Below are 115343 nucleotides of genomic sequence, written 5' to 3' on the forward strand. Positions count from 1 at the left end.
GCTTACCCTCCAGTCATAAATCGGAGGATAACAATGAAAGCTCTGCCTCCGTCGCCTCAGCGGTTAGCAACGACACAACAAATAAGAAAAATGGGGATGCCCCTAAGCGTGTACTAAGCAATGAGCTCTCTGAGCTCGTGGTGTTACCCGGTTCGTCACTATTAGGGCGTAGTGCCGCCAATATTCAAATGCGCAGTCGTTTCCACATTAACTTACTGGCGATCTCCCGACAAAGCATTCGTTCGCGTACACGGTTACGCAGCACCCCCTTACGCACCGGTGACGTGCTATTGCTTCAAGGGCCAAGCGAAGACATCAGTCACTTCGCCGCTGCCAGTGGTTGCGCCCCCTTAGCCAGCCGGCCTTTGCGCGTACCGGATCGCAAAAAAATGTGGCTATCTGTACTGATCATGGGGGGTGCGATTGCCGGGGCGGCCTCTGGCCTATGGTCTGCCGCCCTATGTTTCACGCTGGGCGTATTATTGCTCTTAGCATGCAAGGTGGTCGCCACAAGAAATGCCTATACCGCCATCGATTGGTCCGTCATTGTTCTGTTGGGGGCACTAATACCGGTAGGTCAAGCTATGGAATCAACTGGCGCTGCCGCTGCTGTGGCTAACTTCATGCTAGCGCATATTGCAGGGGGTCATTCGATCATTGCCCTTATCGTGATTCTCGTCGCAACCATGAGCCTATCAGATCTCATGAACAACGCCGCAACCGTTGTCGTGATGAGCCCCATTGCGATCGGCGCCGCCACGCAGCTCGGCGTGAATCCCGATGGCTTTTTAATGGCCGTGGCCATTGGTGCCTCGTGCGCTTTCTTAACCCCTATCGCACATCAAAACAATACCTTAGTTTTAGGCCCTGGCGGTTTCAAGTTTGGGGATTACTGGCCCTTAGGCTTACCCACAGAAATTATTGTGGGCGGCATATCCATACCTCTGATACTGCTTGTTTGGCCACTCTAACAACGACTACTGAGGCACTGGGATTTCCGGCGCAAGTGCCTTATGCTGTCCAGTATTTAGTTTCTGCAGGAGAACCGCCTCGTGTCCCCCACCAGCTTGTCGTTACTTGAACAACTCATCGCCTTCGATACCGTATCCCGGCAATCTAATCTTGATCTTATTCAATTTGTCGACGACTACTTAGCGAAGCTAGGCGTCAAGGCAACGCTGATCTACAACGACGACCGTAGTAAAGCCAATTTACATGCCCTAATCGGGCCGGCCACCGAGGGCGGGGTGGTGCTATCGGGCCACACCGATGTGGTGCCCGTCGACGGCCAACCGTGGGACACAGACCCTTTTGTAATCAGCGAACAAGACAACAAACTGTACGGCCGCGGCACCTGCGACATGAAAGGCTTTCTTGCTGTAGCGCTCGCTAAGGTTCCAGACATGCTGAAAGCCCCCTTAAAGCGTCCTGTGCATTTGGCTTTTAGTTACGATGAAGAAATCGGCTGCCTCGGCGCCCCCCGCTTAATTGCTTATTTGTCACAACACAAAGCTAAACCTCACGCCGTTATCGTTGGCGAGCCCACCAGCATGCAAGCCGTGGTGGCACATAAGGGCATTGTGGCGTTTAAAACCACGGTTACTGGCCATGAGGCACATTCCAGTCAGGTACAACGTGGCGCTAGCGCCGTTACCATCGCCGCCCGATTAGTCGCGTTTATTGACGACCTCATGCAAGAGAATCAAACAGCAGCAAAACCAGACAACGCATTTATTCCGCCCTACACCACCTTGCATACCGGCGTCATCAACGGGGGAACAGCCATTAATATTATGGCGCGTGAGTGCTCATTTATTTGGGACATCCGCAACCTGCCAGGTGACGACACGCAGCCCTATATCCAACGCGTGATCGACTACGGCAATCAGCTACTTGCTCCGCTGCAACACCTGAGCGACACGATTGGCATTCACCATCAGCAACTCGCCAACGTGCCAGCGTTGTCGGATCAGGGTGGGCGTGCACAACAACTTGTAAATGAAAGCTTGAATCAACCCGTGCAAAATGTGGTGCCTTTTGCGGCAGAAGGTGGTCAATTCCAAAACGCCGGTTTTGATGTGGTCTTATGTGGACCGGGATCCATAGACCAAGCGCATCAGCCCAACGAGTACATTGAAATCGAACAATTAACCCAATGCGAACACTTTATGGACCAGCTCATCCAACGCTTAAGCCGTTAAGCGCACGTTAAGTTTTTACAAATATTGACACTTCTCGCCTGTCTCTTAGCGCTACAACACTAGACGATGGGCACGGCCGACTCTAAGATACCTAGTACTGCACAGCCCGATTACTGCAGCCTCAACAACGTAACGGAGAAACAAATGGCTTTTATTTGGATGCTCATTGTCGGTTTTGTCGTTGGTTTAATTGCACGGGCCATCATGCCAGGGTCGCAAAACATGGGCCTTATCTTAACGACCGTTCTTGGTATTATCGGGGCGCTAGTGGGCGGCTTTTTAGGCCAAGCGCTAGGACTGTACTCAGAGGGCTCTCAAGTCGAAATTATCGGCTCGATCGTCGGGGCCATTATTGTGTTGTTTGCCTACGGTCTTATTGCTAAGCGAGGTTAGCCTTTCGCTGCATCTTGATGAGGCGCGGCCTGATGCAACTGAGCGGCTAGCTCAATCACCACCTGCTCTCGTCGCGCTGAAGCCGCATTCTGGCTTAGCATTGAACACCAATCTACATGACTACGCGCTTCCAGCAATACCGCAGGAAGCGCTTCTTTACGCCAATCGATACCATGCGCCGTCTGATCATGATGCTGATCATCATCCGGCGCCAAAGCCAATGCCGAGCGCGCAATCGCAATGGGCACTTGTGCGGCGTGACCACGGGCCTCAAGCGCATGGATCAATGCTGTTTGTCGCAACGCCAGCACGCGTATCACGCTTTCATCCACGCTAAGCTCCATCTTTCCGCGCCATTTACCCATTAGACGCTGGCCCCACTTATCGAACCCCTGCCACAAACCGCCGGCGGCCGCACCAATGACAGTGCCGCTACCCAGACTAAAGCCCAATGTCAGCATATCAACCGTTGCGCCCGCTAAGGCTCCGGCTGCCACACCCTTGCCCACATGCACACCGAGATCTTTTAAGACATCAGGGTTAAATAAATCGGTTTCCCATCGCGTTCCATCAAGAGAGAGTTCATCAGCCAAGTAATCACGTGACGAGAAGTTAAAGCGTTTAAGTAAGGCTTTGACGCATCGCTCTTCACGTTGCCGTATTTGAGTACGCATTTGTTCAGTGCTGTCGTGAATCGCGCGCTCGTCGGGCTCGCTAACTAAACGCCACGCGGTCACGTCCACCAACATATCCGCCAAAATACGCCACGCTTCGCTTAACCGTTGTTGGCGTTGCAGCGTTACGTTCGCGATCAGTGCTTTTAAGGCCGCCGAATGAGCCGCCCCCAGTAATAGTGCGAGTCGCTCGTAAAGTTGCGCCTCACCACCCAGTGCTGGCGCCACCGTGTCAAATTCGGCAATAGCGTGCAGGCCCACCTTGGCCAGCGCTTCTCGCCACTCGTCGATGCGCTGCTCGTTACTGCGGATGAAATTCAGCACCGGAAGCAATGGCTTACCGCTGCGGGCTAATACCCGTAATTCATCCTCGTGTTTCGCCAACACCGGATCACGGACATCGATCACATACAAACCCGCATCCGAAGCCAGCAGTTGCCGTAGCACTCGCGCCTCTTGTTCGAACCGCCCTACCGCCTCTGGCGTATCAAAAAAACGTTGGAGACTACTGGGACCATCAAGACGCTCACCCGGTTGCGCCAGTCGTTCCAAATACTCCAGCAACGCCATACTGTCTTCAATACCCGGCGTATCAAAAAACTCGACAACCAGAGCCTCATCAACACTTAGCCTTACCCCTTCCACATGACGTGTGGTGCCGGGGCTATTACGCACTTCGCCAAAGTTGGCATCGCGCGTTAGGGTACGTAATAACGAGGTCTTACCCGTGTTCGTATGACCCACCACCGCTAAGCGCAGCGCCACCGTATCTGATTTCATGCCTGCACCTTAACGTAATAACAACGCATCAAAATGGCTAAAGATTTGCTCGGACTCAAAACCGGCCGCTTCTAAACGATACAACCACGACTGCAAACGTTCTGGGTTATCCGGCTGTTGCGCCGTGGCATACAGCACCACACTGCACTGTTCACCATAGGCCCTTAATTCACTCAACCACGCTATGACCCCGCGATCAGGCGTTTGGTGGGCGTCACACACCAGCACCAAATGAGCCGCTTGCTGTTGCTGTAGTCGCTGCAATAACTGTTGACGTTGTGCTCGGCTATCAACGACGCCCGCGTCTTCCCATGCGGGCGGTAGCGCTGAAGGTGGCCAAGCTTTGGTGTCCGCTAGCTCGACCCCCACCACCAACGTTGGCGCATTAATATCGGGACGCACCATTACGGGTTGCACTGTCTCTACGCGATCTGCTGGCGCTTGAGCATCAATACCCACCCGCTCAGCCATGGGCATTAAACGATCACGGTGCTCGGCAAAACCGGGCATGCTGGTGTCAATATGCAAGGCTCGCAGCGTAAGTAACCATCGTGCACCACAAAATAACAAGGCCAGTAACCGAGGTAACAGGCCATAAGCCACTAGGCACCCCAACACCCAACCCGACCAAAGACGTTGCTCGCTCGCGGAAAGCCGCTGCAAGCCGTCACTGCGATGAATCAACTCGGCGTCAGGTACACTAAAGCCCAGCAAACTTGGCAGTGCCCCCAGCGATTGCACCACACTGACAAAATACTCAGGCGATAACAATGTGGTTTCCCAATTAAAACCATAACGACGCGCTGAAAAAGCCCATAACAAGGCCAAGATGGCGGCAAATGTTGCGCAAAACCACAACAAATGGGTAGCGGTGCCAAATACCCAACGCGCTAGGCCATGTCGTCCCAGCACATTCATACCCGCGCCAAGCATCAGCCCAGCCTCTGGGCCTCGTACAAAGCGTTTAGTCAGCCACAACCAAAGACGCCCTAAAGGGTTCAAGCTCGTGTCGGCTTTTTTCGGCCACCCCAAGCTAATACCCCACCCTATAAAGCTCAATACGTTCAACGCCAATAACGCCGACACTGCTGTTAATACATTAATGTTCCCAGTATTTCCCAGCACACCATATGCCGCCAATACGCCGGTAACAACCGCAACAAGCATCAGTAACGGCAACGCCAATACGGCAAGCTGACGTATCTGATCGTATTGTTGAACTAAGCCTTCTCGCTGGGCAATAAGCTGGGCACGGCACACTATTCGTTGCACAAAACTGCCGCCTTTCGCCATGCTACGACGCGTCTCTGCAGCGTCTTCCACAGGCCCCCACGTCGCTTCTTTAACTCGCAACGATTCAACAAGACAGTACTCTTTAAACGAAAGGCGATCGGTAGATGAGACGTGGCTATAAGAGGACATAAGGCTCGTTTAAATTAATACGGGCTCGTTAGGCAAATGATTGGTGTCAGATTGCCCTTCTTTAGAAAACGGCGCATGCATTGTTAGAATGCCTTCAATATTTTCTACTGCTTGAAGCAAACCTTCCACGTACTCTTTACGCACAAACGCTTGCTGTAAGGTAGTGCATACCGTATGCCACTGTTCGGACGACGCGGTGATCCCCCGATCCGCAATAATTTCTATGCGGCGCTGATCCAACGCCAAATAAAGCAAAACCCCACTGTTTAGCGGAGTATCCCAAACACGCAGGCGCCCATATACCTCAAGGGCGCGCTGATAACTGTCACTTTCGTGACTAGGCATCACCGCTTCGATGGCTAAGACTAGCTCGCCACTGTGGCCCTCTTCGCTACGACGTATACGTTCGGCCACATGCGCCATAACTTCAGCATTAAAGTGTCGTCGCCGTAACCACTGGCCCTCGATTTGCGCTAAGCCCGTCACCTTCTTGATTGTGCTTTGCATCGCTTTTCCTTTTTTTACCAGCTACCTGAGGCACCGCCGCCGCCACTACCTCCGCCACCACCACTTGCGCCGCCGCCCATGCCTCCGCCGCCAAATCCGCCACCACCACCAAAACCACCACTGCTACTGAAGCCACCTAAACCCCCAATGGCGGCTCCGCGTCGCGAAGCACGGCCCGAGTTAGAACGGCCCCCAGCACCAAAGGCTTTACCAACTTTAGCGATGACGAATGCGACAAGTGCTCCGATCAACGCAATAGGAATACTCCAAAACATCAAGAACACAAAAAAGCCGATGGCAAAAGCGGCAAACCACGCTGGCATCAAAAAAGCCATAAATGCCAGCGGCAATAACATAACCAGCGGCCCTTCATCGGCGTAGGCCTCTTGGGCATCCGCCGGCGGGGGAAGTGCTTCGCCATTGACCAGACCCACTAAGGCATTCACCCCCGCCTCGATGCCTCCGACATAGTCGTCCAGTGCAAATCTTGGCGTGATGTATTCACGAATAATTCGTCCACTTTGTAAATCCGTTACGGCCCCTTCTAAGCCATAACCGACTTCAATGCGCAAACGCCTATCTTCTTTGGCCACGACGAGCAAAATGCCATCATCAATGCCTTGACGCCCTGGGCGCCATTCGTCGAACACCCGTCGTGCGTAAGACTCGATCGTGTCCTCACCCGTAGTGGGTACGAGCAAGACAAAAATTTGGGCACCTTTTTCGCGCTCAAGCGTTTGCAATTGCGTGCTAAGTGCTTGCTTTTGTTGTGTATTAAAGGTGTCGGTGGTGTCTGTCACCCAGTCGTTTAACGGTGGAATGGGTGTGGGCTGGGCCCACACCGGCGCAACCAACACCAGTGACATCAAGGCGCAAAGCCCAACCAATACACATTGACGCCAGCGCATCAACAGAGTTAACGGCATGATGGTCATACGCTATACCCCTTTACGTCATCACTTAAGCGGTTGCAGGCTAGGGAATATCAAATTCAACGACTGGACTGCGACGTATCTCGTCTTCCCGAGACACCCCATAGTTCTCTTTAACGTCATAACCGAAAATTTTGGCGGTAATCAGCGTCGGAAACTGACGGATGTAGAGGTTGTACTCTTGAATGGCCTGAACGTATCGGCCACGCTCGGTCGCGATACGGTTCTCTGTTCCCTCAAGCTGCGTCATTAAATCGCGAAATAAACCATCGCTTTTTAGCTGTGGATAATTTTCAGACACGGCAATTAAACGAGACAATGCCGAGCTTAACTGGCCTTGGGCTTCTTGGAAGCGCGCCATTAACGCAGGGTCTTCTAAATCATCCACGTTAATATTGATGCTGCCCACCCGTGCACGCGCCTCGGTCACGTCCGTCAAGACCGTGCGTTCGTTAACCATATAGGCATTCACAGAACTTACCAATTGCGGCACTAATTCAGCCCGGCGCTCGTATTGGTTTAAGGTTTGAGACCAAGCCGCTTTAACCTGCTCGTCTAAACGCTGGATGGTGTTGTAACCACAACCGCTTAACATCAACGCTATGACCGATACCCACAGCAAGCGAAAATAGGTTTTCATACTGTACTCACGAAAAAAACGAATAAAAAGAGTATCCGCTAGCCGCTTTCACCACAAGTGCAGTTCACATTGATTGTCATCATCATCGGGTTGGCAGCGCATGGCCTATCGGAAACATCCAACGTAATTTTTATACCACTATCCAATTCTATCCGGTTTCGTGATCGCTCTGGTATGAGAAAAGCTGCAGTGATCTTGCGAAACGCGTTATACTTAATCCTTTACGCGACACACCAATCGTTGCGTTATCTCTGCGGGTTACTCATACCTGCCTTGGCATATCCGCCATCAACCACTCTAATCGTCAGCCTCGATTGGTATTGCCTTAATGCGCAATAGGCTAGTCGCTGGAAAAACTTTTGAACTCTGAAATTACTTTTGCCTCCCTAGGTTTGGCAGACACTCTTCTGCACGCCGTTACGGATGCTGGCTACACACACCCCACGCCCATTCAGGCTCAAGCCATCCCACAGGTCATGAAAGGCGGTGATTTACTCGCTGCAGCACAAACGGGTACGGGGAAAACAGCAGGCTTTACCCTGCCCATACTGCACCGTCTGGTCTCCCAACCCGCGACACAACGTAAACCGGGTTGCCCACGTGCACTTATCCTTGCACCAACACGTGAATTGGCCGCGCAGGTTGAAGAGTCCGTTCGCTTATACAGCCGCAACACCAATATACGTTCTTTGGTTTTGTTTGGTGGCGTGAATATCAATCCACAGATTCGCGCCCTTCAGCGTCCCATCGATATTGTGGTCGCCACCCCCGGTCGCTTGCTTGACCATTGCCGTCAAAAAAACATCGACTTAAGTCAGGTAGAAATTGTGGTGTTGGACGAAGCCGATCGCATGCTCGACATGGGCTTTATCCGCGATATTCGACGCATCCTCAGCTTGATGCCATCCGAGCGACAAAACTTGCTGTTTTCCGCCACGTTTTCACCTGAAATTCGCGAACTCGCACGTAATACCTTACGTAACCCCATCGAAATTTCAGTCACCCCTCGCAACACGGCCTCTGAACTCATCACGCAACAAGTGATATTCACCGAGCAAGCCCATAAGCGCGAGCTCATCAGCCATATCATTCGTCAAAGCGGATGGCACCAAGTATTGGTGTTTTGTAGAACCAAGCATGGCGCTAACCGTTTGGCAGAAAAGCTCACCAAAGACGGCTTAAATGCTGCAGCGTTGCACGGTAACAAAAGCCAGTCGGCTCGCACTCGCGCTCTCGACGGCTTTAAAACCGGTAAAGTCGTGGTGCTCGTTGCTACCGACATTGCGGCCCGAGGCATCGATATCGATCAACTGCCTTACGTGATTAACTTCGAACTACCCCAAGTACCCGAAGACTACGTGCATCGCATTGGCCGCACAGGACGCGCTGGTAGCGAAGGCCTTGCCTTATCGTTAGTCGATCGCAGCGAAAACAAATTGCTACAAGCCATCGAACGCTTGATCACACGCGATATCGAACGCATTGAAATCAACGATTTCGAGCCCCCTGCCCGTAGCGCCCAAACGGAACAAGCCGATTCACCACGTCGACATAGTGCACCACGCCGTCACGATAACCCTCGCGCTGGACAAGGTGCCCGACGCCCCAACCGCAACAGCGGTTCTCGCTCTGCGTCGGCCTCTGATCGCTCGCGCGGAGCCGACTCGCAAGGCCGACGTCAATCGTCACAACGTAGTCGCACAAACCGCCCATCGGCACCTACCGCTGCATCCACCTAATTGGAAATTGTCATAGCACGGTAACCGTTACACTAGAGCCAGCCGCTTTTGCCGCACCCATGTTTGTCAACGCGGCTGCGCTCTTATTAATCTATCACTAGCTCAGAACACCCGCTGCTCCGTAGAGGAAAACCCATGTCTGCCGGCGATTTAAGCAAAGAAGTCAAAAAACGTAGAACATTTGCCATTATTTCTCACCCCGATGCGGGTAAAACCACGCTAACTGAAAAGCTACTGCTGTTTGCGGGCGCTATTCAAATTGCGGGCAGTGTTAAATCACGTAAAGCAGAGCGCCACGCTTCCTCCGACTGGATGGAAATCGAAAAACAACGTGGTATTTCTGTGGCCTCGTCGGTCATGCAAATGGAATACCGTGACTGTGTCATTAACCTACTCGACACACCCGGGCACCAAGACTTCTCGGAAGACACGTACCGTGTTCTAACCGCTGTTGATGCGGCGCTAATGGTCATCGACGCCGCAAACGGTGTAGAGCCCCAGACCATTCGTCTTTTACAAGTGTGTCGTGCGCGCAATACGCCCATCATCACCTTCGTCAATAAGTTAGACCGTGAAGTTCAAGAGCCTCTGGATTTAATCTCTGAAATCGAAGAACACTTGGGAATGGAAGCCATTCCTTTCTCGTGGCCAGTCGGTATGGGTCGCGCCTTTGGTGGGGTGTTCAACATACAAAAAGAGCATCTGCACGTCTTTACCTCAGGCAAAGAGCACCGCAGCGCCGACGACGAATTACTTCCCGGTTTGCACAACCCCGAGACCGAAGCGCGCTTTGGGGCCAACTTCCTAAAAGCCCAAGACGAAATCGAGCTCATCAACGAAGCCGTACCTGATTTTGATCACGACGCTTTTTTAGCAGGGAAACAAACCCCTGTGTTTTTCGGCTCTGCTATTAACAACTTCGGCGTACAAGAAGTGCTTGATGCCTTGGTTGACCTTGCTCCCTCGCCCGGCCCGCGTGAAGCCTTACAACGTACCGTGCTTCCACAAGAAAATAAATTTAGCGGTATGGTGTTTAAGGTTCAAGCCAATATGGACCCCGCACACCGTGACCGCGTGGCTTTCTTACGCGTTAGCTCAGGCCATTTTCAACGGGGCATGCGCCTAAAAGTCTCGCGTACGAATCGCGAGATACGTCCTAACAACGTGGTGTCGTTTTTATCGCAGCGCCGCGAATTACTAGACGAAGCTTACGCAGGCGACATCATCGGTATACCGAACCACGGCATCCTTCAACTTGGTGATGTGCTCACTGAAGGCGAAACCCTACAATTTACGGGCTTACCTTTCTTCGCGCCTGAACTGTTTCAAGCCGTTGAGGTCAAAGACCCTTTGCGCACGAAGCAGTTGCGTGTGGGTTTAACCCAGCTGGGTGAAGAAGGTGCGATTCAAGTGTTTCGCCCCTATATTGCCAGCGGTACGTTATTACTGGGCGCTGTAGGCCAACTGCAATTTGAAGTGGTCGCTCATCGTTTGAAAACAGAATATAACGTCGACGCACGACTATCACCGTCGCGCTACAATTTGGCGCGCTGGGTGACTGCCACCGACGATAAAGTTATGAAAAAGTTTATCGACAGCAACGCTGCGAATATTGCTTACGATGTGGTTGATGCCGTGGCATTTTTGACCAGCTCACCGGCCCAATTACGCGTGGCGCAAGATTTGAATCCGGGCATTGAATTTCATGCCATGCGAGAACACAGCGGTCATCACTTTGGTGATGGCGTCTAATACCATAGGCCTGCCCTATTCGACGGGTAAGCAGCATTACGCTTACACCCGTCGGATTCTGTCACAAGCCCATCGGTGGTTTTCGCTACAATGTTAGGCAATCGTTATGTAACTCATGTGTCGCCGAGTCAACTAACGAGCTTTTTTATCACGGACCCTTAATTATTATGTCCTGGCGTTTACTTATTGTGGTGTTTTTAATGGCGATCGGCGCCTCGGTATGGGGTGGCATTGCCTTAGGCAACTGGCTCATCGAACACGGCCCTTTACGTGCGCCAAATATGGCCGAGCTTATCGAGCCAACAGTAATGCCCACACTGGATGCGGATGGCAAGCCGTTCACAGCCATACCGCCACAACCGTTAATTAACGGTCGTTTGGGTGTACCAGACCCTATTGATCCAATAGACTGGGCCATTAACAATCCGTCTGCCGACAAAGACAACCCTCCTATTGCCTTAGCAACCACCCGAATCACAATGGCCGAGGCGCAAGCAGCATTGACTCGTTCAGACAGCGGGCTACAAGGTATCGCGAATGTGGGCAACCTTGGTCGTCCTAATGCGGCCAACACTGAAATTCAGCCTGTGGATATCTCTACCCCTCCGCCGCCCCCACCACAAGTCGTGACGGGTACCACTGATCCCCAGTGGCAAGGCGCACTGCAACGTGAACTTCACGCCTGCTCTCAGCGTAGCTTCTTTGACAGGCCAAGCTGCTCTTGGGATGTACGCAATAAATATTGCGGCCCAAACAATGCTTGGGGTCGGGTGGCCGGTTGTCCAAGTAAGTCCTTCTAATCTGACCGACAACCCCTACCACACAGCATTGCACAGCGCCTATAACGGTGGCGCTGAGCACAAAAAAGCTTCTTGGTGTTCTGCCTACGTCTGGGGCAGCTCCAAGAAGCTTTTTTGCTATCAATATAACGGTTACTCGTCGGACATCTGCGACTGTAGGTAGTTATTAATGCCTACTTTTTCGACCAGTTCGATCTGTGTTTCTAGCCAATCGATGTGCTCTTCGGTATCGATCAAAATCTTTAGCAATAGATCACGAGAAACGTAGTCGCCCACCGACTCACAGTAAGCGATACCTTCTTTCACGGTAAGCTTTGCGCCTTTCTCTAGGCTAAGATCACAGCCCAAGATTTCGGGCACATCTTCACCAATGCGCAGTTTATGTAAATCTTGTAAATTGGGTAGACCATCCAGCATAAAAATACGCTCGATAAGCATATCGGCATGTTTCATTTCGCCGATGGACTCATCGTATTCGTGCTTACCTAGCTTATCGAAACCCCAGTGATTTAACATGCGCGCATGTAAGAAATACTGGTTAATTGCGGTAAGTTCGTTTTTTAGCTGCTGGTTTAAATGATGTATAACTTGTGTATCGCCTTTCATACGCGCCTCCTGATGGTTAACACCTGTGTGCAACCACCACTATAGCAGCCAAACGGCGAACACAGCGCACTATGCCCATCAAAGATAGGCTAATTACGCTGGCACAGTTCATCACTATTTCTACGTATTACAACTCAATCTGGGCAGAAAATAATAAACGTCGCTCAAACGACCAAAGCAGCGTAAGCAGGCATGTGCACAGGATGCACTTCCGTGTCCAACGACGTGTGCTCTACATCGCGAGTCACTTGGGTCACAAACATCGAGCTTTCACCCGCGTATTGCCCCCCTGGAAGGTACTCAATCGCTGTATCGGCGCACGACCCGCAACACGACGCTACGCCCAGCTGGCCCTGTAGGTCAGCCATGGAGGTCGCCCCTTGAGAGACGGCTTGCTTAACTTGACGCTCGGTAATGGCGTTACATATACAAATATACATGAGAACCATTATCATCCGTAATTACATTCTTTGCAATACACATTCGGCAAGTCCCAGCCGTTCCCTCCTAGGAATAACCCTAAAAAAATGCAAAAAATGTGGTGTTTATGCAATTACTTCATATAAACAGCAACTTATAGCGATGGTGAGGGGCGCCTTTCTGATGGCCAACGACCAAAAATACGCAACGTGAGCAACGTCGTCTTAACGAGTTGGGGTGACCATTGAACGAACTTTACGCTGTGGGGCCGCTTCTATGCCCAGTACATCGCGATACTTGGCGACAGTGCGTCTGGCTACGGTAATACCCTCTTTAGCCAACAATTTTGCTAGCGCATTGTCTGACAAAGGCTTCGATTTTGATTCATCAGCAATAAACTCACTAATACGTGCTTGCACCGCACTAGGTGCAATCGAACTACCGTCCTCATTGCGTAACCCTTCGCCAAAGAGCGAGCTTAGCTCAATCATGCCACTGGGCGTTTGCATGTACTTCTGACGCGTCGCACGCGACACAGTGGACTCGTGCAGATCAAGCGCCACGGCAATGTCCCTAAGTATTAACGGGCGCATCGCGGCTGGACCATAATCGAAGTAACTTCGTTGATGATTCACAATGGCCTGCGCCACCCGCGCGATGGTGTGATGACGATTATGTAGGTTACGTATTAACGCTTGTGCAGCCTGATGCTGCTGAGCTAGCTCTGGGTGCTGCTGCGGGTTCCAACCATCCAGTTGGGCCAGTTTCAGTTTGGGCACAATCGCCGGATTAAGCTGTGCGATCCACTGGTTTCTCACCCGCGTTAGCATGACATCCGGCACCACATACTCGGCAACATTGTCTGTCCACGGCTCGCCAGGACGCGGATTAAAGCTAAGTAATAAACGATAGACCGCTTGTGCTTGCGATAAGGTTGTGCCCAAGGCATCCGCTAAGCGCTGCACACTTCCTGTGGATAAATACGTTAAATACTGATCAATCGTCGTTATGGCCGCACGTCGTAACGCTGGGCTTACCGCCTTTTGCTGGCGATCAAGCTGCACGCGTAAACACTCGCTAAAAGAGCGCGCACCCACACCGACGGGGTCTAACTGCAGTAACTGTTGATGCGCCGCTTCGACATCGGCCAAACTCAACTCAAGTTCCGCCGGTAAATAGCTTAAAAACTCGTCCAAACCGCAAGGCAAATAGCCATTGTCATCTAACTCATCGATTAAAAGCTCAAGCAAGGCTCGCTCGCGTGGCGAGTTGTGGCTCATGATGAGTTGCTCTTTGAGATAACGCGCTAAACTAGGACGCTCAGCAGGCTCGGGAAACCAATCGTTATCGTCATCGGATGAGCGGTTGGCAAAACCCAACATCGCACTTTCAGCAACCCTGCTAGCCGATGCGTGACCAGCAAATTCAGTGCCATACTGTTCACTATCTATACGTTCCAGCATGGGGTTATCGAGCAGGGCTTGTGCCACCTCCTGCTCTAGCTCCAGCGTCGACAATTGCAACAGTCGTATCGACTGCTGTAATTGTGGTGTCAGCGCTAGTTGTTGCTGCTGACGTAACTCCAACGACTGATTAGTTTGCATAAATACAATGAATCATCCCATTACCGAACCAAGGTCATTACCCAGTGCTCAAGATAGCACCGTATTGCGCCGTACTATCATCAAACTGACCGCCACACAGAAGATACTTAGTGCCAGCGTTATTGTGGTGTTAGCCCTCGTTTGGTGGGATCTACTCAACCGACTCATCGCCTTTGGACGCGGGATCGATTACAGCGGGCTGGGGGCTTTAGGCTTAGACACCATCGCATTAATACAGCATTACAATCCGTTTTTTTGGTGGACAGTCGTCGCTATTTGTACCTTCATTATTGCCTATTTTCTCTATCGTTTTACACTACACACCCACCGGATATGGCAAGCTCGCTTGGTCAGTGAAACTGTCTTCGCTGAACTGGTTACCCAACTCTCGGCTCCGGCCTGTGAAGTCATTAACTGGGCATGGGAAGACAGACGGCATCCTATTACCATTGGCGACTTACAACGCGCCGCTACCGAGTTACGCGCCAACCGCTTTTCAAAAATCAGTTTAGCGGCACACCATGCCTCATTGATCGACGCTCGGTGTAAACGTGCGACAAACGATGAAAATCACTTGCAATCTGTTGAGTTTCGTGTTTGACTATCGTCATGGAACATTCGCGCAAGAACTCTCTTAACAATTCGATCAGCAACCACTCGGTGTGCTTCGGCTTGTCGCGCGCGTTAACAAACCCGTCCTTAGGTTTGTCTTCTTTAGTCCCTACCGCACTACTACCACTACTCCTAGCGCCCGGTTGCCGGGCCTAGAGTCTCGTGGCAGCTCGGCAGCCATTACCAGCCACCTCATTTGAACACCGTCACTGGTTATTCAAGTCGTTTGTGGCTCTAGTGGCGGTGAAAAGTTACTTAGCCTTTTCGCCCGACAGGTGCAATCATGATTTCCAACCCTTCAGAAAAATACATACCCTTCTCTCCATTTGAACGAGACTTCGCCGAACGCACTTGGCCCTCCAAGCGTATCGAAAAAGCGCCCATCTGGATGTCTACTGATTTGCGCGACGGGAACCAAGCGCTAATCGAGCCGATGAGTGTGCCTCGCAAACTCCGTTTTTTCGAGTTGCTTGTAAAAATTGGTTTTAAAGAAATTGAAGTTGGCTTTCCTTCTGCCTCGCAAACCGATTTCGACTTTGTGCGTAAATTAATTGACGAGAACCGCATTCCAGACGACGTCACGATCATTGGCTTAACGCAATCACGCCAAGACCTTATCGAACGCACCGTCGAAGCCATGGCAGGCGCGAAGACCTCAATGGTTCACTTGTATAACGCATGTGCTCCGGCCTTCCGTAAAATTGTGTTTAATATGCAGCCCGATGAAATTAAAAACATCGCGGTCACTGGCACGCGCTTAGTCAAAGAAGCCATTAAGGCGCACCCTGAAACCACATGGCGTTACCAATATTCGCCCGAGGTCTTCAGTACCACCGAGCCCGAGTTCGCCCTTGATGTCTGTAATGCCGTGGTAGAAGCCTGGAGCCCAACGCCAAACGATCCTATCGTCTTGAACTTACCCGCTACCGTCGAAGCCACTACGCCCAACCTATATGCGGATCAAATCGAATGGATGCATCGCAATCTAAACCATCGTGACAGCATTGTTTTAAGCCTTCACCCCCATAACGACCGTGGCACCGCTGTAGCAGCTGCCGAGTTTGGTGTCATGGCCGGCGCCGACCGTATTGAGGGCTGCTTATTCGGTAGTGGCGAGCGCACCGGTAACGTTTGCTTAGTCACCTTGGCTTTGAACTTATACACACAAGGCGTGCATCCAGGGTTAGACTTTTCTGATATTGATGAGGTACGTCGCTGCGCCGAAGAGTGCAACCAATTGCCTGTACATCCTCGTCACCCCTATGCTGGCGATCTGGTCTTTACCGCTTTCTCGGGTTCACACCAAGACGCCATCAAAAAAGGCTTTGCCAAACAGCAGCCTAACGCGCCATGGGAAGTCCCTTACTTACCGATTGATCCCGCCGATTTGGGTCGTAACTACGACGCCGTGATTCGCGTTAATAGCCAATCTGGTAAAGGTGGTGTCTCGTACTTGCTTGAGCAAGAGCACGGCTTAGTCTTACCACGTCGCTTACAAATCGAATTTAGCCGAGCCATTCAGCGCGTCACCGAAGAAACGGGCAAAGAAGTAACGCCGGATTCCGTGCACACCATATTCACTCAAGAATACTTAGACACCCAAGGCCCATGGCAGCTGGTTACCCATACCGTCAGCAGCCAACCTAAGCCTGCAGACGGTGGCCAACGTTTTGATATCGAATTGTTGGTAACGGTAGACGGTGAAGAGCGTCGCTTACACGGTCACGGTGAAGGTGCTTTGGCTGCCTTTATTCAGGCATTAGACTTACCCATCAAAGTGATGGATTACAGCGAGCATGCCATTGGTAGCGGCACCGACACAAAAGCAGCCACCTATGTTGAAGCCCGCATTGATGACAGCAACAACGGCTTTGGGGTCGGTATACACCAAGATATTTTGACCTCGTCATTCAAAGCCATTTTGAGTGCGGTAAACCGCTATGAATTAGCCAAACGCGCCAATACCATCAGCGCTTAATAACAGCAGTCACCACACAATTACCCCGTGTGGTGTGCTTACCCTATCCATACAACAGTGATCCTGTTGTTGATAAAAAACGCCTGCTTCATCAAGCAGGCGTTTTGTCTTTTGAGCGTAGTAAGTCGGCCACTACGGGAGGACTACCACGACGTATCGGCTGGCTCCCACACCACATCGGCTTCGGCAGCCGCCGATTTACGCATGAGATCCAGTAATGGAAAAGCTCGCTGTCTAAAACCAACCGGTTGTTTCATGGCAGGTACCGGAGGCTCATCAATATCAGTCGTGTCTTCGCTATGTTCAGGCTCGGTAGCCATCGACATGGCTCTTTCGACGCCGCGAATAGCGTTAGCCAGTTGATCGTGGGGAATCACGCCTCGAGGCGGCACGTCGTCGGTGTAGGGCTTGCCTGCGGCTTGCAATACAGGCAAGGAGTCTGCAGCGAACATCATGACCTTGGCGGCGGCTTTGGAGTTAAAGACAAGTAGCATAATGTTTCCCTTTATCGTAGTTTCACGGCTATATACGATCATAAAGCAAAACGGAACCGTGCAATGCCTAGGCTTGATCCGCATTACCCTAGTTCATTAAGTGTATCAAACCCGCACTGACACTGGCACTCGTGCTCGATGCTTTACGCTTGTTAACGATATTTTATCGTGTTGCGCAACGCTTTATCGCCCTTATGTCCATCTAAGTGGGGTGCCTCAGGCTTGAGGGAAGAAATGAAGTGCAAATCACGCTATTATGTAAGCTTAATTGTACGGACATTTGTCACGCCGCTTTTCTTGCGCGCCTTAATGGCCCGCAGCACCTAACTCACAGAATTCCATATGCTTTTAGAGCAACAACAACAGCTCATCGCGCTACTTCAAAACGCCGTTAGCGCACTGGTTCCAGATGCGACTCCCACTATCACCCTCGAGCGCCCTAAGGTCGCGGCTCATGGTGATATCGCCTCGAATGTGGCGATGCAATTGGCCCGACCCGCTAAACGCAATCCACGTGAACTTGCGCAGCAGGTCGTTGACCACGTCTTGGCAAATGCCGAGGCCAGCCACTTAATCGCGTCAGCCGAAATAGCCGGCCCAGGTTTTATTAACTTTCGCTTAACGCACGATGCGCATCAGGCCGTCTTAACCGTCATTCAAAAGCAAGGGACTGAATACGGAGTGCAAGCCGCTCGTGACGATAAAGTCATGGTCGAATTTGTCTCAGCTAACCCCACCGGTCCGTTGCACGTGGGTCATGCCCGCCAAGCCGCCTTGGGGGATGCCATTTGTCGCTTATTTAGCACGCAAGGCCATCGTGTCACGCGTGAGTTCTACTACAACGACGCTGGAAACCAAATCGATAACCTCGCCATCAGTGTGCAAGCCCGTGCCAAAGGCATAGAGCCCGACTCTGATGCCTTTCCTGCTGATGGCTATAAAGGCGACTACATCGTTGAAATCGCCCGCGAATACCTTGCAAAAAACGCCGTGGAAGCCGCCGACATCGAGCGTGTAGAGGCCAGTGGTAACCTAGACGATCTGGATGATATTCGCCGTTTTGCGGTCGCCTACTTGCGCCGCGAACAAGATCTAGACCTTCAAGCTTTTGGGCTGAAATTCGATAACTATTACTTAGAAAGCTCGCTATATAGCTCAGGCCGCGTGGAAGCCACGGTCGACGCCTTAACTAAGGCTGGTCACACCTACGAAGACGGTGGCGCCTTATGGTTGCGCACGACCGAGCTCGGCACAGGGGATGATAAAGACCGCGTCATGCGTAAGCGTGAAGGGGGTTACACCTATTTTGTACCGGATGTAGCCTATCACGTCGCGAAATGGGAGCGTGGTTTTCACCATGCGATCAATATTCAAGGCACGGATCACCACGGCACCATTGCTCGCGTACGTGCTGGGCTACAAGGTTTAAATGTAGGTATACCCAAAGACTTCCCCGCCTATGTGCTTCATAGCATGGTGAAAGTCATCCGTAATGGCGAAGAAGTTAAAATTTCGAAGCGCGCTGGTAGCTACGTCACTTTGCGTGAACTGGTCGAATGGGTAGGCCAAGACGCGGTTCGCTTCTTTTTAGTGCAGCGCCGTGCTGATTCGGACTTTGTTTTCGACATTGATCTCGCGTTATCACGCAGTGAAGAAAACCCCGTCTTCTACATCCAGTACGCGCATGCCCGTATTCACTCGATGGTAGCTCAGGCTAACGTGTCCGACGAAGACGTACAACATGCCAACCTAAGCCTGCTGAACGCAGCCACCGAGCTATCGTTGCTACAGCGCCTAGCCGAGTACCCAGCGATGCTTAGCCAAGCAACTGCTGATCTCGCACCGCATCAAGTGGCGTTCTGGCTACGCGACTGTGCGGCCGATTTCCATTCTTGGTATAACGCCGAGCGCGTCAACACTGACAATCAGGACTTGAAACTGGCCCGTCTTGCCTTAGCGACAGCCTGCGCACAAGTCATTGCGAATGGTTTAAACACACTTGGGGTTTCCGCACCCCAAAAAATGTAAATTATCACTATGGCAACCCGACGCAAAACCTCACGTTCTAAACCCGCTCGCAGTGGCAGCACGTTTTTTGGCGTGATTATCGGTCTGGTTTTAGGTCTCGCTGCAGCGGTAGCGGTGGCATTTTATATCACTAAAGCACCCATGCCCTTTGCAGACCGTGCCAGCCGAGACCCTGCCTCCATTCTGTTGCCCGATGTACGCGACGCACCGGACCCCAATTTAGGCTTGTACTCAAGTCGTAACGATGCCCCCGTTTACTCTGGGCAGACGCCACTTACTGGAATCACACCACCCAAACCGTCCAGCGGCTCTGGTACGGCACCCGCACCCGATGCCTTGGGTGATTTAATTGCCTCGCTTCCCACTGGTCGTAATGCGACGACCACCGCAGCACCTAGCCCAACGCCAAAGGCCACAACCCCGCCCACGGTAGCGGCACTTACGCCACCGCCTGCTCCGCCTAGCACGACCACTGCCAAACGTAATACCTACTTTTTACAAGCGGGGGCATTTCGTTCAGCCAAAGATGCCGAAGCCATCAAAGCCCGTATTTTAATGATGGGCATGGAAGTCGATGTTCAGGTAGCTCAACTTAACGGTAGCGCGATCAACCGTGTACGCGTTGGGCCTTTTAACGGTTTGGATGAAATGAATCGGGCACGTGCTAACTTGGGCGACCAGAAAATCGAAACCTCAGTGGTCGCGCAACCTTAATACTTTCTGAACTTCACTCTCGAATACCAGTCATAGCAGTTGTTGCTATTTAGGAAACCTGTAGATGATCACTAAAAATCGTATTTTTAAATTGGCGTTGAGCACCACCATTGCGGTTAGCGCACTTGTCAGTCCACTTAGCGTTGCTGCTAACTCAGCGGCTAATCAAGGCTACGTTACGCTAAGCCAAGTCATGCCATCTGACACCGCCAATAAAATTGAGGCGCTAGAGTTTTTCGCGTATAGCTGCCCTCACTGTGCAGCCGCCGATCCCATTGTCGAACAATGGTCTGCTACCTTGCCTGAAAACGTGGCCTTTAAGCGTGTACCAGTAGCCTTTAACTCGGGCATGGCAGATCTACAGCGCATGTACTACACCCTTGAGGCCTTAGATCGTCTCGATTTGCATGAAGAAGTCTTCAATGCCTTACACAAAGAGCGTAAAAAACTATTTGACGCCAAGGCCTTAACGAAGTGGGCTGTAGATCAAGGGTTGAACGAAGACGAATTTAAAGCCACATTCAACTCGTTCGGTGTGAATACACAAGTGGCCAAGGCCAATGATTTGGCCAAGGCTTACCGCATCGATGCTACACCCATGATGGCGATTGGTGGCAAGTACGTCACCTCACCGTCAATGACCAACGGTTTGGTCGAAATGGTGCAACAAGCCGATGCGTTAGTAAAAATGGCCGAGTAATTGTTACGCTATAGCGGCAATCAGCGATATTTCTAAAGGCGAGCCACCGGGAAGACTAAACACCCCTACGGCCGCCCGTGCGCTGATGCCGCTTTGGCCTAATTCGGCAAATAAGTAGTCTGACGCAAAGTCAGCAATTTTTGAGTGTTTATCAAAGCTTTGATCGGCACTCGCCACATATACCGTCATGCTTAAAATTTGAGCGATTTCTTCATTCGCTTCTAAGGTGGCACGGGCCGCTTTTAGCGCATTACCCACCGCCAGCTCGGCCGCCTCTTTGTAATCATTAAGGTCATCCGTGCTACGCACTCCACCGGTGCGAATCAATACTCCATTCTGTCGTGGCGTCATGCCAGCGGTAAAAACTTGGGTACCACGGCGTGTTGCGGCAGCATAATTTCCTTGGGGTTTAGGCTGGGTCTGCGAGCTCATTTTGTCACCTTGTAAGGGTCGTCGTGCCACACCCAACACGAAGGCATAGGCACCCGACGTAATAAGAAAAATCGTTAAAGCACGAGTATATCGTGCGATGACAAGCTCGCCTACGTAGTTTGCTCCATACGTTTAAACACCATGGCTTGCTCTACCGCTAAGCGTTGCGCCTCGTCTAAGGTGATCCACTGAAAACCTAAGGTATCACCCGGCACACGTTGTGCTAGGCGGGGTAAGTCGATGGCTGCCACATTAGCAATGCGCGGATAGCCACCTGTGGTTTGGGAGTCAGCCATTAATATAATCGGGGAGCCATCGGGCGGCACTTGAACCGTTCCGGCGCTAACGGCCTCTGACCATAACTCTAAGGGCTGTTCTAACTGAAGCAGCGGCCCTGTCAATCGATAACCCATGCGATCTGACTGCGCCGATAATTGGTAGCGTTGATCAACCAGATCCTGAATACTTTGCTGGGTAAAAAGTCGGTATTCTCGACCCGGTATTAGGCGTACCGGCGCCGCACTACCTTGCACCACACCCAAGGGAAATAAAGACATTTCCGGCAATACTCGTGTAGGCCGGGTTGGCGATGCTGATGCTAACGGTATGAGATCGGCTTTTTTTAAGGCGCGACCCTGCAGTCCCCCATAGCCACCACGCACATAGGTACTGGTACTGCCCATCACTGGTTCTAGCGCAAACCCACCCTGTACGGACAAATAAGCACGCAGGCCGGCCAAGCGCTGTCCAAAACTCAGCACACTGCCGGCGTTAATACTGACTACCTGATGCATCGCAATGGGCACCCCATCAATCGCGGGCGATAAGCTTGCCCCGCAAATCGCGATGACGGCGTTTCGATTAAAACGCAGCGTAGGCCCTAGCAACGTGATCTCTAAGGTGGCCTCGTTCGCCGAGTTACCCACTAACCAATTAGCAATACGGTGTGCTCTTTCATCAACGGCACCATTGCAGGGCACACCCAAATGCTGGAAATGCCGACGACCTATGTCTTGAAAACTTGAAAGCATACCCGGCTTCAGTACCTCAATGCTCATCAACGTCTCCTTGCGCTCGCGTGATTTCATCGAACTCGTCCGCTGTAATTGCCACAAAGCGAACGCGATCACCTGCTGCCAATAATGAAGGTTCAGCGCGCCCAGTATCAAATAAACGCAAAGGGGTACGGCCAATTAAATGCCACCCCCCCGGCAAGTCTACGGGGTAAATCACGCTTTGTTGATTGGCTAAGCCCACCATGCCCGCTGGCACGACGGTGCGAGGTGTCGCTCGACGGCCTACGCTTAACTGTTCGCTAAAACGGCCGATATACGGCAGCCCTGGGGCAAAACCCAGCATCAACACCGCCACGTCATGAGCAGTATGTAGCCCAATGACCTCGCCAATACTACGCTGACAGCGCTGGGCCACCTCGGCTAAGTCAGGGCCATGCTCACCACCGTAACAAACGGGAATTTCCACCTCACGCTGCACCACAGCGTACTCTGCACTAGGCTGTTGCAAACGCTGCTCAAGCTGCTGACGCAACCACGTATAGGGTGATATCCATTGCGTTGTCGCCTGTTCTGCCTGCGCCGCCAGCAGTACCTTTTCAGGTGCATAATGCAAGGCCACACTAACCATACCCGGCACCACGGCATCAACTCCAACGGGCTTATGCAACTGAAAATCGCGGGCTATCGCACTGGCCTGCTGGTTGGCCTGAATGGGGTCTATGCTTTCAAATACGATAACCAATGAGCGGTCACCGGCAGGTTGGATCGTCCAGTTTGGTTTTGTCTTATTGTTCACGACTCAACATATCCATTAATTCTAAGCCCAGCGCTTTAATCATCGAGTCCGCTGAAGGCCGATGACACACCGCTAGCTCAAACATTTCTATTTTGGGCAGACCTTGAGCTTCGCTCAAAACAATGTGCTCGTCTGTAACGGCTCGTAACGGCAACAGGCTTATGCCCATGCCATCCGCCACGGCGGCTTGAATGCCACTTAAGCTGGAACTAATAAACACCATACGCCATTTACGTCCCATGGCCTCTACCGCGTTAATAATTTCGTTTCGGTACACACCCTGACGCGGAAAGGCGACTAAAGGTATAGGGTCCAAGTGAAAGGATGGATGTTTAGCACTATCAACCCAGGCCGTTTTTTCAGGGATACGAGCAATCGCCTCGCGCGCATGTTGGCGCTGCTTAATCAGAATGAGATCAAGCTCGCCTTGGTCATAGCTGCTGCTTAAGTCAGAGCTTAATCCGCTTGTTACTTCTAGCTTGACCTGTGGGTAACGTCGATTAAATGCGGCCAACCTACGCATTGTTTTACCACTGGAAAAATCCTCTGGTACACCTAGGCGAATAACCACCGTTACAGCAACACCAGAAAGTGCTTCATGTAGCTGATCATTCATCACTAACATCTGCCGTGCATAGCTCAATAAAATTAAGCCTGCATCAGTGGGATACACCCCACGCATACTTCGATCAAGCAGTTTGTGGCCTACCATCTCTTCTAAGCGGCGAATTTTCTGGCTAATGGTGGACTGTGTCGAGTGCAGTTGAGTCGCGGCCTGCGTAAAGCTGGCACAATCTGCTACCACCGTCAACGCGCGCAGCAGGTCTAAGTCAAAAAGAGAGCGATTCGAATTGGAAATAATACTCATGGGCTTATTTGTAAAACGGATAGCTTGCATTATAGATGCCTGCTTACTTAATTCCTCGTTATAAGAATAAAGAACCCGAGGCTTTCATCCGCTACTACGTTGTTAATACATATAAAAACCTCTACGTTTAATTTAACCCTAAAGCGCTTTGCTCTCTACACCTGCTATTCATAAATCAAATGATCTGCATTAATACATTTAACTTGTAGATATGAAGCGTTATCGATATGGTGTAAGTATTGCTGCCACAATGCTGCCTAACGGCCATAACGCATTGCTTCGGCACAGCATTTCCACCGATAACGACTAACAAAGAGACTCGTCTATGTCAGATACGACCTATTACGCGCCCCCCGGCGGCCATCCCCCGCAAACGCAGTTGCTCACCGACCGCGCCATGTTTACCGAGGCCTATGCCATTCTGCCTAAAGGTGTATTGCAGGATATTGTCACTAGCTGGCTTCCTTTCTGGGAAAAAACCCGCTTATGGGTGTTAGCACGTCCGTTGTCCGGCTTTGCTGAAACATTCTCTCAATACATCATGGAAGTCAGCCCAGGTGGCGGTAGCGATAAGCCCGAACCTGACGCCGGCGCTGAAGGTGTTATTTTTGTGGTGGGCGGTGAAATCGAACTCACACTTGAAGGCACTAAACACACCATGAAAGAAGGCGGTTACGCCTTTATTCCACCTGGTAGTAACTGGACACTTCACAACCGTAGCGACGAAATCGCGAACTTCCACTGGATTCGCAAACGTTACCAAGCGGTAGAAGGCGTGCCACTGCCAGAAGCTTTCGTGACTAACGAAAAAGACATTGAGCCATTCCCCATGCCCGGAACAAACGGCGCTTGGGTAACAACGCGTTTTGTGGACATGTCTAACATGAGCCACGATATGCACGTCAATATCGTGACATTCGAACCCGGTGGCGTGATTCCTTTTGCTGAAACACACATCATGGAACACGGTCTGTATGTGTTAGAAGGTAAGGCAGTCTACCGCTTAAACCAAGACTGGGTTGAGGTTGAAGCGGGTGACTTTATGTGGTTACGCGCCTTCTGCCCACAAGCGTGTTACGCAGGTGGACCAGGCCGCTTCCGCTACTTGCTATACAAAGACGTTAACCGTCACCCTAGCTTGACCCTGTCTGGCCTATAAGCGTCAACGCGCTAATCGTCCATACGAAAATGCTGCTTCATTACGAAGCAGCATTTTTTATTGGGTCACGATAAATAAGACCTAGAAAAAGCCCAACGCCTGATCACTGTAACTAACCAGTAGGCACTTGGTTTGTTGATAATTGCTTAAGGCCATTTTGTGCGTCTCTCGGCCTATACCCGACTCTTTATAGCCGCCAAACGCCGCATGCGCTGGGTATAAGTGATAGCAATTTGTCCAAACTCGACCAGCCTGTAAACCGCGTCCCATGCGGTAGGCGCAAGAACCATCGCGACTCCATACCCCCGCGCCCAGACCAAAATGCGTGTCGTTCGCAATGGCCAATGCTTCTTCCTCGTCTTTAAAAGTGGTAACGGCAGCCACTGGGCCAAAGATCTCTTCCTGAAAAACCTTCATCGAGTTTTTCCCTAACAACATCGTAGGGCTGACATAAAACCCCTCGTTCAGGCCTTCTCCTGGCTGGTTACGCCCACCCCCCGTTAAACACGTCGCCCCTTCCTCACGACCAATATCGATATAGCCCAGTATTTTATCCATTTGGGCCTGCGACACCTGTGCGCCCACCATGGTTTTGGCATCCAGAGGGTTACCTTTTTGAATGCTCTCTACCCGTTTCACCACGCGCTCAATAAATTGCTCGTAAATGGACTCTTGCACCAGCATGCGTGACGGGGCAGTACACACTTCCCCCTGATTCAACGCAAACATGGCGGCGCCTTCTAATGCCTTGTTTAAAAAAGCGTCATCGGCCGACATCACGTCTTCGAAAAAGATGTTGGGGCTTTTACCGCCCAGCTCTACCGTTGCCGGAATGAGGGTTTCAGCGGCGTTACGCAAAATCGTCTTCCCAACGGGCGTAGAGCCTGTGAATGCAATTTTGGCAATACGCGTGCTTGTCGCCAAAGCATCACCCGCTTCTTTACCGAAACCATTCACAATGTTAATCACGCCAGCAGGCAACAAATCACCGATCAGCTCCATCAACACCAAGATGGATGCCGGTGTTTGCTCAGCGGGCTTCATCACGACTGGGCAGCCCGCTGCTAAGGCAGGCGCTAATTTCCATGCAGCCATCAAGATAGGGAAGTTCCACGGAATGATTTGCCCAACCACACCAATGGGTTCGTGAAAATGATAGGCCACCGTGGTGCTATCAATATCTGAAATACCACCTTCTTGTGCCCGGATACAACCCGCAAAATAACGGAAGTGGTCGATGGCTAAAGGAATGTCGGCACCACTGGTTTCACGCAATGGTTTACCGTTGTCGATAGATTCGGCGACCGCAAGCTTATGCTGCTGTTGTTCCATACGATCGGCGATGCGTAATAACACGGCTGAACGCTCGGCGACGGACGTATTGGCCCACGTGGCTCGCACAGCGTGAGCGGCATCAAGGGCTAGATTGACGTCATCCGCATCGGATTGGGGGACTTGGCAAAACACCTTGCCCGTGATGGGTGAAAGATTATCAAAATAATTACCGGCAACAGGGGGTACCCATTTACCGCCAATGTAATTTTCGTATTTAGACTTAAATGGGAACTCGATATCAATACCAAACTGCTTCAAATCTGACAAATTCATGACGGAACTCCTAAACGGGGCACACAGAATCGCTGATCAAAGACAAGCCAGCTCACACTTACTATCTGCTCAATCTAGCAGGCGATGAGCAGGTAGGATATATGAATTAACCCTTTGTTTCTAAACAGGGGTTTAGGAAAATATTAGTTGAACTAAACACGTAAAAAACCAATACCACAAAAAAAAGGGCGACCCTAAGGCCGCCCTTTTTGACGATGCGCTACGACTTAGTCGTTACGCTCGGTCACCAACACAAGGTGGTAACCGAATTGTGTTTTGACTGGGCCCTGTACTTCGCCCACGGGCGCACTGAACACCACTTGGTCGAACTCAGGAACCATTTGGCCGCGACCAAAACTACCCAGTTCGCCACCTTGACGTGAAGATGGGCAGCTGGAGTTTTCTTTAGCCAGTTGCGCAAAATCGGCTCCACCTTCAATGGCGGTTTTCAATTCTTGCGCTTTTTCTTCTGTGCTAACGAGGATGTGACTTGCTGAGGCTTGTGCCATGGTGTGCTCCTTAATGAATATCGTAAAAGGGTAACGTAAATCAGAAGAAAATGCAGGGGTTTGGCCCGATTAATTTACGAAACCAGACGTGACAGCTTCAGCAATAAACGATCCAAGGCATTGGCGAATTCACGGCGGTCCGTCTGACTAAAGGCCGCTGGCCCCCCGATTTCTACTCCTGCTCCGCGTAACTCTTCTAACATGTCGCGCACCGAAAGACGCTCGCGAATATTATTGACGTCGAACTGCTCCCCTCGGGGGCTCAAAACATAAACGTCTTTTTCCACAAGCTCAGCCGCCAATGGGATATCCCCAGTAATGACCAAATCCCCCGCCGACGCGTGCAGCACAATGTAATCGTCGGCCACATCGAAACCTCTGGGCACCTGTACCGCCGTAATCAGAGGAAAAGGCGGTGTGCGTAACATTTGGTTGGCCACCAAGGTTAAGGGGCGCTGCCAACGTTGCGCCGCCCTGTACAAAATTTCTTTCACCACCACCGGGCAAGCATCCGCATCAACCCAAATTCGCATTGTTATTATTCCTGTAAACCACGCTCAACCATCGTTAATAAACGCTGCGACAACCGCTTAAGCTGCTCTTCTGGCACATTCTGCAGCGGGCCATCTAAGATCAGCATCGCCATCCCATGCACCGCAGACCAGGCAAGAAACTCGGCCTGACTTCTGGCCTCGACGGACAACAAGTCCGCGTCATGCATTCTATCTAAAGCCACTCCCAATAACTGAAAAGGGTTTAAACCGCTATCGCCTGCCGTTGAGTAAGCGCTGGTCTCTTCCTGCGTAAACGGCAAAACAAAGGCCGTGCGGAATAAACCCGCCTCTTCATAAGCAAAGCGCAAGTACCCGCGCCCGATGGCTCGTAGGCTTGCTCTAGCATAGGCAACCGAAGGCTCCGGTGTGCCAAGCGTAGTTAACTCGGCCTCCATCCGCAGCGCAACTTCTCGAAGCGAGGCCGCACGTACCGCATCAAGTAGGTCTGCCTGCCCCTCGTAATGCCGATAGGCAGCACTGGTTGCCACGCCGGCTTGGCGGGTGACTTCTCGCAAGACCACACCCGCAGGCCCCTGCTCTCGGGCTAAATGCAAACCCGCATCCAGTAACGCCTGCTTGAGATTGCCATGCCTGTAGGTAGTACGTATTTTGTTTATCGATCTCTCGCTCATTAATTTTTACACTCTCGATCCGATTTTTCTTGCCTTCATTTTTATGACTATGCTACCTTATGTGAACGCTGTACACATATTTATTACTGCAACATCAATTCCTTCCTTCAGGAGATCAGCATGCAGATATATCCGTACTTATTGTTTAATGGCGAGACAGCGCAAGCCATGGGCTTCTACCAAGAAGTGCTAGGCGGTACGCTAGACATAAACCGCTTCTCTGAGATGCCAGATTTCGAGCAACACTTTACCGAAGATATGGCCGACCGTGTGATGAATGCGCAATTACGCTGCGACGGTGCAGTATTAATGGCCTCAGATGGGTGCCCTGATCAACCCGTCGGGAAACGAGACGGCTGCTCAATCGCGATTGAAATTAGCGATCCGGTTCGCGCGGCCAATGTTTTTGAAGCGCTAGCTAAAGACGGCGAAGTCCTTATGGCATGGGCCCCCACTTTTTGGGCGGCTGGTTTTGGAATGGTGAAAGACAAATACGACGTCTCGTGGATGATTAATAACGAAATCAAAAAATAACGCATCGTTATCAAAAAAGGAGGTTTATGTCATGGCGGTTTTAATTTTAGGCCTCATCGTGTTTCTTGGCGTTCATTCCGTGCAAATTGTTAAACCAAATCTGCGAGCACGCGTCATCGAACGGGCAGGAAACCGCGGGGCATGGATGTGGCCTTATACCGCCATGGCAGGCATCGGTTTAGTCTTCATTATTGTGGGTTATGGTCTTGCCAGACAGGGACCTCCGATTATTTATACGCCAACACCAGCGCTTCGGCATCTCGCCTTGCTGCTGATGATTCCGGTCTTCCCCCTATTATTCGCCACCTACATTCATGGACGCATACGGCAGAAACTGGGCCACCCCATGTTAATCGCGACCTTACTCTGGGCCATCGCCCATTTAATGGCGAACGGTAATCTGGCCGATCTATTATTATTCGGTAGTTTTTTAGTCTGGGCCGTTATCGATTGGCATTCGTTGCGTAAACGGGGGGCTAACACGCCCTCCGAACAAACTATACCTTGGAGCCGCAACGATGCGATTTCCATCGTGGCGGGTGGCATGGTCTATGTGGCGACTGTAGTCGGACTGCACCAATGGCTCTTCAGGGTTTCGCCCATGGCTGGATGATGAGCATAGAGATAAAGCCGTATTTCTATACCTGTTTACAGTATATTAACGAAGAGAACTCAACACCCTTATCTAAGCGCCATATGACGCCCTACCTTCCCCTTGCAATTGCCATTGTTGCTGAAGTCATTGCCACCACCGCATTAAAGTCCGCCGAGGGATTCACTCGTCTGGTCCCCAGCCTTATTGTGGTCATTGGCTATGCCATCGCTTTTTATTGCTTATCGCTAACCCTCAAAACCATACCCACCGGTATCGCCTACGCGATTTGGTCGGGCGTAGGGATTGTTCTAATCTCGATCATCGGCTGGGTTGTGCACAAGCAAATGCTGGATCTGCCTGCGTTGATTGGTCTTGGACTGATTATTGCTGGCGTGGTCGTGATCAATGTGTTTTCTAAAAGTGTGGTGCATTAAATTAGCTTATACAGCCCCACGTCACACTTAGACAGCAACCGTAGGTTTTGGTATCAAAGGTAGTGCGATGAAGCTCCTACAATAAGCGCATCAATTGCCCGCATCAATCGGGCGATGCACAGGGAGCGAACATGCCACGCTATATCAAATTCATCTTGTGGGGATGTTTCAGCTTTTTCTTGTTGTTGGTCTTCAGCGTGCTATTCGTTTCAGTATTTAACTGGAATCACGCCAAACCTTGGATCAACCGGCAAGCCACCGAGCTCGCAAATCGACCCGTTGCCATTGAAGGTGACTTATCAGTGCGATGGTTGCGTCCTACTGAACAAAAGGGCTGGCGTGGCTGGGTACCTTTACCCGAAATCACAGCCCAACGCATTACGGTCGCCAACCCACCCGACAGCCAACTGGATGGCAACATGGCAGAGATTAACAACCTTCAGGCCGTGATCAACCCACTTGCTCTACTCCATCGCACTGTTGAGCTCCCACGCCTTCAAATTGAACAAGCCAATGTTCTGCTAAGCCGCGATGCCCAAGAAGTGAACAATTGGACATTCACCGAGAATGACCGCTCTGATCAGACAAGCTCGGCGTGGCAATTCAATCTGCAACAGCTACAGTTATCGCAGGCTAAAATTCATGTGATCGATATTCCCAGCAAGCTTGATCTCAATGCCGAGTTAGACACCTTGCAGGAAGAAAATGAAGCCGGATACCGCCTGGGCTTTACCACCAACGGCACTTACAACGACGCCACCATTAAGGGCGAAGGCCAAACCGGTGATGTGTTGTCATTAACCGCCGACAGCGCCCCCTTTCCCTTACAAGGCAAGGTAAGTGTCGGCGAAACCCTCATCGGCATTGAAGGCTCATTAACTCGGCCCCAGCAACTGGCAGCGCTTGATGTGCAGCTTAGCCTTGCCGGCAATAGCATGGCTGATCTGCACGCTCTTCTTGGGGTAGCCTTACCCAATACGCCTCCTTACAACACCAAGGGCCGACTCATCGCCACCTTAGACGGTGATCATGACCGTTGGCGATATGAAAACTTCAAAGGCGTTGTGGGCGAGAGCGATTTAAACGGCACCCTTGAGTATCAAATCCGTGATCCGCGACCCCTATTAACCGGTACAGTCGAATCACAGCAGTTGCGATTTCGAGACTTAGGCCCCTTAATCGGCGCTGACACAAGCGATGTCAAAGGATCAAAAGATAAAAACGCCGTGGCCCCGCCTGCTGGCCAAGTCCTCCCTGTCGACCCCATTAGCGCTGAGACATGGGGAACCATGGATGCGGACGTCAACTTCAAAGGCCGTAAGATCCTACGTAATGAAAACTTGCCCCTTAACGACATCGAAGCATACATCACATTGCAAGATCGCGTCCTGTCCTTTACGCCGCTCAACTTTGGCGTGGCCGGAGGAACCTTACATAACACCATCACGTTGAATGGTCAGGGAGAAAAACTACAGGCCGAGATGGATACCGCTGCCCGTCACCTGAAACTTAAAGAGCTTTTCCCCGGTGCGGAATCCATGGACGCCAGCTTTGGGGAGCTACACGGTGACGCGACGCTAAGCGGACAAGGCAACTCCATTGCTGAGCTGTTAGGCCATGCTAATGGCGAAATCAATGCGCTGGTTAGCCGTGGCACGGTAAGTCATTTTTTAATGGAAGCGGCCGGTCTTAACGTGGCCAACATGATTTTTCTGAAATTGTTTGGCGACGAACAAGTGATTCTGAACTGTGTGGCGGCCAACGCGAACATTCGAAATGGGCTACTGCAAATTGGCCTATTTACATTAGAAACCGAGGACACCACGGTTGATGTCACTGGCGATATCAATTTACGCAGCGAAACCTTAAATCTGGATATACGGCCCGCCAATAAGACCCTGCGTATTTTCACACTACGATCTCCCCTGTATGCCACAGGGACCTTCCAGAACCCAGATATCGGCGTCCAAACCGGTCCCTTGGCCGCGCGCACGGGAGCCGCTGTGGCATTGGGTGTGGTAGCCACCCCCTTAGCCGCATTATTACCTTTGCTAAATACGGGTACAAACGACGCGACTGATTGTGAACCTGTAGCGGGCGAGCAAGACGAGAAACCAAACGCCGCGCAAGCTGAAGAAACCCCCAAGCCTGAAGACCCTACAGAACATTGGCCGTCCACACAGGCCAAACCGTAATCAAGGGGAATATTAATCCGTCACTTCAATAATACGTTCCCGCAGCCACTTATGTACCGCATTCGTATGCGTGCGGTCGTGCCACATCAGCACGACGTTAATGGGCTCTAGCTCAAGGGGAATTTCGAATAAGCGGATGGGAGCGAAATTTGTAAATCGCTCAGCGATTCGTTCAGGCAAGGTGGCAATCAGGCCTGTTTGTGATACCAAAAATGGCACGCCCATAAACGTAGGTTTAGATAGCGCGACACGGCGTCGCTTGCCTTCCCGCTCGATCGCCCCATCAATGATCTCGTTGTACATGGTTGCCCCCTCTCCGGGTTCCAGCGCCACGTGATCGAACTCACAGAAGCGATCTAAATTAAGAGGGCCATCAAAAATAGGATGATTCGCGCTAGCAATACCCACCAAGCGATCATTAAACAAACGTCGGGTTCGAACGTTCTCAGGAGGTGCTGGAAAATAGGTTAACGCCATATCGGCCTCACCAGTGCTCATGATTTCGCTTAAGCGTCGAGGATTAGGGTTCAACACCCGCAGAGACAGCCCAGGCGCCCGCTCTTGAACGACTTGTATCAGTTTAGGCATGACCACAAAATCAATGTAATCAATCACAATCATCGAGATCGTAATGTTGAGCCTACGGGGGTCAAACTCTCTGTGCTCATTTATCAAGCTATCGATTTCCCCTAGTAAGCCCTCTACACGTAATGCCAGCTCTTTGGCTCGTGGTGTAGCGACCAGCCCTTTTTGCGATCTCACAAGCAGCGGATCACCAAAAATCGTACGCAGTTTGGCTAAGGCCGCACTCATTGAAGATTGGCTGATACCCATGCGCAGTGCGGCTCTCGTGACATGGCATTCTTTAATTAACGTATCAAATAGCACCAAGAGATTGAGGTCCACGTCGTGCAGTCGCATGAGGTACTCCTAAACAGTAAGGCCTACGGGTTAGACAGTGAAATGGGGCTATCGATCAGGGGGATAGTGACTATCGCTGTAGAAAATTGCGATGACTAATGACTTCAAGGTTAAATAAATTCGTAACTATTCCGCAAGTCACCCGTCTTGCTAATCGCTTTGAAGAATAGGTGTAGCGCTTTCTAAACACCTAATAGTAACAAGACAGTCATTCTGGAGAGAAGTCTATGAGTATCCCAACCATACGAGTCACACGTGAAGAAATGCTGAAACGTGTAGCACTATTTAGCGAACTTAAAGGTTTTGATGGGGGGATGCCCGACAGCGACCACCCTGATCACAAGCGTACATTGTATAACGCGATTGGTTTCCAACCGCCAAAAGATAGCGCCGGTGCGGTGACTTCCCCTGTGGGCGACGATGCAGCAAAGAACGCAGCCATTAAGATCAGCGAAGGCTTTAACTTGGGTTTTGTGGAAACACGTCCAGGCAAAGGCCCAATGATGCATAATCACGATACCAATGAAACCTTTATGCCTATCACTGGCCGCTGGCGCTGTTCTTGGGAAGTGGACGACACCGTAGAATCCTTTGAGTTAGGCCCCTGCGATGTTATTTCATTCCCTGCAGGCGTAAACCGTCGCTTTGAAAACATCACGCACGACGAACCTGATACTTCACACTTGCTACTGGTTGTCGTCAGCGGAAACAGCCCTAAAGCCGAGTTCTCTGAAGGCGCTATGTCCCAATTAAAAGAAGAAGGCTATCTCGATGCAAACTAATGTGCAAAACCCTTTGCATGTAGAGCTTGCGCAATTAGAAGAGCGCTACTCATGGTCCACCGCCACCTGTGGTGGCCACGACTGGCGTTATTTGGACACGGGTGGAGAGGGCGTGCCTGTCCTGTTACTGCCCGGTTCCGTCGGCGACAGCGCCGTTTTTGTTAAAACGTTAGCTAACGTGGGCACACAGGGCCGTCTCATCGCCATTACGTACCCCGCCCTCGCTGATGCCAATGAACTGGCGCACGGACTTGAACAACTGATGGTTCAGCTTGGGCTGGATCAGGCGGTTGTTGTGGGTTCTTCTTTTGCGGCCTATTGGATTCAATTTTTTGCTCTACATTACCCACAGCGGGTTGCTAAGCTAGTTATTGGTAATGGCTTTGAGGAAGGCAGCGATCTCGCGGCTAATCCCTTGTTCGACCGTGAAACCATTGAGAGCACGGATCCGAACACCTTACACGCTGAGTGGGTTGAGCGCTTGAAACCGCTGGCTCACCAAACGTTGCAAGGCTTTTTATTGAAACTGCTTAGCGAACGCCAAAGCCCAGAAAACTTGCACGCTCGCTTAGCAGGCGTCGTTATTGCTGAACCTTGTCCAGCATTAAGCATCGATGACAGCCGTGTGGTCATTATCGATTGCCCTGACGATCCGCTGATTCCTGCCGCCGCGCAAGAGAAACTACGTCAACGCTACCCTCAGGCCCAACACCTCAGTTTGGCCAATGGCGGGCATTATCCTCACTTATTAAGTCCTGAGCTTTACGAGCAATTCATACTTGCCTGCGTTCAGGAATAACTGGCTCCACCACGGAGAGAGACAACAATGAGAAAACTTAAACTTGCAGCCGCTACCCTTTTAGTCGGCCTATCGTTCACCGCTCAAGCTAAAAATTTCAACCTACGCATGGGTGGTGGTCATACCACCGGTGTCACCTATGTACAGGTGTATGACACGTTTTTTGCTGACGAAGTTAGTAAGCGCGTAGCCGAACGTACGGATCATAAAGTGCGCTTTATCAAAGCGTGGGGCGGCAGTGTCGCTAAAGTAGACGGTACGATCGAAGCCGTACAAAGTGGAACACTGGACATCGGTCTGGTGCCCATTGGTTTTGAGCAATCACGTGCAGGTCTACTGAATTACAGCGCCTACCTGCCCTTTACGTCCAGCGATCCTGTTGTTCAGCAAACCGTTTCTAACCGCATGCTAAAAGAAGTACCGGCTTTGCAAGAAAGCATGGCTTCCTACAAAAACCACGTACTCAGTGCAACGGTATCTGAAGCCTACGGTATTGCCTCTACCTTCGACTGGAATGACATCGAGTCCTTAAAAGGTAAACGCATTGCCATGGCGGCTACCAATGCACCCTTACTAATTCCAGTAGGGGGTGTACCGGTAACGCTAGGTATTGGCGACCATTATCAGGCCCTACAAACCGGCTTAGCCGATGGCAGCCTGTTTTACATCTCGGCCATGGAAACCTTCAAACTGTCCGAGCCAGCCAAATACTTCAACACCACGGGTTTGGGTTCACTTAGCACTCTCGTCGCGTTCATGAACACCGATACGCGCGCTAAGCTTCCTGAAGATGTCGTGGAAATTATCGATGAAGTGGCCCTTGAGGCGTCGATGATTATTGCCGAGCGCAATAAACAACGTGATGTAGAGTTCCGCGAGCAGCTTACCGAACGCGGCATCAAGGTCAATGACCTACCGCTGGAAGAACAGCAAAAATGGGCCGAGCAATTAAAGCACGTGCCAATTAATGCCGCTAAAGAACTGGATGGAAAAGGCTTTCCTGCAACTGAGGTACTTAAAACGTACATCCAGTTTCTGGAAGAAGAGGGCTACACTTTCCCCATCGACTACACCTCGTTGCTATAACCCCTCTACAACCACCCTACTATCTCAATCAGAGAGCAAAAGATGAAAACCTGGGTAGACAAACTCCTACTCGGTCTACACGTCATTGGTGCAATCGTTAGCGCGGCTTTGGCCGTGCTGATTGTCTACGACGTACTAGGTAGGCTTGTATTTAATCGTCCTTTTTCCGGGACAGCCGAAATTGCAGCAGTAGCGTTAGTATTTTTAACCTACTTGCAAACCCCGCATGCCATTCATAGGCAAAAGCTATTGCGCGTCACGATTTTAGTAGACCGACTACCCGATATGGGGCGCCGACTCTGCACCGCTTTTGCTTATCTGCTGGGCGCACTGTTTTTTATTTCGGTGGCAATTTACTCGTGGGAACCACTACAAGCCGCGCTGGCTACATCTGAGTTCTTTGGTAGTGATGCCTTTAGGGTTCCGGCATGGCCACTACGTATTTTTACACTGGTTATCTGGATTCTTACTGCACTACTCTGTCTGGGTCTTGCTATCGAGGCTTTACGTAAACCAAGCAATAACCCTGCCATCACCGAGCAAGATAACCACTAGGAGCCCATTATGGATTTTGAAATTTGGGCGGGACTAATCGCCTTATTTGCGCTTGTTTTACTTGGGGTTCCGGTTGTCTTCGCTTTTGCATGCGCAGCCTTCGCTGGTTTATATATTGTGTTTGGCTCAATCGAGCCCGTAATGAGCCTAATACAGCAAACCGCCATCTCAGGAATTCGCGATTACAACTTCGTTGTTATTCCACTCTTTACCGTGATGGGCATGCTTATCGCTCACAGTGGTGCAGCGGCCGATTTATTTAATGTGGTAAACCGTGTACTGAAAGGCGTTCCCGGTCGTTTAGCAGTAGCAACCGTAGGCGGGAATGCTGTCTTTGCTGCGGTAACAGGTGTAGGTGTTGCCGCCGCTGCTGCCTTTAGCCATGTCGCTTATCCTGTGATGCGTAAGCATAACTACAGCCGTAGTTATGCCATGGGCTGTATTGCCGGTAGCTCCGTACTCGGACTGCTACTGCCACCCTCGGTGTTCATGATTGTTTGGGCAATTCTTACCGAGCAATCTGTGGGTCAATTGTTTGCCGCCGGTGTCATACCCGGTCTGATCCTCGCTTCACTGTATGCAGCCTATTGCATTATTTATGCTAAGTTTTCGCCTACCTCCGCCCCAGAAACTGCAGATATGGAAGTCAGTGCTATTTCTAAAGGCGAGATTCACAGTGCAGTAGGTGTCGGGCTGCTTATTTTCGTCACCTTAGGCGGCATATGGCTAGGCTATTTCACGCCCACTGAAGGGAGTGCAGTAGGTCTGGTGGGCGCCGTTGTACTCGCCTTTGCTAAAGGGATGAGATCACAAGGCATGTACCATGCCTTTATTGAAGCGGGACGCACGGTAACTCCCATTATGTTGTTACTGATGAGTGCGGTTATTTACAGTAAGCTCATTGCCCTAAATGGAGTTCCCCAACAGGTACAAGAATACCTAGAAAGCTTGGGTTTAGGCCCAGGTGGAACCCTCTTGTTTATGGCAATTACGTGGTTTGTTCTCGGTGCCGTCATCGATAGCATTTCCATCATGCTACTCACCGTCCCTATCTTCTGGCCGATCGCCTTAGCATTGGGTCTTGATCCAATGATGTTTGCCCTGATTGGTATTCTCGTCATTGAAGCTGGTGTACTCACCCCTCCGTTTGGCATCGGCGTGTTGGTAGTTAAAGCTTCTGTTCCTGATAAGAATATCAAACTAAGCGAAATTTTTATTGGAACGATTCCGTACTGGGTATTAATCTTATTTGTCGCCTGGTTGGTCTACATCGTCCCTTCCATAGCAACATGGCTACCTAAAGTACTGTTGGGTTAAACGACACTATCGACCTCTACCCGTACCGTCAGTGACGCGAGGCCTGTGGATAAGTAAAAATAGAAATCCACAGGCTGACCCGGGTATCTTCGCACCACTTTTTCATATCACTACAACCTTTAGCCCTCTGGACCAAAATCCATTGGCATAGGGGACCGGTGCGCATAAACGTCACGTATAACGCTTTTCTAAAACCCGCACGGCCATCAGTTCGTTGTCGTCGTGCACACTTTTTTCATCACAATAACACCCGAGGAGATCATGAAAAAATCACTCACTACCCTACTCGTTTCAAGCGCCCTGCTTAGCGCTCCTGGAATGGCATCCGCAGCTAACGTCAAACTATACGGCCTCGTCGATTTAAACATCGGCAGCTACAAAGAAAGTGGCGGCCAACGTGAAAACGACGTCGCCTCTGGCCGTATGCGCACCAGCTATTGGGGCTTAAGCGGCGAAGACAAAATCAACGATAACTTGACGAGCTTTTTTACGCTGGAAGCTTTTTTCCGTGCTGATGATGGTACCTCTGGTCGTTTCGATGGCGATGTGATGTACGCCCGCAATTCCGTCGTTGGTTTGAAAGGTGACAAGTGGGGTATGCTACGTGTGGGCCGCATGGGCTCATCCATGTACATTAATACTGTCACCTTTAACCCCTTTGCGGACTCCTTCGGCTTCTCGCCAGCGGTGCGCAACTTGTACCAAGGCGGTGTAGGGCGCATTTCTGGCGATACCGGCTGGAGCAACTCTATCAACTACACCACGCCCAACGTAGGGGGCTTTAGTCTGACCTTACACCACCAGTTCAAAACTGGTGATGACCGTGCGAACCAAAGCGCACTATTAAGCTACAAGGGCGAGCGCTTTGCGATCGGTGTCGTGGGACAAAAAGTGCGATCCGTGTTTAATCAGGGCAGCGAAACGTCCTGGCAAATCGGCTCAAGCTACGATCTGGAATGGATGAAGCTCTTCGCTCAGTACACAGAATCACGCGAGAAGCACAACAACACCATCAATAACGGCACCAAAGATCGCATCTATCAGGCGGGCGTTTCCATTCCGGTTAATAAAGACCTCGTCATGCTCTCGTACGGTCAGGCACGCACCACCGGTGCTTACACCCAACGTCGCGAGTTCTTAAGCGTGGGCTACAGCCATCGCTTATCGGCACGCACCGACTTGTACTCCACACTGATGGCCGATAAAAAGACCAGTCACAGCATTGCTCCCACCTTTGCAGTAGGTATGCGTCACGCTTTCTAACCCACGCGTACACCTCAAGGCCTAACGGTATCCGAAAGGGCGTAAGCCCTTTATAGTAAGCACTACGATTGACGTTTTACTGTAGACCTTATGGAAAAACTTAGGCTTGATAAATGGTTATGGGCTGCACGTTTTTATAAAACGCGCAGCCTAGCCGTGGATGAAATTACTAAAGGCAGAGTGCTACTGAACGGGCAACGCTGCAAGCCAGCACGTGAGCTCAGCGTAGGCGATGTCTTAACGCTACAAAAGAATACGCCCCCCATGGTGGTTCAAGTGCAGGCCATTAGCAGTGTGCGTGGGCCAGCTCCTGTCGCCCAAACGCTTTACGCTGAAACCGCTGAAAGCATCGCGGCCCGAGAAAAAGCAGCCGAATTACGGCGTCTCGCACCCGAGCCTGCCCACAGCATTAACGAAGGCCGTCCTACCAAACGCAATCGACGACAATTACAACGTATTTGGGAAGAGTAGACGCTGTAGCCTGTAAAGCCGTACCTGCATTTTCAATTGGCGAAACAAAAGCAAGTAGCTGTATCCATTGTGAATAAGCGCAAGCTTGCTATACAGTAGCAACCTATCCCTCGTATCATCAAACTAGCCTCGTGCAACGTTAATCGAGGTTTACACCATTACCGAGCATGATGACTTACACTAGCCAATTTTTCGATCAACGGAGTGCCTGAATGACCTCATCTAATCCCATTAACGTATTAGGCATCTGCGGCAGTTTACGCAAAGCCTCGTTAAATGGTGCCCTACTTCGTTGCGCTCAACGTTGCGCACCCGATACGATGCAGTTCACCCTCGCTGATATCTCAGATATCCCTTTATACAATCGCGATGAGAATGATGAGAAAGGCTTTCCCCCTTCTGTAGAACGCTTTCGACAACAAATAGCTAAGGCCGACGCCCTCTTGTTTGTCACACCGGAATATAACTACTCGATTCCCGGTTTATTAAAAAACGCCATTGATTGGGCCTCTCGTGGTGCCGATCAACCGTTTGCACATAAAGCCGCTGCCATTATGGGGGCAAGCGCTGGGCGCTTTGCTACCGCCAGAGCCCAATCACATTTACGCCAAGTGTTGGTGTTTTTAAATGTGCACCCACTTAATCACCCAGAAATCATGGTTCCTACCGCACAGAGCCTCATCGGCCCTGACGGTGAGATGCGAGATGACACCACTGAAGAGTTGTTGCGAGCCCAGTTACAAGAACTCTATACGTGGGCCCTACATTTAAAACAAACACCCGCCAAGCAACACCCTATGCCGAACTGGTAAGAGCGGCGTTTAAGGCCGATTTCAAGTCGGCGATAAGCTCATCCACGTTTTCTAAGCCCGCATGCATGCGTATCAATGGCTTGGTGTCTTGGCCCCAATACGAATGGGGCGCCACCAATGCGGGCTCAACGTACTGCACCAAACTCTCGAAACCTCCCCACGAGAATCCAATACCAAATAGCTGTAGCTGATCGACAAAGCGTCGCGCTACATCTACTGGCACATCTAAGCTGAAGGCAAACATGCCATTCGAGCCCAAGGCATCCCGCTTCCAAAGTGCATGTCCAGCGTCAGTGGGCAACGCCGGATGGAAAATACGCTTTACCTGTGGCACCGTTTGTAAAAACTCACACAAACGTAACGCATTTGCAGCACTTTCTCGCATCCGAATAGGCAGGGTGCGCACACCGCGTAACGCTAACCACACATCATCTGCACTGACGGAATAGCCCATTGCATAATGCACTTCGCTTAACGCAGGTATTAACGACGTATCGTTAGTGGCTACTGCCCCCAGTAGTAAATCAGAATGCCCAGCTACATATTTGGTCCCCGCCACGACCGACACTTGCACGCCTAAATCAAGCGGACGGTAGGCATAGCCCGACCCCCAGGTGTTGTCGATCACGCTGATCAGATCGTGCTCGCGTGCTAACGCAGCTAACGCTGGCGTATCAATCATTTCCATTAACAACGAACCGGGCGACTCCATATAAAGCACTTTCGTGTTCGCCTTAATCGCCGCTTTAACACTCGCAAGATCTGGTTTTACGTACGTAATTTCCACGCCCATACGTCGTGCCAAGCCCTTATCGTAGGCTCGCACCGGCGCATAGGCCGAGTCAGTGACCAGCACATGATCTCCGTGCTTCACAAAGGCACTGATACCCAAGACAATCGCCGCCATCCCCGAAGGTACCAAAAAGCTACGTTCGGCGTTCTCTAACTCGCAAAAAACTTGCTCTAATGCCGCATGGGTTTCCAACCCACCTCGCCCGTACACCGGCGAACGCTGCCCCTGCATCAAGGCTTTTTGGGCGCGATCTAAATCGGCCAGTGATTTAAAACGTACGGTACTGGTACGTACAGAAGGCATAGCAACCGGGGCCGCCCCCGTTTCAGGATCAAACTCAGCAAGCCCGGTATGCTGCAATCGCGTATCAAGGTGGGGCGATGATGAAGAACTCATAAATACCAACGTGTATAAAGCCTAAGGGGTAGCAAACGAATAAAACAAGGGCCTACGCTATCATAAAACGCCACCCATTAGATGGCGTAAAAGCGATACACCCCATCCGTATTTTGCTCGCGGCGCAGGCGCCCGTCGTACCAAAGCGCATGCAAATGCGCCACCGCCTCGCCCATGGCAAAGCTAAGTTGGTGCATATCCAACTTACGCTTAAACAAGACCGGTACCAATTCAGCGGCAGTGAGCCCTTCCTTACAGGCAATGTAGGTGTCATCTAAACGGTCACGATGGTGTGACTGTAATTGCGCGATGCGTTCATGCAAACCCTTGAAGGGCCGACCGTGCGAGGGCAACACTAAGGTATCGTCCGGCAAATCGTCATACGCCGTTAATGAATTCAAAAACAAAGGTAGCGGGTTGGCCTCGGGTTCGGCGTCAAACACACTGACATTGGTCGAGATACGTGGTAACACCATGTCCCCTGAAATCAGCACAGCCAATTCGTCACAATACAAAGAGGCGTGCTCAGGCGCGTGTCCATAACCCACGATAATTTGCCATTCACGGCCCCCTATACGAACTGGAACGCCATGCAGTAAACGGTGAAAACGCGCCGGCAAGGGCGACACCATACTGGGGTAATAACTGGCCCGAGCCGCAATTTGCGCTTGCGCGTCAGGGTCCGTCAAACCGTGCTTAAAAAAGTGTGCCGCTGCCGCCTGTCCTGTGGGGCCGCTGGACAAATCACCCTTCGCATCCGGTTGCGTCCAGTGGCGAGCCACCATGTAGTCCGTCATGGTCATCGACAGAGGTACCTGCCACTTATCACAAATCCATCCGGCTAAACCCACATGGTCCGGATGCATATGAGTCACCAAAACACGCAAAACGGGTAACCCTTGCAGCGCATTGGCAAAGAGTTGCTCCCAGTGCGCTTTCACTTCGTCACGCGCCACGCCGGTATCAATAATTGTCCAACCTTCGCGGCCCTCAATCTCATCACGTAATAACCACAAGTTGATATGGTCTAACGCAAAGGGAAGCGGCATGCGTATCCAATACACGCCCTCAGCGACTTCTTTTACCTGTCCGGCCTCGGGAAGCAAATCTTCCCAGGGATACACCAACGATTGCGTAGTTTGCGTTGTCACCTTCAAGCCCTCCAATTAATAACGCGATTTCTACGTTGTACACCGAATACGGCCTTATTGCAGAGCCGTTACGCCTAAACTGGCAAACCCCAATTACCCTGCACGGGATAAAGGCCGTATAACTAGTCACAGCACCTTCTCTATTGTTTTAGTACACGTCATCGCCACGATTGGAGACAACCATGTACCTGCCCAGCCTTAATTTCGAGCTCGGCGAAGAGCTAGATATGCTACGCGACACTGTCCGTCAATTTGCGAACCACGAAATCGCCCCTCTTGCTCAAGAGCTGGACAAAGACGATCAGTTTCCCATGGCGCTTTGGCCTAAGCTGGGCGAGCTCGGGGCGCTGGGCTTAACAGTAAGCGAAGACTACGGCGGCAGCAATATGGGTTATCTCGCGCACCTGATTGTGATGGAAGAAATTTCACGCGCCAGTGCTTCGGTAGGACTCTCCTACGGTGCCCACTCTAATTTATGTGTGAACCAACTATTTAGGCATGGAACGACCGAGCAAAAAGCCACGTACTTACCCAAGCTCATTAATGGCACTGCCGTGGGTGCCTTGGCTATGAGTGAAACTGGAGCGGGTTCGGACGTGGTCAGCATGCAATTACGTGCTGAAAAGCAAGGCGACAGCTACGTCTTAAACGGTCACAAAATGTGGATTACAAATGGACCAGATGCCGACACGCTCATTGTGTACGCTAAGACCGAACCCGAAGCCAAACAACATGGCATAACCGCCTTCATTGTGGAAAAAGATTTTGCTGGCTTTAGTGTGGCGCAAAAGCTCGATAAGCTCGGCATGCGAGGCAGCCACACCGGCGAATTGGTATTCAACGACTGTAGGGTTCCGGCTGAGAATATTCTGGGCGAATTGAACGGCGGAGTCCGTGTATTAATGAGCGGTCTGGACTACGAGCGCGCCGTCTTAGCAGGCGGCCCCTTAGGCATCATGCAAGCGGTGATGGATATTGTCCTACCCTACATTCATGATCGAAAGCAATTTGGACAAGCTATTGGCGAATTTCAATTAATACAGGCCAAAATCGCCGATCTTTACACCACTCAACAAGCATGTCGAGCACTGTGTTATAGCGTCGCAAAAGCACTGGACAGACACCCGAATACGCATCAACGTCACCTGCGTAAAGACTGCGCCGCCGCGATTCTCTACAGCGCTGAAAAAGCCACATGGATGGCGGGCGAGGCCATACAAATCTTAGGGGGAAACGGCTACATAAATGACTACAGCACCGGACGTTTATGGCGTGATGCGAAGCTTTACGAAATTGGTGCAGGCACAAGCGAAATTCGACGTATGCTAATTGGTCGCGAATTGTTTAATGAAACTCTGTAACCACTGTCATGGCCTTGTATTTATCTGACACGCCAGCGATCTCGCCACTACCCCCACAAGGGCCAACAACACAATACATCGCGCAAACCATACTGGATGGCTTCAATCGCCACTATGCCTTGTTTCGTTACAGTGCTCAGCGCGCCAAAGTGTTGTTCGAATCGGGCGATTGGCATGGTATTCAACAACTGTCTCGTGAACGCATCGAGTATTACGATATCCGTGTGCGTGAATGCGCTGCCATTCTTGCTTCGGCCCTAAAAGGCAGTCGCATAGCAGCCACAAGCCAAACGGATTCGTCTGAACTGGATGAGCATCAACGGCAATTCTGGCATCAGGTCAAAAAAGAAGTTGTAGAGCTGTTGCACAGCCACCTTCAACCTGAATGCGCCGAAACCTTTTTCAACTCGGTGTCCTGCCGCGTATTGCATCGCAACTACTTCAATAACGACTTTTTATTCGTACGCCCGGCCATTGCGACCGAGTACCTTGATGACAACCGTGCCTCGTATCAAGCCTATTACCCAACAGCCCACGGTTTAATCCCCGCGCTAAAAACCCTCATCGTCCAATTTGGTCTCGCCGCCCCGTTTGCCAATCTGCCAGCGGACGTACGCCGCTTAGCGCGCCGTATGATTCGTACAGTACGTCAACAATTGCCCGCTGATCCCGGCCATCGCATTGGCCCAGATTGCCAGCTACACGTATTGAACTCGTTATTCTTCAGAAACAAAGGGGCTTACATTGTCGGCCGTTTTATTAACCATGGCAGTGTGCATCCCTTTGCCATCGCACTGGCTCATAACACAGCCGGAAAAATCGAAATCGATGCGCTGCTTGATAACAGCGATGACATCAGTACCTTATTTAGTTTTACACGGGCCTATTTCTTGGTGGATATGGATATCCCATCAGCCTATGTCAACTTTCTTAACACCCTACTGCCGCGCAAATCCAAAGCCGAGTTCTACAACGCTATCGGCCTACAAAAGCAGGGTAAAACGCTATTCTATCGAGACTTCCTGCACCATCTAAGCCACTCTACCGACCAGTTTGAACGCGCGCCTGGCATCGAAGGTATGGTGATGTGTGTGTTTAGCCTACCTTCATACCCCTATGTGTTTAAGGTCATTCGTGACCGCATACGTAAAGACGGCATGACTCATGCTACGGTTAAAAATCGCTACCTACTGGTGAAAAAACACGATCGCGCGGGGCGCATGGCTGACACGTGGGAATACTCGCATGTGGCGCTACCCAAACACCGCTTTGCACCGGCGTTACTCGACGAGCTACGTAGGGAAATACCCAGTCTGCTCGACGAGAACGAGCATGCGATAGTAGTACGTCATGTTTACATCGAACGCCGCATGTTGCCGTTAAATATTTACCTCAATCGGGCCTCGGATGCCGCTATTGCCAGCGCCATAAGGCAATATGGTGATGCCATTCGAGAACTTGCGGCCAATAATATTTTCCCCGGTGATATGTTATACAAAAACTTTGGGATCACCCGTTTGGGGCGCTTGGTTTTTTACGATTATGATGAAATACAGCGCATGACCGAGATGACATTTAGAACCATCCCTCCCGCGCCCAATGACGAGGCAGAAATGGCCAGCGAGCCGTGGTATCCCATTGCCAAAAATGACGTCTTTCCGGAAGAGTTCCAATGGTTTTTATTAGGTGACCCGCGCATACGTGAAGCATTCTTGAAACACCACTCTGATTTACTGGATGCTAGGTGGTGGAATCAATGCCGAGACCAAGTCGCCCAAGGTCGCCTTGAAAATATTTACCCTTATCCTGCCACAAAACGCCTACCCGTACGCCAGACCACAACGTAGGCCTAAGTCAGTTCAATTTTTTAGGAGTTTTATCCATGTCAGATCCCGTCGTGATTGTTTCTGTTGCGCGCACACCCATGGGGGCCATGCTGGGCAGTTTGACCTCGCAAGCCGCTCACCAACTGGGCGCCGTTGCCATCAAAGCGGCGGTAGAGCGTGCTGGACTATCGCCTGAACAAATTGACGAAGTCATTATGGGCAACGTACTTCAAGCCGGCCAAGGACAAGCTCCTGCACGTCAAGCGACGCTAGGCGCTGGCTTACCGAAAAGCGTGGCCGCTACGACCATTCACAAGGTGTGTGGCTCTGGCATGAAGGCCGCCATGTTTGCCCACGACATTATCAAAGCAGGCAGCGTGGACGTAGTGGTAGCGGGTGGGCAAGAAAGCATGAGTAACGCCCCCTACCTACTGTTACGTGGCCGTGAAGGCTACCGCTATGGTCACTCTACCGTCTACGACCACATGGCACTGGATGGGCTTGAAGATGCTTACCAAAGCGGTACTGCCATGGGCGTGTTCGCCGAAAGCTGCGTGGACAAATACAGCTTCAGCCGCGAAGAGCAAGATGCTTTTGCCCTCGAGTCATTACGCCGCGCACGTGCCGCCAGTGAAGACGGTAGTTTCAAATTTGAAATTGCCCCCGTTACCATCAGTGGTCGCAAAGGCGACACCATTGTGGACACTGACGAATCACCTCAACGCGCTATGCCTGAAAAAATTCCAGGGTTGCGTCCTGCCTTCAAGAAAGATGGCACGATTACTGCCGCTAACGCATCGTCCATTTCCGACGGCGCTGCAGCGCTGGTTCTTATGCGCGAATCCAAAGCTAAAGAGCTAGGTTGTCAGCCCTTAGCAAAAATTGTGGCGCACACCAGTCACTCGCACGAGCCAGAATGGTTTACCACGGCCCCAGTCGGCGCTGTGCAAAAACTTCTTCAAAAAACCGGCTGGAACATCGAAGACGTTGACCTATTCGAAATCAACGAAGCCTTTGCCGTCGTCACCATGGCCGCCATGAAAGAGCTCAACATCCCCCACGATAAGGTTAACGTCTACGGGGGCGCCACCGCATTGGGCCACCCCATTGGGGCATCGGGTGCACGCCTTATCGCTACGCTAATCGCTGCACTCAAACAGAAAAACCTGAAGAAAGGAATCGCTACCTTATGTATTGGAGGTGGTGAAGCCGTCGCGATGGCAGTCGAAATGCAGTAATTCGTCAAGGCAATACGTGCCGCTTTCCCAGCAGCTTATGGCTGCTGGGTTTTATCACTACAAGGTGTCAGCACGCTTATGTCGCAAATACTCTCTACGATACAAACCCGCTCAAGCGAATTCGCCGAACAAACCCGTGCAATGCAGGAACAAATTACGGCACTACGCGAGCGCATTCAACACAACGCTAAAGGCGGTAGCGACGCGGCTAAGCAACGCCATACTGAGCGCGGCAAACTGCTTCCCCGAGAGCGTGTGCGCCGTTTACTTGACCCCGGCAGCCCTTTTTTAGAACTCTCCCCACTGGCCGCTTACAACCTATATAACAACGAGGCTCCCGGCGCGGGTGTCATTACGGGCATCGGGCGCATCGCTGGCACAGAGTGCATGATTGTTTGCAATGACGCTACCGTCAAAGGGGGTACCTATTACCCCTTAAGCGTTAAAAAACATTTACGTGCTCAAGAGATTGCGCAGCAAAACCAGCTACCCTGCATTTATCTGGTCGACTCAGGCGGCGCCAACCTACCGAACCAGCACGAGGTTTTTCCCGACCGAGATCACTTCGGACGCATTTTTTACAATCAAGCGCAAATGTCCGCGATGGGCATCGCACAAATCGCCGTGGTCATGGGCTCGTGTACGGCAGGCGGCGCATACGTGCCGGCCATGAGCGACGAATCCATCATTGTTCGAAATCAAGGCACCATTTTTCTGGCTGGCCCCCCTTTGGTAAAAGCCGCAACGGGTGAGGAGGTCAGCGCCGAGGACTTAGGCGGTGGTGATGTGCACACCCGCTTATCAGGCGTGGCAGACCACCTTGCAGAAAACGATGACCATGCCTTACAGCTGGCCAGAGAGGCCGTGGGCAGACTACACCGCACCAAGACCTTCCCATGGCCTTTACGCGAAGCCGTTGACCCCCTCTATGCATCGGAAGAACTCAACGGCATTGTGCCGATCGACAGCCGACAATCTTACGATGTGCGTGAAGTCATTGCACGCCTCGTCGATGGCTCGATTTTTGAAGAATTCAAAGCCCGCTTTGGTAGCACCTTAGTCTGCGGATTTGCTCATTTACATGGCATGCCCATCGGCATCATTGCCAACAATGGCATCTTATTCTCTGAATCTGCCCTAAAAGGCACGCACTTTATTCAACTGTGTTGCCAGCGCAAAATACCCCTGATTTTTTTACAGAACATTAGCGGGTTTATGGTGGGGCGCAAATACGAGAACGAAGGCATCGCGCGCCATGGTGCCAAAATGGTGAATGCCGTCGCCACCGCCTCAGTACCTAAACTGACCCTCATCATCGGCGGCTCGTTTGGCGCCGGTAATTACGGCATGTGCGGACGCGCTTTCGATCCGCGCTTTTTATTTATGTGGCCAAATGCCCGCATTTCAGTGATGGGAGGAGAACAAGCCGCCAGCGTACTGGCCACCCTAAAACGCGACCAGCTAGAGGCCGCTGGACAAGACTGGTCAGAGGCCGACGAAGATGCCTTTAAAGCCCCCATACGACAACAATACGAAGAACAAGGCCATCCGTTTTATGCCAGTGCCCGACTTTGGGATGACGGCATTATTGAGCCCGCCGAGTCTCGCCAGGTATTGGCCCTTGCCCTATCCGCTGCACTCAATGCTCCGATTGAGCCCACGCGCTTTGGAATCTTTCGCATGTAAAAAGGGGGTCGCATGTTCCACACCGTGTTAATTGCAAACCGTGGTGAAATCGCCTGCCGTATTATCACAAGCTGTCAGCGTTTGGGGATACGCACGGTGGCAGTATTTTCGGATGCCGACGCACACTCCTTAGCTGTGCACTTAGCGGACGAAGCCGTGTATATCGGTGAGGCCGAACCGGAAAAAAGTTACCTAAACGGCACCGCCATCATTCAGGCCGCCAAAGCCACCCAAGCCCAAGCCATACATCCAGGGTATGGGTTTTTAGCCGAAAGCGCTGCCTTCGCTGCCGCATGTGAACAAGCTCAGCTATGTTTTATCGGTCCATCTGCGGACGCCATCGCCGCGATGGGCGATAAAGCCGCGGCAAAAACCATCATGGAGAAAGCGGGCGTACCCTTGCTTGCGGGCTACCACGGCCCCCAACAAGACAGCCGTTTTCTGGCGGAACAAGCCGACACCATCGGCTACCCCGTTTTAATTAAAGCGCTTGCAGGCGGGGGCGGAAAGGGCATGCGCATTGTAGAAAGTGCCGAGGCTTTCGCCACCGCACTTCAGGCTTGCCAACGCGAAGCGCAAACAAGCTTTGGTGACCAGCGCGTATTAATTGAACGCTACCTTGATAAGCCACGCCATATCGAAATACAGATCTTTGGTGATCAACACGGAAACATCGTCCACCTTCACGAACGCGACTGTTCAATACAACGACGTCATCAAAAAGTCATTGAAGAAGCTCCTGCTCCCGGTCTGACCGAGCAGCAGCGACACGCCATGGGCCGCGCCGCCATCGCTGCCGCAAAAGCCGTTAATTACGTCGGAGCGGGAACGATCGAGTTCATTTGCGAAGCAACGGGTAATTTTTACTTTATGGAAATGAATACCCGCTTACAGGTTGAGCATCCCATCACCGAGCTGATTACCGGTATCGATTTGGTCGAGTGGCAACTGCGTGTAGCGGCCGGACAGCCTTTGCCTTTGAGTCAAGCGCAAATACCAGTCATGGGCCACGCCTTTGAAGCCCGACTCTATGCTGAAAACCCCGAGAACGAATTCCTACCTTCCACCGGGAAACTTCAGCAATTGCTTTTTCCGAAACACAAAGGCTTTGACCAGTCGGAAGTGCGTATAGACAGCGGTGTACGCGAAGGCGACACCATTAGCCCCTATTACGACCCCATGATCGCCAAACTCATCGCGCATGGGCCCGATAGACAGACAGCACTGACTACGCTCATCAACGCGCTCAATCACACACACATACGTGGTCCGCACACCAACGTACGGTTTTTGCAGCGCTTAGCCGCTGATACGGCTTTTGCCCAAGCCGATTTGGACACCGGTTTTATACAACGCCGCACCGAAGCCCTGTTCCCAGATCCTCCTAAAATGACCCCCGAAGCCTTAGCCGTAGCAGGTGTTGCCCGCATGGCCGTACAGGGCTTCGGCAGTAATCACCGATCACCCAGCCTTGTCGCTGACCCGTGGGACAGCACGGACGGATGGCGTCTCAACGCCCGGTGGACGCAAGCTCTGCAATTTAGCGTAGGGGCACAATCCTACCCTGTGCTGCTACGCCAACAAGATGGACGCTGGCGTTACGAAGGACGCCCATTGCAATGGCAAAGTCGCCCCGCGCCCCACGGCCATTACGTTCACCTGCAGTTAGCGCATCACCTGATTAATGTGCGGGTCTACATTGACGGTCACCACTATAATTTTGAACTGTTCGGCAAACACTACGAATTACAGTTCGATGACCCCATACAGCAGCAATACGGTCACAGCACGGCTTCCGATGGCGATCTCAAAGCCCCCATGCCCGGGAAGGTGATTTCTGTGGCCGTGGCCGCTGGCGATGTGGTGAAAACCGGACAAATAGTGTTAGTGTTAGAAGCCATGAAAATGGAGCACGCCATCCAATCCCCCCACGATGGCGTCGTTAGCAAGGTGTTTTACGACGTAGGCGATCAGGTAAATGAGGGAGCCGATCTCTTAGTCATGGAGCAAACGACAAAATAGCCATTTGCCCCTGCGCTTAATTCAGCGTAAAGTTGGCTTAGCGGTTACCGCTCATCCGAGCTTTTTCGTCATTTTTTGGACGGCGACCCACGCTTATGTTTGATATATTGGTTTATTTGTTCGAAACCTATTACACCCCACAGGCTTGTCCTAAAGCCGACATTCTGGCTCATAAGTTAGCCGCAATAGGTTTTGAAGACGACGAGATTAACGACGCCCTTAGTTGGTTACATGGGCTGCGCGAATCAACCGAGCAGCAACAACCCATCTTGGCCCAGCACGCTCCAACCAGTCAGCGTATTTATACCGATCAAGAATACCGTCTTATCGGGCAAGAGGCTCTTGGCTTCATCCGTTTTCTAGAGAACTCCGGTGCACTTTCCCCCGCCTTACGAGAAATCCTTATCGAACGAGCTCAAGCCGTGGATGAATCCCCTGTGCCCTTAGAGAAAATCAAAATTGTTACCTTGATGGTGCTGTGGAGTCACGAAGCTGAAATCGAACACCTTATTTTCGAAGAGCTTATTACTGATGACAGCGACCGACTCTGTCACTAACGCGCACACGCACTAAGCAAAGCCCTAAAAAAGTCAGACCTTACCGTCTGGCTTTTTAACGTTAATCTATGACGTGGCCCTCGCTATTCATTAACGCACGTAATAGGGCTTTACCATCATCAGCAACCACAAATTCGCCATACCTCGCTGCCTCAAAGCGTTCAGCCTGCCCTTCCGCAAAAAACCACGCATTCGTACCCGGTGTCCAACCCAGTTGATCGCGTCGTACTCGTAGCTTAATCAGACTGGATAGCGCGACATCATCCGGTTTCTGTAACGTTAGGGCACTCGCTTGACGCTCTGTCGACGTATGTCCCTCTTGAATCCAAAAAACCGGCTCTGAAGCGTGAGGGGTCTGGATACCCCGTAAGCGCCATGCCACGCCATTTTGATCCGGTGCTAACCATAACCACAAGCGGCTATGCTGACGCAACGCCTCGGCTTCGTCGCCATAAAGCTGTTGGGCTAACTCGTTGCCGACGCTAAAGCGCAACGTCATGTAATCACCCTGCATTAACGATCTGGGATCAACCGGTGCCAGCTCTAGCACTACCGCTTGACCTGTACGCAATAGACGCTCTTTAGACCACACATCGTAGTTGGCCACACCTAGGCACATGAACAAACCCAGCAACACGAATGTAGGACGATAAGGCAGCCCCTTCTCACCTGAAGAAGAGCGCTGTGTTAAGGAGGATCTACTTTTTGCCGCTCGTGGCAGTAAGGCTGACACACCCACTAACCAAAGCCCCGTCACGATTAGCATTAATGCTTTCACATTCAAACTAAGGGCTAAGGAATAATAGAACTGGTTCAATGCCACCAACACCGCTAAACCCGCGATAACCTGAAGGGTGGTATTACGCCAAAAATAGGCTAAGACCCCCCATGTAATCGCCAGCGATAGGGTAGGAAAGCCCGTCCAAGCCAGCGTGGCGCCCCCCATCATGATCAACGTCAACACACTATTGCGGTTCAAGGCATTCGATCGGCGTAACGCGACGTACAAACTTAGCGTGGGCAACATCATCACCACAAACGATGAGAACTGCCAGTGCCACACCCAGCCTATTTCCGCGTCAAGCGCCCATAAGCTCTGTAGCGGAAACACCGCCACAAAAGAGGCCAACACACTGGCCCACATGGCCGGCGATAAATAGCCATAGTGACGTTCATTGCGGTGCGCCATTGCCGCCATGAACAGCGCGATAAGCACGAACAGCATGGCGTAAAACTCCACCACCAGCGCCGTGCGATCTTGCTCAATCGCTAACCAGAAATGATAAGGGTTAAGGTAAATCACCCATGTGAAAAAATGCCCTATTACCCAGATACTACTCAAAAAGCGCATGGGCCAGGCGCGACAGTAATAGTACAGCCCTATCCCCAGAGCCATGTACAGTAACAGCACACCATGATGAGGCCCGCCAGAGCTCATGAAATGGCTAAACACACCGAACACCATGCCCAGCACAAGCACCACTGCCGCCATGTCTTGACGCCAAAGGCTGTTTGCAGAGCGTGACAATACGATGGCCGTCACAAAGCCAAGAACCATGATGAGCTCACTGACGTAAGGTGCGTCCGACCAAAACGAGGAGCCAACAAAAACACTCAGCATCGCCCCTAAAAACAAGGCAATAATGCTACGGAACACACGTAAAAACCACGGTTGCTTAGCCTCTACCGCTACATCAGACTCGTTTGCACTCTCGTCTTGTGGAGCCACCTTAACATTAGAGCGACGCTGCTTTGTGCGCTGCCACCGTCGGCTTAAGTCCCGAATCATGAAGAACGCAAGCACCCCATGTAACACTACCACTACAAGCAGGTACTCAATACGATACAGCTCTAATTGGCCCAATAGCGCAATGCTTAATACGAAAACTAACGCGTAAGTCAGGCTGCCCATTAGCACATCAACCGAACGAGCTCGGTTTAAGTACCAGTACCACAGCGCACCAGACAGTATGGTGGCAACGCCAAAAGCCAATAAAAAGTGCTCCGTATTCGAAACGGCAGCGAGCACTTCTGCAGACATCGCACTGATCAAAAACAGTAACGCCGCACGTGGAAGCAAGCGATACCCATCTGCAATATAAGAGGATGCCTTCTCGGCCAATAGCAGAAAAGCCGCATTCAATAGCACCAAGCTCCAGCTAGACGTTCTGTCGAATATCCAAAACAGAAAGTCGGGGCCAACGTTAGTTCCTAACCACAAGACTAGGCTTACATTAACCAAGCCCATCCAAAACAATGCCATAACAACGGATCGGCTGGCCCAAAGCCACGGTAGTAAGATCAGCGCCCATAACGCAAACAGTTGCCACGGGTCAGCTCCGGTTTGGTAGGTTTGCCCTAGCAAAGCGAACAAGCCACCTACCACCACACTGGCCACCGTCAGTAATAATGTCGCGGGCGAATAGACCCGCTTCCACGCTAACGCGTTACAGCGTCCTAGATAAAGGCTTAAGCCCACCAGCACCGCCAGCAAAGCTTGCACACCCGCAATACGCCACACCTTTGCAATGTGAGACCAATTCGCTGCAATAAAAATGATGACCGCACTGGCACACAACAACATGCCTAACACTAAGCCGCTGCGCCATAAAAACTGCAGCCACTGGGCTGATCGAGGAGTGTCGATCCCTTCTTTGGGTTTAAGCATCATAAAAACGTAGATAGGTGTATAAACATTTTGAGCGACACAAAATAGCCGCGCACGCCACAATCTCGAGCCTATACTTTACGCTTAAGTCTGCTATCGTAAAGTACAAAAACCGAGATTGACCTAAGGACTGTCAAGCATGCGACAACAAAACTTGCTACAGTGCTAAGCTATTCAGGGCCAAAACACGCCTACTCTTACTATCAAGAATAGAATTTTTAACCCTCTGAACTTGCGTAATACGTGCTCCTGCTCGTATTATCCGCGCTACTGCTGCGGAATTGCTGTCATTGGAAACACATGAATAAAACACTCATTATTGCCGAGAAACCCTCTGTTGCTTTGGACATTTCCCGAGCCTTGGGGGGCTTTACCCGTGAGGGTGATTACTTCGAAAGCGAAAACTATGTCTTGGCATCTAGCATTGGGCATTTGCTAAGCCTTATTGCGCCTAATGACCCCAAACGCGGCAAATGGAGTTTTACTCATCTACCGGTTATTCCTCCTCAGTTCGAACTCAACCCTACCGATAAGCGTTCGACCGAACGGCTAAAACTGCTGGTTAAACTGCTTAAGCGCAAAGACGTAGACGCCATCATCAATGCATGTGATGCGGGGCGCGAGGGTGAGCTAATCTTCCGCTACATTGTGCAGTATGCAGCCGTGAACAAACCGGTTAAGCGTCTCTGGTTACGTTCCATGACGCAAGCCGCCATACGCGAAGCCTTTGCGAACTTACGCGATGACGATGCGCTTAAGCCCTTAGAAGCCGCGGCCCGCTCACGCGCCGAAGCCGACTGGCTAGTGGGTATCAATGGCACACGGGCCATGACGGCCTTTAACAGCAAAGACGGTGGTTTCTTTAAAACACCCGTAGGCCGTGTGCAAACCCCAACCTTAGCCATCGTGTCGGCTCGCGAAGAAGCCATACGTAAGTTCCAATCCCGCGATTATTGGGAAGTGCACGCCACCTTCGTCGCGGCAGCAGGCCTGTATACCGGACGTTGGTTCGACCCTCAATTTAAGAAAGACGAAACCGACAACGAAAAGCGTGATTCACGCCTTTGGTCTGAAAATGCCGCGAAAACAGTAGTTTCAGCCTGCGTGGGCAAACCCGGCGTTGTCAGTGAAGAATCAAAACCTTCAACCCAACAATCACCCGCGCTCTTTGACCTCACCTCATTGCAGCGTGAAGCGAACTCACGTTTTGGCTTTTCTGCCAAAACCACCTTGGGGCTGGCCCAAACATTGTACGAGCGCCATAAGGCCTTAACCTACCCACGTACTGACTCACGCTACCTGCCCGAAGACTACGTGCCCACGGTCAAAGACACCATGCGGGCTTTAGCCGAAGCAGGCACCCCAGCATCCAGTTCCGTACAACCCTTTGCGCAGCAAATCGTCGACCAGCAATGGGTGAAAGCCAGCCGTCGAGTCTTTGATAACAAAAAGGTCTCAGATCACTTTGCCATCATTCCTACGCTACAAGTTCCACGTGAACTTAGCGATGCCGAATTTAAAATTTACGAACTGGTCACACGACGATTCCTGGCCATATTCTTTCCGGCAGCCGAGTTTAGGGTCACCACTCGCATCACTAAAGTAACGGGTAACCACTTCAAAACTGAAGGTAAGGTGCTGGTCAACCCCGGTTGGCTCGCCATTTATGGCCGTGAGGCGCAAGGTTCTGACGATAACCTCGTGCCCGTTAACGACAACGAAGAGGTCTTGACCGAAGACGTTGAGGCACGCGCACTCGCGACCAAGCCCCCAGCACGCTTTACGGAAGCCACCTTGCTCTCAGCCATGGAAGGCGCAGGTAAACTCGTTGACGACGAGTCCTTGCGCGAAGCCATGTCCGAGCGTGGTTTAGGTACACCTGCCACACGTGCGGCCATTATCGAGGGCTTACTAAACGAGGCCTATTTACGCCGTGAAGGCCGCGAGCTGGTACCTAGCGCCAAAGCACGCCAGCTGATGACTTTGCTTTCGGGCTTAGGGGTCAATGAGCTAACCTCACCCGAATTGACGGGTGAATGGGAGCATCGCTTAAAACAAATCGAACAAGGTCAATTAGATCGCGAAGCGTTCATGACCAAAATCGAACAAATGACCCAAGTCATTGTTAAGCGCGCTAAAGAGTACGAGCGTGACACCGTGCCCGGTGATTACGCCACACTCGAAACACCATGCCCTTCGTGTGGAAGCGTCGTCAAAGAAAACTATCGTCGTTATGCCTGCACCAATTGCGAATTCTCGTTTGGAAAACACCCAGGCGGGCGCACCTTTGAGCTTCCAGAAGTCGAAGAGTTACTGCAGAAAAAAGAAATCGGCCCCTTAACCGGTTTCATCAGCAAAATGGGCAGGCCCTTTGCCGCGATTTTACGTATCACCGACGAAAACAAGCTGGAATTCGATTTCGGTCAAAACGATGATGATAGCGATGAAGAGGTTGATTTCAGCGAGAAAACAGCCTTAGGCCCTTGCCCTAAGTGTCAAGCAAACGTTTACGAGCATGGCATTCGTTATATCTGCGAGAAATCCGTTGGGAAAGAGCGAAACTGCGACTTCCGTAGTGGAAAAGTTATTTTGCAGCAGGAAATTAGCGAAGAGCAAATGCGCAAGTTACTCGTCGAGGGCAAAACCGATTTACTCGACAGCTTCGTATCAAACCGCACCAACCGTAAGTTCAAGGCATTTTTAACGCGCGACAGCAAAGGTAAGGTCAGCTTCGAGTTCGAACCTCGCCCAGCCAAAGCCGGGAAAAAAGCAGCAAAGAAAAGCACAGCCAAGAAAGCAGCCGCTAAAACGACAGCAGCAGCAAAAAAAGCCGCAAGCAAAAAAGTCGCTGCAAAGAAGGCAACCGCAAAAAAAGCGGCGAAGAAAGCGGTAAAGAAGGTGGCCAAGAAAGCAGCTAAAACGGCAGCAAGCGAGCAAGACGATAGCTAAAACGCTCGTTCTCGCCACAACAATAAGGCCCCAAATACCAGTTGGTATTTGGGGCCTTAGTCCTGATCTGGATCGCTTAACGCCTCGGATTAAGGCTGCGTATCATCAACGTACCAATCGTTCGCTTTCAACATGATTTCATGATGCCCTTTACCCGCCGGAATCATCGGAAAGCAGTTTTCTTGCGTGGTCACAACCACATCCAAAAAGTACGGCCCATCTGAATTCAAACACGCCGCTAACGCTGCATCCAACTCTGCCGGATCACTGACACGCGCCGCTTGCCACCCAAAGGCCTGAGCCAATGCAACAAAATCAGGTAACGACTCGTTATAGCTGTGGCTATAGCGCCCACCATGAATAAGCTCTTGCCACTGACGCACCATGCCCATGTAGCCGTTATTACAAAGCACCACTTTAATCGGGGTACGATGCTGCACGGCGGTAGCCAGCTCTTGGATGTTCATCAGCACCGAGGCGTCGCCACTGACACAAACAACCGGTTTATCCGCGTGGGCAATTTGCGCGCCGATAGCAGCAGGAACGCCGTAACCCATCGTACCCGCTCCGCCAGACGTTAACCAACGTAAAGGACGCTCAAAGCCTAAATACTGAGCCGCCCACATCTGATGCTGCCCCACATCCGTCGACACAATGGCATCTTTACCCTTCAACGCCTCATTCAAGCGATCGAAGAGTTGCTGTGGCACGATTTCGTCAGGTAGCGGCGTATACCCTAACGAGTCTTGAGCCCGCCATGTACGAATACGTTCCCACCAAGGTGCTAAGTTTTCTGCTTGTACTGAGTGCGACAATAATGCCGTGCTCAACGCTTCCAGAACGGCCCCACAATCACCGACTAAACCTATTTGCGTATCCACCACTTTGCCGATGGATTTGGGGTCAATATCAATGTGCATTTTCTTAGCATTGGGTGCAAAATCAGCAATGCGACCGGTAATGCGGTCATCAAAACGGGCCCCCACGCAAACAATCACATCCGCATTGTGCATTGCTAAGTTGGCCTCTAGCGTCCCGTGCATGCCTAGCATGCCAATAAACTGCGGCTCAGAAGCAGGGAAAGCACCCAACCCCATCAGGGTGAGGGTACATGGGGCGGCACTGCGTTTTACTAGCTCGGTGAAACGCTGGCAAGCCTGCTCTCCCGAGTTAATCAATCCACCGCCCCCATAAAAAATAGGTTGCTTAGCCGTAGCGATCAGCTCGGCGGCTTGCTCAATGGCCGCCATCGATAGCGGGGCCTCAGGCTGAGCCTCAAGCTGTGTTGCGCTTTGTTCTGGCGCACGCGCTAGACTCAATTGCACATCCTTAGGGATATCAAGCAAAACAGGCCCCGGACGGCCCTGACTGGCTTTCTGATAGGCTTGGTACACCGCACTGCGCACATTATCCACATGCTGCACCTGTGCATTCCACTTGGTGACCGGACGAGAGATTCCCACGGCATCACACTCTTGAAACGCGTCACTACCAATAGCCGTTGTCGCAACCTGCCCGCTGATACAAAGAATAGGAATTGAATCACATAACGCATCGAGTAGCCCGCTGGTGGTGTTAGCCATTCCTGGGCCCGATGTCACAATCACCACGCCCACCTTGCCCGTTGTGCGTGCATACCCTTCTGCCGCATGTAGTGCGCCTTGCTCGTGACGTACCAGAATATGCCGAATTCTCGGCTCGGCGTATAGGGCATCGTATAGAGGAAGAACCGCCCCACCGGGATAACCAAAGATGGTATCCACCCCTAACTCCACTAAAGCATCAAGTAAATTTTGTGCGCCATTACGATGCGCGGTATTCTCAGACATAGACAACGGACTCATTTTGCGTAAGATGGTTAACGTGCGTTAAAAGTTTTTATTCCTCTTACAAGGCTATTTCATTTCATGGCACCTACTGCGCAACCCTGGCATAAACTGAAGCGTTCTGACCTACATGGTACCGGCGTGTTCGCCGCCAAACCCATACCTTCGGGTACGTACATCATGGAGTACGAGGGCAAACGCATTAGCGCTAAAGCCGCCGACAAGATGGAGTCATACGACCCCAACGATCCCTACCATACTTTTTTCTTTTCCTTATCGAATGGAAAAATAATTGATGGAGGCAATCAGGGCAACGACTCACGGTTTATCAATCATTCGTGTGAACCTAACTGCGAAGGACATGAAAACTCGCAAGGTACGCGTGTCTACATTGTAGCCCTACGCGATATCGCTGAAGGCGAAGAATTACTCTACGACTACGCGCTCACCATTGATGACACCATCACACCTGAACTTAAAAAGCAGTATGCCTGCTTGTGTGGTGCCAAAACATGCAGAGGCACCATGCTAGCCCTTCCCCAAAGCGATGACGAAGACACCAGTCCCACCCCGCCGGCTGGGAAACAGAACAAACAAGACAAGTCCCTGCGTAAACTGAAAAAACGCGTGAAGAAGCTAGAAAAGAAGATTGATAAACTGATCGAACTGGTAGAAAAGACCCCGTCATAGACAAAGGGTCATCATCCTTAACGTAAGGCTGCAACAAGTTTTACTGAAACGCCGTTTCAATAAAGCTGCGCAACTTACGAGAGTGCAACCGTTCAGCCGGCATCTCGCGCACCATCTCCAGCGCCCGTATACCAATATGTAAATGCTGCCCTACCTGCTTACTGTAAAAAGCATTGGCCATACCGGGCAGCTTCAGCTCGCCATGTAAAGGCTTGTCAGACACACACAGTAAGGTTCCGTAGGGCACACGAAACCGGAAGCCATTGGCCGCAATTGTGGCTGACTCCATATCCAGCGCAATAGCGCGAGACTGCGATAACCGTTGCACGGGCTCGTGATGATCACGTAGTTCCCAGTTACGGTTATCAATGGACGCCACTGTGCCGGTGCGCATGATCTTCTTCAACTCCCAACCTGATAAGCCCGCTACTTCCGCCACGGCCTCTTCCAACGGAACTTGAATTTCAGCCAGCGGAGGAATGGGAACCCAAAGCGGTAAGTCATCATCCAACACATGATCTTGCCGCACATACCCGTGTGCCAACACATAATCACCCAACCGCTGTGTGGTCCGCAAGCCGGCGCAATGACCCAACATAATCCACGCCGAAGGACGCAACACGGCCACGTGATCAGTAATCGTCTTCGCGTTAGACGGCCCTACACCAATATTGATTAAGGTAATGCCGCTGTGGTTACTCCGTACTAAGTGATAAGACGGCATTTGGGGGGTACGTGAAGCCGCCACGCCCTGCGTTTCTCCCCCTTTAAACGTGATCTTATTACCCGGCTCAACCAACGCAGTGTATTCACTGCCCTCTTCTTCCAACTCGCGTAACGCCCATTTGCAAAACTCATCCACATAAAACTGATAATTTGTGAACAGCACAAAGTTCTGAAAATGCTCAGGACGCGTGGCGGTGTAATGTTGTAAGCGGTGTAATGAGTAATCAATACGGGGAGCTGTAAAGGGGGCGAGAGGACGCGCTTCATCTTGCTTCGCGACCCACGTACCGTTCACAATGGCATCGTCCATGTGTTCCAGATCAGGCACATCAAAATGATCCCGTAGCGTATCGCCTGGAGACTCTGGGTACACGCTGGGCACGGAGTAATCATCCCCCAAACAAAAATGTAAAGGTATGGGTTGGCTAGACTCTCCGATTTCTACCGGCACACCATGATTCTTTAGCAGCAAACGAATCTGCTCACGCAAATAATCAAAATACAGTTCAGGTTGCGTAACGGTGGTTGCATACACACCAGGCTCTACGACGTGCCCATACGACAGACGGCTATCCACTTCTTGATGAGTCACCACTTGTATACGTATGGCGGGATAACAAACACGAAAACGCACGTTTGCCGGAAAACCGTCACGCAGACATTTTTTAAATTGCTCGCGAATATAAGTCGTATTGCGCTGATAGATCTCCACAAGGCGCTGCGTTGCGGCGACCTCATCGGTGAACCCCTCGTAAGCAATCGCAGACGGAAGCTGGAGTTGTTGAGTCGAATTTTTAGTTCCAAACATAATTAACGTAGCCACCTGCTTAAGAGCAAAAAACCAGTGTATACGGTGTGTGTGACAAATTGCACAAACAACCACTTGTCCAATAGTAGGACGCTTTGCGTAAAGACCCTATAAAAACTTCTAAATCACGGGTATAGTCTTATACAAGACAGGAAGGTCTTATATAAGACAGATCACCGGTTTCTCGCGGAAACTCAGGCTTTCTAGCGGTACAACCACAACATTATTGGCAAACGATTAGGCGAAGGCTTCCATGAATGTATGGCCTCAACCCTGCAAAAAAACGTTTATTACCCAAAAATGGGGCATTTCTCCAACGCTCAAGCCAATACTTCAAGTACGGAGTGACCTTATTAAAAGTTCACTTCATACTATATCGTACGAACGAACCCCATCCGTTCACCTCTTATCGTGTGATTCATCGCACGTTAACAACGTCAAAAGCGCTACAAACTTTAAGTCTGAATCGTATTCATTCAGTGCTTTCCGTGTACGGCATATCGCTGCCTTCAGGCAGCCTATTCCAACCCAAGACTCTGCTTTGATATTCGAACCTTCTGAACACCATCGCGCAAACTCTCAGCGCGCCGTATTAACATTCACTACTATGGGCAATGGTAATTTATGACTAAACGTATTTCATGCGAGCGACTTCAAGTTGCTGAAGCACTTCATCAATTTGTTGAAAACGAAGCAATTCCAGGTACTGGCGTTGACTCCAAAACCTTTTGGGCTGGCGTTGACAAACTGATTCACGACTTAGCACCGCGTAACCGCGAGTTGTTAGCTGAACGTGATCGTTTGCAAGCCGAGCTGGATACCTGGCACACCGCTAATCCCGGTCCCATTAAAGACATGGAAGCCTACAAAAGCTTCTTAAAAAGCATCAACTACCTGCGTGACGAACCCGCTGCCGTTAGCGTAAACACCGCGAACGTCGACACTGAAATCACCCAACAAGCTGGTCCACAGCTGGTTGTACCGATCATGAACGCTCGTTACGCTCTGAACGCCGCTAACGCACGCTGGGGTAGCTTGTACAACGCCCTGTACGGAACTGATGCCATTTCCGACGAAGGCGGTGCAGCAGCAGGTAAAGAGTACAACCCTGCACGCGGTGCCAAAGTAATCGCGTTCGCACGCAAATTCCTCGACGACAGCATCCCACTGAACAACGGTTCACACGCTGACTCCACCCAGTACGCCATTGTTAACGGTGCATTGGAAGTTAGCTTGAAAGACGGCAGCAAAGCCACACTGGCCGATGCCTCAACCTTGTTGGGCTACCGTGGCGATGCCGCTTCCCCCGAAGCAATCGTATTCGTTCACAACGGTCTGCACTTCGAAATCCAAATCGATCGCGAAGACACGGTTGGTAAAACCGACGCTGCAGGTGTTAAAGACATTCTGCTCGAGTCCGCACTGACCACAATCATGGATTGTGAAGACTCCGTCGCCGCCGTCGATGCTGACGACAAAGTACTGGCCTACCGCACATGGTTGGGTCTGACCAAAGGTGATCTTACCGAAGAAATCACCAAAAACGGTCGCTCCTTCACACGTAAACTGAACGAAGACCGTCAATACACCGACCTGCAAGGCAACGCCAAAACCTTGGCTGCTCGCTCATTGATGTTCGTGCGTAACGTTGGTCACTTGATGACTAACCCAGCTATTCTTGACGAAGCTGGCAACGAAATCCCTGAAGGCATCATGGACGCCGTATTTACCGTACTGGTTTCCATGCGCGACCTTGAGTTGAAGAAAAACTCACGCACTGGCTCCATCTACATCGTGAAGCCAAAAATGCACGGTCCTGACGAAGTAGCCTTCGCTAACGAGTTGTTCACACGCGTTGAAGACATCCTCGGTTTGCCACGCAACACCGTAAAACTGGGTGTAATGGACGAAGAGCGCCGCACCAGTGCTAACCTGAAAGCGTGTATCGCTGAAGCAAAAGACCGCGTTGTGTTCATCAACACCGGTTTCTTAGACCGCACTGGCGACGAAATGCACACCAGCATGCGCGCAGGCCCCATGGTTCGCAAAGGCGATATGAAAAACACCAAGTGGCTGCCTGCTTACGAGCACAACAACGTCCAGTCCGGCCTAGAGTGCGGTCTGCGTGGTCGCGCACAAATCGGTAAAGGTATGTGGGCCATGCCCGACCTGATGGCTGCAATGCTTGAGCAGAAAATTGGTCACCTGAAAGCGGGTGGTAACACTGCTTGGGTACCTTCCCCAACTGCCGCAACACTGCACGCGTTGCACTACCACCAAGTAGATGTACAAGCCATTCAGCAAAGCATGGAAGGCCAAAAAGTAGAAACACTGGACGACCTGCTTACTATACCTGTGGCCGAAAATCCAAACTGGTCCGAGCAAGAAATCCGCGAAGAACTGGACAACAACGTTCAGGGTATTCTGGGTTACGTTGTGCGCTGGGTAGACCAAGGTATTGGTGTGTCCAAAGTTCTGGACATCCACAACATTGGTTTAATGGAAGACCGCGCTACGCTGCGTATCTCCAGCCAACACATTGCTAACTGGCTGCTGCACGATGTGATCACTTTAGAACAAGTGGACGAAACCTTGAAGCGCATGGCAGCAATTGTTGACGAACAAAACGCGGGTGATGCTAACTACCGCAAGATGACCGGCAACTTCGAAAACTCTAAGGCTTTCCAAGCTGCTCGCGATCTGATCGTGAAAGGCGTAGAACAGCCTAGCGGTTACACAGAGCCCCTGTTGCACCACTGGCGCCAAGTGCTTAAAGCAGAAGCCTAAGGCTAAAGCTTGCCGTTGCTGATTTTGATGTATCGATAACATCAGCAACGACTAAACGCTCGTTATATATAGCTGCTACGGTTACGTAGCAGCTATTTTTTTGTCTATCATTGGGCTTCAACACACGATTCGAGACACAACAATGACTACATTTCGTATCGCAGCAACCGGGCACAGTATTAACTACCTCCCCGAATACATCGCCAAAGAACTCGGTTTTTTTGCGCAAGAGTCGCTACACCTTGATGTGGTGGTACACAGTCCGTGGGAACAGGTTTTAGCCGAGATTAATACCCATCGTGCACAGGCTGTACTGGGGGGCATCTGGGTTCCCGCCATGTATCACAACCGCGGTAGAAAGCTGGTTTCCTTTGCACAAATTTCGGCCCGTTGTCCCTTGGTCATCGTTGGCCGCAACGCCGAAACGTTCGCCTTCGACGCATTGCGCGGCAAAACCGTTCTGATAGCTGGTAGTAGCGGTGCCAGTGCAGGCCTCTTTCTCTCGCTGTTACTCAGCGAACACCACATTTCTACGAGCGACATCAAGCTGGTACAAAATTTACCGGAAGCCATGCTAGCAGAGCTATTCAACAAGGGGATGGGCGATTACATGCTCACCGACCCCATTACTGCGGCGACGATGGCTAAACGCAGCGAAACGTATGTGGTCTCATCATTAGCGAAAACAGGCGGTTCCATACCCTGGAGCGTGTATTACACCGAGACGGGTACTGCGGGAGACAACACCGATGCCCAAGTCCGCTTCGTACGCTCACTAAACCGTGGAGTCGACTGGCTGATGAACGCCTCGGCCCATTCATTGCGCCCACTGTTAGCGCGTTTATTTCCGACGCTGGATATCGCCGTCGCGCTTGACGTCGTCGACCACTTTAAAAAGTGGGGCATGTGGCACAGCACCCACATTGAAAAAGCGGCCTACGATCGCTGGCAAAAGGGGTTGGTCCAAGGGCATTTGATTGATGCCCCTGTTAGCTACCATGAACTGGTTAACGAACGCATTGCTGACAACGCAACACTAGACCCTATCTAGTTAAGTCAACGCTTAGCTGCGAACCTGTGTGATCACCGCATCCACTTCGCTCAGTGCTAAATCAATCTCGTCAGCCGTCACGTTTAACGCAGGCATAAAGCGCAATAGTTCAGGCCGAGGAGCATTGAGCAATAAACCCTGTGGGTCACGATTCCGAGCTGCCTCTACGATAGCAGGGCCGTCATGTTGATCTAACTTCAGCGCGCGTAACAAACCCAAACCGCGCTCGCCTTTCATGCCCCATTTTTTACTTAACGCCAACAAGCCTGTGGACAACTGTTCAGCGCGCTCATTCACGGACTCAAAAAAGCCCGGTGCTTGCAACGTCTCAAAAATAGCCACACCAGCCGCGGTGGTGACTGGGTTTCCACTGTACGTTCCACCCTGCTCGCCGTGTGCGAACACCGATGCCGCTTCAGTCGCGCACAAGGCTGCCAGTGGCATACCGCCCCCTATCCCTTTGCCTAGCGTCATAATATCGGGCTTAATATCAAAGTGCTCATAGGCGAACATTTTGCCTGTGCGGCCAATACCGGTTTGCACCTCGTCCACAATCAATAACAAATTGTGCTCATGCGTTAAGGCGCGCAGTTGACTCATAAACTCCTGAGTTGCGGGCATCACGCCAGCCTCACCCTGCACAGGCTCAAGCATCACCGCTACGGTTTGATCATCAATCAGCGCACGCACCGATTCAATGTTGTTTAATTCGGCTTTAGGAAAACCATCCACTTGGGGGGCAAACATGGTATCCCAACCTTTTTTACCTGACGCCGACATGGTCGCTATGGTACGACCATGAAACCCCTCTTGGAAACAAATGATTTTATAAGCACCGTCACGGTGTACGCGCCCCCATTTGCGCGCTAACTTAATCGCCCCTTCGTTGGCTTCCGCCCCGCTATTGGCGAAGAACACACGATCAAAACAGGAAGCACCCGTGATTAACTGAGCCAACTTCATCGCAGGCGCGTTATAAAAACCGGGGGATGGGTTCAAAACCTGTTGGGCTTGGGCACAAATCGCATCCACAACCACCTGAGGGCTATGCCCCAACGCATTAACCGCCCAGCCTTGAATCATGTCCAAATAGCGTTTGCCGTTGTGATCTTCAAGCCAAGAACCTTGGCCTCGAGTAAAAACCAGCTCCGGGCGAGTGGTGATATCCATAAGCGCATTAGCACCGGACCGATTAAATTCCATAACGGCAACCTATAGGTAAAAAATGAATTCGAGAAGTGATTATATAAGCCGCACTACGTTCGCGGCATACAACATGTCATTACCCTTGTATTTACGGTAGTAAAACAAAGGAAGAACAATAAAGGGGATGATCAAGCCTTTAGCCTGTCAGACTATTAATTTAACGCTAAATCATATAAATGCAAGCGCAAACGCAGAAGTCCCCGTCTTAGGCTCCCCGCAAGCCGAATAAACGCAACACTTAACGAAAATCGTCATACAACGTTAACTGTTTTGGGGCACTGTCCAATGGCGCGCAATCCGTTTCGCTCAGTAAATTACTTGCCTTGACACCAAAAAGACGAATCGACGGGTTATCAAAGGGAACTCGGCGTAGACTCAATCCAGCGGCACGGTGTATATCGGCAGCCAGCACGACGGGCACGTCTACCCTACCGTCTCGCGTGACCGTAGAAAAGTCGTTAAACCGTATTTTCACGCCAATGGTCTGTGCTCGCACAGCCTTACGACGTAAGTCAGCTTCCAATTGCGCACACAAACGTAAAAACAAGACCGACAGCGCTTCGCGATCTTGTCGTACGTGCATATTGCGCTCGAAGGTGGTTTCTCTGCTGATGGACTTAGGCTGAGGGCTAAGCTCTAAGGGACGGTCATCAATACCCTGTGCGACTTGCGTTAACCAATGAGCATAACTACGCCCAAAATGCTCTTGCAACAACGCTGGGGAGGCTTTTGCTAAATCACCCACCTGAGCAATGCCCAGATTACGTAGTTTTTCGTAAGCCTTCGGCCCCACCCCATTGATCTTATTCACCGCTAAGGGCCAAATCACCTTAGGCACATCTTCCATCGACAAAAGGGTAATGCCATTGGGTTTGTTTAAATCTGATGCGATTTTTGACAGTAGCTTATTAGGCGTAATGCCAATAGAGCAATATAGACCCGTCGCTTCAAAAACAAGCGATTTTAAGCGTTGCGCTAAGGTTTCAGTATCGTCATTCAAGTGAGACAGATCGATGTAAATCTCATCGATGCCCCGATTCTCAATGCGGTCTGATACTTGGGATACGGCCGCTTTAAAAAGACGAGAATAATGCCGATAAGCATCAAAATCGGCGGGTAGTAAATAGGCATTGGGGGCTAACTCAGCGGCTTTCATTAACCCCATTGCCGAGAAAACACCCAGCGCACGCGCTTCGTATGTCGAGGTAGTGACCACCCCGCGCCCTGCATAAGCCCCTAACCTTGCATAACGACGTGTTCCGTCAGCCAACGTAACTGGGGCCGTTGTGCTGCGCCCACCGATGACAACGGCCTCACCTTTTAGCTCTGGATAACGCAATAACTCGACAGAGGCATAAAAAGCGTCCATATCCAAATGAGCAATACGGCGCGTTGACATTGAACAACTCATGGTAGAACCCTGTAAGGCTAGTTTTCGCTACGCTAGCCTAACAGGTATAGCAATGACAACTACCAAGCAGAAACGATAGAACCTTTAAACTCTTCATCGATAAACTGCTTAATCACATCGGAATGGTAGGCGTTAACCAAGCGCTTAACCCATTCTTCATCTTTATCTTCGGTGCGTACAACAATAATATTGGCATACGGGCTATTAGGATCTTCAAGTACCAACGCATCATCACGCGGTATCAATCCGGCTTCCATTGCAAAGTTGGTGTTAACGGCAGCAAAGTCCACGTCATCAAGCGAACGGGGCAACTGTGCGGCGTCTAACTCAGCAATGTTGAGCTTCTTAGGGTTCTCAACCACATCTAACGGTGTCGCCGTCAAGCCAACGCCATCACGAAGCGTTAATAGGCCTGCTGTTTCCAATAACATCAACGCACGTCCACCATTCGTGGGGTCATTCGGAATCGCTACACGAGCGCCCTCTTTGACCTCGTCCAGATCAGTTATCTTTTTAGAATACAAGCCCATCGGATAAATAACTGTCGGTGCAATGTTGCTCAATTTGTAGCCACGATCATTCATTTGCACTTCCAAATAAGGAAAGTGCTGATAGCTATTGGCATCCAAATCGCCACTGGCTAAGGCCACATTGGGTTGGACGTAATCGCTGAACTCGATAACCTTAATTTCTAAACCATCTTCGGCGGCTACTTTCTTCACTTGCTCCATGATTTGGGCATGTGGTCCACCTGTAACACCGATAGTGATGCTGTTCTTCTCTGCTTGAGCAGCTCCGCTTAATAGCATCAGGGAAGCCCCAATGCACAGAAACCAACGCTGAGTAAAAGCCAATTTCATAATCTATGCCTCAAAAAGAATGTAACGCAGCAAACCTTGTTGTTAACGGCGACTAACGCGACGAACCAACCAGTCCCCGAAGAACTGGATGAACTGTACAAAAAATATCAGAATGAGCACGACTGCCAGCATGACTTCTGGCAAGAAACGCTGGTATCCATAACGAATACCTAAATCACCCAATCCACCACCACCTACCGCTCCGGCCATGGCCGAATAACTGACCAGACTTACAAAGGTCACCGTAAGCCCCGCAATAATTCCGGGAAGGGCTTCAGGCAGTAAAAACTTAAAAACAATTTGTCGGGTTGTGGCTCCCATCGCTTGTGCCGCTTCAATTAAGCCGCGATCGACTTCACGCAAGGCATTTTCCATAAGCCTCGCCACAAACGGAGCTGCAGCAATCGCTAAAGGCACAATCGCAGCGGCCGTACCGATGGAGGTTCCCACCACAAAACGGGTGAAAGGAATGACGGCAACCAGCAAAATAATAAAGGGGACAGAACGCACCGCATTCACCACCACCCCGATAGACTGATTCATCGCCAGATTCTGCAAAATACCGCCTTTACTGGTTAAGTAAAGCAGCACCCCCAAGGGCAAGCCTATGGCACTTCCTATTCCCCACGACACCGTCACCATATAAAGCGTCTGGTTAAACGAGGTCAAAAACAAATCAAGCATTTGAGGTGTAAAAACAGAGGTCATCGCTTTAGCCTTCGTAAGAGAGTTCTTCGACGACCACACCGCGGTCACTTAAATACTTAACGGCGTCCACCACTTTCGTAGGTTCCCCACCAACCAGCACCGCCAACGAACCAAAGGCATGGCCTTGCAGCTCATCGATTTGACCGTGCAAAATATTAAAATCTAAATCATAGCGTCGAATGGCTTCCGAGATTAAGGGCTGATCCACGCTAGTATCACTGAAGGCAAAGCGATACAAACGATGCTTGCCCACCTCCATTTTGGCGCGTATACGATCACGCACACCGGAAGGCAGCTCTTGCGCAATAATGTCGCCAATCATGGCGCGGGTCACGCTATGTTGGGGGCGTAAAAACACATCCAACACTCGGCCCTGCTCAACCACCTTCCCAGCTTCTAATACGGTGACGCGATCGCAAATTTGCTTAATCACTTCCATTTGATGCGTAATCAGCACCACGGTTAAGCCCAACTCTTTATTGATGCGCTTCAGTAAATCTAAAATAGAACGTGTGGTTTCTGGATCAAGAGCCGAAGTGGCCTCATCAGATAACAACACCTTAGGTTCGCTCGCTAAAGCGCGGGCAATCCCTACGCGCTGCTTCTGTCCGCCACTTATCTGCGCAGGATAACGATCTTTTTGATGACTTAAACCCACCAAATCCAGCAATGCCAATACGCGTTTACTGATCTCGGCCTTCGATACACCAGCCAGCTCTAGGGGTAAGGCAACATTGTCGTAAACCGTGCGTGACGAGAGCAAGTTGAAATGCTGAAAAATCATACCGATTTCTCGGCGTGCCGCGCGTAGCTCATCGGCGGATAATGACGTCAGTTCACGACCTGCAACATGCACAGACCCAGCGGTGGGCCTATTAAGCAAATTGATCACGCGCACTAAGGTACTTTTCCCTGCGCCGCTGCGACCGATGATGCCGAAAATTTCTCCGGCGTTCACGGATATACTGACATCGTCCAGTGCATTGACCGGCCCGTCCGCTCCTTCAAAACGCTGGGAGATGTTGCGTAACTCTATCATTCAATGAAAAAAGCAGCGAATTCACTCCGCTGCCTCCAATATTATTCCCTTCAGTGGAAAACACTGTGGCTATTGCTAGGCTTCACAGCGCATTAAATAGCCGTAAGTTATATTATGGCGCAGCTTTATTCGTTTCATACGAAGCAATAACGATTTGAATATAACAACAAGCTATATGGTAGTGGAAAATGCTAGGTATCAGCATTTAACCTGAGGCGTTAAACCCTACCGTTTTACTCAGTAAACTCGCTTAGATGACAAGACAGCACATCAGCAATGGCGCGATCATCTAAACCACGGTCTCGTAAGTCTTTACTTAAGGCATCCACGTTTACGCGGCCTAACACCCGATCAGTACCGGCCATTTGCGCTTCACGCACGATCTTAAAGTCAAATTCACGCTCAGGGGTTTTGTTCACCTCGTAGCGCATAACTTCATCAATGTGATTACCCGGCTTAAACGTCAACACCACAGGGCGTAGCTGATAAATATCGGGGGTGTCGATGTATTCCGTTGCACAAATAATAATTTGGTCGCCACGCTGACACGTACGAGCCGCAGCGCCATTTAACACACAGCACCTTGAGCCCGGCTCTCCGTAAATGACATACGTAGAAATACGCGCACCACTATCTTTATTCCAGATCTCCACGAACTCCATTGGCAAAATGCCAGCTTTTTCGCAAATTTCAGGATCTAAGGTAATAGAACCGTGATAGTTTAAATCGGCACCGGTAATCGTAATGCCATGCAGCTTCGCACGGACAACTTTTTTCATTGCTGAAATCTCTCAATAATAAGACTCAGGAGTCTATAGATACAGTGGCATGACAAAAATTCAGGACGCCAAAGGCTAAGTATAAGTAGATGAAAAGCGCGTTATTGCAGCGCAGCAGAAACTTAGGCCTCGTTATTTTATCCCTAAAAGCGCCCTGTTGTGTGCTAATGCATTAATAAATATCAATAATGTCCGTCCAGCAGTCGATGTTTTACGTCGTATCCTGCTACCAAATGGACAAATACTGCTCATAACTTTATCGCCCGAGTACAAAATGCTAACCTGATATCTTTTATATCGACAGAAGATGAAATGCTGCAAAACCAGCACGCACATCTTCAAGCTTTCGGAGCTAACATGAGTTTTAACGTGTACCTTTCTGGCGAGATTCACACCGACTGGCGCGAACAAATCGAACGCGGTGCTAAAGAGGCTGGCTTGGACGTTACGTTTACTGCCCCTGTTACCGATCACGACGCAAGCGATGCTGCCGGTGATCATTTAGGGCCAGAAAGCAATCATCAATTCTGGCGTGATCATAAATCATCCAAAGTTAACGCCATCCGTACCAAAACTCTTATCGAAAAAAGCGACCTCGTGGTGGTACGCTTTGGTGATAAGTACAAACAATGGAATGCCGCTTTCGACGCTGGCTTCTGTGCGGCCTTAGGAAAACCCTACATTACCTTGCACGCTGAAGATATCGTGCATCCGCTTAAAGAAGTAGATGCCAACGCCCTAGCGTGGGCCACCACACCGGAACAAGTGGTAGAAACGTTGGAATACGTGCTTCAAGCTTAATTATAGGCACGTTCGCCCGCAAGAACAGAAAACGCCGCTTATATAAAAAAGCGGCGTTTCTTATTAGGCTTCTAGTTCAGCTAACCCACCTGTGCTAAATAGTTCCATATGAATTTGCGACTTTTCTATGCCCAAGTTATTCAGTGACTCGTATTGTGCTTTCATAAAGCCCAGCGGCCCACACAAGTAGTAATCTGCATCTTTAGGCAATAAGCTTTCATCCAGCTCTGACAAGTCCAGTCGTCCAACACGATCAACGTGCAAGGCACTGTCTTCGCTTTGTTCACATGCTAAATAGGTTTTTAATTGTGGCAGTTTAGGCTGCAAATCTTCTAACAAGCTGCGCATCGCCAACACTTGGTCATTCTGACATGCGTGAATAAAGGATATGGCTTGCGTACTTCCTTGCTCGGCCAACTCGCCCAACATCGAAACCATTGGCGTTAAACCCACGCCCGCATTAATAAACACGTTGGTTTTTTCTTTATTCTTCAACACAAAATTACCGTTCGGGTTCGACAACTCTACCGTATCACCCACCTTCACGGTTTCATGCAACACATTCGACACTGAAAACTCAGTCTTCGCTTCGCGCTTCACCGAAATACGGTATTCGTTAGCAGTGTAGTGGCTCGACAAGGTATATTGACGTGGCTGCTTATGACCCAGCTCTGGCATCAAAACACGAATCGACACAAACTGGCCCGACTCGTACTTGGGAATTTGCCCACCATCTTTAGGCTTCAAGTAAAAAGAGCTAATAACGCTGCTCTCATCTACTTTTCTTACCACTTCAAACTCGCGCCAGCCATTCCAACCCCCAGTTTGCTCAAGCTGCGCCGCATAGTTGGCTTTCTCTGCCCCAATCAAAATATCCGCCAGTTGTTGGTACGCAATGCCCCACGCCTGAATCAACTCGCTGTCCATCGGCACATCTAGCACTTCACTGATTGAATGCAACAGGTTCGATCCCACAATGTCATACTGGTCAGGCTGAATATTTAAGCTGACGTGCTTCGACACAATCAAACCAACACTATCACCCAGCTTCTCTAGCTGATTAATGTTCTCAGCATAGGCCAACACTGCATTCGCTAAGGCCTTAGCTTGCCCCCCGCTAGCCTGATGCCCCAGATTAAACACTTCTTTCAACTCTGGATTGCGGTCCAGCATACGCTTGTAAAAATACGTGGTTAACGCAACGCCATGTTCACGCAAAGCTGGCACTGTCCCTTGAATTAACGCTAATTGAGCCTCTGACAACATGTGACGACACCTTAAACATACATTTAAAATACATGTTATATAGCGTGCTAAAAAAGCGGTCAACATTACACTGACTCGGCGTGTGACTATAGGACTAACCCTTAGAGGTTGTTGTATTGGCCACCGGGGCCTCGAACGAAAGCAACGAGCCTTTTGATGCGATGCTGATGTCCGCAGCGGGCGAATGCTTAGTCTGGCTGACTGCCGCCGTTCATAGACACGGCTACCACAGCTTCTGAGCCTTCCAAGATCGACAGCAGCTGGTTTTTTTCGAAATTTAGGGTGTAAGTCTTGGGCGTGGCTGCTTTATCTTCCTGGATAATGAGCTCCAGATGACCGCCGCAGAGCTTGGCGCTTTTCAAATCCACGGCTTCGCCTGCCAGCCAAGCCTTGCCCGAGACCCGCTGGTATTTTTGCTTAAGCTCGACCTGCACCCTTAGGCCGTCTAAGCCGTCCCATTGCCAAGTGCCCGCCACCTGCGCCGGCACAATCCATTTGTAGAGACTGATGCCACCAAGCCTCAGCCGTTCATCGGCTTTCCAATCGCCCATATCAAAGGCATGCGAAATAATCCGAGTGCCGGACTTTAGCTCTTCGAGCAGTCGAGGCTTAAGCTGCGCGTTAACCGAATCCAGCAAGTAGAGGGTAATGACGGTGGCGGCGCTGAAATCGGCGGTAAAAATGTCTTCTTCGACGAAATTAACCAGATGTTCCACGCGGGCATGCCCAGCATCTTCCATAGCGTCGGCGATACGCATCGGATCCAGCTCAATGCCGATACCACGTGTTCCCCGATTTTGCGCGGCGGTGATGAGAATTCTGCCATCGCCCGAGCCCAAATCGTACAGCAAATCCTTGGAGCCCACATTGCCTAAATTCAGCATCGCCTCGATAACATTCTCGTCACTGGGTACGAATGGCACATCCAAGAACAGATGGGACTCTATAGAATAACCGTCAAGATCGTTAATCAAGTCTCTGAACAATGATTGTCCCTACAAGAATAAGTTTAAGAGGCTGCTCCCGACTGGCAACAAAGGCTTCGAGTATCCCCCATCGTAGCCTAAAATGTTTGAGAGCCATAAGTTTCTCGACGTATGGCTCTCAACTCAAGCCGTTGCCCCTGAATGGGGTGCCAGCAATATAAAAAGGCCCTACCTAAACTGCAATCAGATTTTGCCCAAATCAATACGCACTACGCTTTCCCGAGCGCTGACCTTATGGTCAGGTGTGAACGGAGCCTTCACCGTGACATACAGCTGATCATCAGGTCCCAGCAACAGGCTGTTGGGATGAGTAGGCAAACTATATTCCGCCTTTATCGCATAACTGCCTGCATCCAGCACAGACACCTTACCCTGTTGGCGGTGCGACACATACAACTCGTCGCGCTTTGGGTTATGGACAATATCCAAAGTATCTCCTACGTTCAGTTTCTCCAGCACTCTGCCTGTGCTGGCATCCAGCACATAAACCGCTTTTTGATGCTGATTTTCTGTGACGTACAAACGATTGCGCTTCTGGTCCAGAGCAAAGTTCAGCAGGATCGCAGGTTTGTCTCCGACAGGTTTCCAGCGCTGTTCGATCTGATTCTTGTCCATGTCAATAACCAGCACTTCTCCATCGCCATTGCCTGCATACATACGACGATGATCGGCATCCAGCAACAGGCCGGTCACCCACTTGCCTGCATTTTCAATTGTGTCGAGCACTTCCATGCTGTTAGCATCCAGCACCCAAATCACCGCCGGATTACCCACGCCACCCACATACAGACGCTTATGAACTTCATCCAGCTTGACGGTACGTGGCCCCACTTTAAAACCATCCGTTCCCATATTGCTGAAAGCCGTTCGTTTCAGGCTGCCCTTTTCACCCAGTTCCACGCGCGCGACCGCCGGATTCAGGCTATTAGTCATAAATAGCACATTCCCCTCGGTATTGCTGCTCAAGCCAAAATTGCCTTCATCGGTGTGAATCACCCCCAGTACATCCAGAGTCTGCGGGTCCAGCTTGTAGAGCGCTCCACCTCGCACACCATCGAGCATCTCTGCCGAAGCTACATACAGAGCCTTTTCAGAGGCGCTGTAAGCCATCTGGTAAATCCCGTAAGCCAGATCCTTGCGCAGGGCACCATCAACGGTAATCGAACTGCGCTGTGCCAATTCTGGGCTCAAGGGCTGCACAGACGGCTGAATGGATTGAGCATGCACGGTCATACTCAATAAGGCTGCCGACAAAACGGACATAAAAAAACATCGTTTCAACATTTTGTTCTTCCCAACCATGTTTAGACAGAGCTTCGCGGCACCAAAAGCCGCCGCAAAACTCTGCTCAACGTTAAAAATCAGCAAATCAGAAGTTCATGGAGGACGACAACATAAACGTGCGCCCCGCCCCGTTGGTGGCAAAGTTGCTGGAAGCCAACCAGTAGTGCTTGTCGGTCAAGTTTTCGATATTGGCTCGGAACACCACCTCCTTGCCAGCAATATCGGTGTAGTAACGCGCGCCCACGTCAAAGCGGGTCATGGCGGGCAGCTTCAAGGTATTGGTATTGTTCAGGTATTGGGACGAAGTGTGAATCACACGACCATTCAGGCTCAGTCCTTGTACCCAAGGGGTATCCCAATCGAGACCCAGGTTATAGGTGCTTACAGGTACGCCCGGTGCCCGATTACCTTCGTTCACACCGTTCTGGGTTTTGGTGAGCTTGCCTTGCGTAAAGCCAGCACTGGCCATCATGCGCAAACCTGGCATCAACTCACCGTAAGCACTCAGCTCCAGTCCACGGTTACGCTGTTCGCCAAAGTAGCCATAGACATTATTTCCGTCCTCTTGCCCTGCAGGCTGGGCAATTTGCCACAAGGAAACTGAGGTCATGATGTCGCCCCAATCCACTTTCACACCCGCCTCATACTGACGGGACTTGAAAGGCTTGAGAATCTCGCCACGGTTGGCGTAGGTAGCCCCAACAATCGTGCCGCGCGTCAAACCTTCGGTAAAGTTGGCAAAGACCGAGACATTCTCCATGGGCTTGATCACAATCCCCGCCAAGGGCGAGATGGAGCTGGCCTTGTAATTGGAGGTTTTCACACCTGTGGTCGTATTGAAGCTGGTGACATCCACGGTCTGACGACGTGCACCTACAGTTAGCAAGACGCGGTCATCCGCAAAGGACAAGGTATCTGCCACGGCAAAGCTGAGCAGGCCAGTGCTGGATGCTTTTTGCGGCGTCAGTCGCTCTGACGGTCCTGCCGGAATAGGCGCAGGATTGTAAATATTGGAGTCTGCCACTTCCGTACCAGGGCTGTAGGCATTGCCCAGCTCCTGATCCATGTAGCTCACCCCAAAAGCCAGCTTGTGCGCTACGCTGCCCGTATCGAAATCCACGCTCAAACCCGCATCGCTGCTTAGCGTTTTGGAGTAGGAGTCATAGAACGTGGAGATCACACTGAAATTGCCATCAGCATCCACAGACTGACGCACATTGGGATTACCCGGTTCCACGTTCACCGGGAAAATCTGGCGATTCTTACCATGGCGGTAGCCTACCCCGATATGCCCGGTTACCGAGTCACTGAGGTCATATTCCAGACGGGACATAATAGTGCTGTCGCGTTGGGTCAGACGGGTATCAGGGTAGAAATTGGTACGTCCGTCAGGAGGTGCAGGCAGCTCGGTCAGATGTCGTTGAAAGCCAATTTGCGAACGGATGTTTTCCAGCGTATCTTCCTGGTAGATGACATCCGCAGACCAGCGCAAACGGCTGCTTCTATAGTCCACGCCCAAGGCGCCCATACCCAGATCCTGCTTACCATCGCGTAACGTGGCTTCCCCACCGCGCTTGACGCCGTTAAAGCGCACGCCCCATTCCTTGTCTTCACCAAATCGTCGGCCCACATCCAATTGTGCCGTCAAGTTCGCCTGACTGATATAGCTGGCCGTCATGCGAGTCAGCGGCTCGTCCTCAGCCCGCTTGGTAACCAGGTTAATCGCCCCGCCTATGCTTCCTCCGGGCGGGATACCACGCATCAGGGTACCAGGCCCTTTCAGGACTTCCACACGCTCCAGAATCTGCACGGGTACACGACTGGAAGACACCAGACTGTACAGACCGTTCACGCTGACATCGCCACTACCCACCGCAAAACCGCGAATAACAAAATCCTCGCCAAAACCGCCGGTAGAGGTCGTCGTACGTACAGCCGCATCATTCACTACCACATCGGCCAGAGTTCTGGCCTGCTGGTCATAGAGCAATTGGGAGGTGTAGTTGGAGGTGCTAAAGGGGTTGTCCATAACATCCACGGAACCCAGCAAACCCAGACTGCCACCTGTTGCCACTTGCCCTCCCGCATAGGCAGGCGACAAGTCACCCAAAATCCCGCCCTTGACGGTAATGGCAGACAGCTCGGCCACCGAGGAAGCCGGGTCCGGCGTCAGGCTGATGGTATTGCCCTTGCGCTTGTAAGTGATACCCGTGCCCACCAGCAATTGCTGCAAAGCCTGTTCGGGAGAATAGCTGCCCGACAAGGCCGATGCCTGATGGCCATCCACCAATTCCTGAGAGAAGAGAATCTGTACCGATGCTTGTTGCCCCAACTGCAACAAGGACTTGCTGAGAGACTGTACAGGAAGATTGATAGAGGTGGCTGGAGCCTGCGCACGCACGTCCAACGGCAATGCGCTGATGGCGCAGGTCAGGCTAATTGCCAGAATCGTCAAGCGTGTATTGAACGCGGGCTTTTTGCGCCACACAGAAAAGGTCGGTGTATTCACAGTCTGACTAGGTCCAAAGAGTAGCGAGGCACACCAAAGGCAGCCTCATGACAAGATGATGGGCGCTGCCGTCTACGACATAAAACAACTCCCCTTACTCTATCAACGAACGAGAATCAAAACACCGGAATAAAAATGAGAATCATTTTTAATAATTAATTCACTGAATCCGAATTGCCAAGCGAGCTCATTCTTTACTCACTGATTCTCAGTTGTCCATTGGGCAAGGTTTAGACTTTTACCGGCACCAGTTCCGGCAAGGTGTGGATCAAAGCCAAAGGCTCATTCACACTGAAAACCCCAGCCACCTTGTAGGAAGCAAAACGGGGCGCATCAAAGACGGCCGCTTGTGGCAAGTAACGATTGATCTGTGCCACCGCCTGCTCCAACGGTGTATTCTCGAACACAATCATGCCGCTACGCCAGGCCAGACTGGTATTCAAGTCGGCCTTTTGCGCCTGCCCCAAAGGAGCACCCTCGACCGTATAGACGGATTGTCCACGCTCCAGCAAGCGCGTATCGCGGTCCCACCAGGAACCCTGCTGCACCTTGACCGAGCCAAACTCTACCGTCACCTGCAATTGCTGCTGCTCATGCAGAACATTGAATCGCGTGCCGGTAACCACCACCCTGCTCTGCCCGGCATCCACTACAAACGGGCGAGACCGATCAGGCTGCACATCAAAGAACACCTCGCCCGCATACAGGTAAACGACACGCTCATTCTCGTAAAACCGAATCTGTGCTCGTGTGCCGGTATTGGCCATCAAGGTAGAGCCGTCGGGCAGACGCAATGTTTCGTGCAGCCCGCGTGGGGTTGTCAATGTGACTTGATAGGAAAGCTCTGTTCTCAGGCCCGACCGTAGGCCCACAGCAGCAATCAAGCCCGCAGCACACAGCCCTGCGCTCATACCCCAGGCAAAACGGCGACGAGACTTGTTAACAGCGGTAGATGGGCGCGATGCTTGCAAAGCGGCCCGCAGATCGGGCTCAGGGATCTGCAAGGTCGCGTGCCAGATCGCCTCCAGATGACGGTAACAGCGATCATGCTCCTGATCGGACTGACGCCATAGCTCGAAGGCACGCCAATCTCCGGACGAGGCATCACCCGAGCGCAAATGAGAAAACCAGGCAGCCGCTTGATCCTCTGCGGTCGCCGCTTTCACGACATCAGGGGGCATACTTCTGTAACCTTGTGCTCAAATGTCGCAACGCTTTGTTCATGTGCTTTTCAACCATGGCACGAGAGATACCCAGTTCACTGGCAATCTCGGCATGGGAGCTTCCCTCTAGTCGCTGGTAAATATACACCTGCCTGCAAATGTCGGGCAACTCATCCAGAACCACTCTTAAGTCGTGGATCATCTGGCTAGAATAAGCCTCGGACTCTGGGCCTGTTGCCAGTGGATGCTCGGACTCATGCAGCTCGTGCAAAGGCACCATAGGCAGCTTTTTCTCCCGCCTGTGCCGATCGATCAGACCATTGGAGGTACTGCGTTGCAAATAGGCGGCTGGGTTATTGGCCGATACTGAACCGTTTTCTAGTATGCGCAGCACAGCATCGTGCATGGCGTCTTCCACATCGTGGTCGAGCTGAGATCGACCACGCCACGCCCCCAGCAGCTCGCTGTAGTGAGCAAGCCAGATTTTACGAAAGGCACGGCGGTCAGACATGAAAGCAAGAGCCTGTGAAAAAATGAGATAACTGATAATAACAATAATTCTCATTTACAGACAGCTAGGCAAAAATTGTCTGTGAAAGCTAGAAAACACCCAGCTGGTAGCCGAGGTTACAGCTTTGAGGCACTGAGAGCCATAAGCTTCTCAACTTATGGCTCTCAGTTTCTTAGCTTACGGTCTACCTACACAATCGTTACACGTCAATATTTCCAGCCTGCAAAGCATGGCTTTCAATAAAGGCTCGTCGTGGCTCGACCTCGTCACCCATTAAGGTCGTGAAGATCTCGTCGGCTGCCATCGCGTCTTCGATGTGTACCTGCATCAAACGTCTTGCAGTAGGGTCCATCGTCGTTTCCCAAAGCTGATCTGGGTTCATCTCGCCCAGACCTTTATAGCGTTGCTTTGATACCCCTCTCTCAGCCTCAGAGCGTAACCATTGCACCGCATCACGGAAGTCATCAATCGGCTGCTCTTTACGACGATCGCCCTCACCACGGGCCATCACCGCACCTTCGCCAATGAGCCCCAATAAGGTCTTACCCGAGCGCTTAAGCGCCTGATAATCGGCACTGAGGACAAAGGGAACATCGAAAATACTAATACGATAGTTACCGTGGTGCAGACGATTTACCACCACACGCCACGATTCGTTATTAACATCTTGCTCGTGCTTTACGCTCACAAAATGAGGATTCGCAGGGTCTTGAATCACACGCTGAAGGCGCTCGGCAGAGGCCTTAGCCTCGTCTTCGCTCTCTAAGTTGATATCAACGCCTTCTGCCACCGCAGATAACGCATCGTTATCAAACACCGCAGCCAGACGCGTAATAACGTGATCGGCGAGCACGTACTGACGAATGAGATCTTCGAGCGCACTACCGGAAATAGGCTCTGCACCTGCGCTAGGAATAAGTTGGGCATCTTTTAACGCAATGGTTAACATGAACTCGGCTTCTTCCACGTCATCTTTCAGATAGCGCTCTTCGCGACCTACCTTCACCTTGTATAGTGGCGGCTGAGCAATATATACGTAGCCATGCTCTAGAAGTTGCGGCATTTGACGATAGAACAGCGTCAACAACAACGTTCGAATGTGAGCACCATCAACGTCCGCATCCGTCATGATAATAATGCGGTGATAGCGTAACTTCGAAATGTCAAAATCGGCGCCAATGCTGCAACCTAAGGCCGTTAGCAAGATGGCAATTTGCTCACTCGCGATCAAGCGATCAAAGCGCGCTTTTTCGACGTTCAAGATTTTTCCGCGCAATGGCAAAATCGCCTGAAACTTACGATCACGTCCTTGCTTAGCAGAGCCCCCCGCCGAGTCACCCTCAACAATATAGATTTCAGATTTCGCTGGGTCTTTCTCTTGGCAGTCTGCAAGTTTCCCTGGCAATCCAGCGCCTTCCAACACGCTTTTACGACGAGTTACCTCGCGCGCCTTGCGAGCAGCTTCGCGAGCACGGGCGGCTTCTACAATCTTATTGCAAACGGCTCGCGCATCGGCTGGGTTTTCAAGTAACCACGTTTCTAAAGTACGGCTAACCGCTTCTTCAACGGCGGGACGCACTTCACTCGACACCAATTTATCTTTAGTTTGGCTACTGAATTTAGGCTCTGGCACTTTAACGGATAAAACGCACGAGAGGCCCTCTCGCATGTCGTCCCCTGCCGTTTCCACCTTGGCACGGCGTGCGAAGTCGTTGTCGTTGATGTATTTATTTAGCACACGGGTCATGGCTGCACGCAAGCCAGTTAGGTGGCTTCCCCCGTCGCGCTGCGGAATGTTATTCGTGAAACACAATACCGTCTCAGCGTAGCTGTCATTCCATTGCATTGCCACTTCAACGCCCACGAGCGAACCGCCTGCTTCAGACTCTGTACTCACGGAGAACACGTTGGGATGTAAAACGCTTTTGCTACGGTTGATGTATTCAACAAAACCTTTCACGCCGCCTAGGAATGCAAAATCTTCTTCTTTGCCTTGACGCTCATCGACCAGCTTAACTTTAACGCCGTTGTTCAAAAAGGACAGCTCGCGTAAGCGTTTCGCTAGGATATCGTACGAGTACTCGATGTTATTAAAAATCACATCGTCGGCAAGGTAGCGAACTAAGGTACCGCTTTTATCGGCATCGCCCACTACGGCTAAGGGTGCATCACGCTCTCCGCGTTGAAAACGCAGAAAATGCTCGCTGCCATTACGCCATACCGTCAGCTCTAACCATTCAGAAAGGGCATTTACGCACGAAACCCCAACCCCATGTAGACCGCCTGATACCTTGTACGAGTTCTGATCGAACTTACCGCCGGCATGCAGTTCGGTCATGACAATTTCTGCAGCGCTACGCTGCTCTTCGTCATCACGGTGGATATCTGTCGGAATACCGCGACCATTATCACGAACCGAGATACTGTTATCTGAGTGAATCGTGATCACGATTTCGTCACAATGACCAGCTAGCGCCTCGTCAATGGCGTTATCAACGACTTCAAACACCATATGGTGCAAGCCTGTACCGTCTGAGGTGTCGCCAATGTACATCCCCGGGCGCTTACGTACAGCCTCAAGGCCCTTAAGCATCCGGATAGAGTCTGCACCGTAACCGGCGTCGTTAGTCGTCATGATTTGTTCTGACATGAATAGTAGTACCTTTAGTGAGCCATCGCCGCCGCTCGATGGGGCCTAAAGCCCCCTCTTACCGCAAAATTCAATCTAAGAGAACTTAGATTCGCATTGGCATTACCACATATTTAAATGCGTCTTCATCGGGCAACGTGATTAACACCGATGCATTCGAGTCGGGTTGAACCGACCAACGGACTTGTTCTGTTTTGACGTTAGATAAAACATCAAGTAAATAACTGACGTTGAAACCCACGTCCAACGCTTCAAATTCGTAATCGATTTCAATTTCTTCCGTCGCCTCTTCTTGTTCGGCATTAGAAGCAGAAATGCGTAGTTGATGATCGTTAAGTTGCGCACGCACACCACGTAGCTTATCGGTGGTAAGAATCGCTGCGCGTTGCAAACTACCTTGTAACGCTTCGCGGTTGATCATGAAGTGGCGCGTATAGGTGGTGGGAATCACGCGAGTGAAATCGGGAAATTTCCCTTCTACCAGCTTGGAAATCAGCTCTACATTATCAAACTGGAAGCGTACTTGGCCAGTCGCGACGTCGATCTGAACCCCATCATCAACCTCACCCAGAAGCCGCTGCATCTCAAGCACTGTCTTGCGCGGCACAATCACATCGTGACGAGCCTCTATCCCTTCGATCTCAGTACCATTATGCGCTAAACGGTGACCATCAGTAGAAACAGTTCGTACCCAGCCCGGTTCGAATACAAAAAGCATACCGTTCAAATAATAACGTATGTCTTGTTGTGCCATCGCAAAATGCACGGTGTTAAACAAGTGCTTAAGCGTTTTTTGCGCTAAGGAAAGCGACACATTCCACGTCTCCGGCTGTGCCAACGTTGGGAACTCAGCCGCATCCAAGGTCTGTAACGCGAAACGGCTACGACCCGATTGTACAATCAGCTTTCCATCGACCAGGCTTAACGTGACATCGCCGACATCAGGAAGTGCACGCAAAATATCAAGCAACTTACGCGCTGCAACAGTCGTCGAGACGCTTTCATCACCTACCCCAAAATCGGCGTGTGTTGTGATCTGCACCTCAAGGTCTGTTGCAATAAACGATACCTTAGAGCCTTCTTTACGAAGCAAAATATTCGCAAGTATCGGCAGGGTGTGTCTACGCTCGACGATGCCCACAACAGTCGATAGCGGTTTCAGCAACGCGTCACGAGCGGCTTGTACAATTTGCATGGTCATCCTTTCAGGGTTTGTTCAAGTACATGTAAAGAATGGTTGAGCTCGGTTTGCTTACTGCGAGCTTCCGTTATTTTTCGTACAGCATGTAAAACAGTGGTGTGGTCGCGACCACCAAATAAATCGCCAATCTCAGGCAAACTTTTCTGCGTTAATTCTTTCGCTAGATACATTGCAATTTGACGAGGCAGCGCAATGTTAGCGGGGCGGCGCTTAGAGTACATATCAGCGACTTTGATTTTGTAGAAATCAGCCACTGTTTTTTGTATGTTTTCAACCGTAATTTGCCCGTTGGATACCGATAATAAATCTTTTAAGGCGTCTTTACAGACTTCAACCGTCAATACATCTCGGCCATGAAAACGCGCATACGCTGACACTTTACGCAACGCGCCTTCAAGTTCACGCACATTGCTACGTAAGTGTTTCGCAATAAAAAAAGCAACCTCCTCTGGCATAACAATGCCTTCGGTTTGGGCTTTACGCAACAAAATGGCCACACGCATTTCAAGCTCGGGCGGTTCAATCGCCACCGTCAAACCCGAGTCAAAACGAGAAATTAATCGACTATCAATGTTCGCGAGCTCTTTAGGATAGGTATCCGACGTAATGATGATTTGTTTACGCTGAGCAACCATCGCTTCAAACGCGTAAAAGAACTCTTCTTGGGTACGGTTTTTTCCGGCAAAGAACTGAATATCATCAATCAGCAAGAGGTCTAACGAATGGTAATAGCGCTTGAACTCGTCAAAAGCCTTACGTTGGTAAGCTTTTACCACGTCAGAAACGTATTGATCAGCGTGTACATAACGCACACGTACGCCAGTACCATTGGCCAATAGCGCATTTCCTATCGCATGAATGAGGTGTGTTTTACCTAAACCTACGCCCCCGTAAAGAAACAACGGGTTATAAGAAATACCGGGGTTCTCTGCCACTTGTAACGCCGCCGCTCTGGCCAATTGGTTCGCTTTACCCGTTACGAAATTATCGAAGGTTAGCTCGGCATTTAAGCGTGAACGGTCGTGCAAGGCCTCGTTAGTGGCACTGACCACCGCAGCAGCCGAAGTCGGCGCGTTCGCATTGACTGTCGAGTTATCGTAGGCCGATGTGGTCGACACACTGGCCGGCTGACGAGCTGGCGCACGCACCGTGATACCCGGTTGCGGAGCCGGCCCTGTGGCGGCAAGCTCGAACGCAATCTCGACGGGATGACTGAACCAATCACTCGCTAAATCTTGTATGCGGTGACCAAAGTTTTTCCGAGCCCAGTCCAGCTTAAAACGATTCGGAGCGGATAGGCGCAACAGAGCCTTCGCCTCGTCGTACTCTAACGGTACGAGGGGGCGAATCCAGGCACTAATCTGTTGTGGGGGGAGTTCCTGCTCAAGCGTCTGCACGCAGGATTGCCAAAATTCTTTCATTTTCTTCACTTCAGTAAACCTCGATTCTACCCCGTGACGGCATAAGTTATCCACAGGCAATGAAGATAAAAACGAGCATAGGGTACCTAATCAATTGACTAAACTCCAAATATTTGATGAAATGGTGGGCTTTTCAAGAATTTTTGTTGCCAGAACCTGGCCCTACTTGTTGTCAGGGGTGGACTTAAGAGCGTCTTCTGGCGGCACTTTTTATATTTGTGGATAACCATGAAGCGCACTTATCAACCTTCCGTAACTCGCCGTAAACGTACACACGGCTTTCGCCTACGCATGAAAACTCGTAGTGGCCGTGCCATTCTTAACGCTCGTCGTTTGAAAGGACGCAAGCGTTTAGCTGTTTAATAATCAAGCGCTGGCTGGCAAAAGGCGCTATCTGTTATGCGTAACACATTCCCAGCCTCGTCACGATTAAAACGCCCCTCCGAATATGTACAGGCCTTAAAAGGTCGTCGTATTTCCAGAGGGGTTTTGTTCGTTGTAAATACTCCACGTTTAGCACCGGATACTCCGCGTCAAACCGAAGCCCGTTTAGGGTTAATTATTCCTAAACGATTGGCGCAACGCGCCGTCACTCGCAACCAAATAAAACGGATTTTGCGAGAAAGCTTCCGTTTACACCGTCATGAGCTTCCAGTGCGCGATTACGTCTTTCGATTACACAGCAAAGTTCCAGCGCTTTCGTTAACTCAGTTAAAAAAACGAGTACACACCGAAGTTCAGGAACATTTGCAGCGTATCAAGCAATGATAAAAAGAATTTTCATTGCCCCCATACGCTTTTATCAATACGTAATCAGTCCGTGGTTAGGACGCAGTTGCCGCTACACGCCCAGTTGCTCAGCCTACGCCATTGAAGCCATCACCGTTCACGGTGTACTAAAAGGCTTATGGCTCAGCACCAAACGGCTAAGTCGCTGTCATCCTTGGGGAAGTAGTGGTTATGATCCCGTTCCAACACCAACAGCACATGAACGCGATCAGAACAGTACAAAATAAAAAACTCCGAACACCATTCAAGCATTATTTATACTGACATGCTCGGTGTTTACACGCAAATCGCCAGTAAAGTGGCTAGCTGCGTTAAACTCCTAAGCTTTTGCTCAGCTTCATATTTGTGAAACAGGCGCTATGGACATTCGACGCACCATCCTCTGGATGATTTTTTCTTTCTCGCTCCTGCTGCTATGGAATAATTGGCAAGAGTACAACGGTAAACCTTCGATGTTTGCCTCGACTCCCGCCAGCGAAACCGCTCAGGCCTCGACCAACGGTGACCCCGCCGTCAGTGATGCTCCTACCGACGGTAGTATTCCTAATGCTGTGGCTTCAACTAGCACACCATCAGAACTACCTGCCAGTACCCCTGCATCCTCTGAGTCAGAAATCATCCACATTGACACTGACGTCTATCGCTTAAGTTTCGATACTATCGGCGCACAGTTGGTAAAAGCGGAGTTACTCAATTACGCTTCGCCCATCGACAAGACCGAAGCCATGGTGTTGTTAGATCAGTCTGCAAACTCGATGTATGTCGCCCAAAGCGGGGTAGTGGGTGCACCAGCAGGACAAAACTTTCCTACACACCTAACACCGTTTGCTTTAGTGTCGACCGAGCGCAGCTTAACGTCAGACACGCTAGATGTGGTGTTTGAAGCGACCTCTGACGACGTGCGTGTGATTAAAACCTACACCCTCGCTCGCGGAAGCTACGACATACATGTTCGTCACGACATCCATAACCTAAGCAATGAAGCCATTAGCCCTTCGGTTTATTTTCAGCTCACTCGTGACGGCAATAACCCACCCGACTCATCACGTCTGTACCGCACCTTTACAGGCCCCATTGTTTACTCAGAGCAAGATAAGTTCCAAAAAATCTCATTCTCTGACATAGAAAAAAACAAGGCCACTTACACGCGTCAAGCCGACAACGGCTGGATCGGGATGTCCCAGCATTATTTTGCTACAGCGTGGGTTCCACAGCAGGGCATTAGTCGTACAAACGAAATTTTACGCGTCAACGAGAACCTTTATTCGATACGCAGTATCGAGCCTGTAGGTACCGTCAGTGCTGGGGAACATAAAACGGTTGATGCCAGTTTATGGGTAGGCCCACAAGATCAAAAAGCCATGAGCGAAGTTGCCAAAGGTCTTGACCTTGTTGTGGATTACGGTTGGTTCACTATTTTGTCTAAACCACTATACAAAATCCTGTCCTGGTTACACGGTATTTTGGGTAACTGGGGTTGGGCAATTGTGGTGGTAACACTACTGATCAAATTGGTGTTCTACCCCTTATCCGCCGCCAGCTATCGGTCGATGGCGAAGATGAAACAAGTCACCCCTCGCATGCAGGCGCTGCGCGAGAAGTTTGGCGACGATAAAGCCAAGCTAAACGCAGCCATGATGGAAATGTATCGCAACGAGAAGATCAACCCACTCGGTGGTTGCTTACCGATGTTGATACAAATCCCCGTCTTTATCGCCTTGTATTGGGTGCTATTGGGTAGCGTAGAAATGCGCGGAGCCCCGTGGATTCTTTGGGTACAAGACTTGTCCGCACGTGACCCCTGGTTCATTTTGCCAGCCATCATGATGTTGACCATGTTCTTGCAAATTAGGCTCAACCCTACGCCTCCCGATCCTATGCAGGCACGTATCATGATGCTAATGCCTATCGTATTTGGTGGCATGATGTTCTTCTTCCCCGCAGGTCTCGTGCTGTACTGGTGCGTGAATAACGCGCTATCCATTGCCCAACAGCAATACATCACGACTAAAATTAATCGCGAAGCGGCCGCTAAAGCCGTCGGTTAATATTCCTGCTATACGCTAGACACTAAAAGCCCACTTACAATAAGTGGGCTTTTTTAACTTATGCGGATCGTCCATGAGCAACCTACATACAGACCCCATCATCGCTATTGCCACGGCTCCCGGCCGTGGTGGTATTGGTGTCATCCGTATCTCGGGCACCAAACTAGAACCTTTTATTGCTCAACTTTTTGACGCGCCGCTGACACCGCGCCATGCTCACTTTTTACCGTTTAACGATGGGCAAGGGCAGGCCATTGACGAAGGTCTGGCCATCTACTTCAAAGGGCCACATTCCTACACAGGCGAAGATGTGCTTGAGCTACAAGGGCACGGCGGTCCTGCGGTATTACGACGCGTGCTAGACCATTGCTTGACACTGGGACAAACCATGGGCTTAAGGCTCGCAGAGCCTGGCGAATTTACGCAACGAGCCTACCTCAATGATCGTATTGATTTAGCACAGGCCGAAGCCGTCGCCGACCTTATCGACGCCTCCTCAACCGCGGCTGCTAAAAGCGCAATGGCCTCACTTAGCGGGGCCTTCTCAACGCGCATCAATCAACTTGCAGACGATATCATCCACCTCCGTATGCTAGTAGAAGCAACGTTGGACTTTCCTGAAGAAGAAATTGATTTTCTAGAGAAATACCAAGCGGCTGAAACCTTAAGCACGATCCAAAGTCAGCTTCACGACATCGTCAAACAGAGCGAGCAGGGCTTAGTATTACGAGAAGGTTTACATGTGGTGCTAGCGGGGCAGCCGAATGTGGGCAAATCGAGCCTTTTAAACGCTCTAGCGGGCGATGATATTGCCATTGTTACCGACATCGCCGGTACAACACGAGATCGCGTCACGCAGCTGATACACCTTGATGGGGTACCCATTCATATTGTGGACACAGCAGGGCTACGTGAAACCGATGACACAGTAGAAAGTATCGGCATTGCCCGAAGTTGGAACGAGATCGAGAAAGCGAACGTCATCCTTCATTTACAGGACGCACGCTACCCTCATGATCACGTAGACAGCGAAATCACCGCACGCCTACCTGAAAACACGCCTACGCTGGTTGTTTATAACAAGGCCGACCTACTCGACTCATCTCCACCAACAACCACCCACACGAACGACAGCCTTAATCAAACACTGTATATTTCAGCTAAAGAAGGCAGGGGATTAGAGTCATTAAAAAACGTGTTATTAAAAATAGCGGGCTGGAGTTCAAGTGGTGAATCACCATGGCTAGCGCGAGAACGACACGTACGAGCGTTAAACTCTGCGGATCAGCATTTGCACTTGGCAGCAGCTCATGCCGCCCAAAGTGATCAAGTCCTAGATCTTTTTGCTGAAGAACTGCGCCTTGCTCATGACCAACTCAGCTCGATCACAGGTGTGTTTACCAGTGATGATTTACTAGGCGAAATTTTTTCCAGTTTCTGTATCGGTAAATGAGGCTACCCTTAGCCCATTTAACAACTCACATGAATAGGGTAAGCGTATTATGACAACTCCTACTGTATCCCTTACTAGCCATGATGTCGTAGCGTTCTGGCTAGCATCCACTGATCATTGGTTTGTAAAAAGCGATGCTTTCGATACCCGTTTTAAGGAACAGTTCGAAGCCTTACACTGGCAAGCCGCTCGCCGTGAGTTAGACCACTGGGCCGAGCACGACGAAGGCGCTTTTGCTCTACTTATACTGTTGGACCAATTCCCTCGTAATAGCTATCGCCATACCGGCCACATGTACGCTACCGACTCATTAGCGCGTTACTACGCTCGGCTATTGGCAGAACGAAAAGGGGATCTCAATATCGATATCAACGCGAGGTTTTTCTGCTACCTACCTTTTACGCACAGTGAAAACCTTGACGATCAAGATCTGGCCGTGCGTCTGCACGAGCGGGGCAAAACACAAGGCGAAAAAGAATTCGCCTTGCATCACCGAGAAATTATTAAAAAGTTCGGTCGCTTCCCTCATCGCAACGCCATCTTGGCTCGCGCTTCTACCCCCGAAGAATTACAGTTTCTCGAAGACGGCGGCTTTCAAGGCTAATAACCGTCCTTCGTTAACACGAGAGCGATGATGGGTAGCGAGGCTATTTATTTGCGTACTAAGCAGCTACCCGAGTCGCTCTGGCCTTACGGTAAATAAACCACGACGCCAAGAAGGGCCCCGTAGACATCACGATAAATAACACCACCGAAGCGGATTGGGCCCCCACTACGCCGCCAGGCTTCACCAACCCAGACAGGTTCATTAACATGCCTGCCAACGCCCCCCCTAAGGCTAAGGCATAAAGCTGGACCGTAATAATCGCCGCTGACGCTATATTTTCTTGCCCCTCTGGAGCCCCGTGGAACACGCGTGTTAGCAAATGCGGCCAACACACGCCTATCCCCCCACCTACACAAACTAAGGGCAAGAGCAGCCAATAAGAGCCTCCTGCATACACGCTTAAATCGCGAGGCATTAAAAAAGCGAGCAGCAACAGCGATACCGCCGTAACCAACGGACCAAACTGCACAAAACGCTGCGTGATTTGTGGCGATCGTCCCGCACTTAAAAAAGAACCCGACGTCCAACCAAACGATAAAGACGCCATAAAATAGCCAGCAAGAAGCGGGCGCTGCCCATGAATGGTTTGTAAGAAGTAGGGGATAAAGACCTCAATCGTTACCGCTAAGCTTAATAGGGCCACACACGCGTAATAAACTGCTAGCAAACTTCCAAAACGGTAGGTGCCGTGAGGCAGCAAGTTCGCGGTGGAGCCATTATCCGAACGGCCCACCATAAACGTCAGTACCAACGCAATAAAAAGCCCCAGTGCATTCACGATCCAATTGTCAGATAGACTGGCATAAGACACCAAGAAGACCGATGCACTTAAAACAATAAGCTTACCTATCGGCACCTTGACCGCTTCATCCTCATTCGCTGGGGCTGGCTTAATTTGTGTAACCACGAGCACTAATAAACACAGCACAACGGGTATGACAGACCAAAAGGCGAGACGCCAATTTCCAGACTGCGCAAAAATGCCCCCTATGGTGGGGCCAATCAGTGTCGCCACCCCCCACATGCTTGATACCAACACCATCGCTCTGGGCCACAACGACTCTTCGAACACAATACGTACGGCAGAATAGCTAAGCCCCAGTAGAAAACCGCCCCCTAACCCTTGGATGGTTCGCCCAACCAACATCGCAGGCATCGTGGGTGCAATAGCACAACAGGCCGTACCGGCAATGAAAATGGCCATGGCGATCAAAAAAGCATTACGCAAGCCAAAAGACTGTATGAATTTAGGCGATAGAGCGGAACCCAAAATAGACGTCATGACGAATAGGGTCATGTTCCACGCGTAGTATTCCAGCCCTCCGATATCCTGCACAACAGAAGGCAAGATTGTCGTTACTAAATAAACATTAATAGCGTGAACCGAAACGCCACCAGCCAACGCTAAGGAACGTAAACCATTACGTCCGCTTAATAGCGTTGCCCACGAATCATGCGATGTAGAGGTCATTCAATTAGGCAATAAAAGAAAAATTAAATACGTTTGACCAACAAAACGTAACGATCGTAAAAATCGGCTTGCTACCGCACCCGTCTAAAGGTCAAGTTGATACGTGTACGTACCGAAGCCTCTAACGCTGGGCTTGCTACAGAAGCCACACCGTGAAAACGAAGCCGATCAGGCCCACCAAACACCAAAACATCACCATGCTGTAACGTCAAGGTATGCGTAGGATCAGATCGCTTTAACCCACCCATTAAAAAGGTGGCCGACAGCCCTAACGAAAACGAAACAATAGGCTGGCTAAAATCCTGCTCATTCTTATCTTGATGCAACCCCATTTTTGCATCCGGATGGTAACAATTCACCAAACAACTATCCGCCATAAAATCGGAATAGCCTGCCAACAACGCCACCCTTGACGCTAGCTGAGCTAAACGAACGGGTAGTGCCGGCCATGGTTTTTTACTTAACGGGTCAATCGTTGTGTATCGATAACCTGACTTATCACTCGTCCAACCATATGGCCCCCAACTGGTGGTCAACACCGACATCTGCCCCTGTGGCGTAACCATTCGCCTAAATGGAGACTGATGCAACAACTCCGCTAACTCCCTATTTATCCACACCTCCTCTGCTAACAAATAGCCCGAAAAAAGGGCAGAAGAGGGCGTTAAAAACTCAACGTTATCAGCGCCTTTATCCGAGCCTGTGAACAAGTCGAGAGTCATAGTCATAATCTGCTGTAAATAGCCTACTTACCTTGACGAATGTATTGAGAAAACTCAGCATCGTCAGGCATTCTCTTTGCTTGCTCTGTAATGGCTGCCTGCTGTCGCACTTGAGCTAGGGGAAGCGTAGTATCAATGGCATTCATCTCATATAAATACTCGGGTAAGTATCCTGATAACAAAAGACGGTAGTCTTTGGGTAATCTGGGAATAATGCGTTTGACCAAGTCATAAACAATGGTCGTACAGTTAGCAATTACCGTATGGTAAAAACGCGGTTGATCGGCGACTTGGTTCGCCTTGTCGGCATACGCTAAGAACAACGATCGTGCAGCCGGTAAGGGAATTGCCACTGGATATCGATAAACATCCTCACCCCGTGCATTCGTACGCAAACGAATAATGTCATTTTCATCGGCAGCAACCACACTGGTTTCAAATTTTTTGAAAAAGCCCCCTACGGATGAAAAGGATTCGTGTGCTTCTCTACGTATTTCTACCGACCACACCACATAATCGCCGTTTCCAAAACCAAACGATACTAAGGTATGCGCAATGGCAGGCCCCATCCAATAAGATAAAAACATATCCACGCTCTGGATATCGTCAATATCGTAAGTACGAGTTTCCCAACGAGCAATCGCCTTGTCACGCGTGTCCCATTCAAAGTTACGCACATTATGCAACGTTACATGGGTGCCACTGACGTCGGCGGTGGTTAGCTGAGCAACGTCTTCAGCCCAAACTCGGTGATGCGAGGGTTTAATGGTGCTCCACCACATGGCGGCTAGCACGAATAAGGTCGTCATTGCCAGCAATTGCCATCCGCTTCCTGTTCGCCACCACCCCCATAGCAATAGGCCTTGGATAAGCGTCCAACTAAGTATCACGATCCAACGTAACCAACCAACAAGCTGTAGCTGATAAAACAATGCCAGCGCACCCCATAACAACAACAATAAAAGGGGGGCGAGAAACAAACTGCGCCATATCATCGCTAATGCTCTCCTACTTTAGGCGAGCAGGCCATTCAGAGGCGACTGCCCATCGGTTCTCCCATTCTAATCAAACCCGTGGACGACCAAGCCGGATTAAACTGATAACGGTCTTTCGTAAACAGTAATACCACTGTAGAACCTAACAAGAAGCGGCCCATTTCATCGCCTTTCTTTAAGCGAATATCTTGGTCCGCATAGTTCCACTCTACAACGTCTTTGCTGCGGGGGGGATTCACTTGGCCATGCCAAACAGTCTCCATACTGCCCACAATCGTCGCCCCAACCAACGTCAGCACAAAAGGGCCTTGATCGGACTCAAACACACAAACCACTCGTTCATTTCGCGCAAACAACCCAGGAACCCCTCGTGCGGTCGTAGGGTTCACAGAAAACAGGTCACCGGGAACGTAAATCATGCGTACCAGACGTCCATCACACGGCATATGAACGCGATGATAATCACGCGGACTGAGATACAAGGTAGCAAATAAACCATCGCTAAACTTTGCTGCCAGCGCTGCGTCCCCCCCCACTAAGGTCTGCGTACTGTAATGATGGCCTTTCGCCTGAAAAATTTGATGGGTCGCAATAGTACCTAGCTGGCTAATCGCACCGTCCACTGGACTAAGAAGATCCGCGTCAGCTAGCGGCCGTGCCCCCTCTTTTAACGCACGAGTAAAAAACTCGTTAAAGCTGCGATAAGACTGTGGATCTGGGTTAAGCGCCTCAGCCATGTCTACGTTATAGCGACGAATAAAACGCTTAATAATTCGTGTTGTCCAAGCGCCTCCGTGGCACGACGCTACCTTTCCGGCAAAGGCCGTTAAACCTTTCTTAGGAAGTAAATACTGGGGTAAAACAGCTAAACGATTCAACATAACAATAAAAAAATCCGCAATCCCTAAGTGAAAACTGGCGCAAAGCCAACCGATTTGTAGCATAAGAATGCCTTGGGCTAACAGCATTCACTGCACCGAACATCCTATTTACCCCTGACTTTTCTCACGAAGACGAACAAAACCGTCTGTGGATAACACCTAGAGAGTGGGCTGTGCATAAGTTGTTAAGGTTTTATGAACAACAGCGCTTTATAAGTTATCCACAAAACTTATGCAGAAAGTGTCCTCATGCTTTAGCTCAATTTTCAACATGCAAAATTTGCCATAAAACGAGGCTATGCTTAGTGTTGCGTCATCTGTTCTACTTATCCACAGACACCCATTACTACCATTAAGTATATATAGTAGTTAATAACAAAAGCTTATCTTTTCAACCAAACACCATCATGCCTCACTCATTCATACAAACTCTTCCTCAAAAAGCGCTCGATATTATTGGTGACGTGCATGGAGAACTCGATGCTTTAGAAACACTACTTAACCATTTAGGTTATGACGCTTACGGTAATCACCCAGAACATCGACATTTGGTTTTTGTAGGCGACGTATGTGATCGTGGCAATAACAGCCCAGGCGTGCTACGAAAATTACAGTTTCTGGTAGAGGAAGAAAAAGCCTCGGCCATCATTGGTAATCACGAACTCAATTTGCTACTTAATGACCCTAAAGACGGATCAGGTTGGTTTTTTAAAGAGCGTCAGGAAAGAGACAATGCTTTTTATGCTCCATATCAACAAGCCACTCACATTGAAAAACCCATTTTTTTTGATTTTCTTAAAACGCTACCCTTAGCACTTGAACGCGACGATATTCGAATTGTCCACGCCTGCTGGGATGAGCCATCCATACAAAAAATCAGAGAGTCTACGCATTCTGATCTTCTGACTGCCTACAGTTATTGGGAAGAGCTAACAACACTTGTTGCAACACAAACAAACTTAGAAGAAAACTACCAAAAAACGCTATTGCAATGGCAAGAAGCATTAGAAAACCCTGATACTCAGCCTCCTTTTCTCCAAACGATTGCAGACTATGAATTACTGGAACGGCTACACAACCCCATCAAAGTTTTAACGTCAGGCTTAGAACAACAGGCAGAAAAACCGTTTTTTATTGGAAATAAATGGCGTTTCACCGATAGAACCCGATGGTGGGATGACTACCAAGACGCCACTCCTGTGGTCATTGGTCATTACTGGCGTTCATTAATTCGACACTCGGGGCTTTCTCGTTACAGCCAGCTTTTTGAGAACACCAAACACAACGAATGGCATGGGCTTAAGAAAAATGTATTTTGTGTTGATTATTCGATAGGAGCTAGCTGGCGCTCGCGTCACCGTGAAATTCGTGCTCCATCACATTTTTTCTATCTTGCGGCACTGCGTTGGCCAGAAAATGAACTCATGTTGAACACAGGCGTCAAGATTTCACTTTCTTAATCATTGTGGTCATCTAAACCCTGCAGTGTCGCTTGTTCACGACATTCCTAAAAAGAAGGTGACTTCATACCTTGTGGATAAGCTCTAGGCATCATGGCTGTGTAAAGCATGTGGATAGAACAGGCATAACAGACCTCTTTTATAACAACACTAAAGTTATGCTCATTTCATCCCGAAGTAACAGCGAAGTTATCAGCAAAAAATTTATTGCTGTAATGACCAGCTGATATGGGTTACAGGCACTTGTACTAGTTATCCACAGACACTCATAAGTTCTATTAATAATATATAAATGTTATTGAATAACTAATAAAAAAGACCGATTTCCACAAACAGTACGGTTTTGTTTTCTAACTTGCCTTCATCCTGCTTGTTACCTACACTTGAAACTCATCCACTCAGAAACCTTTTTCATCAATAAAAAAGCTCTTCAATCTCAAAAAATGAAGAGCCATGTACTGATAGAAACCGTAAGTTGTTGTTTTATATGTGTATTTTAACCAACCTTTCCAAGGCGTCGGACAATGTTTTTTGCTCTTTAGCGAAGCAGAAACGTACGAGCTGATGATTTGCTGATGCTAACTTTGGATCCTGATAAAAAGCTGACACTGGAATCACACCCACGCCTTGTTCCTCAGTCAACCAACGACTGAACTCATATTCAGGCAAGGATGATATGTGTTGATAAGAGGCCAACAAAAAGAACGTCCCTTCGCTTTTAATCGGTTCGAATTTTGTCTTGAGTAAGCCATTAAACAAACAATCTCGTTTTTCTTGATAAAAGCTGGCTAAGTCACGGTAAGTCCTGTCATTTTCCATGTATGCAGCTAAACCTACTTGCAAAGGTGTTGCTACGCAGAAAACCATATACTGGTGTACTTTCTGGATCTCTACGTTCAGTTTTTTAGGGGCAAGTAAATAACCGACCTTCCAACCCGTGGCACTAAAGGTTTTACCGAAAGATGAAACAATAACGGTATTGGCTTTAAGATTTTCTCTTGTGGATAAGCTTAGATGTTGTTCACCATCAAAAATCAGATGTTCATAAACCTCATCAGATAAAATGGTCAGATTAAAGTTATGCACAAGACGTTCTAGAGCATCTAAGTCGTGAGGCTTAATACGTATGCCAGTCGGATTATGTGGAAAATTAACAATAAGCAGTCTGGTTTTCTGGGTAACCACCTTTTCCACAGCCTCCCAGTCCACGCAATAACTGTCCACAGGGCTTGCAGGAGCCGCCATAGGGACAATTACAGGTATGCCCCCTGCTAACTCAATGCAGGGCACATACAGGTCGTAGCAGGGCTCTATAACGACAACCTCCTCACCCGAATGGACTAAGGCCAAGATGGTCGCCATCAGTGCTTGACTTGCTCCATTGGTAACGGTCAATTCATGATCAGGGTCATAATGACTGCCATAAAGTTCAAAGTTCTTTTTGACAATGGCTTGTTTTAATAAAGGGTGTCCACTCATCGGAGCATACTGATTGTGTCCGTCACGCATTGCCTGATGTACGGCATCGATTAAGGCGTTATCGGTTTTGAAATCAGGAAAGCCCTGTCCTAAATTAATCGCCTTATGAGTCAGGGCTAAGTGGCTCATTTCCGTGAAAATGGTTTCACCTACGTTGGGTAACTTCGATTTCATATTCATAGGGTTTTCGCATTAAACGTCGTGGGTTGTTGAACTACTGAACACGTCAGCCAATGATTTGATGAGTAAATACGACATTGGGGTATATCGGTATTGGGCAACATTAAGGGGTGTGGTTATGCTTTTGTACACCTTGATTCAGAAGCCGCTATTATTCGTTCGCTTTAATAATGGCATCGCTACTGTCTCGTTACTTTTTGTTTTTCAGGAAACGCTAGATCATGGTTCAAACCGGTAAAGTTAAATGGTTCAATGCTGAGAAGGGTTTTGGTTTTATTAGCCCAGATTCGGGCGAAGCGGATGTGTTTGCACATTTCACAGCAATAGATGGGGGTGGATTTCGCTCGTTAAACGAAGGGCAAGCCGTCGAGTTCGAAATACAAGAAGGGCCTAAAGGCCTACAAGCTGCTTCCATACGACCTGCACAACAATAAAAATGGGTTAGTGCTGGAAGATAAGCGCCCAACACGTGGCGCTTATTTTTTTGGCATGATCTTTTTAAAAGCAAAACAACAATAGATGGCTTGCAATAGAGCAGCGTGTTTTTTTAGGCGCTGCACCACTGACTTATGCACATTCTAGTACGAGCTAAAGCAAACGTATATATAGCGTAATTAGCTATGCTTATGCACATAGTTACCCACAGTCTACATTCGTACGAAGTAGCGTAAAGCCTAGGTTTAGCGATTTTTTAGCCTAATTATCCTCAAAGTTATCCACTGATTTCATCTTGAGTCATAAGCTCTATTTTCATTGACTGTTTAATGGATGAATAGAGTCTCCCTCTCTACGCTAACGAGGTTCCCGTTTCGGAACCTAAAATAAGAGTGTGCAGCATAATAGTTCTTATTTTTCCACTCTTGTAGAGGACATCGCTACCTGTAGTTGGTGGTTTACTTGTTTCCAGAGTGAAGGCAGAAAGTGCTAACTATTTTTACGGTCCTGTGTTTCACGTGGAACACAGCTGGTTGTGTTGCTACTAAATAGAAGAAAATAGGAAACTATGTTGTTGAGATTAATGATATTTCCCCCGCGATTAATAGGGCGGTAAATGATCTTAATTATTGAAAGCCCCTGAACATAGGGAGTAGTCTCAAGAATAGTACTGAAATACGTCGCATACTAGTAATGCAGCAACTCACTACGCTAAATAAGAATCACAAGCTTTTCATATTTAGGAAAGTATATAAACGGCTTCACAGTTAATCTAGCAGAAAACCATTTTTAAAATGATTGTTTCACGTGGAACAGAATCATTGTTTTACGGACACACAGTCCATACGGGTATTGATGCTCAGTTCGATGAGATAACTAAATGGAGTGATACGTTCCACGTGAAACATAAACTCTCTAGGTTCTTGGCTTCCGGTGTTCATAGCTATAGAAGGTTCAATAAGGGGTCTAGGTCTTAAGGTTCCACGTGGAACAACAGCATCGTGTTGTTGAGTATCGTCCGGACATGGAATGACTGCTAAGTTAAGTCAGGAAACGTTGCGGACACACTTTGACATGATTTATAGCGCTGAAGGCCCGCGTTGTGAGTTAATCGCCTTGTGAAAAGTATTCCTCGCTGGCGTTGGGTGGATAAAACTGTTGTTTTAATTAATTAAAAACTGGAAGCTTGCATTCTGAGTCGTATAATAGACTTTTATCAAAATTATGCTCTGTGACAATGATTTATCCTGAAGAATTTGACGTTATTGTGGTTGGCGGGGGACACGCTGGAACCGAAGCTGCTTTGGTTGCAGCGCGTTCTGGCGCGTCAACACTGCTCTTAACGCATAATGTGGATACTCTGGGCCAGTTGTCGTGCAATCCTTCCATTGGTGGGATCGGCAAAGGGCACTTGGTTAAAGAGGTCGACGCGTTAGGCGGTGCCATGGCGCTTGCTACAGACTACGCTGGTATCCAATTCAGGATGTTAAATCGTTCCAAAGGTCCAGCGGTTCGTGCAACACGTGCCCAGGCAGACAGGTCTTTATATCGAGCGGCGATACGGCAGGTCGTACAGAATCAGCCAAATCTTATGGTGTTTCAACAGGCTGTTGATGATCTGTTGTTAGAGGGAGATAAGGTCGTTGGTGCCGTGACTCAAATCGGTTTACGCTTTAAAGCGAAGGCTGTCATTCTAACGGCGGGTACCTTTTTGAATGGCCGTATTCATGTGGGCTTAGATAACTATTCCGGTGGTAGGGCGGGTGATCCGCCCGCTATTACCTTGGCTCAACGGTTAAAAGAACTTAAGTTGCCACAAGGCAGGCTTAAGACGGGGACACCGCCTCGAATAGACGCCACAACCATCGATTTTTCTAAGTTAGAGCTTCAGCATGGTGACATTGACCCTGTTCCCGTTTTTTCGTACATGGGGTCCGAGTCTATGCATCCACGCCAATTACCATGTTGGATCACCCATACTAATGAGATCACGCACGATATCATTCGTTCGGGTTTAGATCGCTCACCTATGTACAGTGATGATGGCACCATCGAAGGGGTAGGGCCCCGCTATTGTCCTTCTATTGAAGATAAAATTCATCGTTTTGCAGATAAGGCCAGTCACCAAGTGTTTCTCGAGCCTGAGGGCTTGACTAGTACAGAAATTTATCCAAATGGAATCTCGACGAGTCTTCCTTTTGATATACAGATCGGTATCGTTAGAAGCCTTCCCGGCTTAGAGAATGCCCGCATTATGAGGCCTGGATATGCGATCGAGTACGATTACTTTGATCCCCGTGCGTTAAAACCTTCGTTAGAAACTAAGGCTATCAAGTCGTTGTTTTTCGCTGGTCAAATTAATGGTACGACGGGCTACGAAGAAGCGGCCGCTCAAGGTTTGTTAGCGGGTATTAATGCTGTTCTACAAATTAGGGGTGAAGAGGCATGGACCCCGAAACGTAATGAGGCCTATCTTGGCGTTTTAGTCGATGACCTTATTACTAGCGGTGTCACAGAGCCGTACCGCATGTTTACCTCAAGGGCCGAGTATCGTTTAAGTTTACGTGAAGATAATGCAGATCAACGTTTAACCGAAATAGGGCGTAAGCTCGGTGTGGTAGATGACGAGCGTTGGGATGCCTTTAATCGTAAGCGTGATGCTGTTGCTCAAGAAATCGAACGTTTACGGACAACATGGATTAATCCTCGCTTGGTTTCACGTGAAACATTGGATTCTGTATTAGGGCAAGGGATAGAGCGCGAATATTCGTTACATGACCTATTAAAACGACCACAAGTTAACTATCGTACCTTTGAAAAGTTGGTTGATAAAAATGGTGTTAGAGTTCTCAGTGATCAAGGCCTAGGCCCAGTGGTAGAGACCCAAGTCGAAATAGAAGTAAAGTATGCCGGCTATGTTAATCGTCAACAAATGGAGGTGGCCAGACAGGCATCCTTTGACGAGCAGCGTATCCCAGACGACATTGTTTATTCCGCTATCAAAGGCTTGTCTAACGAAGTGGTTTTGAAGTTAGAGGCGGCAAGGCCGCAAACCATTGGTCAAGCCGGAAGGGTTTCCGGAGTCACCCCCGCGGCGGTCTCCTTGTTGTTGGTTTACTTAAAGCGCCTGGGTCAGGCAAGAAATGCAGCATGAACAAACAACATCTAGATTTTTCAGAACGCCTGACTAAGGCTAGCGAAGCCTTAGGCATAGAGCTTGACGGGCAACAATCTGAAAAAATACTTAAATATATTTCGCAGTTACAGCGTTGGAATAAAACCTATAATTTAACGGCACTCCGTGATCCCGAACAGATGCTGATACAGCATGTTTTTGATAGCTTATCTGTCGTACCCTTCGTTCATGATGAACTAGGACGGCAAGCCAAAGCTCAAGCAAAAATAATGGATGTGGGGTCAGGGGCTGGCCTACCTGGGGTGATACTAGCCATTGCCAATCCTAACTGGGAAATTACCTGTGTTGATGCCGTAGAGAAGAAAATGGCATTCGTTCGGCAAATATCTGCGGTGCTAGAGCTTCCTAACTTGAAGGCGACTCACCACCGAGTAGAAAGCCTACCGCCTTATGATGCCGATATTGTCATTTCTCGTGCTTTTGCATCGTTGTATGATTTTGTCTCGTTAGCTAGCTTGCATGTATCATCTGGTGGACGTATTTTAGCGATGAAAGGTCGCCCGCCTGAATCTGAAATTACGGAACTTACTGAACAAACAGTATGGTCAGTCGATCATATTGAGCCGCTAGCAGTACCCGAATTAGACGCCCAGCGATGTCTGGTTTATTTGAGTCAGCAAGGATAACTATGTCTGTGAATGCCAGCAAAACAGGGACATACGTGTTTTGTGTCGCCAATCAAAAGGGCGGAGTGGGTAAAACCACTACAACGATTAATTTAGCGGCTGCCCTAGCAGCTTTAAAGAAAAAAGTGTTGCTTATCGACCTTGATCCTCAAGGTAATGCCACGATGGGGAGTGGTATTGATAAGAACGCTTTGGAAAAGAATGTTTATCAAGTGCTGATTGGTGAATGTTCAATTAACGACGCTAAGGTGCGCTCCGAAACAGGGGGTTACGATGTGTTACCTTCTAACCGCGAGCTTTCAGGTGCGGAAATCGATCTGGTCCAGATGAACGAACGCGAGCAGCAGTTAAAAAGGGCATTAAGCGAGGTCTCTCACGACTATGACTTTGTTCTAATTGACTGCCCTCCAACACTTTCGCTTCTGACCTTGAATGGTTTAGCCAGTGCACATGGGGTTATTATCCCGATGCAGTGCGAGTATTTTGCGCTGGAAGGGCTGTCTGACTTGGTAAATACGATCAAGCGGGTCTATCGCAACATTAATACTGACTTACAGCTTATCGGACTGCTGCGGGTAATGTTTGATACGAGGGTGACATTACAGCAGCAAGTATCCAGCCAAATCGAATCCCATTTTGGCGATAAGGTGTTTAAGACTATCGTTCCACGTAATGTGCGTTTAGCAGAAGCCCCCAGTCACGGAATGCCAGGGGTTATCTATGATAAGAACTCCCGTGGCGCTAAGGCTTATATGAGCTTTGGCCGAGAACTCGTACAGAAACTAAAGCAGAATCGCAAAAGTAACGCCACTGCGCAGTCAGAATAAGTAAAGCGTTAAAAGGAATACTCATGGCAACAAGAAAGCCTAAAGGCCTAGGACGAGGGCTCGACGCATTGTTGGGCGTCGATGTCGATGTGATCGATAGCATTGGAAGCGCCGAAGAGCAGAACACGACGCCACAAGAGCTCTCCGTGGATGTGCTCGTGGCAGGGAAATACCAACCGCGCACTCGAATGGATGAAGGCGGGTTAAATGAGTTGGCCGATTCAATTCGCACTCAAGGGATTATGCAGCCGATACTGGTCCGCCCGTTGGCCAAAGAAAAAAACAAACAAAAATATGAAATCATTGCGGGCGAACGACGTTTTCGTGCAGCGCAAATAGCAGGCCTTACACAGGTTCCGGTCTTGGTGCGTGAGGTTGCCGATGAGAACGCTGCTGTCATGGCCTTGATTGAGAATATTCAACGAGAAGATCTCAATCCATTAGAAGAGGCACACGGCGTTAAACGGCTTATTGATGAATTTGGCTTAACGCATGAACAAGCCGCTCAGGCGATTGGTCGGTCACGCTCAGCAACGACTAACTTGCTGCGCCTTATCAATTTAGCCGAACCTGTACAGATTATGTTGCTAGCGGGCGATATTGATATGGGACACGCGCGCGCGCTACTTGGCACCGATGCGGCAACTCAAATCATGTTAGCGAACGAGGTGATAGCCCGACGCTTGTCCGTCAGAGAAACCGAAAAACTCGTTGCGAAAACATTGCGTGAGGCAGATAGTACAGCTGACAATGAATTAGCTGAAACGCCTAAGAAAAACGGCGATGTGCAACGTGTAGAAAAAATACTGTCAGAACACTTGGGCACGCAAGTGGTACTTAAAGTGGGGGCCAAAGATAAAGGCCATTTGCAAATCAGCTTCCATGGTTGGGAGCATTTAAATAGCTTGCTAGAGCGCCAAGGGTGGGATGCCCTCATCAATAAATAGCAACGAATAGTAGCGTTGAATAAGATTGACCTCAAAATGAGTATTTGACTTGACATACAACACGTAGCGGGTCAAAATAAGCGTCTTTGCAAAATATGCATGGCTTTGTACGAGTTTTCGGCATTTAACGATAGATAAAACAATTATTTATCTTTTTAAAGAATTGCTTGACTTGTATCCATTACGCTTGCATAATACGCAATTCGCTTTATGGTGGGATACCCAAGTGGCTAACGGGGGCAGACTGTAAATCTGTTGGCTTACGCCTACGTAGGTTCGAATCCTACTCCCACCACCATATTTTGGTAGATGCAGTAACAACGTCTACTTCGGGTGTAGTACGAATCACCTGCGGGTGTAGCTCAACGGTAGAGCAGAAGCCTTCCAAGCTTAAGACGAGGGTTCGATTCCCTTCACCCGCTCCAGTTTATTGTCGTTAGCCTAACTAACGATAAGAATAAGCCGCCCATGTGGCTCAGGGGTAGAGCACTCCCTTGGTAAGGGAGAGGTCACGCGTTCGATTCGCGTCATGGGCACCACAACTCTTTAATAAATTTCAGCATCCTTCCATTCAGGAGTCTGCCATGGCTAAAGGCAAGTTTGAACGGACTAAACCACACGTCAACGTCGGCACAATCGGTCACGTTGACCACGGTAAAACCACTTTGACTGCAGCAATCTGCACGGTTTTGGCAAAAGAGTACGGCGGTGAAGCACGCGATTACGCGCAAATTGACGCCGCTCCTGAAGAGAAAGCGCGTGGTATTACCATCAGCACCTCACACGTTGAGTACGAGACACCTAACCGTCACTACGCTCACGTTGACTGCCCAGGTCACGCTGACTACGTTAAAAACATGATTACAGGTGCTGCGCAGATGGATGGCGCGATTCTTGTGGTTTCTGCTGCTGATGGCCCCATGCCACAGACACGCGAGCACATTTTGTTAAGCCGTCAGGTTGGCGTGCCTTACATCGTTGTGTTCCTGAATAAAGCGGACATGGTTGATGACGAAGAGTTGCTCGAGTTGGTTGAAATGGAAGTTCGCGAGTTGTTGTCGAACTACGATTTCCCAGGCGACGACACACCGATCATTAAGGGTTCAGCCAAGTTGGCACTTGAGGGCGACACCAGCCCCTTGGGTCACCCTGCAGTGGTTGAGTTAGCCGCCGCGCTAGACAGCTACATTCCTACCCCTGAGCGTGCAGTTGACGGTGCATTCTTGATGCCTGTTGAAGACGTATTCTCCATCTCCGGTCGCGGTACAGTAGTAACTGGCCGTATTGAGCGTGGTGTGGTGAAAGTGGGTGAAGAGATCGAGATCGTTGGTATCCGTGAGACGGTGAAATCGATTTGTACAGGCGTTGAGATGTTCCGCAAGTTGCTCGATCAGGGTGAAGCGGGCGATAACGTGGGTGTATTGCTACGTGGTACGAAGCGTGAAGACGTTGAGCGTGGTCAAGTATTGGCCAAGCCTGGTTCCATTAAGCCACACACAGATTTCACCGCTGAGGTCTACATTCTGTCCAAAGAAGAGGGTGGTCGTCACACACCTTTCTTTAAAGGCTACCGTCCTCAGTTCTACTTCCGTACAACGGACGTAACCGGTACGATTGAGTTGCCAGAAGACAAAGAAATGGTCTTGCCTGGTGATAACATCTCGATGACCGTATCGTTGATCGCTCCGATTGCGATGGAAGAAGGTCTGCGTTTCGCGATTCGCGAAGGTGGCCGTACTGTTGGTGCTGGCGTTGTTGCCAAAATCATCAAATAAGTAGTAGTAAAAAGGTGCAAAAGAGAGTATCATCTCTTTTTTGCACTTGTTGCAACAGTGTGTCTTATACGGCATACTGTCTTCAAGGTATAGGGGTATAGCTCAATTGGCAGAGCGTCGGTCTCCAAAACCGAAGGTTGAGGGTTCAATTCCTTCTGCCCCTGCCACTCAGTCATTCGTCACACTTAACAGTGGCGTCCTATCGTCGGAATATGTCGAATACCAACGTAGAAACCGTTAACCGTGGCTCAGAGCGTCTTAAACTGGGTCTGGCAATTCTCGTGCTTGCCGCTGGCATTGTTGGTTACTCCATCCTAGAGACACAACCCGGTTTAGTCCGGGTAGGCGTGTTTGTGGGCGCTTTGGTCGTGGCTGCTTTAATTGTCTTTTTCAGCGAAACTGGAAAACGCACAATAGCTTTTGCCCGCGATTCCTATGGCGAAGTCAGGCGAGTGCATTGGCCGTCCCGCAAAGAAGCCACACAAATGACAGGAATCGTGTTCCTGTTCGTTACTGTGATGGCGATCCTTTTGTGGATTATAGACAAAGGGCTCGAGTGGGCCATTTATGGCCTATTGCTGGGCTGGAGATAAAGGGCACACATGAGCAAACGCTGGTATGTCGTCCACGTTTATTCCGGTATGGAAAAAAGCGTGCATAAGGCTTTAATCGAGCGAATCGAGCGTGCCGAACTACAACATGCTTTCGGTCAAATCTTAATACCTTCTGAGGAAGTTGTTGAGGTTAAGAACGGCAAAAAAACCATTACTGAACGTCGTATTTTCCCAGGCTATGTCTTGGTTGAAATGGATCTTACCGACGAAACATGGCATTTGGTACGTAGTACAAATCGTGTAACTGGCTTCTTGGGTGGTGCAGGTAATCGTCCCGCACCCATATCCGAGCGAGAAGTTAAAGAAATATTGTCTCAAATGGAAGAGGGTGTTGAGAAACCTCGTCCTAAAGTATTGTTTGAGGTTGGTGAGCTGGTACGGGTGAAAGAAGGCCCATTCGCTGACTTTAACGGTAATGTAGAAGAAGTGAATTACGAGAAAAGCAAGGTTCGTGTTTCCGTTACTATTTTCGGACGCTCAACCCCTGTAGAGCTCGATTTTGACCAGGTCGATAAGACCTAAACTTAACCCCGGGAAGCTTATCGGCTTTATGCCGTAAGCGCTATTACCCGCAAGGAGTCTATCATGGCGAAGAAAATCGTCGGGTTTATCAAGCTGCAAGTTCCAGCTGGTAAAGCAAACCCATCGCCACCCATTGGCCCAGCATTGGGTCAACGTGGCTTGAATATCATGGAATTTTGTAAGGCATTTAATGCTCGCACCCAGCAAATGGAACCGGGCCTGCCAATTCCAGTAGTTATCACTGCTTTTGCAGACAAGAGCTTTACTTTCATTATGAAGACGCCTCCGGCGACCATTTTGATCAAGAAAGCTGTTGGTATTAAAAGCGGTTCAGCACGTCCTAACCTCGATAAAGTAGGTACATTGACGCGTGCACAAGCTGAAGAAATTGCTAAAACTAAAGAACCTGATCTAACAGCTGCTGACCTAGACGCCGCTGTACGAACAGTAGCCGGTACTGCACGCAGTATGGGTATTAATGTCGAAGGGGTTCAATAGTCATGGCTAAGTTAAGCAAACGTGCAGCAGCGATTGCTGCCAAAATCGATCGCAATAAACTGTATCCCGTTAACGAGGCTCTTGATCTTGTTAAAGAGACGGCGACAGCAAAATTCGACGAGTCTATCGATATCGCTGTTCAGCTAGGTATTGACCCACGCAAATCCGACCAATTGGTTCGTGGTTCTGTGGTGCTGCCAGCGGGTACAGGTAAAAGCGTACGAGTGGCTGTTTTTGCACAAGGCGACAAGGCTGAAGAAGCTCGCGAAGCCGGCGCAGAAATCGTTGGTTTGGATGATCTAGCTGAGCAAATCAAAGCCGGTCAAATGGATTTTGACGTTGTTATTGCTTCCCCTGACACCATGCGTGTTGTGGGTACGCTAGGTCAAATTCTAGGCCCACGTGGTTTGATGCCTAACCCTCGTGTTGGCACGGTAACGCCTGACGTTGCACAAGCTGTTAAAAACGCGAAGGCTGGTCAAATTCAGTACCGTACTGATAAAGCAGGTATTATCCACGCAACAATTGGTCGTGCATCGTTCGGTACAGAGCAGTTGCAAACCAACTTGTTGGCGCTAGTAGACGCCCTTAATAAAGCTCGCCCAGCGGCAGCTAAGGGTGTGTATATGCGCAAGGTCGCCGTTTCATCCACTATGGGTGGCGGTGCTCGTGTTGAAATTTCATCTTTACAAGCTTAATAGGCAAGTAAAGTAAACAGAACTTTGGGCTGTGGTTAGCCTGTTGCTAGCCACTGCTGTCAAAGACCGTTGGAGAAGTCGAAATCGGTGCGTTGTTGCCTCGTTTTAGATTTCTTAATCTTATATCCAACGTAGACGGCGCCCGCGGAAGATTTTCTATTTCAGAATCTCGACCAGGTGCGCCGCATTCGGTTGATGCTTAGGACTTTCCCAAGCATCTTTAGAAGGAGTGTTCAAACCGTGAGTCTCAATCGTGAAGAGAAAGCGGTAGTCATCGAAGAAGTCTCTGCTCAAGTAGCACAGGCACAATCGGTCATTATCGCTGAGTATCGTGGTCTGGACGTCGCCTCCGTTACCGTATTGCGCAAACAAGCGCGTGAGTCGGGCGTGTATCTACGTGTTCTTAAAAACACGTTGGTTCGTCGTGCATTAGCTGATTCTCCTTTTGAAGAGTTATCTAGTCAGCTTGTGGGTCCTCTGATGTATGCCATCAGTTCAGACCCCGTAGCAGCGGCAAAAGTCATGTCAGATTTCGCAAAAAGCAACGACAGCTTAGTGATTAAAGGCGGGGCAATGCCCAACAGCCTGCTAGATCTAAGCGGCGTTAAAGCATTGGCAACAATGCCGACACGCGACGAGTTGCTGGCGAAACTGTTTGGCACCATGCAAGCACCTATCACGCAATTTGTGCGTACGCTTAACGAAGTTCCAACCAAGTTCGTCCGTGGCGTTGCTGCGGTACGTGATCAAAAACAAGCTGCTTAATTTAGGCTTGTTGGTGGAATTTCGTCGTATCGGACGATACCCAAACCTGGCATTTATACCTATTCTGGAGTTCTGAAAAATGGCTACTAAAGCTGAAATCCTCGAAGCAGTCGCAAACATGACTGTGCTTGAGTTGTCTGAGTTAATTACTGACTTAGAAGAGAAATTTGGTGTTTCCGCTGCTGCTGCTGCAGTTGCGGTTGCTCCTGCTGCTGGCGGTGACGCTGGTGCAGCAGCTGCTGAACAAACTGAGTTCAACGTGCACCTAGCTGAAATCGGCGCCAACAAAGTTAGCGTAATTAAAGCTGTACGTGAAATCACTGGTTTAGGTTTGAAAGAAGCTAAAGACCTAGTTGATAGCGCACCTAAAGATATTAAAGAAGGTGTTGCTAAAGCAGAAGCTGAAGAAGCAAAGAAAAAGCTTGAAGAAGCTGGTGCAAAAGTCGAACTTAAGTAAGACTTTTATACTTGCCCGGGGAGTGCATTTGCCTTCCCCGGGCTTTTGCGTCTCCAGAAAACCTTGATTTAAGCTGAAATTGTTGGTTTGAGTCAGGTTTTCTAGAGTCGTAAACCGGGGTCGTGGTTGACGGCCCGTGTAACCCTTGAGTCGGAGTGCTCATGCCTTATTCGTATACCGAAAAAAAGCGCATACGCAAGAGCTTCGCCAAACGTGAAGACGTCCAGCAGGTTCCTTACTTATTGGCAACTCAGCTGAATTCTTACAGAACCTTTCTACAGAAGGATACGCTACCTTCTGAACGTAGATCGGAAGGCCTGCAAGAAGCTTTTAATTCAATATTTCCAATAGTAAGCCATAACGGGATGGCAAGGCTAGAGTTCGTTAGCTATGTCCTTGGAGAACCCGTTTTTGACGTCAAGGAGTGTCAGCTCCGTGGTTTGACGTATGCATCGCCCTTGCGTGCGAAAGTTCGCTTAGTGATCATGGATCGCGAGGTTAGCAAACCCACAGTCAAGGAAGTAAAAGAGCAAGAAGTCTACATGGGAGAAATGCCTCTCATGACAGATAATGGCTCGTTTGTCATCAATGGCACTGAACGTGTCATTGTGTCGCAGCTTCACCGTTCACCTGGTGTGTTCTTTGAACACGACCGTGGTAAGACGCATAGCTCAGGCAAGCTGTTGTTTTCTGCTCGTGTTATTCCTTACCGTGGTTCGTGGCTCGATTTTGAGTTCGATCCTAAAGATATCCTATTTTTCCGTATCGACCGTCGTCGTAAGATGCCGGTGTCGATATTGCTGAAAGCGATCGGCATGACGCCGGAAGCTATTTTGGCTCACTTCTTCGAGTTCGATCACATTGAACTCGAAAGTGAAGGCGCTCGCCTGCAGTTTGTATCTAAGCATTGGCGTGGTGAAGTGGCTCGTTTCGATATTAAAGATCGTGACGGCAATGTCATCGTCGAGAAGGACAAGCGCATCAATGCTCGTCACTTGCGTTTGCTAGACGATGCAAAAATCGATTTCATTTCGATCCCAGAAGATTATTTGGTCGGTCGTACCTTAGCGAAGAACGTGGTGAGCCCTGATACTGGGGAAATCATCGCTAAAGCTAATGATGAAATCACCGAAACCATGTTGGCAGAATTACGTTTGGCCAATATTCACGCGATTGAAACCCTCTATATCAACGATTTAGATCAGGGTGGCTTTATTTCGCTGACATTGCGCACAGACGATACCGCTGATCAAATGGCAGCTCGCATTGCTATTTATCGCATGATGCGTCCAGGTGAGCCGCCAACCGAAGATGCGGTTGAGGCGTTATTCCAGCGTCTGTTCTACAGCGAAGAATCTTACGATTTATCGCGTGTAGGCCGTATGAAAGTGAACAGTCGTTTAGGCCGCGGTGAAACCATCGAAGGTCCGATGACACTTACCGACGAAGACATTGTCGATACAATTAACGTATTGGTAGATCTGCGTAACGGTATCGGTCAGATTGACGATATTGATCACTTAGGTAACCGTCGCGTACGTTGTGTTGGCGAGCTAGCTGAGAACCAGTTCCGCGCAGGTTTGGTTCGTGTTGAGCGCGCTGTTAAAGAGCGTCTAGGTCAAGCAGAAAGTGAAAACTTGATGCCTCACGATCTGATCAACTCACGTCCTATTTCTGCCGCAGTAAAAGAGTTTTTTGGTTCTAGCCAACTGTCACAGTTTATGGACCAAACAAACCCGCTATCTGAAGTCACGCATAAGCGTCGCGTTTCAGCACTAGGACCGGGTGGTTTAACCCGTGAACGCGCCGGATTTGAGGTTCGAGATGTGCACCCAACTCACTACGGTCGAGTGTGCCCGATTGAAACTCCAGAAGGTCCGAACATTGGTCTGATTAACTCGATGGCGTTGTATGCCCGCTTGAACGAGTATGGTTTTTTAGAAACTCCCTACCGTAAAGTGGTCGACAATCAAGTCACAGACGAAATTGTCTATCTGTCAGCTATCGAAGAAAGTAACTACATTATTGCTCAGGCTAACGCCGAGCTTGATGATGATCATCGCTTTGTTGATGATCTAGTTGCGTGTCGTGAAGCAGGCGAAACGTTGATGACATCGCCTAGTAACGTTCAGTACATGGACGTTGCTCCGTCGCAGATTGTGTCGGTAGCGGCATCGTTGATTCCGTTCTTAGAGCATGATGATGCTAACCGAGCCCTAATGGGTGCGAACATGCAACGTCAGGCTGTGCCGTGCTTGCGTCCAGAGAAAGCCATTGTTGGTACTGGCGTAGAGCGCACAGTAGCGGTTGACTCCGGTACAACGGTAATGGCGCGTCGTGGCGGTGTTGTGGATCACGTGGATGCAGAGCGTATCGTTATTCGTGTGCACGATGACGAGAACGTTGCGGGTGAAGTGGGTGTAGATATCTACAACCTCACCAAGTACACACGTTCGAACCAGAACACCAATATCAACCAACGTCCTATCGTAAAACGCGGTGATATATTGGCGCGTGGCGATGTATTGGCGGATGGTGCTTCGACAGATCTGGGTGAGTTAGCACTGGGTCAAAACATGAAAATCGCTTTCATGACTTGGCATGGTTATAACTTTGAGGATTCGGTCCTTATTTCAGAGAAAGTTGTTTCTGACGATCGCTACACGTCAATTCATATTGAAGAGTTGACCGTTGTTGCGCGCGATACGAAGCTAGGTGCTGAAGATATCACTCGTGACATTAGTAATCTGTCCGAGGTACAACTCAACCGTTTGGATGATTCCGGTATTGTTTATATCGGGGCTGAAGTTCGTGCCGATGATGTGTTGGTGGGTAAGGTAACACCTAAAGGTGAAACCCAGCTCACCCCCGAAGAAAAATTGCTACGCGCAATTTTCGGTGAAAAAGCATCCGATGTTAAGGATACGTCCTTACGTGTGCCATCAGGCATGGTAGGTACAGTTATTGATGTTCAGGTTTTCACACGTGAAGGCATCGAACGCGATAAACGTGCTCAATCCATTATTGATGACGAGTTACGTCGCTATCGCCAAGACCTGAACGATCAACTGCGTATTGTAGAAGATGATGCTTTTGATCGTGCTGCTAAGTTCTTAACGGGCAAAGTGGTTAATGGTGGTCCACGTCGTTTAGCTAAAGGCAGTGAAATTACTGCTGAATACCTGAATGATCTCGATCGCTGGCAGTGGTTTGACATTCGTCTAGCCGATGAAGAGCATGCTGTCGTTCTTGAGCACACTAAAGATGCGCTTGAGCAAAAACGTCATCAGTTCGATTTGGCCTTTGAAGAGAAGCGTAAGAAGCTAACTCAAGGTGATGAGTTACCTCCGGGCGTGCTGAAAATGGTTAAGGTTTACCTTGCTGTTAAGCGCCGCTTGCAGCCGGGTGACAAGATGGCCGGTCGTCATGGTAACAAAGGTGTGGTATCACGCATTGTTCCTGTTGAAGACATGCCGCACATGGCCGATGGTTCTCCTGTAGACATCGTATTGAACCCATTGGGTGTTCCGTCACGAATGAACGTAGGTCAGGTACTTGAGGTTCACTTGGGATGGGCCGCTAAGGGCTTGGGCGAGCGTATCAACACGATGCTAAGCAACGAACAAGGCTATCAGGTCGCTGAAGTTCGTGAGTTCTTAGATAGTGTTTATAACAGCACAGGTAAGGCAGCCGATATTTCCAGCCTAACCGACAATGAAGTTGTCGAGATGGCACAAAACTTGCGTAACGGTGTACCGCTCGCTACGCCAGTATTTGACGGTGCTACCGAAGACGAAATTCGTACGATGTTAGCGTTAGCGTATCCGGATGACATTGCAGAGAAGCTGCAATTGGCTTCTGGCCGCACGCAAGTCATGTTATATGACGGTCGTACAGGTGAACAGTTTGAACGTCCTGTAACGGTGGGTTATATGCACTTCTTGAAACTCCATCACTTGGTGGATGATAAGATGCACGCCCGTTCTACTGGCCCGTACTCGCTTGTCACTCAACAGCCCTTGGGCGGTAAAGCTCAGTTTGGTGGTCAGCGTTTTGGTGAGATGGAGGTTTGGGCACTTGAAGCTTATGGTGCTGCCTACACCTTGCAAGAAATGCTTACGGTTAAATCCGATGATATCGCCGGACGTACCAAGGTTTATGAGAACATTGTTAAGGGTGATCACGTTATTGAAGCTGGTATGCCAGAATCATTCAACGTACTTGTCAAGGAAATTCGATCCTTGTCCCTCGACATGGATTTGGAGCGTAAATAATGAAAGCGCTACTCGATCTCTTTAAACAAGTCTCGAAAGACGAGCAGTTTGATGCCATTAAAGTAGGTATCGCGTCCCCCGAGAAAATTCGTTCCTGGTCTTTCGGTGAAGTCCGTAAGCCAGAAACGATTAACTACCGTACTTTCCGCCCCGAGCGTGATGGTCTGTTTTGTGCCAAAATTTTTGGCCCAACAAAAGACTATGAGTGCTTATGCGGTAAGTACAAGCGTCTAAAGCATCGTGGTGTTATTTGTGAGAAATGTGGCGTAGAGGTCACTGTTTCTAAAGTACGCCGCGAGCGCATGGCTCATATTGAGCTGGCGTGTCCCGTTGCGCACATTTGGTTCTTGAAAAGCTTGCCATCCCGTTTAGGGATGGTGCTGGACATGACCTTGCGCGACATCGAGCGTGTGCTTTACTTTGAAGCATGGTGCGTAATTGAGCCCGGTATGACGCCGTTGAAACGTGGTCAGATCATGTCTGATGATGACTACGCGGCTAAAACTGAAGAGTACGGCGATGACTTCCAAGCCTTGATGGGCGCGGAAGCCGTACGTGAGTTACTGCGTTCTATCGACATCGATCGCGAAGTCGAGACCTTACGTGCTGAACTGAAAGCCACAGGCTCCGAAGCGAAAATCAAGAAAATCTCGAAGCGCTTGAAAGTGCTAGAGGGTTTCCAGAAATCGGGTATTAAACCCGATTGGATGATTCTCGAGGTGTTGCCAGTATTGCCACCCGAGTTGCGTCCATTGGTACCGTTGGATGGCGGTCGTTTTGCGACGTCCGATCTTAACGACCTATACCGTCGTGTGATTAACCGTAATAACCGTTTGAAGCGTCTGCTTGAGCTCAAAGCGCCAGATATTATTCTGCGTAACGAGAAGCGTATGCTGCAAGAGTCTGTTGACTCGTTGCTGGATAACGGTCGTCGCGGTAAGGCTATGACGGGCGCGAATAAGCGTCAGTTGAAGTCGCTTGCTGACATGATTAAAGGTAAAGGCGGTCGTTTCCGTCAGAACCTGTTGGGTAAGCGCGTTGACTATTCCGGTCGTTCAGTGATTGTGGTGGGGCCTCAGCTTAAGTTGCACCAGTGTGGTTTGCCCAAACTGATGGCGCTTGAGTTGTTTAAGCCATTTATTTTCAATCGTTTGGAAATGATGGGCTTGGCCACAACCATTAAGGCGGCAAAACGCTTAGTTGAAAATCAAGAGCCTGTGGTGTGGGATATCCTCGAAGAGGTCATTCGCGAGCACCCAGTAATGCTGAACCGTGCGCCGACATTGCACCGTTTAGGTATTCAAGCTTTTGAGCCTGTGCTGATTGAAGGTAAAGCGATTCAGTTGCACCCACTCGTGTGTGCGGCGTTTAACGCTGACTTTGACGGTGACCAAATGGCGGTACACGTACCGTTGTCGCTGGAAGCGCAGCTTGAAGCTCGCACCTTGATGTTAGCGTCTAACAACGTATTGTTCCCTGCTAACGGTGAGCCTTCAATCGTTCCTTCACAGGATATCGTTTTAGGTCTTTACTACGCGACTCGTGCTCGTGTTAACGGCCGAGGCGAAGGCATGTTCTTTGCAAACGTGTCCGAAGTTCAGCGTGCGTATGACAATCACGAAGTCGAGTTACAGTCCCGCATTACTGTTCGTGTTGACGAGTTCAGTAAAGACGAAAGCGGTGAGTGGGTCGCTACGCCTCAGCGCTTTGAGACCACAGTTGGTCGTGCGTTGCTGTCCGAGATTCTGCCTCACGGCTTATCTTTCGCGCTGCTAAATCAGACGCTGAAGAAAAAAGAAATCTCCAAGCTGATTAACCAATCGTTCCGTCGTTGCGGTTTACGGGCTACGGTGATTTTTGCTGACAAGCTCATGCAGTCCGGGTTCCGTTTGGCCACTCGTGGTGGGATCTCGATCTCCATGAACGATATGGTGGTGCCAACGGTTAAAGAAGAAATTCTTACCGAGGCTGGAAATGAAGTTAAAGAGATTGATAAACAGTACTCATCTGGTCTGGTGACAGCCCAAGAACGCTATAACAACGTGGTGGATATCTGGGGTAAAGCCAGTGACCGCGTAGGTAAAGCGATGATGGAGCAGTTGGCTTCCGAGCCTGTAACTGACCGTCATGGTGAAGAGGTACGTCAAGAGTCCTTTAACTCCATCTATATGATGGCAGACTCAGGTGCTCGTGGTTCTGCTGCGCAGATTCGTCAGTTGGCGGGTATGCGTGGACTAATGGCTAAGCCGGACGGCTCCATTATTGAAACCCCGATTACCGCTAACTTCCGCGAAGGGTTGAACGTACTTCAGTACTTTATTTCCACTCACGGTGCTCGTAAAGGTCTTGCTGATACGGCGTTGAAAACGGCCAACTCGGGTTACCTAACTCGTCGTCTGGTTGACGTAACGCAAGATTTGGTGATTACCGAATCCGATTGTGGTACGACAAGCGGCTATACCATGAAAGCGGTGTTAGACGGTGGTGAGGTTATTGAGCCTTTACGTGACCGTATTCTTGGACGTGTTGCGGCGATTGATGTTATCAATCCAGACACTCAAGAAACTGCCATCGTAGCCGGTACGTTGTTGGACGAAGACATTGTCGATTTAATCGACAACTTGGGTATCGACGAGGTTAAGATTCGCACGCCATTAACGTGTGAAACTCGTCATGGCTTATGTGCGCACTGTTATGGTCGTGACTTGGGTCGTGGTAGTTTGGTTAACCGTGGCGAAGCAGTGGGTGTAATTGCCGCTCAATCGATCGGTGAGCCTGGTACTCAGTTGACGATGCGTACGTTCCACATTGGTGGTGCCGCGTCGCGTGCAGCAACAACAAGTACGGTCGAAACCAAAATTGCGGGTCAAGTTGGCTTTGCGATTGGCTTGCGCTATGTGACAAACGCCAAAGGCGAAAAAGTCGCTATTTCACGCTCCGGTGAGATCATTATTTATGAT

The 115343-nt window shown here is 50.0% G+C and carries 99 protein-coding genes and 4 tRNA genes (2 of these 103 running past the window's edge); 60 read left to right on the top strand and 43 right to left on the bottom strand.

Going from position 1 to position 115343, the window contains the following annotated elements:
• The 3 genes from AC2UZI_RS00835 to AC2UZI_RS00845 form a co-directional block, all read left to right on the top strand.
• Positions 1 to 971 carry the 3' portion of an SLC13 family permease gene (locus AC2UZI_RS00835; protein WP_486941937.1) on the top strand. Its footprint begins 883 nt before the window's first position, so 971 of the gene's 1854 nt are visible here — the last part of the coding sequence; the start codon falls outside the window, past its left edge; it ends in the stop codon at positions 969 to 971.
• Positions 972 to 1052: 81 nt separating this feature from the next.
• The gene (gene argE / locus AC2UZI_RS00840) at positions 1053 to 2201 is read left to right on the top strand and encodes an acetylornithine deacetylase (protein WP_486941938.1); all 1149 of its coding nucleotides are present in this window, start codon (positions 1053 to 1055) and stop codon (positions 2199 to 2201) included.
• Positions 2202 to 2345: 144 nt separating this feature from the next.
• Positions 2346 to 2594, top strand: coding sequence for a GlsB/YeaQ/YmgE family stress response membrane protein (locus tag AC2UZI_RS00845; RefSeq protein ID WP_486941939.1), 249 nt, complete (start codon positions 2346 to 2348; stop codon positions 2592 to 2594).
• On the opposite strand, the gene AC2UZI_RS00850 is transcribed toward AC2UZI_RS00845, so the two are convergent.
• From AC2UZI_RS00850 to AC2UZI_RS00870, 5 genes are read right to left on the bottom strand one after another with little or no spacing between them, the layout of a single operon-like run.
• Positions 2591 to 4048, bottom strand: a complete 1458-nt coding sequence (locus AC2UZI_RS00850) for a GTPase/DUF3482 domain-containing protein (RefSeq protein WP_486941940.1) — start codon at positions 4046 to 4048, stop codon at positions 2591 to 2593. The two genes, AC2UZI_RS00845 and AC2UZI_RS00850, sit on opposite strands and share 4 nt — an antisense overlap.
• 9 nt (positions 4049 to 4057) lie before the next feature.
• Positions 4058 to 5470, bottom strand: a complete 1413-nt coding sequence (locus tag AC2UZI_RS00855) for a DUF2868 domain-containing protein (protein WP_486941941.1) — start codon at positions 5468 to 5470, stop codon at positions 4058 to 4060.
• A gap of 9 nt (positions 5471 to 5479) precedes the next feature.
• Positions 5480 to 5977: a TPM domain-containing protein gene (locus AC2UZI_RS00860; protein WP_486941942.1), complete on the bottom strand. Its 498-nt coding sequence runs from the start codon at positions 5975 to 5977 to the stop codon at positions 5480 to 5482.
• Between the two features lie 14 nt (positions 5978 to 5991).
• Positions 5992 to 6912 (bottom strand): TPM domain-containing protein, encoded by a 921-nt coding sequence (locus AC2UZI_RS00865; protein ID WP_486941943.1) that lies wholly within the window; start codon positions 6910 to 6912, stop codon positions 5992 to 5994.
• A 40-nt stretch (positions 6913 to 6952) separates the two neighbouring features.
• Positions 6953 to 7549, bottom strand: a complete 597-nt coding sequence (locus AC2UZI_RS00870) for a LemA family protein (protein WP_486941944.1) — start codon at positions 7547 to 7549, stop codon at positions 6953 to 6955.
• 359 nt (positions 7550 to 7908) lie between these two features.
• Between AC2UZI_RS00870 and AC2UZI_RS00875 the strand changes: the two genes are divergently transcribed.
• The 3 genes from AC2UZI_RS00875 (at position 7909) to AC2UZI_RS00885 (ending at position 11840) form a co-directional block, all read left to right on the top strand.
• The gene (locus AC2UZI_RS00875; RefSeq protein WP_486941945.1) at positions 7909 to 9288 is read left to right on the top strand and encodes a DEAD/DEAH box helicase; all 1380 of its coding nucleotides are present in this window, start codon (positions 7909 to 7911) and stop codon (positions 9286 to 9288) included.
• Positions 9289 to 9423: 135 nt separating this feature from the next.
• Positions 9424 to 11040, top strand: a complete 1617-nt coding sequence (locus tag AC2UZI_RS00880; protein WP_486941946.1) for a peptide chain release factor 3 — start codon at positions 9424 to 9426, stop codon at positions 11038 to 11040.
• A gap of 167 nt (positions 11041 to 11207) precedes the next feature.
• A complete protein-coding gene (locus AC2UZI_RS00885; protein ID WP_486941947.1) occupies positions 11208 to 11840 on the top strand; it encodes a hypothetical protein in 633 nt (210 codons plus the stop codon).
• 132 nt (positions 11841 to 11972) lie between these two features.
• Here the strand turns inward: AC2UZI_RS00885 and bfr are convergent, their stop codons facing one another.
• The 3 genes from bfr to rpoN form a co-directional block, all read right to left on the bottom strand.
• A complete protein-coding gene (gene bfr, locus AC2UZI_RS00890) occupies positions 11973 to 12446 on the bottom strand; it encodes a bacterioferritin (protein WP_486941948.1) in 474 nt (157 codons plus the stop codon).
• A 164-nt stretch (positions 12447 to 12610) separates the two neighbouring features.
• A complete protein-coding gene (locus tag AC2UZI_RS00895) occupies positions 12611 to 12886 on the bottom strand; it encodes a bacterioferritin-associated ferredoxin (protein WP_486941949.1) in 276 nt (91 codons plus the stop codon).
• Positions 12887 to 13090: 204 nt separating this feature from the next.
• Positions 13091 to 14470 carry an RNA polymerase factor sigma-54 gene (rpoN, locus tag AC2UZI_RS00900; protein WP_486941950.1) on the bottom strand — a complete coding sequence of 460 codons (1380 nt, stop codon included), beginning with the start codon at positions 14468 to 14470 and terminating at the stop codon, positions 13091 to 13093.
• A gap of 7 nt (positions 14471 to 14477) precedes the next feature.
• Between rpoN and AC2UZI_RS00905 the strand changes: the two genes are divergently transcribed.
• Together AC2UZI_RS00905 and leuA are read left to right on the top strand one after the other, a co-directional pair.
• Positions 14478 to 15071 carry a hypothetical protein gene (locus AC2UZI_RS00905; protein ID WP_486941951.1) on the top strand — a complete coding sequence of 198 codons (594 nt, stop codon included), beginning with the start codon at positions 14478 to 14480 and terminating at the stop codon, positions 15069 to 15071.
• Between the two features lie 291 nt (positions 15072 to 15362).
• Positions 15363 to 17060 carry a 2-isopropylmalate synthase gene (leuA, locus tag AC2UZI_RS00910; RefSeq protein WP_486943686.1) on the top strand — a complete coding sequence of 566 codons (1698 nt, stop codon included), beginning with the start codon at positions 15363 to 15365 and terminating at the stop codon, positions 17058 to 17060.
• A 143-nt stretch (positions 17061 to 17203) separates the two neighbouring features.
• Here leuA and AC2UZI_RS00915 read toward each other — a convergent pair whose 3' ends face one another.
• Complete coding sequence (locus tag AC2UZI_RS00915; protein ID WP_486941952.1) at positions 17204 to 17554, bottom strand: DUF1840 domain-containing protein; 351 nt, start codon at positions 17552 to 17554, stop codon at positions 17204 to 17206.
• A gap of 342 nt (positions 17555 to 17896) precedes the next feature.
• Between AC2UZI_RS00915 and argS the strand changes: the two genes are divergently transcribed.
• From argS to AC2UZI_RS00930, 3 genes are all read left to right on the top strand, one after another.
• Entirely contained in the window at positions 17897 to 19582 is a 1686-nt protein-coding gene (gene argS / locus AC2UZI_RS00920; RefSeq protein ID WP_486941953.1) for an arginine--tRNA ligase, read from the top strand.
• A 9-nt stretch (positions 19583 to 19591) separates the two neighbouring features.
• Positions 19592 to 20296 carry an SPOR domain-containing protein gene (locus AC2UZI_RS00925; RefSeq protein ID WP_486941954.1) on the top strand — a complete coding sequence of 235 codons (705 nt, stop codon included), beginning with the start codon at positions 19592 to 19594 and terminating at the stop codon, positions 20294 to 20296.
• Between the two features lie 64 nt (positions 20297 to 20360).
• On the top strand, positions 20361 to 20996 hold the full coding sequence (locus AC2UZI_RS00930) for a thiol:disulfide interchange protein DsbA/DsbL (RefSeq protein WP_486941955.1): 636 nt from the start codon (positions 20361 to 20363) through the stop codon (positions 20994 to 20996).
• A 3-nt stretch (positions 20997 to 20999) separates the two neighbouring features.
• On the opposite strand, the gene AC2UZI_RS00935 is transcribed toward AC2UZI_RS00930, so the two are convergent.
• From AC2UZI_RS00935 to AC2UZI_RS00950, 4 genes are all read right to left on the bottom strand, one after another.
• Positions 21000 to 21428 carry a RidA family protein gene (locus AC2UZI_RS00935; RefSeq protein WP_486941956.1) on the bottom strand — a complete coding sequence of 143 codons (429 nt, stop codon included), beginning with the start codon at positions 21426 to 21428 and terminating at the stop codon, positions 21000 to 21002.
• A gap of 110 nt (positions 21429 to 21538) precedes the next feature.
• Complete coding sequence (locus AC2UZI_RS00940) at positions 21539 to 22486, bottom strand: 5-oxoprolinase subunit C family protein (protein WP_486941957.1); 948 nt, start codon at positions 22484 to 22486, stop codon at positions 21539 to 21541.
• Entirely contained in the window at positions 22476 to 23240 is a 765-nt protein-coding gene (gene pxpB, locus AC2UZI_RS00945) for a 5-oxoprolinase subunit PxpB (RefSeq protein ID WP_486941958.1), read from the bottom strand. Before pxpB ends, AC2UZI_RS00940 begins: the two co-directional genes overlap by 11 nt.
• Positions 23230 to 24138: a LysR substrate-binding domain-containing protein gene (locus tag AC2UZI_RS00950; protein WP_486941959.1), complete on the bottom strand. Its 909-nt coding sequence runs from the start codon at positions 24136 to 24138 to the stop codon at positions 23230 to 23232. The genes pxpB and AC2UZI_RS00950 overlap by 11 nt, the downstream gene beginning before the upstream one ends.
• A 295-nt stretch (positions 24139 to 24433) precedes the next feature.
• Here AC2UZI_RS00950 and AC2UZI_RS00955 point away from each other — a divergent pair, with 295 nt between their 5' ends.
• A complete protein-coding gene (locus AC2UZI_RS00955) occupies positions 24434 to 25267 on the top strand; it encodes a bifunctional allantoicase/(S)-ureidoglycine aminohydrolase (protein WP_486941960.1) in 834 nt (277 codons plus the stop codon).
• Positions 25268 to 25348: 81 nt separating this feature from the next.
• Here AC2UZI_RS00955 and AC2UZI_RS00960 read toward each other — a convergent pair whose 3' ends face one another.
• The 4 genes from AC2UZI_RS00960 to AC2UZI_RS00975 all read right to left on the bottom strand — a co-directional run bounded on the left by AC2UZI_RS00960 (position 25349) and on the right by AC2UZI_RS00975 (position 28570).
• Positions 25349 to 26875: an aldehyde dehydrogenase family protein gene (locus tag AC2UZI_RS00960; protein WP_486941961.1), complete on the bottom strand. Its 1527-nt coding sequence runs from the start codon at positions 26873 to 26875 to the stop codon at positions 25349 to 25351.
• Positions 26876 to 27102: 227 nt separating this feature from the next.
• Positions 27103 to 27384 (bottom strand): peptidylprolyl isomerase, encoded by a 282-nt coding sequence (locus AC2UZI_RS00965; protein WP_486941962.1) that lies wholly within the window; start codon positions 27382 to 27384, stop codon positions 27103 to 27105.
• Between the two features lie 74 nt (positions 27385 to 27458).
• Positions 27459 to 27917, bottom strand: a complete 459-nt coding sequence (locus AC2UZI_RS00970; protein ID WP_486941963.1) for a YaiI/YqxD family protein — start codon at positions 27915 to 27917, stop codon at positions 27459 to 27461.
• A 5-nt stretch (positions 27918 to 27922) separates the two neighbouring features.
• Positions 27923 to 28570, bottom strand: a complete 648-nt coding sequence (locus tag AC2UZI_RS00975; RefSeq protein ID WP_486941964.1) for a TetR/AcrR family transcriptional regulator — start codon at positions 28568 to 28570, stop codon at positions 27923 to 27925.
• A 120-nt stretch (positions 28571 to 28690) separates the two neighbouring features.
• Between AC2UZI_RS00975 and AC2UZI_RS00980 the strand changes: the two genes are divergently transcribed.
• The 4 genes from AC2UZI_RS00980 (at position 28691) to AC2UZI_RS00995 (ending at position 32328) form a co-directional block, all read left to right on the top strand.
• Positions 28691 to 29104, top strand: coding sequence for a VOC family protein (locus tag AC2UZI_RS00980; protein WP_486941965.1), 414 nt, complete (start codon positions 28691 to 28693; stop codon positions 29102 to 29104).
• Between the two features lie 31 nt (positions 29105 to 29135).
• Positions 29136 to 29717 carry an NnrU family protein gene (locus AC2UZI_RS00985; RefSeq protein WP_486941966.1) on the top strand — a complete coding sequence of 194 codons (582 nt, stop codon included), beginning with the start codon at positions 29136 to 29138 and terminating at the stop codon, positions 29715 to 29717.
• A gap of 83 nt (positions 29718 to 29800) precedes the next feature.
• A complete protein-coding gene (locus tag AC2UZI_RS00990) occupies positions 29801 to 30133 on the top strand; it encodes an SMR family transporter (protein ID WP_486941967.1) in 333 nt (110 codons plus the stop codon).
• Between the two features lie 131 nt (positions 30134 to 30264).
• Positions 30265 to 32328, top strand: a complete 2064-nt coding sequence (locus AC2UZI_RS00995; protein WP_486941968.1) for an AsmA family protein — start codon at positions 30265 to 30267, stop codon at positions 32326 to 32328.
• A 12-nt stretch (positions 32329 to 32340) separates the two neighbouring features.
• On the opposite strand, the gene AC2UZI_RS01000 is transcribed toward AC2UZI_RS00995, so the two are convergent.
• Positions 32341 to 33249 carry a LysR family transcriptional regulator gene (locus AC2UZI_RS01000; protein WP_486941969.1) on the bottom strand — a complete coding sequence of 303 codons (909 nt, stop codon included), beginning with the start codon at positions 33247 to 33249 and terminating at the stop codon, positions 32341 to 32343.
• Positions 33250 to 33476: 227 nt separating this feature from the next.
• Here AC2UZI_RS01000 and AC2UZI_RS01005 point away from each other — a divergent pair, with 227 nt between their 5' ends.
• The 8 genes from AC2UZI_RS01005 (at position 33477) to AC2UZI_RS01040 (ending at position 40334) form a co-directional block, all read left to right on the top strand.
• On the top strand, positions 33477 to 34031 hold the full coding sequence (locus AC2UZI_RS01005; protein ID WP_486941970.1) for a cupin domain-containing protein: 555 nt from the start codon (positions 33477 to 33479) through the stop codon (positions 34029 to 34031).
• Positions 34021 to 34830 (top strand): alpha/beta fold hydrolase, encoded by an 810-nt coding sequence (locus AC2UZI_RS01010; RefSeq protein ID WP_486941971.1) that lies wholly within the window; start codon positions 34021 to 34023, stop codon positions 34828 to 34830. The genes AC2UZI_RS01005 and AC2UZI_RS01010 overlap by 11 nt, the downstream gene beginning before the upstream one ends.
• A gap of 27 nt (positions 34831 to 34857) precedes the next feature.
• Complete coding sequence (locus AC2UZI_RS01015; protein ID WP_486941972.1) at positions 34858 to 35916, top strand: type 2 periplasmic-binding domain-containing protein; 1059 nt, start codon at positions 34858 to 34860, stop codon at positions 35914 to 35916.
• A 42-nt stretch (positions 35917 to 35958) separates the two neighbouring features.
• Positions 35959 to 36471 carry a TRAP transporter small permease gene (locus AC2UZI_RS01020; protein WP_486941973.1) on the top strand — a complete coding sequence of 171 codons (513 nt, stop codon included), beginning with the start codon at positions 35959 to 35961 and terminating at the stop codon, positions 36469 to 36471.
• A gap of 9 nt (positions 36472 to 36480) precedes the next feature.
• On the top strand, positions 36481 to 37788 hold the full coding sequence (locus AC2UZI_RS01025; RefSeq protein ID WP_486941974.1) for a TRAP transporter large permease: 1308 nt from the start codon (positions 36481 to 36483) through the stop codon (positions 37786 to 37788).
• A gap of 261 nt (positions 37789 to 38049) precedes the next feature.
• On the top strand, positions 38050 to 39051 hold the full coding sequence (locus AC2UZI_RS01030; protein ID WP_486941975.1) for a porin: 1002 nt from the start codon (positions 38050 to 38052) through the stop codon (positions 39049 to 39051).
• Positions 39052 to 39141: 90 nt separating this feature from the next.
• Positions 39142 to 39522 carry an RNA-binding S4 domain-containing protein gene (locus tag AC2UZI_RS01035; RefSeq protein ID WP_486941976.1) on the top strand — a complete coding sequence of 127 codons (381 nt, stop codon included), beginning with the start codon at positions 39142 to 39144 and terminating at the stop codon, positions 39520 to 39522.
• Between the two features lie 212 nt (positions 39523 to 39734).
• The gene (locus AC2UZI_RS01040) at positions 39735 to 40334 is read left to right on the top strand and encodes an NADPH-dependent FMN reductase (RefSeq protein WP_486941977.1); all 600 of its coding nucleotides are present in this window, start codon (positions 39735 to 39737) and stop codon (positions 40332 to 40334) included.
• Here the strand turns inward: AC2UZI_RS01040 and metC are convergent.
• Positions 40318 to 41523: a cystathionine beta-lyase gene (gene metC, locus AC2UZI_RS01045; protein WP_486941978.1), complete on the bottom strand. Its 1206-nt coding sequence runs from the start codon at positions 41521 to 41523 to the stop codon at positions 40318 to 40320. The genes AC2UZI_RS01040 and metC overlap by 17 nt on opposite strands.
• 77 nt (positions 41524 to 41600) lie before the next feature.
• Positions 41601 to 42674 carry an MBL fold metallo-hydrolase gene (locus tag AC2UZI_RS01050; RefSeq protein ID WP_486941979.1) on the bottom strand — a complete coding sequence of 358 codons (1074 nt, stop codon included), beginning with the start codon at positions 42672 to 42674 and terminating at the stop codon, positions 41601 to 41603.
• A gap of 182 nt (positions 42675 to 42856) precedes the next feature.
• Here AC2UZI_RS01050 and AC2UZI_RS01055 point away from each other — a divergent pair, with 182 nt between their 5' ends.
• The 6 genes from AC2UZI_RS01055 (at position 42857) to AC2UZI_RS01080 (ending at position 51364) form a co-directional block, all read left to right on the top strand.
• The gene (locus tag AC2UZI_RS01055) at positions 42857 to 44035 is read left to right on the top strand and encodes an isovaleryl-CoA dehydrogenase (RefSeq protein ID WP_486941980.1); all 1179 of its coding nucleotides are present in this window, start codon (positions 42857 to 42859) and stop codon (positions 44033 to 44035) included.
• Between the two features lie 8 nt (positions 44036 to 44043).
• Positions 44044 to 45882, top strand: coding sequence for a bifunctional isocitrate dehydrogenase kinase/phosphatase (aceK, locus tag AC2UZI_RS01060; RefSeq protein ID WP_486941981.1), 1839 nt, complete (start codon positions 44044 to 44046; stop codon positions 45880 to 45882).
• Positions 45883 to 45917: 35 nt separating this feature from the next.
• Positions 45918 to 47099, top strand: coding sequence for an acetyl-CoA C-acyltransferase (locus tag AC2UZI_RS01065; protein ID WP_486941982.1), 1182 nt, complete (start codon positions 45918 to 45920; stop codon positions 47097 to 47099).
• A gap of 78 nt (positions 47100 to 47177) precedes the next feature.
• On the top strand, positions 47178 to 48785 hold the full coding sequence (locus AC2UZI_RS01070; RefSeq protein ID WP_486941983.1) for a carboxyl transferase domain-containing protein: 1608 nt from the start codon (positions 47178 to 47180) through the stop codon (positions 48783 to 48785).
• A 12-nt stretch (positions 48786 to 48797) separates the two neighbouring features.
• Positions 48798 to 50807 carry an acetyl/propionyl/methylcrotonyl-CoA carboxylase subunit alpha gene (locus AC2UZI_RS01075; RefSeq protein WP_486941984.1) on the top strand — a complete coding sequence of 670 codons (2010 nt, stop codon included), beginning with the start codon at positions 48798 to 48800 and terminating at the stop codon, positions 50805 to 50807.
• Between the two features lie 95 nt (positions 50808 to 50902).
• Positions 50903 to 51364: a Smg family protein gene (locus tag AC2UZI_RS01080; protein ID WP_486941985.1), complete on the top strand. Its 462-nt coding sequence runs from the start codon at positions 50903 to 50905 to the stop codon at positions 51362 to 51364.
• A 61-nt stretch (positions 51365 to 51425) separates the two neighbouring features.
• Here the strand turns inward: AC2UZI_RS01080 and AC2UZI_RS01085 are convergent, their stop codons facing one another.
• Positions 51426 to 54035, bottom strand: a complete 2610-nt coding sequence (locus AC2UZI_RS01085; RefSeq protein ID WP_486941986.1) for a GDYXXLXY domain-containing protein — start codon at positions 54033 to 54035, stop codon at positions 51426 to 51428.
• Between the two features lie 297 nt (positions 54036 to 54332).
• On the opposite strand from AC2UZI_RS01085, the gene AC2UZI_RS01090 reads away from it, so the two are divergent.
• Entirely contained in the window at positions 54333 to 56981 is a 2649-nt protein-coding gene (locus AC2UZI_RS01090; RefSeq protein WP_486941987.1) for a DNA topoisomerase III, read from the top strand.
• Between the two features lie 89 nt (positions 56982 to 57070).
• Here the strand turns inward: AC2UZI_RS01090 and ilvB are convergent, their stop codons facing one another.
• Positions 57071 to 58810, bottom strand: coding sequence for a biosynthetic-type acetolactate synthase large subunit (gene ilvB / locus AC2UZI_RS01095; RefSeq protein WP_486941988.1), 1740 nt, complete (start codon positions 58808 to 58810; stop codon positions 57071 to 57073).
• Positions 58811 to 58888: 78 nt separating this feature from the next.
• Between ilvB and AC2UZI_RS01100 the strand changes: the two genes are divergently transcribed.
• On the top strand, positions 58889 to 59497 hold the full coding sequence (locus tag AC2UZI_RS01100) for an SET domain-containing protein (protein ID WP_486941989.1): 609 nt from the start codon (positions 58889 to 58891) through the stop codon (positions 59495 to 59497).
• A 40-nt stretch (positions 59498 to 59537) separates the two neighbouring features.
• Here the strand turns inward: AC2UZI_RS01100 and AC2UZI_RS01105 are convergent, their stop codons facing one another.
• Positions 59538 to 61031 carry an AMP nucleosidase gene (locus AC2UZI_RS01105; RefSeq protein WP_486941990.1) on the bottom strand — a complete coding sequence of 498 codons (1494 nt, stop codon included), beginning with the start codon at positions 61029 to 61031 and terminating at the stop codon, positions 59538 to 59540.
• 624 nt (positions 61032 to 61655) lie between these two features.
• Here AC2UZI_RS01105 and AC2UZI_RS01110 point away from each other — a divergent pair.
• Both AC2UZI_RS01110 and AC2UZI_RS01115 read left to right on the top strand, forming a co-directional pair.
• Positions 61656 to 63818, top strand: a complete 2163-nt coding sequence (locus tag AC2UZI_RS01110; protein ID WP_486941991.1) for a malate synthase G — start codon at positions 61656 to 61658, stop codon at positions 63816 to 63818.
• Positions 63819 to 63960: 142 nt separating this feature from the next.
• Positions 63961 to 64869 carry an ABC transporter substrate-binding protein gene (locus AC2UZI_RS01115; protein ID WP_486941992.1) on the top strand — a complete coding sequence of 303 codons (909 nt, stop codon included), beginning with the start codon at positions 63961 to 63963 and terminating at the stop codon, positions 64867 to 64869.
• Positions 64870 to 64881: 12 nt separating this feature from the next.
• Here the strand turns inward: AC2UZI_RS01115 and AC2UZI_RS01120 are convergent, their stop codons facing one another.
• The 6 genes from AC2UZI_RS01120 to AC2UZI_RS01145 all read right to left on the bottom strand — a co-directional run bounded on the left by AC2UZI_RS01120 (position 64882) and on the right by AC2UZI_RS01145 (position 70872).
• A complete protein-coding gene (locus tag AC2UZI_RS01120) occupies positions 64882 to 66072 on the bottom strand; it encodes an acetylornithine transaminase (RefSeq protein WP_486941993.1) in 1191 nt (396 codons plus the stop codon).
• A gap of 241 nt (positions 66073 to 66313) precedes the next feature.
• Entirely contained in the window at positions 66314 to 67486 is a 1173-nt protein-coding gene (dinB, locus tag AC2UZI_RS01125; protein WP_486941994.1) for a DNA polymerase IV, read from the bottom strand.
• A 59-nt stretch (positions 67487 to 67545) separates the two neighbouring features.
• On the bottom strand, positions 67546 to 68346 hold the full coding sequence (locus tag AC2UZI_RS01130; RefSeq protein WP_486941995.1) for a MetQ/NlpA family ABC transporter substrate-binding protein: 801 nt from the start codon (positions 68344 to 68346) through the stop codon (positions 67546 to 67548).
• 42 nt (positions 68347 to 68388) lie between these two features.
• Positions 68389 to 69054 (bottom strand): methionine ABC transporter permease, encoded by a 666-nt coding sequence (locus AC2UZI_RS01135; RefSeq protein WP_486941996.1) that lies wholly within the window; start codon positions 69052 to 69054, stop codon positions 68389 to 68391.
• 4 nt (positions 69055 to 69058) lie between these two features.
• Positions 69059 to 70093 (bottom strand): methionine ABC transporter ATP-binding protein, encoded by a 1035-nt coding sequence (locus AC2UZI_RS01140; protein ID WP_486941997.1) that lies wholly within the window; start codon positions 70091 to 70093, stop codon positions 69059 to 69061.
• 233 nt (positions 70094 to 70326) lie between these two features.
• Complete coding sequence (locus tag AC2UZI_RS01145) at positions 70327 to 70872, bottom strand: aspartate 1-decarboxylase (RefSeq protein ID WP_486941998.1); 546 nt, start codon at positions 70870 to 70872, stop codon at positions 70327 to 70329.
• Between the two features lie 357 nt (positions 70873 to 71229).
• Here AC2UZI_RS01145 and AC2UZI_RS01150 point away from each other — a divergent pair, with 357 nt between their 5' ends.
• Positions 71230 to 71673 (top strand): YtoQ family protein, encoded by a 444-nt coding sequence (locus tag AC2UZI_RS01150; protein WP_486941999.1) that lies wholly within the window; start codon positions 71230 to 71232, stop codon positions 71671 to 71673.
• Between the two features lie 63 nt (positions 71674 to 71736).
• Here the strand turns inward: AC2UZI_RS01150 and hmpA are convergent, their stop codons facing one another.
• The 9 genes from hmpA to dnaA all read right to left on the bottom strand — a co-directional run bounded on the left by hmpA (position 71737) and on the right by dnaA (position 84664).
• Positions 71737 to 72939 carry an NO-inducible flavohemoprotein gene (hmpA, locus tag AC2UZI_RS01155; protein WP_486942000.1) on the bottom strand — a complete coding sequence of 401 codons (1203 nt, stop codon included), beginning with the start codon at positions 72937 to 72939 and terminating at the stop codon, positions 71737 to 71739.
• 188 nt (positions 72940 to 73127) lie between these two features.
• The gene (locus AC2UZI_RS01160; RefSeq protein ID WP_486942001.1) at positions 73128 to 73913 is read right to left on the bottom strand and encodes a class I SAM-dependent methyltransferase; all 786 of its coding nucleotides are present in this window, start codon (positions 73911 to 73913) and stop codon (positions 73128 to 73130) included.
• A 195-nt stretch (positions 73914 to 74108) separates the two neighbouring features.
• On the bottom strand, positions 74109 to 75293 hold the full coding sequence (locus tag AC2UZI_RS01165; protein ID WP_486942002.1) for a YncE family protein: 1185 nt from the start codon (positions 75291 to 75293) through the stop codon (positions 74109 to 74111).
• A gap of 1 nt (position 75294) precedes the next feature.
• On the bottom strand, positions 75295 to 77718 hold the full coding sequence (locus AC2UZI_RS01170) for a TonB-dependent siderophore receptor (protein ID WP_486942003.1): 2424 nt from the start codon (positions 77716 to 77718) through the stop codon (positions 75295 to 75297).
• A gap of 230 nt (positions 77719 to 77948) precedes the next feature.
• Entirely contained in the window at positions 77949 to 78899 is a 951-nt protein-coding gene (locus AC2UZI_RS01175) for a FecR family protein (protein ID WP_486942004.1), read from the bottom strand.
• A complete protein-coding gene (locus AC2UZI_RS01180) occupies positions 78889 to 79392 on the bottom strand; it encodes an RNA polymerase sigma factor (RefSeq protein WP_486942005.1) in 504 nt (167 codons plus the stop codon). Before AC2UZI_RS01180 ends, AC2UZI_RS01175 begins: the two co-directional genes overlap by 11 nt.
• A gap of 199 nt (positions 79393 to 79591) precedes the next feature.
• On the bottom strand, positions 79592 to 82042 hold the full coding sequence (gene gyrB, locus AC2UZI_RS01185; RefSeq protein ID WP_486942006.1) for a DNA topoisomerase (ATP-hydrolyzing) subunit B: 2451 nt from the start codon (positions 82040 to 82042) through the stop codon (positions 79592 to 79594).
• Between the two features lie 85 nt (positions 82043 to 82127).
• Positions 82128 to 83237 carry a DNA polymerase III subunit beta gene (gene dnaN, locus AC2UZI_RS01190; RefSeq protein ID WP_486942007.1) on the bottom strand — a complete coding sequence of 370 codons (1110 nt, stop codon included), beginning with the start codon at positions 83235 to 83237 and terminating at the stop codon, positions 82128 to 82130.
• A gap of 2 nt (positions 83238 to 83239) precedes the next feature.
• Positions 83240 to 84664: a chromosomal replication initiator protein DnaA gene (dnaA, locus tag AC2UZI_RS01195; RefSeq protein ID WP_486942008.1), complete on the bottom strand. Its 1425-nt coding sequence runs from the start codon at positions 84662 to 84664 to the stop codon at positions 83240 to 83242.
• Between the two features lie 228 nt (positions 84665 to 84892).
• Here dnaA and rpmH point away from each other — a divergent pair, with 228 nt between their 5' ends.
• The 6 genes from rpmH to AC2UZI_RS01225 all read left to right on the top strand — a co-directional run bounded on the left by rpmH (position 84893) and on the right by AC2UZI_RS01225 (position 89558).
• A complete protein-coding gene (rpmH, locus tag AC2UZI_RS01200) occupies positions 84893 to 85027 on the top strand; it encodes a 50S ribosomal protein L34 (protein ID WP_486942009.1) in 135 nt (44 codons plus the stop codon).
• A 36-nt stretch (positions 85028 to 85063) separates the two neighbouring features.
• Positions 85064 to 85432, top strand: a complete 369-nt coding sequence (gene rnpA / locus AC2UZI_RS01205) for a ribonuclease P protein component (protein WP_486942010.1) — start codon at positions 85064 to 85066, stop codon at positions 85430 to 85432.
• Positions 85429 to 85680 carry a membrane protein insertion efficiency factor YidD gene (yidD, locus tag AC2UZI_RS01210; protein ID WP_486942011.1) on the top strand — a complete coding sequence of 84 codons (252 nt, stop codon included), beginning with the start codon at positions 85429 to 85431 and terminating at the stop codon, positions 85678 to 85680. Before rnpA ends, yidD begins: the two co-directional genes overlap by 4 nt.
• Before the next feature lie 132 nt (positions 85681 to 85812).
• Positions 85813 to 87501 (top strand): membrane protein insertase YidC, encoded by a 1689-nt coding sequence (gene yidC, locus AC2UZI_RS01215; protein WP_486942012.1) that lies wholly within the window; start codon positions 85813 to 85815, stop codon positions 87499 to 87501.
• 73 nt (positions 87502 to 87574) lie between these two features.
• Positions 87575 to 88954, top strand: coding sequence for a tRNA uridine-5-carboxymethylaminomethyl(34) synthesis GTPase MnmE (mnmE, locus tag AC2UZI_RS01220; protein WP_486942013.1), 1380 nt, complete (start codon positions 87575 to 87577; stop codon positions 88952 to 88954).
• Between the two features lie 49 nt (positions 88955 to 89003).
• A complete protein-coding gene (locus AC2UZI_RS01225; protein ID WP_486942014.1) occupies positions 89004 to 89558 on the top strand; it encodes a DUF924 family protein in 555 nt (184 codons plus the stop codon).
• 58 nt (positions 89559 to 89616) lie between these two features.
• On the opposite strand, the gene AC2UZI_RS01230 is transcribed toward AC2UZI_RS01225, so the two are convergent.
• The 4 genes from AC2UZI_RS01230 to asd form a co-directional block, all read right to left on the bottom strand.
• A complete protein-coding gene (locus tag AC2UZI_RS01230; protein ID WP_486942015.1) occupies positions 89617 to 91032 on the bottom strand; it encodes an MFS transporter in 1416 nt (471 codons plus the stop codon).
• Between the two features lie 71 nt (positions 91033 to 91103).
• Complete coding sequence (locus AC2UZI_RS01235) at positions 91104 to 91754, bottom strand: alpha-ketoglutarate-dependent dioxygenase AlkB (RefSeq protein WP_486942016.1); 651 nt, start codon at positions 91752 to 91754, stop codon at positions 91104 to 91106.
• Between the two features lie 23 nt (positions 91755 to 91777).
• The gene (locus AC2UZI_RS01240) at positions 91778 to 92749 is read right to left on the bottom strand and encodes an Lnb N-terminal periplasmic domain-containing protein (RefSeq protein ID WP_486942017.1); all 972 of its coding nucleotides are present in this window, start codon (positions 92747 to 92749) and stop codon (positions 91778 to 91780) included.
• A gap of 35 nt (positions 92750 to 92784) precedes the next feature.
• Positions 92785 to 93630, bottom strand: a complete 846-nt coding sequence (gene asd, locus AC2UZI_RS01245; RefSeq protein ID WP_486943687.1) for an archaetidylserine decarboxylase — start codon at positions 93628 to 93630, stop codon at positions 92785 to 92787.
• Between the two features lie 407 nt (positions 93631 to 94037).
• Between asd and AC2UZI_RS01250 the strand changes: the two genes are divergently transcribed.
• Complete coding sequence (locus AC2UZI_RS01250; protein ID WP_486942018.1) at positions 94038 to 95090, top strand: metallophosphoesterase; 1053 nt, start codon at positions 94038 to 94040, stop codon at positions 95088 to 95090.
• Positions 95091 to 95573: 483 nt separating this feature from the next.
• Here the strand turns inward: AC2UZI_RS01250 and AC2UZI_RS01255 are convergent, their stop codons facing one another.
• Complete coding sequence (locus tag AC2UZI_RS01255; RefSeq protein ID WP_486942019.1) at positions 95574 to 96749, bottom strand: methionine aminotransferase; 1176 nt, start codon at positions 96747 to 96749, stop codon at positions 95574 to 95576.
• A 221-nt stretch (positions 96750 to 96970) separates the two neighbouring features.
• Here AC2UZI_RS01255 and AC2UZI_RS01260 point away from each other — a divergent pair, with 221 nt between their 5' ends.
• The 18 genes from AC2UZI_RS01260 to rpoC form a co-directional block, all read left to right on the top strand.
• Positions 96971 to 97183, top strand: coding sequence for a cold-shock protein (locus AC2UZI_RS01260; RefSeq protein ID WP_486942020.1), 213 nt, complete (start codon positions 96971 to 96973; stop codon positions 97181 to 97183).
• 1238 nt (positions 97184 to 98421) lie between these two features.
• Positions 98422 to 100338, top strand: a complete 1917-nt coding sequence (mnmG, locus tag AC2UZI_RS01265) for a tRNA uridine-5-carboxymethylaminomethyl(34) synthesis enzyme MnmG (protein WP_486942021.1) — start codon at positions 98422 to 98424, stop codon at positions 100336 to 100338.
• The gene (gene rsmG, locus AC2UZI_RS01270) at positions 100335 to 101006 is read left to right on the top strand and encodes a 16S rRNA (guanine(527)-N(7))-methyltransferase RsmG (protein ID WP_486942022.1); all 672 of its coding nucleotides are present in this window, start codon (positions 100335 to 100337) and stop codon (positions 101004 to 101006) included. Before mnmG ends, rsmG begins: the two co-directional genes overlap by 4 nt.
• Before the next feature lie 2 nt (positions 101007 to 101008).
• The gene (locus AC2UZI_RS01275; RefSeq protein WP_486942023.1) at positions 101009 to 101833 is read left to right on the top strand and encodes a ParA family protein; all 825 of its coding nucleotides are present in this window, start codon (positions 101009 to 101011) and stop codon (positions 101831 to 101833) included.
• Between the two features lie 23 nt (positions 101834 to 101856).
• Positions 101857 to 102780 (top strand): ParB/RepB/Spo0J family partition protein, encoded by a 924-nt coding sequence (locus AC2UZI_RS01280; protein ID WP_486942024.1) that lies wholly within the window; start codon positions 101857 to 101859, stop codon positions 102778 to 102780.
• Positions 102781 to 102992: 212 nt separating this feature from the next.
• Positions 102993 to 103078: transfer RNA gene (locus AC2UZI_RS01285), tRNA-Tyr, on the top strand.
• 53 nt (positions 103079 to 103131) lie between these two features.
• Positions 103132 to 103205 (top strand) — tRNA-Gly (locus AC2UZI_RS01290).
• A 39-nt stretch (positions 103206 to 103244) separates the two neighbouring features.
• Positions 103245 to 103319 (top strand) — tRNA-Thr (locus AC2UZI_RS01295).
• A gap of 45 nt (positions 103320 to 103364) precedes the next feature.
• On the top strand, positions 103365 to 104555 hold the full coding sequence (tuf, locus tag AC2UZI_RS01300; RefSeq protein WP_486942025.1) for an elongation factor Tu: 1191 nt from the start codon (positions 103365 to 103367) through the stop codon (positions 104553 to 104555).
• A gap of 91 nt (positions 104556 to 104646) precedes the next feature.
• Positions 104647 to 104722, top strand: a tRNA-Trp gene (locus tag AC2UZI_RS01305).
• 45 nt (positions 104723 to 104767) lie between these two features.
• Positions 104768 to 105148: a preprotein translocase subunit SecE gene (gene secE / locus AC2UZI_RS01310; protein ID WP_486942026.1), complete on the top strand. Its 381-nt coding sequence runs from the start codon at positions 104768 to 104770 to the stop codon at positions 105146 to 105148.
• 9 nt (positions 105149 to 105157) lie between these two features.
• Positions 105158 to 105691: a transcription termination/antitermination protein NusG gene (nusG, locus tag AC2UZI_RS01315; RefSeq protein ID WP_486942027.1), complete on the top strand. Its 534-nt coding sequence runs from the start codon at positions 105158 to 105160 to the stop codon at positions 105689 to 105691.
• Positions 105692 to 105754: 63 nt separating this feature from the next.
• A complete protein-coding gene (gene rplK, locus AC2UZI_RS01320; protein ID WP_486942028.1) occupies positions 105755 to 106189 on the top strand; it encodes a 50S ribosomal protein L11 in 435 nt (144 codons plus the stop codon).
• Positions 106190 to 106191: 2 nt separating this feature from the next.
• Positions 106192 to 106887: a 50S ribosomal protein L1 gene (gene rplA, locus AC2UZI_RS01325; protein ID WP_486942029.1), complete on the top strand. Its 696-nt coding sequence runs from the start codon at positions 106192 to 106194 to the stop codon at positions 106885 to 106887.
• 240 nt (positions 106888 to 107127) lie between these two features.
• Complete coding sequence (gene rplJ, locus AC2UZI_RS01330) at positions 107128 to 107652, top strand: 50S ribosomal protein L10 (protein ID WP_486942030.1); 525 nt, start codon at positions 107128 to 107130, stop codon at positions 107650 to 107652.
• Positions 107653 to 107731: 79 nt separating this feature from the next.
• The gene (rplL, locus tag AC2UZI_RS01335) at positions 107732 to 108109 is read left to right on the top strand and encodes a 50S ribosomal protein L7/L12 (protein WP_486942031.1); all 378 of its coding nucleotides are present in this window, start codon (positions 107732 to 107734) and stop codon (positions 108107 to 108109) included.
• 161 nt (positions 108110 to 108270) lie between these two features.
• Positions 108271 to 112383: a DNA-directed RNA polymerase subunit beta gene (gene rpoB, locus AC2UZI_RS01340; RefSeq protein ID WP_486942032.1), complete on the top strand. Its 4113-nt coding sequence runs from the start codon at positions 108271 to 108273 to the stop codon at positions 112381 to 112383.
• Positions 112383 to 115343, top strand: the 5' portion of a protein-coding gene (gene rpoC / locus AC2UZI_RS01345) for a DNA-directed RNA polymerase subunit beta' (RefSeq protein WP_486942033.1). It continues 1305 nt past the right edge of the window; 2961 of the gene's 4266 nt are visible here — the first part of the coding sequence; the start codon lies at positions 112383 to 112385; its stop codon lies off the right edge, out of view. Before rpoB ends, rpoC begins: the two co-directional genes overlap by 1 nt.

This window comes from Paenalcaligenes sp. DL 463 (genome assembly GCF_057475185.1).

What these genes read in the sequence shown, in the direction of transcription:
- AC2UZI_RS01140 (WP_486941997.1), bottom strand. Translation starts at nt 70,093, where the DNA reads ATGATAGAGTTACGCAACATCTCCCAGCGTTTTGAAGGAGCGGACGGG.
- AC2UZI_RS01235 (WP_486942016.1), bottom strand. Translation starts at nt 91,754, where the DNA reads ATGACTCTCGACTTGTTCACAGGCTCGGATAAAGGCGCTGATAACGTT.
- AC2UZI_RS00965 (WP_486941962.1), bottom strand. Translation starts at nt 27,384, where the DNA reads ATGGCACAAGCCTCAGCAAGTCACATCCTCGTTAGCACAGAAGAAAAA.
- AC2UZI_RS01010 (WP_486941971.1), top strand. Translation starts at nt 34,021, where the DNA reads ATGCAAACTAATGTGCAAAACCCTTTGCATGTAGAGCTTGCGCAATTA.
- AC2UZI_RS01110 (WP_486941991.1), top strand. Translation starts at nt 61,656, where the DNA reads ATGACTAAACGTATTTCATGCGAGCGACTTCAAGTTGCTGAAGCACTT.
- bfr (WP_486941948.1), bottom strand. Translation starts at nt 12,446, where the DNA reads ATGAAAGGCGATACACAAGTTATACATCATTTAAACCAGCAGCTAAAA.
- AC2UZI_RS01135 (WP_486941996.1), bottom strand. Translation starts at nt 69,054, where the DNA reads ATGACCTCTGTTTTTACACCTCAAATGCTTGATTTGTTTTTGACCTCG.
- secE (WP_486942026.1), top strand. Translation starts at nt 104,768, where the DNA reads ATGTCGAATACCAACGTAGAAACCGTTAACCGTGGCTCAGAGCGTCTT.
- AC2UZI_RS00990 (WP_486941967.1), top strand. Translation starts at nt 29,801, where the DNA reads ATGACGCCCTACCTTCCCCTTGCAATTGCCATTGTTGCTGAAGTCATT.
- rplA (WP_486942029.1), top strand. Translation starts at nt 106,192, where the DNA reads ATGGCTAAGTTAAGCAAACGTGCAGCAGCGATTGCTGCCAAAATCGAT.
- AC2UZI_RS00850 (WP_486941940.1), bottom strand. Translation starts at nt 4,048, where the DNA reads ATGAAATCAGATACGGTGGCGCTGCGCTTAGCGGTGGTGGGTCATACG.
- AC2UZI_RS01230 (WP_486942015.1), bottom strand. Translation starts at nt 91,032, where the DNA reads ATGACCTCTACATCGCATGATTCGTGGGCAACGCTATTAAGCGGACGT.
- AC2UZI_RS01115 (WP_486941992.1), top strand. Translation starts at nt 63,961, where the DNA reads ATGACTACATTTCGTATCGCAGCAACCGGGCACAGTATTAACTACCTC.
- AC2UZI_RS00955 (WP_486941960.1), top strand. Translation starts at nt 24,434, where the DNA reads ATGTCAGATACGACCTATTACGCGCCCCCCGGCGGCCATCCCCCGCAA.
- AC2UZI_RS00970 (WP_486941963.1), bottom strand. Translation starts at nt 27,917, where the DNA reads ATGCGAATTTGGGTTGATGCGGATGCTTGCCCGGTGGTGGTGAAAGAA.
- rplK (WP_486942028.1), top strand. Translation starts at nt 105,755, where the DNA reads ATGGCGAAGAAAATCGTCGGGTTTATCAAGCTGCAAGTTCCAGCTGGT.
- AC2UZI_RS00845 (WP_486941939.1), top strand. Translation starts at nt 2,346, where the DNA reads ATGGCTTTTATTTGGATGCTCATTGTCGGTTTTGTCGTTGGTTTAATT.
- AC2UZI_RS01130 (WP_486941995.1), bottom strand. Translation starts at nt 68,346, where the DNA reads ATGAAATTGGCTTTTACTCAGCGTTGGTTTCTGTGCATTGGGGCTTCC.
- AC2UZI_RS00930 (WP_486941955.1), top strand. Translation starts at nt 20,361, where the DNA reads ATGATCACTAAAAATCGTATTTTTAAATTGGCGTTGAGCACCACCATT.
- AC2UZI_RS01280 (WP_486942024.1), top strand. Translation starts at nt 101,857, where the DNA reads ATGGCAACAAGAAAGCCTAAAGGCCTAGGACGAGGGCTCGACGCATTG.
- dinB (WP_486941994.1), bottom strand. Translation starts at nt 67,486, where the DNA reads ATGAGTTGTTCAATGTCAACGCGCCGTATTGCTCATTTGGATATGGAC.
- AC2UZI_RS01180 (WP_486942005.1), bottom strand. Translation starts at nt 79,392, where the DNA reads ATGTCTGACCGCCGTGCCTTTCGTAAAATCTGGCTTGCTCACTACAGC.
- rsmG (WP_486942022.1), top strand. Translation starts at nt 100,335, where the DNA reads ATGAACAAACAACATCTAGATTTTTCAGAACGCCTGACTAAGGCTAGC.
- AC2UZI_RS01070 (WP_486941983.1), top strand. Translation starts at nt 47,178, where the DNA reads ATGTCGCAAATACTCTCTACGATACAAACCCGCTCAAGCGAATTCGCC.
- rplL (WP_486942031.1), top strand. Translation starts at nt 107,732, where the DNA reads ATGGCTACTAAAGCTGAAATCCTCGAAGCAGTCGCAAACATGACTGTG.
- AC2UZI_RS01275 (WP_486942023.1), top strand. Translation starts at nt 101,009, where the DNA reads ATGTCTGTGAATGCCAGCAAAACAGGGACATACGTGTTTTGTGTCGCC.
- argS (WP_486941953.1), top strand. Translation starts at nt 17,897, where the DNA reads ATGCTTTTAGAGCAACAACAACAGCTCATCGCGCTACTTCAAAACGCC.
- mnmG (WP_486942021.1), top strand. Translation starts at nt 98,422, where the DNA reads ATGATTTATCCTGAAGAATTTGACGTTATTGTGGTTGGCGGGGGACAC.
- aceK (WP_486941981.1), top strand. Translation starts at nt 44,044, where the DNA reads ATGGCCTTGTATTTATCTGACACGCCAGCGATCTCGCCACTACCCCCA.
- AC2UZI_RS00855 (WP_486941941.1), bottom strand. Translation starts at nt 5,470, where the DNA reads ATGTCCTCTTATAGCCACGTCTCATCTACCGATCGCCTTTCGTTTAAA.
- AC2UZI_RS01250 (WP_486942018.1), top strand. Translation starts at nt 94,038, where the DNA reads ATGCCTCACTCATTCATACAAACTCTTCCTCAAAAAGCGCTCGATATT.
- AC2UZI_RS00935 (WP_486941956.1), bottom strand. Translation starts at nt 21,428, where the DNA reads ATGAGCTCGCAGACCCAGCCTAAACCCCAAGGAAATTATGCTGCCGCA.
- AC2UZI_RS00870 (WP_486941944.1), bottom strand. Translation starts at nt 7,549, where the DNA reads ATGAAAACCTATTTTCGCTTGCTGTGGGTATCGGTCATAGCGTTGATG.
- rpoN (WP_486941950.1), bottom strand. Translation starts at nt 14,470, where the DNA reads ATGCAAACTAATCAGTCGTTGGAGTTACGTCAGCAGCAACAACTAGCG.
- yidD (WP_486942011.1), top strand. Translation starts at nt 85,429, where the DNA reads ATGATAAAAAGAATTTTCATTGCCCCCATACGCTTTTATCAATACGTA.
- AC2UZI_RS00865 (WP_486941943.1), bottom strand. Translation starts at nt 6,912, where the DNA reads ATGACCATCATGCCGTTAACTCTGTTGATGCGCTGGCGTCAATGTGTA.
- AC2UZI_RS01015 (WP_486941972.1), top strand. Translation starts at nt 34,858, where the DNA reads ATGAGAAAACTTAAACTTGCAGCCGCTACCCTTTTAGTCGGCCTATCG.
- asd (WP_486943687.1), bottom strand. Translation starts at nt 93,630, where the DNA reads ATGTTGAATCGTTTAGCTGTTTTACCCCAGTATTTACTTCCTAAGAAA.
- AC2UZI_RS01030 (WP_486941975.1), top strand. Translation starts at nt 38,050, where the DNA reads ATGAAAAAATCACTCACTACCCTACTCGTTTCAAGCGCCCTGCTTAGC.
- AC2UZI_RS01100 (WP_486941989.1), top strand. Translation starts at nt 58,889, where the DNA reads ATGGCACCTACTGCGCAACCCTGGCATAAACTGAAGCGTTCTGACCTA.
- AC2UZI_RS00925 (WP_486941954.1), top strand. Translation starts at nt 19,592, where the DNA reads ATGGCAACCCGACGCAAAACCTCACGTTCTAAACCCGCTCGCAGTGGC.
- AC2UZI_RS00950 (WP_486941959.1), bottom strand. Translation starts at nt 24,138, where the DNA reads ATGCAAGCTATCCGTTTTACAAATAAGCCCATGAGTATTATTTCCAAT.
- dnaN (WP_486942007.1), bottom strand. Translation starts at nt 83,237, where the DNA reads ATGCAAATTGTACAAGCCGCTCGTGACGCGTTGCTGAAACCGCTATCG.
- AC2UZI_RS00995 (WP_486941968.1), top strand. Translation starts at nt 30,265, where the DNA reads ATGCCACGCTATATCAAATTCATCTTGTGGGGATGTTTCAGCTTTTTC.
- AC2UZI_RS01005 (WP_486941970.1), top strand. Translation starts at nt 33,477, where the DNA reads ATGAGTATCCCAACCATACGAGTCACACGTGAAGAAATGCTGAAACGT.
- AC2UZI_RS00860 (WP_486941942.1), bottom strand. Translation starts at nt 5,977, where the DNA reads ATGCAAAGCACAATCAAGAAGGTGACGGGCTTAGCGCAAATCGAGGGC.
- dnaA (WP_486942008.1), bottom strand. Translation starts at nt 84,664, where the DNA reads ATGAAAGAATTTTGGCAATCCTGCGTGCAGACGCTTGAGCAGGAACTC.
- mnmE (WP_486942013.1), top strand. Translation starts at nt 87,575, where the DNA reads ATGAGCAACCTACATACAGACCCCATCATCGCTATTGCCACGGCTCCC.
- ilvB (WP_486941988.1), bottom strand. Translation starts at nt 58,810, where the DNA reads ATGTCTGAGAATACCGCGCATCGTAATGGCGCACAAAATTTACTTGAT.
- AC2UZI_RS00985 (WP_486941966.1), top strand. Translation starts at nt 29,136, where the DNA reads ATGGCGGTTTTAATTTTAGGCCTCATCGTGTTTCTTGGCGTTCATTCC.
- nusG (WP_486942027.1), top strand. Translation starts at nt 105,158, where the DNA reads ATGAGCAAACGCTGGTATGTCGTCCACGTTTATTCCGGTATGGAAAAA.
- rnpA (WP_486942010.1), top strand. Translation starts at nt 85,064, where the DNA reads ATGCGTAACACATTCCCAGCCTCGTCACGATTAAAACGCCCCTCCGAA.
- AC2UZI_RS01225 (WP_486942014.1), top strand. Translation starts at nt 89,004, where the DNA reads ATGACAACTCCTACTGTATCCCTTACTAGCCATGATGTCGTAGCGTTC.
- tuf (WP_486942025.1), top strand. Translation starts at nt 103,365, where the DNA reads ATGGCTAAAGGCAAGTTTGAACGGACTAAACCACACGTCAACGTCGGC.
- AC2UZI_RS01150 (WP_486941999.1), top strand. Translation starts at nt 71,230, where the DNA reads ATGAGTTTTAACGTGTACCTTTCTGGCGAGATTCACACCGACTGGCGC.
- AC2UZI_RS01065 (WP_486941982.1), top strand. Translation starts at nt 45,918, where the DNA reads ATGTCAGATCCCGTCGTGATTGTTTCTGTTGCGCGCACACCCATGGGG.
- AC2UZI_RS00915 (WP_486941952.1), bottom strand. Translation starts at nt 17,554, where the DNA reads ATGCTACTTGTCTTTAACTCCAAAGCCGCCGCCAAGGTCATGATGTTC.
- AC2UZI_RS01255 (WP_486942019.1), bottom strand. Translation starts at nt 96,749, where the DNA reads ATGAATATGAAATCGAAGTTACCCAACGTAGGTGAAACCATTTTCACG.
- AC2UZI_RS01040 (WP_486941977.1), top strand. Translation starts at nt 39,735, where the DNA reads ATGACCTCATCTAATCCCATTAACGTATTAGGCATCTGCGGCAGTTTA.
- AC2UZI_RS00895 (WP_486941949.1), bottom strand. Translation starts at nt 12,886, where the DNA reads ATGTATATTTGTATATGTAACGCCATTACCGAGCGTCAAGTTAAGCAA.
- metC (WP_486941978.1), bottom strand. Translation starts at nt 41,523, where the DNA reads ATGAGTTCTTCATCATCGCCCCACCTTGATACGCGATTGCAGCATACC.
- AC2UZI_RS01055 (WP_486941980.1), top strand. Translation starts at nt 42,857, where the DNA reads ATGTACCTGCCCAGCCTTAATTTCGAGCTCGGCGAAGAGCTAGATATG.
- AC2UZI_RS00960 (WP_486941961.1), bottom strand. Translation starts at nt 26,875, where the DNA reads ATGAATTTGTCAGATTTGAAGCAGTTTGGTATTGATATCGAGTTCCCA.
- AC2UZI_RS01240 (WP_486942017.1), bottom strand. Translation starts at nt 92,749, where the DNA reads ATGATATGGCGCAGTTTGTTTCTCGCCCCCCTTTTATTGTTGTTGTTA.
- AC2UZI_RS00885 (WP_486941947.1), top strand. Translation starts at nt 11,208, where the DNA reads ATGTCCTGGCGTTTACTTATTGTGGTGTTTTTAATGGCGATCGGCGCC.
- yidC (WP_486942012.1), top strand. Translation starts at nt 85,813, where the DNA reads ATGGACATTCGACGCACCATCCTCTGGATGATTTTTTCTTTCTCGCTC.
- AC2UZI_RS01090 (WP_486941987.1), top strand. Translation starts at nt 54,333, where the DNA reads ATGAATAAAACACTCATTATTGCCGAGAAACCCTCTGTTGCTTTGGAC.
- AC2UZI_RS00980 (WP_486941965.1), top strand. Translation starts at nt 28,691, where the DNA reads ATGCAGATATATCCGTACTTATTGTTTAATGGCGAGACAGCGCAAGCC.
- AC2UZI_RS01105 (WP_486941990.1), bottom strand. Translation starts at nt 61,031, where the DNA reads ATGTTTGGAACTAAAAATTCGACTCAACAACTCCAGCTTCCGTCTGCG.
- AC2UZI_RS01000 (WP_486941969.1), bottom strand. Translation starts at nt 33,249, where the DNA reads ATGCGACTGCACGACGTGGACCTCAATCTCTTGGTGCTATTTGATACG.
- AC2UZI_RS01260 (WP_486942020.1), top strand. Translation starts at nt 96,971, where the DNA reads ATGGTTCAAACCGGTAAAGTTAAATGGTTCAATGCTGAGAAGGGTTTT.
- AC2UZI_RS01080 (WP_486941985.1), top strand. Translation starts at nt 50,903, where the DNA reads ATGTTTGATATATTGGTTTATTTGTTCGAAACCTATTACACCCCACAG.
- AC2UZI_RS01145 (WP_486941998.1), bottom strand. Translation starts at nt 70,872, where the DNA reads ATGAAAAAAGTTGTCCGTGCGAAGCTGCATGGCATTACGATTACCGGT.
- AC2UZI_RS01075 (WP_486941984.1), top strand. Translation starts at nt 48,798, where the DNA reads ATGTTCCACACCGTGTTAATTGCAAACCGTGGTGAAATCGCCTGCCGT.
- AC2UZI_RS00975 (WP_486941964.1), bottom strand. Translation starts at nt 28,570, where the DNA reads ATGAGCGAGAGATCGATAAACAAAATACGTACTACCTACAGGCATGGC.
- AC2UZI_RS01025 (WP_486941974.1), top strand. Translation starts at nt 36,481, where the DNA reads ATGGATTTTGAAATTTGGGCGGGACTAATCGCCTTATTTGCGCTTGTT.
- AC2UZI_RS01085 (WP_486941986.1), bottom strand. Translation starts at nt 54,035, where the DNA reads ATGATGCTTAAACCCAAAGAAGGGATCGACACTCCTCGATCAGCCCAG.
- AC2UZI_RS01120 (WP_486941993.1), bottom strand. Translation starts at nt 66,072, where the DNA reads ATGGAATTTAATCGGTCCGGTGCTAATGCGCTTATGGATATCACCACT.
- AC2UZI_RS01175 (WP_486942004.1), bottom strand. Translation starts at nt 78,899, where the DNA reads ATGCCCCCTGATGTCGTGAAAGCGGCGACCGCAGAGGATCAAGCGGCT.
- rpmH (WP_486942009.1), top strand. Translation starts at nt 84,893, where the DNA reads ATGAAGCGCACTTATCAACCTTCCGTAACTCGCCGTAAACGTACACAC.
- AC2UZI_RS00905 (WP_486941951.1), top strand. Translation starts at nt 14,478, where the DNA reads ATGAATCATCCCATTACCGAACCAAGGTCATTACCCAGTGCTCAAGAT.
- AC2UZI_RS00940 (WP_486941957.1), bottom strand. Translation starts at nt 22,486, where the DNA reads ATGAGCATTGAGGTACTGAAGCCGGGTATGCTTTCAAGTTTTCAAGAC.
- rpoB (WP_486942032.1), top strand. Translation starts at nt 108,271, where the DNA reads ATGCCTTATTCGTATACCGAAAAAAAGCGCATACGCAAGAGCTTCGCC.
- gyrB (WP_486942006.1), bottom strand. Translation starts at nt 82,042, where the DNA reads ATGTCAGAACAAATCATGACGACTAACGACGCCGGTTACGGTGCAGAC.
- AC2UZI_RS01020 (WP_486941973.1), top strand. Translation starts at nt 35,959, where the DNA reads ATGAAAACCTGGGTAGACAAACTCCTACTCGGTCTACACGTCATTGGT.
- AC2UZI_RS01035 (WP_486941976.1), top strand. Translation starts at nt 39,142, where the DNA reads ATGGAAAAACTTAGGCTTGATAAATGGTTATGGGCTGCACGTTTTTAT.
- hmpA (WP_486942000.1), bottom strand. Translation starts at nt 72,939, where the DNA reads ATGTTGTCAGAGGCTCAATTAGCGTTAATTCAAGGGACAGTGCCAGCT.
- AC2UZI_RS00880 (WP_486941946.1), top strand. Translation starts at nt 9,424, where the DNA reads ATGTCTGCCGGCGATTTAAGCAAAGAAGTCAAAAAACGTAGAACATTT.